The 115,343-nt window shown below is 73.3% G+C and carries 87 protein-coding genes (1 of these 87 only partly in view); 26 read left to right on the top strand and 61 right to left on the bottom strand.

Going from position 1 to position 115,343, the window contains the following annotated elements:
• The 17 genes from ACFVVX_RS09455 to ACFVVX_RS09375 all read right to left on the bottom strand — a co-directional run.
• A protein-coding gene (locus tag ACFVVX_RS09455) for a hypothetical protein (protein WP_387943217.1) crosses the window boundary here: on the bottom strand, positions 1–1,033 show its start. 2,954 nt of this gene lie to the left of the window's left edge; the window shows 1,033 of its 3,987 coding nt (coding positions 1–1,033); the start codon lies at positions 1,031–1,033; its stop codon lies off the left edge, out of view.
• Positions 1,034–1,035: 2 nt separating this feature from the next.
• The gene (locus ACFVVX_RS09450; RefSeq protein WP_387943215.1) at positions 1,036–2,019 is read right to left on the bottom strand and encodes a hypothetical protein; all 984 of its coding nucleotides are present in this window, start codon (positions 2,017–2,019) and stop codon (positions 1,036–1,038) included.
• 67 nt (positions 2,020–2,086) lie between these two features.
• Positions 2,087–2,716, bottom strand: coding sequence for a hypothetical protein (locus ACFVVX_RS09445; protein WP_387943213.1), 630 nt, complete (start codon positions 2,714–2,716; stop codon positions 2,087–2,089).
• The gene (locus ACFVVX_RS09440) at positions 2,713–5,781 is read right to left on the bottom strand and encodes a LamG-like jellyroll fold domain-containing protein (RefSeq protein ID WP_387943211.1); all 3,069 of its coding nucleotides are present in this window, start codon (positions 5,779–5,781) and stop codon (positions 2,713–2,715) included. The genes ACFVVX_RS09445 and ACFVVX_RS09440 overlap by 4 nt, the downstream gene beginning before the upstream one ends.
• Entirely contained in the window at positions 5,778–7,082 is a 1,305-nt protein-coding gene (locus ACFVVX_RS09435) for a baseplate J/gp47 family protein (protein WP_387943209.1), read from the bottom strand. The genes ACFVVX_RS09440 and ACFVVX_RS09435 overlap by 4 nt, the downstream gene beginning before the upstream one ends.
• Positions 7,083–7,089: 7 nt before the next feature.
• Positions 7,090–7,485, bottom strand: coding sequence for a hypothetical protein (locus tag ACFVVX_RS09430; RefSeq protein WP_387943207.1), 396 nt, complete (start codon positions 7,483–7,485; stop codon positions 7,090–7,092).
• A 23-nt stretch (positions 7,486–7,508) separates the two neighbouring features.
• Positions 7,509–7,853 carry a hypothetical protein gene (locus ACFVVX_RS09425; RefSeq protein ID WP_387943205.1) on the bottom strand — a complete coding sequence of 115 codons (345 nt, stop codon included), beginning with the start codon at positions 7,851–7,853 and terminating at the stop codon, positions 7,509–7,511.
• The gene (locus ACFVVX_RS09420; RefSeq protein WP_387943203.1) at positions 7,853–9,607 is read right to left on the bottom strand and encodes a hypothetical protein; all 1,755 of its coding nucleotides are present in this window, start codon (positions 9,605–9,607) and stop codon (positions 7,853–7,855) included. Before ACFVVX_RS09420 ends, ACFVVX_RS09425 begins: the two co-directional genes overlap by 1 nt.
• Positions 9,604–9,951 carry a hypothetical protein gene (locus tag ACFVVX_RS09415; protein ID WP_387943201.1) on the bottom strand — a complete coding sequence of 116 codons (348 nt, stop codon included), beginning with the start codon at positions 9,949–9,951 and terminating at the stop codon, positions 9,604–9,606. Before ACFVVX_RS09415 ends, ACFVVX_RS09420 begins: the two co-directional genes overlap by 4 nt.
• Positions 9,952–9,986: 35 nt before the next feature.
• On the bottom strand, positions 9,987–10,493 hold the full coding sequence (locus ACFVVX_RS09410) for a hypothetical protein (protein WP_387943199.1): 507 nt from the start codon (positions 10,491–10,493) through the stop codon (positions 9,987–9,989).
• Positions 10,490–10,762: a hypothetical protein gene (locus ACFVVX_RS09405; protein ID WP_387943197.1), complete on the bottom strand. Its 273-nt coding sequence runs from the start codon at positions 10,760–10,762 to the stop codon at positions 10,490–10,492. Before ACFVVX_RS09405 ends, ACFVVX_RS09410 begins: the two co-directional genes overlap by 4 nt.
• A 3-nt stretch (positions 10,763–10,765) precedes the next feature.
• Positions 10,766–11,158 carry a hypothetical protein gene (locus ACFVVX_RS09400; RefSeq protein ID WP_387943195.1) on the bottom strand — a complete coding sequence of 131 codons (393 nt, stop codon included), beginning with the start codon at positions 11,156–11,158 and terminating at the stop codon, positions 10,766–10,768.
• 73 nt (positions 11,159–11,231) lie between these two features.
• A complete protein-coding gene (locus ACFVVX_RS09395; protein WP_387943193.1) occupies positions 11,232–12,383 on the bottom strand; it encodes a hypothetical protein in 1,152 nt (383 codons plus the stop codon).
• Positions 12,384–12,411: 28 nt separating this feature from the next.
• On the bottom strand, positions 12,412–12,609 hold the full coding sequence (locus ACFVVX_RS09390; RefSeq protein ID WP_387943191.1) for a hypothetical protein: 198 nt from the start codon (positions 12,607–12,609) through the stop codon (positions 12,412–12,414).
• Between the two features lie 21 nt (positions 12,610–12,630).
• Complete coding sequence (locus ACFVVX_RS09385) at positions 12,631–13,449, bottom strand: hypothetical protein (RefSeq protein WP_387943189.1); 819 nt, start codon at positions 13,447–13,449, stop codon at positions 12,631–12,633.
• 281 nt (positions 13,450–13,730) lie between these two features.
• Positions 13,731–14,321, bottom strand: a complete 591-nt coding sequence (locus ACFVVX_RS09380; protein WP_387943187.1) for a hypothetical protein — start codon at positions 14,319–14,321, stop codon at positions 13,731–13,733.
• A gap of 16 nt (positions 14,322–14,337) precedes the next feature.
• A complete protein-coding gene (locus ACFVVX_RS09375; RefSeq protein ID WP_387943185.1) occupies positions 14,338–15,309 on the bottom strand; it encodes an aldo/keto reductase in 972 nt (323 codons plus the stop codon).
• Between the two features lie 437 nt (positions 15,310–15,746).
• Here ACFVVX_RS09375 and ACFVVX_RS09370 point away from each other — a divergent pair, with 437 nt between their 5' ends.
• The 6 genes from ACFVVX_RS09370 to ACFVVX_RS09345 all read left to right on the top strand — a co-directional run bounded on the left by ACFVVX_RS09370 (position 15,747) and on the right by ACFVVX_RS09345 (position 23,400).
• Positions 15,747–17,591: a serine/threonine-protein kinase gene (locus ACFVVX_RS09370; protein ID WP_387943183.1), complete on the top strand. Its 1,845-nt coding sequence runs from the start codon at positions 15,747–15,749 to the stop codon at positions 17,589–17,591.
• Between the two features lie 238 nt (positions 17,592–17,829).
• On the top strand, positions 17,830–19,065 hold the full coding sequence (locus tag ACFVVX_RS09365) for a hypothetical protein (protein WP_387943181.1): 1,236 nt from the start codon (positions 17,830–17,832) through the stop codon (positions 19,063–19,065).
• A 143-nt stretch (positions 19,066–19,208) separates the two neighbouring features.
• Positions 19,209–20,255, top strand: coding sequence for a hypothetical protein (locus ACFVVX_RS09360; RefSeq protein ID WP_387943179.1), 1,047 nt, complete (start codon positions 19,209–19,211; stop codon positions 20,253–20,255).
• Between the two features lie 136 nt (positions 20,256–20,391).
• The gene (locus ACFVVX_RS09355) at positions 20,392–21,495 is read left to right on the top strand and encodes a hypothetical protein (protein ID WP_387943177.1); all 1,104 of its coding nucleotides are present in this window, start codon (positions 20,392–20,394) and stop codon (positions 21,493–21,495) included.
• Between the two features lie 24 nt (positions 21,496–21,519).
• Positions 21,520–22,497, top strand: coding sequence for a hypothetical protein (locus tag ACFVVX_RS09350; protein ID WP_387943175.1), 978 nt, complete (start codon positions 21,520–21,522; stop codon positions 22,495–22,497).
• A gap of 141 nt (positions 22,498–22,638) precedes the next feature.
• On the top strand, positions 22,639–23,400 hold the full coding sequence (locus ACFVVX_RS09345) for a hypothetical protein (RefSeq protein ID WP_387943173.1): 762 nt from the start codon (positions 22,639–22,641) through the stop codon (positions 23,398–23,400).
• A gap of 26 nt (positions 23,401–23,426) precedes the next feature.
• Here the strand turns inward: ACFVVX_RS09345 and ACFVVX_RS09340 are convergent, their stop codons facing one another.
• From ACFVVX_RS09340 to ACFVVX_RS09320, 5 genes are all read right to left on the bottom strand, one after another.
• The gene (locus ACFVVX_RS09340; RefSeq protein ID WP_387943171.1) at positions 23,427–25,325 is read right to left on the bottom strand and encodes a beta-propeller fold lactonase family protein; all 1,899 of its coding nucleotides are present in this window, start codon (positions 25,323–25,325) and stop codon (positions 23,427–23,429) included.
• Between the two features lie 269 nt (positions 25,326–25,594).
• Positions 25,595–26,593: an ABC transporter permease gene (locus ACFVVX_RS09335; RefSeq protein WP_387943169.1), complete on the bottom strand. Its 999-nt coding sequence runs from the start codon at positions 26,591–26,593 to the stop codon at positions 25,595–25,597.
• Positions 26,590–27,486, bottom strand: coding sequence for an ABC transporter ATP-binding protein (locus ACFVVX_RS09330; RefSeq protein WP_387943167.1), 897 nt, complete (start codon positions 27,484–27,486; stop codon positions 26,590–26,592). The genes ACFVVX_RS09335 and ACFVVX_RS09330 overlap by 4 nt, the downstream gene beginning before the upstream one ends.
• Entirely contained in the window at positions 27,483–27,872 is a 390-nt protein-coding gene (locus ACFVVX_RS09325) for a GntR family transcriptional regulator (protein WP_387943165.1), read from the bottom strand. The genes ACFVVX_RS09330 and ACFVVX_RS09325 overlap by 4 nt, the downstream gene beginning before the upstream one ends.
• Positions 27,873–28,026: 154 nt before the next feature.
• Positions 28,027–28,998 (bottom strand): aldo/keto reductase, encoded by a 972-nt coding sequence (locus ACFVVX_RS09320; RefSeq protein WP_387943163.1) that lies wholly within the window; start codon positions 28,996–28,998, stop codon positions 28,027–28,029.
• Positions 28,999–29,124: 126 nt separating this feature from the next.
• Here ACFVVX_RS09320 and ACFVVX_RS09315 point away from each other — a divergent pair, with 126 nt between their 5' ends.
• Both ACFVVX_RS09315 and ACFVVX_RS09310 read left to right on the top strand, forming a co-directional pair.
• Positions 29,125–29,622, top strand: a complete 498-nt coding sequence (locus tag ACFVVX_RS09315; RefSeq protein ID WP_387943161.1) for a MerR family transcriptional regulator — start codon at positions 29,125–29,127, stop codon at positions 29,620–29,622.
• A gap of 40 nt (positions 29,623–29,662) precedes the next feature.
• Positions 29,663–30,373 (top strand): phosphatase PAP2 family protein, encoded by a 711-nt coding sequence (locus tag ACFVVX_RS09310; protein WP_387943160.1) that lies wholly within the window; start codon positions 29,663–29,665, stop codon positions 30,371–30,373.
• A 74-nt stretch (positions 30,374–30,447) separates the two neighbouring features.
• Here ACFVVX_RS09310 and ACFVVX_RS09305 read toward each other — a convergent pair whose 3' ends face one another.
• The 21 genes from ACFVVX_RS09305 to ACFVVX_RS09205 form a co-directional block, all read right to left on the bottom strand.
• Positions 30,448–31,782, bottom strand: coding sequence for a glutamate-1-semialdehyde 2,1-aminomutase (locus ACFVVX_RS09305; RefSeq protein ID WP_387943158.1), 1,335 nt, complete (start codon positions 31,780–31,782; stop codon positions 30,448–30,450).
• Between the two features lie 7 nt (positions 31,783–31,789).
• On the bottom strand, positions 31,790–32,341 hold the full coding sequence (locus ACFVVX_RS09300) for a dTDP-4-dehydrorhamnose 3,5-epimerase family protein (RefSeq protein ID WP_387943156.1): 552 nt from the start codon (positions 32,339–32,341) through the stop codon (positions 31,790–31,792).
• A complete protein-coding gene (locus ACFVVX_RS09295) occupies positions 32,338–33,612 on the bottom strand; it encodes a polysaccharide pyruvyl transferase family protein (RefSeq protein ID WP_387943154.1) in 1,275 nt (424 codons plus the stop codon). Before ACFVVX_RS09295 ends, ACFVVX_RS09300 begins: the two co-directional genes overlap by 4 nt.
• A complete protein-coding gene (locus tag ACFVVX_RS09290; protein WP_387943152.1) occupies positions 33,609–34,556 on the bottom strand; it encodes a glycosyltransferase family 2 protein in 948 nt (315 codons plus the stop codon). The genes ACFVVX_RS09295 and ACFVVX_RS09290 overlap by 4 nt, the downstream gene beginning before the upstream one ends.
• Positions 34,553–35,902 (bottom strand): hypothetical protein, encoded by a 1,350-nt coding sequence (locus ACFVVX_RS09285; protein WP_387943150.1) that lies wholly within the window; start codon positions 35,900–35,902, stop codon positions 34,553–34,555. The genes ACFVVX_RS09290 and ACFVVX_RS09285 overlap by 4 nt, the downstream gene beginning before the upstream one ends.
• Positions 35,899–37,182, bottom strand: coding sequence for a DUF4910 domain-containing protein (locus ACFVVX_RS09280; RefSeq protein WP_387943148.1), 1,284 nt, complete (start codon positions 37,180–37,182; stop codon positions 35,899–35,901). Before ACFVVX_RS09280 ends, ACFVVX_RS09285 begins: the two co-directional genes overlap by 4 nt.
• Positions 37,170–38,195, bottom strand: coding sequence for an NAD-dependent epimerase/dehydratase family protein (locus ACFVVX_RS09275; protein WP_387943146.1), 1,026 nt, complete (start codon positions 38,193–38,195; stop codon positions 37,170–37,172). Before ACFVVX_RS09275 ends, ACFVVX_RS09280 begins: the two co-directional genes overlap by 13 nt.
• Before the next feature lie 3 nt (positions 38,196–38,198).
• Complete coding sequence (locus ACFVVX_RS09270; protein ID WP_387943144.1) at positions 38,199–38,846, bottom strand: PIG-L deacetylase family protein; 648 nt, start codon at positions 38,844–38,846, stop codon at positions 38,199–38,201.
• Entirely contained in the window at positions 38,843–39,640 is a 798-nt protein-coding gene (locus ACFVVX_RS09265) for a glucose-1-phosphate cytidylyltransferase (RefSeq protein ID WP_387943142.1), read from the bottom strand. The genes ACFVVX_RS09270 and ACFVVX_RS09265 overlap by 4 nt, the downstream gene beginning before the upstream one ends.
• The gene (locus ACFVVX_RS09260; RefSeq protein ID WP_387943140.1) at positions 39,637–40,872 is read right to left on the bottom strand and encodes a methyltransferase domain-containing protein; all 1,236 of its coding nucleotides are present in this window, start codon (positions 40,870–40,872) and stop codon (positions 39,637–39,639) included. Before ACFVVX_RS09260 ends, ACFVVX_RS09265 begins: the two co-directional genes overlap by 4 nt.
• On the bottom strand, positions 40,873–42,147 hold the full coding sequence (locus ACFVVX_RS09255) for a glycosyltransferase (protein WP_387943138.1): 1,275 nt from the start codon (positions 42,145–42,147) through the stop codon (positions 40,873–40,875).
• A 2-nt stretch (positions 42,148–42,149) separates the two neighbouring features.
• Positions 42,150–43,517 carry an O-antigen ligase domain-containing protein gene (locus tag ACFVVX_RS09250; RefSeq protein WP_387943136.1) on the bottom strand — a complete coding sequence of 456 codons (1,368 nt, stop codon included), beginning with the start codon at positions 43,515–43,517 and terminating at the stop codon, positions 42,150–42,152.
• A gap of 1 nt (position 43,518) precedes the next feature.
• Positions 43,519–45,048 carry a right-handed parallel beta-helix repeat-containing protein gene (locus ACFVVX_RS09245; RefSeq protein WP_387943397.1) on the bottom strand — a complete coding sequence of 510 codons (1,530 nt, stop codon included), beginning with the start codon at positions 45,046–45,048 and terminating at the stop codon, positions 43,519–43,521.
• Between the two features lie 19 nt (positions 45,049–45,067).
• The gene (locus ACFVVX_RS09240) at positions 45,068–47,017 is read right to left on the bottom strand and encodes an alginate lyase family protein (protein WP_387943134.1); all 1,950 of its coding nucleotides are present in this window, start codon (positions 47,015–47,017) and stop codon (positions 45,068–45,070) included.
• Positions 47,014–49,212, bottom strand: coding sequence for a bi-domain-containing oxidoreductase (locus ACFVVX_RS09235; protein ID WP_387943132.1), 2,199 nt, complete (start codon positions 49,210–49,212; stop codon positions 47,014–47,016). Before ACFVVX_RS09235 ends, ACFVVX_RS09240 begins: the two co-directional genes overlap by 4 nt.
• A 28-nt stretch (positions 49,213–49,240) precedes the next feature.
• Positions 49,241–51,175 carry an asparagine synthase (glutamine-hydrolyzing) gene (gene asnB / locus ACFVVX_RS09230; RefSeq protein ID WP_387943130.1) on the bottom strand — a complete coding sequence of 645 codons (1,935 nt, stop codon included), beginning with the start codon at positions 51,173–51,175 and terminating at the stop codon, positions 49,241–49,243.
• 3 nt (positions 51,176–51,178) lie between these two features.
• Positions 51,179–52,729, bottom strand: a complete 1,551-nt coding sequence (locus tag ACFVVX_RS09225) for a Wzz/FepE/Etk N-terminal domain-containing protein (RefSeq protein ID WP_387943128.1) — start codon at positions 52,727–52,729, stop codon at positions 51,179–51,181.
• Positions 52,726–54,099, bottom strand: a complete 1,374-nt coding sequence (locus ACFVVX_RS09220; RefSeq protein ID WP_387943126.1) for a YveK family protein — start codon at positions 54,097–54,099, stop codon at positions 52,726–52,728. Before ACFVVX_RS09220 ends, ACFVVX_RS09225 begins: the two co-directional genes overlap by 4 nt.
• Positions 54,096–55,376, bottom strand: a complete 1,281-nt coding sequence (locus ACFVVX_RS09215) for a glycosyltransferase (protein ID WP_387943124.1) — start codon at positions 55,374–55,376, stop codon at positions 54,096–54,098. Before ACFVVX_RS09215 ends, ACFVVX_RS09220 begins: the two co-directional genes overlap by 4 nt.
• Entirely contained in the window at positions 55,366–56,682 is a 1,317-nt protein-coding gene (locus tag ACFVVX_RS09210; protein WP_387943122.1) for a nucleotide sugar dehydrogenase, read from the bottom strand. The genes ACFVVX_RS09215 and ACFVVX_RS09210 overlap by 11 nt, the downstream gene beginning before the upstream one ends.
• Positions 56,683–56,761: 79 nt before the next feature.
• On the bottom strand, positions 56,762–58,246 hold the full coding sequence (locus ACFVVX_RS09205; protein WP_387943395.1) for a sugar transferase: 1,485 nt from the start codon (positions 58,244–58,246) through the stop codon (positions 56,762–56,764).
• Positions 58,247–59,107: 861 nt separating this feature from the next.
• Here ACFVVX_RS09205 and ACFVVX_RS09200 point away from each other — a divergent pair.
• Together ACFVVX_RS09200 and ACFVVX_RS09195 are read left to right on the top strand one after the other, a co-directional pair.
• On the top strand, positions 59,108–60,370 hold the full coding sequence (locus tag ACFVVX_RS09200; RefSeq protein ID WP_387943120.1) for an esterase/lipase family protein: 1,263 nt from the start codon (positions 59,108–59,110) through the stop codon (positions 60,368–60,370).
• Positions 60,371–60,380: 10 nt separating this feature from the next.
• Positions 60,381–61,442 (top strand): alpha/beta fold hydrolase, encoded by a 1,062-nt coding sequence (locus tag ACFVVX_RS09195; protein ID WP_387943118.1) that lies wholly within the window; start codon positions 60,381–60,383, stop codon positions 61,440–61,442.
• A gap of 130 nt (positions 61,443–61,572) precedes the next feature.
• On the opposite strand, the gene ACFVVX_RS09190 is transcribed toward ACFVVX_RS09195, so the two are convergent.
• Positions 61,573–62,070, bottom strand: coding sequence for a GNAT family N-acetyltransferase (locus ACFVVX_RS09190; RefSeq protein ID WP_387943116.1), 498 nt, complete (start codon positions 62,068–62,070; stop codon positions 61,573–61,575).
• The gene (locus tag ACFVVX_RS09185; protein ID WP_387943114.1) at positions 62,067–63,392 is read right to left on the bottom strand and encodes a DUF6271 family protein; all 1,326 of its coding nucleotides are present in this window, start codon (positions 63,390–63,392) and stop codon (positions 62,067–62,069) included. The genes ACFVVX_RS09190 and ACFVVX_RS09185 overlap by 4 nt, the downstream gene beginning before the upstream one ends.
• 1,031 nt (positions 63,393–64,423) lie before the next feature.
• Between ACFVVX_RS09185 and secD the strand changes: the two genes are divergently transcribed.
• Both secD and ACFVVX_RS09175 read left to right on the top strand, forming a co-directional pair.
• A complete protein-coding gene (secD, locus tag ACFVVX_RS09180; protein ID WP_387943112.1) occupies positions 64,424–66,760 on the top strand; it encodes a protein translocase subunit SecD in 2,337 nt (778 codons plus the stop codon).
• A 214-nt stretch (positions 66,761–66,974) separates the two neighbouring features.
• Positions 66,975–67,415: an NUDIX domain-containing protein gene (locus tag ACFVVX_RS09175; RefSeq protein WP_387943110.1), complete on the top strand. Its 441-nt coding sequence runs from the start codon at positions 66,975–66,977 to the stop codon at positions 67,413–67,415.
• Between the two features lie 244 nt (positions 67,416–67,659).
• Here the strand turns inward: ACFVVX_RS09175 and ACFVVX_RS09170 are convergent, their stop codons facing one another.
• Positions 67,660–68,241, bottom strand: a complete 582-nt coding sequence (locus ACFVVX_RS09170; RefSeq protein WP_387943108.1) for an alpha/beta fold hydrolase — start codon at positions 68,239–68,241, stop codon at positions 67,660–67,662.
• 75 nt (positions 68,242–68,316) lie between these two features.
• Here ACFVVX_RS09170 and ACFVVX_RS09165 point away from each other — a divergent pair, with 75 nt between their 5' ends.
• Both ACFVVX_RS09165 and ACFVVX_RS09160 read left to right on the top strand, forming a co-directional pair.
• Positions 68,317–68,925 (top strand): TetR/AcrR family transcriptional regulator, encoded by a 609-nt coding sequence (locus ACFVVX_RS09165; protein ID WP_387943106.1) that lies wholly within the window; start codon positions 68,317–68,319, stop codon positions 68,923–68,925.
• Positions 68,926–69,271: 346 nt separating this feature from the next.
• Positions 69,272–71,821 carry a collagenase gene (locus ACFVVX_RS09160; protein WP_387943104.1) on the top strand — a complete coding sequence of 850 codons (2,550 nt, stop codon included), beginning with the start codon at positions 69,272–69,274 and terminating at the stop codon, positions 71,819–71,821.
• A 189-nt stretch (positions 71,822–72,010) separates the two neighbouring features.
• On the opposite strand, the gene ACFVVX_RS09155 is transcribed toward ACFVVX_RS09160, so the two are convergent.
• A complete protein-coding gene (locus tag ACFVVX_RS09155) occupies positions 72,011–72,811 on the bottom strand; it encodes an exodeoxyribonuclease III (protein WP_387943393.1) in 801 nt (266 codons plus the stop codon).
• Positions 72,812–73,111: 300 nt separating this feature from the next.
• On the opposite strand from ACFVVX_RS09155, the gene ACFVVX_RS09150 reads away from it, so the two are divergent.
• Positions 73,112–73,885, top strand: a complete 774-nt coding sequence (locus tag ACFVVX_RS09150) for a GntR family transcriptional regulator (protein WP_387943391.1) — start codon at positions 73,112–73,114, stop codon at positions 73,883–73,885.
• Between the two features lie 121 nt (positions 73,886–74,006).
• On the opposite strand, the gene ACFVVX_RS09145 is transcribed toward ACFVVX_RS09150, so the two are convergent.
• A complete protein-coding gene (locus tag ACFVVX_RS09145; RefSeq protein WP_387943102.1) occupies positions 74,007–75,188 on the bottom strand; it encodes an ROK family protein in 1,182 nt (393 codons plus the stop codon).
• Between the two features lie 534 nt (positions 75,189–75,722).
• Between ACFVVX_RS09145 and ACFVVX_RS09140 the strand changes: the two genes are divergently transcribed.
• Both ACFVVX_RS09140 and ACFVVX_RS09135 read left to right on the top strand, forming a co-directional pair.
• Positions 75,723–76,301: a class I SAM-dependent methyltransferase gene (locus tag ACFVVX_RS09140; protein ID WP_387943100.1), complete on the top strand. Its 579-nt coding sequence runs from the start codon at positions 75,723–75,725 to the stop codon at positions 76,299–76,301.
• A gap of 85 nt (positions 76,302–76,386) precedes the next feature.
• Positions 76,387–76,824: a GNAT family N-acetyltransferase gene (locus ACFVVX_RS09135; protein WP_387943098.1), complete on the top strand. Its 438-nt coding sequence runs from the start codon at positions 76,387–76,389 to the stop codon at positions 76,822–76,824.
• A gap of 93 nt (positions 76,825–76,917) precedes the next feature.
• Here ACFVVX_RS09135 and ACFVVX_RS09130 read toward each other — a convergent pair whose 3' ends face one another.
• Together ACFVVX_RS09130 and ACFVVX_RS09125 are read right to left on the bottom strand one after the other, a co-directional pair.
• A complete protein-coding gene (locus ACFVVX_RS09130) occupies positions 76,918–78,129 on the bottom strand; it encodes an LLM class flavin-dependent oxidoreductase (protein ID WP_387943096.1) in 1,212 nt (403 codons plus the stop codon).
• Entirely contained in the window at positions 78,126–79,517 is a 1,392-nt protein-coding gene (locus ACFVVX_RS09125) for an NtaA/DmoA family FMN-dependent monooxygenase (RefSeq protein WP_387943094.1), read from the bottom strand. The genes ACFVVX_RS09130 and ACFVVX_RS09125 overlap by 4 nt, the downstream gene beginning before the upstream one ends.
• A gap of 334 nt (positions 79,518–79,851) precedes the next feature.
• On the opposite strand from ACFVVX_RS09125, the gene ACFVVX_RS09120 reads away from it, so the two are divergent.
• Positions 79,852–80,436, top strand: coding sequence for a hypothetical protein (locus ACFVVX_RS09120; RefSeq protein WP_387943092.1), 585 nt, complete (start codon positions 79,852–79,854; stop codon positions 80,434–80,436).
• Between the two features lie 152 nt (positions 80,437–80,588).
• Here ACFVVX_RS09120 and bioD read toward each other — a convergent pair whose 3' ends face one another.
• The 3 genes from bioD to bioB are packed head-to-tail and all read right to left on the bottom strand — an operon-like array spanning position 80,589 to position 83,903.
• Positions 80,589–81,326, bottom strand: a complete 738-nt coding sequence (gene bioD / locus ACFVVX_RS09115; RefSeq protein WP_387943090.1) for a dethiobiotin synthase — start codon at positions 81,324–81,326, stop codon at positions 80,589–80,591.
• Positions 81,323–82,624, bottom strand: a complete 1,302-nt coding sequence (locus ACFVVX_RS09110) for an adenosylmethionine--8-amino-7-oxononanoate transaminase (RefSeq protein WP_387943088.1) — start codon at positions 82,622–82,624, stop codon at positions 81,323–81,325. The genes bioD and ACFVVX_RS09110 overlap by 4 nt, the downstream gene beginning before the upstream one ends.
• 19 nt (positions 82,625–82,643) lie before the next feature.
• On the bottom strand, positions 82,644–83,903 hold the full coding sequence (gene bioB, locus ACFVVX_RS09105; protein WP_387943086.1) for a biotin synthase BioB: 1,260 nt from the start codon (positions 83,901–83,903) through the stop codon (positions 82,644–82,646).
• 214 nt (positions 83,904–84,117) lie between these two features.
• On the opposite strand from bioB, the gene ACFVVX_RS09100 reads away from it, so the two are divergent.
• Positions 84,118–84,942 (top strand): hypothetical protein, encoded by an 825-nt coding sequence (locus tag ACFVVX_RS09100; protein ID WP_387943084.1) that lies wholly within the window; start codon positions 84,118–84,120, stop codon positions 84,940–84,942.
• A gap of 172 nt (positions 84,943–85,114) precedes the next feature.
• Here ACFVVX_RS09100 and ACFVVX_RS09095 read toward each other — a convergent pair whose 3' ends face one another.
• The 3 genes from ACFVVX_RS09095 to ACFVVX_RS09085 form a co-directional block, all read right to left on the bottom strand.
• Entirely contained in the window at positions 85,115–87,607 is a 2,493-nt protein-coding gene (locus ACFVVX_RS09095) for a DEAD/DEAH box helicase (protein ID WP_387943389.1), read from the bottom strand.
• Between the two features lie 96 nt (positions 87,608–87,703).
• On the bottom strand, positions 87,704–89,173 hold the full coding sequence (locus ACFVVX_RS09090; protein WP_387943082.1) for a hypothetical protein: 1,470 nt from the start codon (positions 89,171–89,173) through the stop codon (positions 87,704–87,706).
• Between the two features lie 25 nt (positions 89,174–89,198).
• Positions 89,199–89,519 carry a hypothetical protein gene (locus ACFVVX_RS09085; protein ID WP_387943080.1) on the bottom strand — a complete coding sequence of 107 codons (321 nt, stop codon included), beginning with the start codon at positions 89,517–89,519 and terminating at the stop codon, positions 89,199–89,201.
• A gap of 358 nt (positions 89,520–89,877) precedes the next feature.
• Here ACFVVX_RS09085 and ACFVVX_RS09080 point away from each other — a divergent pair, with 358 nt between their 5' ends.
• The gene (locus ACFVVX_RS09080) at positions 89,878–91,074 is read left to right on the top strand and encodes an 8-amino-7-oxononanoate synthase (RefSeq protein WP_387943078.1); all 1,197 of its coding nucleotides are present in this window, start codon (positions 89,878–89,880) and stop codon (positions 91,072–91,074) included.
• Positions 91,075–91,112: 38 nt separating this feature from the next.
• Here ACFVVX_RS09080 and ACFVVX_RS09075 read toward each other — a convergent pair whose 3' ends face one another.
• The 3 genes from ACFVVX_RS09075 to ligD are packed head-to-tail and all read right to left on the bottom strand — an operon-like array spanning position 91,113 to position 93,743.
• The gene (locus tag ACFVVX_RS09075; protein ID WP_387943076.1) at positions 91,113–92,036 is read right to left on the bottom strand and encodes an aminoglycoside phosphotransferase family protein; all 924 of its coding nucleotides are present in this window, start codon (positions 92,034–92,036) and stop codon (positions 91,113–91,115) included.
• Positions 92,033–92,683 (bottom strand): GNAT family N-acetyltransferase, encoded by a 651-nt coding sequence (locus ACFVVX_RS09070; protein ID WP_387943074.1) that lies wholly within the window; start codon positions 92,681–92,683, stop codon positions 92,033–92,035. Before ACFVVX_RS09070 ends, ACFVVX_RS09075 begins: the two co-directional genes overlap by 4 nt.
• A gap of 52 nt (positions 92,684–92,735) precedes the next feature.
• Positions 92,736–93,743: a non-homologous end-joining DNA ligase gene (ligD, locus tag ACFVVX_RS09065; RefSeq protein ID WP_387943072.1), complete on the bottom strand. Its 1,008-nt coding sequence runs from the start codon at positions 93,741–93,743 to the stop codon at positions 92,736–92,738.
• A gap of 81 nt (positions 93,744–93,824) precedes the next feature.
• Here ligD and ACFVVX_RS09060 point away from each other — a divergent pair, with 81 nt between their 5' ends.
• The 4 genes from ACFVVX_RS09060 to ACFVVX_RS09045 all read left to right on the top strand — a co-directional run bounded on the left by ACFVVX_RS09060 (position 93,825) and on the right by ACFVVX_RS09045 (position 107,507).
• A complete protein-coding gene (locus tag ACFVVX_RS09060; RefSeq protein WP_387943070.1) occupies positions 93,825–94,886 on the top strand; it encodes an ATP-dependent DNA ligase in 1,062 nt (353 codons plus the stop codon).
• A 381-nt stretch (positions 94,887–95,267) separates the two neighbouring features.
• Positions 95,268–98,435 (top strand): amino acid adenylation domain-containing protein, encoded by a 3,168-nt coding sequence (locus tag ACFVVX_RS09055; protein WP_387943068.1) that lies wholly within the window; start codon positions 95,268–95,270, stop codon positions 98,433–98,435.
• Positions 98,436–98,589: 154 nt separating this feature from the next.
• Entirely contained in the window at positions 98,590–104,283 is a 5,694-nt protein-coding gene (locus tag ACFVVX_RS09050) for an amino acid adenylation domain-containing protein (protein ID WP_387943066.1), read from the top strand.
• Positions 104,280–107,507, top strand: coding sequence for an amino acid adenylation domain-containing protein (locus tag ACFVVX_RS09045; RefSeq protein WP_387943064.1), 3,228 nt, complete (start codon positions 104,280–104,282; stop codon positions 107,505–107,507). Before ACFVVX_RS09050 ends, ACFVVX_RS09045 begins: the two co-directional genes overlap by 4 nt.
• Positions 107,508–107,581: 74 nt before the next feature.
• On the opposite strand, the gene ACFVVX_RS09040 is transcribed toward ACFVVX_RS09045, so the two are convergent.
• On the bottom strand, positions 107,582–109,066 hold the full coding sequence (locus ACFVVX_RS09040; protein WP_387943062.1) for a serine hydrolase: 1,485 nt from the start codon (positions 109,064–109,066) through the stop codon (positions 107,582–107,584).
• Positions 109,067–109,256: 190 nt separating this feature from the next.
• On the bottom strand, positions 109,257–112,637 hold the full coding sequence (locus ACFVVX_RS09035; protein WP_387943060.1) for an AMP-binding protein: 3,381 nt from the start codon (positions 112,635–112,637) through the stop codon (positions 109,257–109,259).
• A 256-nt stretch (positions 112,638–112,893) separates the two neighbouring features.
• Here ACFVVX_RS09035 and tdh point away from each other — a divergent pair, with 256 nt between their 5' ends.
• Positions 112,894–113,922, top strand: a complete 1,029-nt coding sequence (tdh, locus tag ACFVVX_RS09030) for an L-threonine 3-dehydrogenase (RefSeq protein WP_387943058.1) — start codon at positions 112,894–112,896, stop codon at positions 113,920–113,922.
• A gap of 25 nt (positions 113,923–113,947) precedes the next feature.
• Positions 113,948–115,141 carry a glycine C-acetyltransferase gene (locus ACFVVX_RS09025; RefSeq protein ID WP_387943056.1) on the top strand — a complete coding sequence of 398 codons (1,194 nt, stop codon included), beginning with the start codon at positions 113,948–113,950 and terminating at the stop codon, positions 115,139–115,141.
• Positions 115,142–115,343 lie beyond the last annotated feature (202 nt).

The following is a 115,343-nucleotide window of genomic DNA, read 5'->3' as shown; positions in this document are numbered from 1 at the left end:
CCGCCGGGAGCCGGCTCAGGGCCGCGTCGGTCAGCAGGAGCAGCCGGTCGCCGGCCACCTGGCCGTCACCGGCCGGGAGGCGCTGGTCGGCCCGGCGGGCCAGCAGCAGGGCGAGCGCGGCCGGCGGGGTGCGCCGGCGGACGGTCAGCGGCTGGAGCCACACCGGTACGGGGGTGCGGCCGAACTCGGCCAGGTACTGGGCGGCCGCGAGACCGAAGCGGGTCTCGAAGTCGGCGGTGTCGAGGCAGAACGCCGCCTCGGACAGCGGGAGCCGCAGCAGCAGGTCGGGATCGAGCGCGGCGAGCCCGGTGAGTTCGACCCGGGGCAGTGCCATGAACGCGAACAGGGCCCAGCCGCCGTGCCGGAGGGTGGCGGCGCCGCCGGTGCCGTCGATCCGGCGGGCGTTGTGCGGACCGATCCGGCCGATCCGGTCCGTGAGGGCGCCGTGCTCGTCGAGGGCGAGCAGCGCGGCCCGGCTGTCGTCGGTCACCCAGATCGCCGTCGCCAGCACCTGCTCGGGGCCGACCCGGGACAACTGGGCGGCACGGTCGTAGAGTTCGGCGGACAGCTCGGTGAGGGTGCGGTCCCGGCCGGTGCGCACCCACCAGACTCCCGCCCAGCGGGTCTCCTCCTGGATGTCGCCGTACAGCACCCGCTCGGGCAGCGGCCCGCCCGCGTTGACGCTCCCGACGAAGTCGAGGAACCGGCCGACCCGCGCGCGGAACTGCACGGTCCGAAGGACCGTCCACGGCCGGTCCGTGGCCCGGACCGGCACGCCCTGCGGGCGGCCGCCGTCCTGGTAGGACGCCACGGCGTAGCCGCGGTCGCCGTGGCGGGCCGGCTCGTACCGTTCGCGGATCCCGGCCGGCCGGGCCGGGCCGCGCCGGCCGAGGCGGGCGGCCAGCTCCCGCTCGGCCTCGGCCATCCGGGCGCGGACGGCCCGGGTCAGCGTCCGGGTCAGTTCCTCCAGTTGTGCGTCGGTGGGGGTGCCGACCACGCGCACCGTGATCGGGATGTGGCAGTCGACCCGCACGGTCAGCGGCCCTCGGCGGTCACCACGGTGACCACCCGGATCCCGCCGAGGTGGCGGCCCTGCTTGGTGTGCTGGACGAGGTCGAACGCGTGCACCGTGCCGATCGGGTCGTTCGGGTCGAGTCCGACGTCCAGCTTCGCCCGGGTGTGGCGGTGGTGGTTGTCCCGGTCGAGCGGCAGGTACGGGCGGCCGCGGTGGCCGCCGTCGGTCTCCAGCTCGAAGGTGAGCGGCTTCTCGGACAGCCGCAGCGGGACCAGCTCGCCCTCGCCCGTGTCGATGACCAGGCGGTCCTCCTTGTCCCGGGTGATGTCGCGCCGGGAGAGCAGGATGTTCTGCAGGCCGGGGGCGACCAGCTCGGCCTCCTTGAGGGTGACGACCGCCAGGACCGCCTCCTCGACCCCCTTCGGCAGCCGGTTGACGCGGAAGTCCATCGTGGGCAGCCGCTCCATCCCCCGGGCCACCGCCCAGAGGGTGATGTTGCGCTGGCCCTGGTGGGCGTCGCCGCAGATGTCGAAGGTGTCGGTACCCGGCGTCAGGTCATGGCCGTCGTAGGGCGGGTCGGCGAGGTTCCGGTCCTGGAAGGCGTTGGCGAACAGGCACAGGTGCCCGCCGTTGGAGGCGGAGAGCTGGGCGGCGGTGGGCGTCCACGGTCCGCAGTCGAACACCACGCCGTTCGGCGCCCGCGTCAGGGTGGGGACGGTCTGGGCGGAGCTGACGAACTCGACGACCCGCTGGGCCGGGCTGTTCAGCCCGATCTGCGGGTCCATCACGTAGGCGTGCACCTTGACGAACGGGAGGTCGGTGGCGCCCGTGTTGCGCACCTGGACCTTGATCACGCTCGGCTGGTCCACCTCGGCCGTGGTGTTGTCCGGGCGCGGCGGGTCCAGCCAGATGCTCTCGTTGGCCCAGGCGTTGGGGGGGCATGTGTTGGGCGGGCGGGAGCCGTTGTCGCCGGGGGCGACCCGGATGTGGAGGGTGCCGGCCATGGTGCTCTCCTTCGGCGTGCGGTCGGGTCGTTCACGGTCGGGTCGGGTCGGTCAGCGGTCGGGTCGGTCAGTCGGCGATGTAGGAGATCTGGAAGCCGGTGAGGGTGATCACGTCGGCGGCGACGGCGTTGTCCACGGTCGCCAGGAGGAAGTAGCGGAACTGGCTGAGGTTGACCCGGGCCAGGTTCTGGTCCGTGATGGTGTCGGTCCGGTCGAACGGGTTGGTGTCCGGGGACACCCGGACGATCCGGTCGGGCGCGGCGCCGCCTGCGGCGACCAGGGGAGCCCGCAGCAGCGAGATCCGGACGATCGCCGTCGCCCCGGTGTTGGTGCCCAGCGCCCGCAGCGACAGCAGCCGGACCTGGTCGGGCAGCGGGACGGTCATCAGACCGGAGACGTTCGCCGACCCCTGCGGCCGGACCGCGATCCCGGTCGGATCGTGGCTCCAGCCGGGGGACGGCGCGACCGGCACCAGCGCCGGGCTCAGCGTGATCGAGGTGGGCTTGGCCGGCGGCCGGACCGAGAGGGCGGCGATGGCCGCGTCGAGTTTGCCGACGGCAGTGGACACCGCCCCGAGGTCCGCCTCCAGGGTCCGGAACCGGATGTTGAAGCCGACCGGCCCGCCGGCCTGCACCCGGTCGACGTTGTCGATCCAGTCCGTGTGGTGGAAGGTCGGGGTGAAACTGACTCCGCTCATGGGCTCGTCTCCTTGGTCCGCCGCGGCGACCCGCTGCGGACACGGAACTTCGGGAAGGTGTGGTCGGGGTTGGCCGCCAGGGCCTCGCCGCGGATCTCGATGACGCGCTCGCGGATCGCCCGGGTGCTCACCTCGACCCCGATCGGGTGCAGGGCGTTGAGGATGTTCATGATCAGGTCGTACTGGTCCTTGGAGATGACCGTGTCCGCCGGCAGCTCCGGGCGCAGCCGCACCTCGAAGGTGTAGGGCGCCGGCTCGTCGCCCAGCAGGTAGGCGGCCTGGACCCAGACCGCGCCGGCCCGCACCCCGGTCAGCCGTGGTGCCGGCTGGGTGGTGGTGCTCCAGCTCGTCAGGCCGTCCGCCGGCGCTCCGGACGCCCAGTCGAGACGGGCGTCCGCGCCGACCGCGGTGGGCGGTGGCACGACCCGCAGGTCCACCGATTCCCCCTCCTCGGCGGTGTCCGGGCCGACCACGGCGACCAGCGGCTGCGCCGTGTGCCGCAGGACCACGTCGGAGCCGGCCCGCCGGACGTGGCCGAAGCCGGCCGCGTGGGCCGCCGCGGCCAGCCGGCCCGGGGGAAGGCCGCCGTGCCGGACGGTGAGCCCGCGGCCCTGGGCGGTCAGTGCGTCGCCGGCCGGATCGAAGGCCTCGACCACGGTCAGCTTCCCGACGACCTGCTGGCGGTCCAGCTCGCCCAGCAGCGCGTCGAGCCGCTCGGCCACGCCGTGCTGCACCAGGCGGTGGTTCGGCTCGGTCCCGTAGACCGCGCGGGGGTCGTCGTGCCGGGTGAGGAAGACCGGGTCGAAGGCCGGATCGGGCCCGCCGACGACGTCCACCGGCGCACCGGGGGTGCCGTCGGCGGCGATCTGCCCGCCGTCGGCGAGGTCGGCCGCGCCGACCCGCAGGGTGCGGGTGGCGCTGAGCGTGTGGCCGCCGCGGCTGACGTCGACCTTGACCACCACGCCACCCGGGTCGGTGGCCCGCAGGGTGGCCGTCCCGGCCGGCCCTTCGGTGACCGCGGCCCGGCCCGGACCGCACGGGACGGTCAGCCACCGGACGAACGCGTCCGCCGGAAGCGCCGGCCGGACGGCCAGCTGCACGGCCGAACCCGCCGTCAGGTCGGTGGGCCCGGCGCCGGGCGGGGTCAGGTCGATGCCGAGGTGGTCGCCCACCGCGCACGCGGCGTACACCGGATCGGCATCACCGGGGCACCGGACGAAGTCGAAGCCCGCCCGGTGGGCCAGCGCCGCCAGCCGGCCGGGCGGCAGGGTGCTGTGGCGGAGCATCAGGGCGCGTCCGGTGGCCCGGAGGTCGTCGGCCCGGGGGTCGAAGGCCGAGTCCACCCGCAGCCGCCCGGCCGGGGCCTCGGCCGCCACCAGGCCGGCCAGCCGGTCGAGCGGGTCGGCGACGACGAGCTGCAGCCGGTGCGGGTCCGGTGGCAGCTCGTGCGGCCGGACGTCCCGCGGCGCCGGAGGCGTGTAGTCGACGTCGGCGCGCTCGTGCCGCAGCAGGAACACGGGATCGAAGAGCTCCTCGTCGGCCGCGGTGCCGACGGTGCCGGCCTCCGTCACCCGGCGCCGGCCGTCCCGGTCGATGACCTCGCCGGGCAGCAGGCCCACCGGTACCACGGTGACGACGCGGCTGCCCCGCACCACCCTCCGGTTGGCGTCGTCGACCACCAGCGGGTGGTCCGTCGACCCGATCCGGCCGACGGCGGTGTTCAGGACCTCGGTCAGGTTGGCGGGCGTCGGCAGGATCCACCGGCGGAAGATCCGCAACCGTCGGCCGTAGTGCTCGTCGCTCTCGCCGAGGGCGGGGAAGAAGTCCGCCCGGGCCACCGAGGACAGCCGGACCTCGTCGATCGTGCCGAGGAACCCGCTGCCGGCGGAGCCGATCAGGAGCGGCGCGGTGCCGCCGACCGCGCCGAAGGGCTGGCCGAGCGGCTTGCGGTCGCGGGGCTTCCCGTCGACGTACAGGGTGACCAGGCCCGCCCCGCGGTCGAGCACCGCCGCGACATGGCTGAACCGGTCCGTGGGCAGCGACAGATCGGCGAACAGCTCCACGGTGGAAGCGCCGTCACCCACGGCGAACCGCAGGTTCCGGGGCAGCCCGCGGCCGAAGTCGCCGGTGCCGAGCACCCAGCCGGCCGGGCCGGTCGCCGAGTTGGTCGCCGGGGCGGGGTGCCGGGTCAGCAGCAGACCGTCCGACGGGCCCGGATCCGGGCGGACGAAGCACTCCACGGTCGCGTCCGCCGTCGGCCCGATGTCGAGGCCGGGGCTGCTCCCGACCGTGACGACGGCCTCGGAACCGGCGAAGCGGAAGGCCCGCCCGTACCGGCTGGGGCTGCCAGGCCGGACCGGGCCGCTGATCGTGCCGTGGTGGCCGGTGCGCCCCGGGTAGCGCCCGGTCAGGTCCTCCACCTGCGGGTTGTCGCCCGCCTTGTCGTCCAGGTGGTACAGCGCGACGATGTGCTCGTCGTAGCCGTACGGCAGCGGAGGGAAGCGCGGCACCCCGAGGTCGGCCCCGATCAGGTCCAGGCTGGCGCCGGTGGCCCTGGACAGGTGGCGCTGCCCGAGCGTGCGGACGAGCTGGTGGCGCAGCTGGTCCCGCTCCGCGCCGAGGGCCCACAGCAGCTTGCCCGTCGTGCCGAGCAGCGCGGTCAGGGACCAGCGCTGCTCGGCGCTCCCGTCGGCCGGCGCCGGCGCCGTCACCAGGCCGGTCAGCGTGGTCTCCTCGGTGGTCCCGTCCGGGAGCCGGAGGGGGTAGGACGTCCCGGCCCGCGTCCCGGCCGCGACGGTGAGGGAGACCGGGCCCCCGGCGCTGCCGGGCCCGGCGAGCCCCACAGTGACGACGGTCTCGCGCTCGCAGTCCCGCAACAGCGCCAGCACGTAGGCCGGTTCGGCCGGATGCCCGAAGGTCGCCCGGTGGTCCCGGAAGTCGTACGGGGCGATCCGCGCGGCGGCCGGGCCGGCGCCCGCGAGGAGCGTCAGCGCGAGCGAGTCCGCACCCCGGCCGAACGGCGCCGTGAGGTGGCGCGCCATCCGGACCGCCGTCAGGGTGCTCATCGGACCACCACCGTGAGGTCGATCAGGACGCTCTCCGGCTGGAGGACGGCGAGTTCGGTCGGCCCCATCACCAGGTTCTCGCCGACGGCGGCCTCGACCACCGCGGTCTGGTGCGGCACCGCGCCGAAGGTGATCCGCCCGAAGGCCGGCGGGCACCGCCGCAGGTGCAGCTGCTGCACGTCGACGACCCCGGGCTGCTCCACGAAGGCGGCCATCACGTGCGAGTACCGGACGTCGCCGCCGAGCCGCAGCCCGCCGATGTCGGCGGCCAGCCGCCGCAGGATCGCGGACTGCAGCGCGCTGCTGTCGGAGCCGGCCTCGACGATCACCGTCGCGCGGACACCGGTCTCGATGTGGTTGGCCTCGACGATGTTGGCGTGCACGCCCACCGGACGCACCCGGTCGACCGCGGCCGACACGCGCTCGTACACCCCGGGCACCGGCCCGGTCGTCCGCCACGGCCACCGGTAGTCGTGGGCGACCAGCACGTCGAAGAAGTACGGCTCGCCGACGTGGCGTTCGGTGCTGAACTGCCGCTGGTCGAAGGTGAACATGTCGAAGTAGCTCTGCGACACGTCCACACCGCCGAGCGGGTCGGACAGCACGACGTCCACGACCCCGTTCACGTCCAGCACCTCCTGGCGCACGCTGTCCAGGGTCCACAGGTCGCGGGCGAGCCCGGTGAGCCGGGCGCGGTAGACCTCGTCGGACTCGCGCCGCGCGCCGCCGGTGGTGGAGGACGGGTTGGTCACCGTCAGGGTGGCCGGGGCGAAGTCCCCCAGGTACACCTGCTGCCAGACCGGGTCGACGACGGTGACGGTGTCCTTGCCCCGGTCGTAGGTGTCGCCCCGGTCGACCGCGGCGACGGCGACGTCCGCGGTGCGGGCGTTCGTGCCCAGCCGGGCCGCGGCCGTGGTGGCGAAGGCCTTCACCGGCACGGTCGCCGTCGTGACGATCGTCCCCTCCGGCACGACGTAGTCGCGCCCCGGGGCCGCTCCCGCCAGGGTGAACCGGACGGTGCCCTCGCTGAACAGGTCCCGGCGGGCCAGGCCGACGTCCTCGCCGAGCAGGTCGAGGGCGTCGCCGTACGCGGTGGAGACGAAGTTGGCGTAGTAGAGGTCCTCCATGAGCTTCCAGACCTCGGCGTCCTCGTGCGCCGCGACCTCCAGGAGCTTGCGCACCGGGCTGGTGCTGGTCAGGTCGATGCCGAGGACGGCCCTGACCCGGTCGACGCCCTCCTGCAGCAGGATGTCGAAGGGCTTGAGGACGAATCCCTCTTCGGTGACTCCGTACTCGGTCATCGGACGCTCACACCCCCACTTCGACCAGCAGCGTGGCCGGCTGCTCCGCCACCGTCTCGACCTCGACCCGGACGTTCCAGGACCGCGAGGTGCGGAACTGCGGACCCTCGTCGAAGGTGATCTGCCGGATGTCGTTCACCCGCGGGTCCGTCACCAGCGTGCGGACCAGGTTCAGCTCCAGCAGCTGGCGGATCAGCTGGGGAGGGTGCGCCTCGGTGAAGGCCCGCGTCACATCGAGCCCGTAGCCGACGTTGAACTCGTCCGACCCGAACGGGGTGAGGACCCGCAGGGTGAGGGCCTGGAGCAGGTTGGCCGTGCCGCTGACCTCGGTCAGCTGCCCGTCTCGCACGACCAGGTCGCCGTCCTGCATCAGCAGGCTGCGGCCGAACGGTCCGTCGTTCACGTCAATCCTCCTGGGTTGGCCGGCTACCCGGCCGTCAGCTTGGTCTGGCCGGCCGAGGCGACCTGCCACATGACGGGCGCGGGCGGCGTCGCGTTGGTGAGTCCCCGGGCGGTGTCCAGCAGCACGGGCTGGCCCCGGACGGCGAGGTCGGTGCTGAGCCCGGCGATGAGGGAGGTCACCTTGAGGCACGGGGTCTGGCCGGCGGCCGCGTTGGTGTTGGCGCAGCCGGCGATGGTGGCGGCGGCGAGGTCGCTCTGGACCAGGACGGGCTGCCCGTCGACGGTGAGCGCGGTGCCGGCGGCCGGCACGGTGAGCCGGCCGCCGTGGATGCACTGGAGTACCGACGCGGTGGTGAGCGCGCTGGGCATCAGGTCACCTTCACCGAGGGGCCGTCGAGCGTGAGGCTGACCTGGCCGTTGCCGAGGGTCAGCGTCTTGTTGGCGGCGGTGGTGATGGTCACGTTGCCGTCCTTGTCCACGGCGATCCTGGTGCCGCTCTGGTGCTCGATCGTGATCGTGCTGTCGGTGGGGGGAGTCGGCCGGGTGCCGACGTCCGGCAGCTTGTCGGCGCCGACGAGCAGGTGCATCCCGGCGACCTGTACCACCCGGTGGCCGGTGGCGTCGGTGAGGTCGTTGGCGCCCTTGCCGACCGGGAGCCCGTCCGGGCCGAGCTGGGTGGGCAGGGCGAGCCAGTAGTCGCCGGCCCGGTTGCCTGGGTGCGCCTGGGCCGGGTTCTCCGGCCAGAGGAACCCGGTCACCACGGCGTCGTTCACCAGGCCGCGGTTGTGTGCCAGGACGGCGCGCATCTTCGGGTACACCGGCGTGATCAGGCCGCAGTTGTGGAACGCGAACGGCGAGGCGATCGGCTTGTTGTGCAGGTCCACCGCGGTGTCGACCGGGGACGCGACGCTGGGCGCGACCACCGCGCCGGACGGGCTCTGCCCGTAGTGCAGCGAGGCCAGGTGCTTGCCCTCGGCGCCGGGCGCGTAGGCGGTGACCTCGCCCACGTCGATGGCCGGCCGCTCCTGCTGCTGGCGGTCCACGACGTCCCGCCAGCGGTCCACCACGCCCTGCACCCCGCCGCCGACCTGGGCCCGCTTGCCCGCCTCGGCGACCACCAGCTTGACGTCCACGGTGTAGCCGGAGCGGGAGCCGAACCGGTGGAGGACGGCGCTGATCCGCATGGTCTGGTCGGGGACGCCCTTGACCCCGGTGATCGAGGCGACCTGGCCCACCCGCAGCCCGGGGTGCCCCAGGGCGGTCAGACCGAGCGCCGCACGCATCGGGACCACCTGGGTGGTGGCCGGGGCTGCTCCGGGGGCGGGCCCCGGGGCCTGGGCGGGTTTCGGGGCCTGGGCGGGCTGCGGGGCCCGGGTCACGGTGTCCTCGGCGCGGCTCTGGTCGAGGGAGACCAGGTTGCGCTCCGGGTCGAAGCCGACGGGCGCGCGGTCGGCCGGGTTCCCGACGGCCGGCCCGAGGTAGACCATCTTGTCCCGGACGACGAACGGCACGTCCGCCCGGCCGGCCAGGTCGCGCAGGGTGTCCAGGGCCGACCCGTTCCCCGCGGTGAAGTTCTCCAGCGTCCCGGTCAGGGCGGAGCCGGTGGCCAGCTGGACGCCGGCCTTCGCGGCGACGGCCCGGGCGAACTCGGTGAGGTCGGTCGGCGCGAGTGCGCTCTCCGCGGTGGGCGTGGTCCGCAGCAGGTACCCGCCCTCCTCCTGGCCGGTGAGCACGGTGCGGGACGACCCGTCCTGGTCCACGCTGCTGGCGATCGAGGTGAGCCGCCCCTGCAGCACCGGATCGAGGCCGGTGGTGGTGGCGGGCTCGTCGAAGTACCCGAGGTGGATGAGGACCTTGAGCGGGGTGGTCGCCACCTTGGCCCGGATGAGCTCCACCGTCGGATCGGGCAGGTTCACCAGGGTGAGCTCGAAGGTGTCCGCGGCGGCGCCCTCGGTCATGGTGACGGTGATGTCGGCGTCCAGGACGAGCGAACCGCTCAGCAGGTCGTTCGAGACGGTGACCGGAAGGGCGGCGCCGACCAGCGACGCGACCGCGGCGAGCAGGCCGCCGCCGCCCGGCCCCAGTTCGGCGATCTCGACCTTGTACCAGATGACCAGGCTCATCGCAGCGCCACCCCGCCCACCACCACGGACCCGAACTCGCCGACCCCGTTGAGGTTCCGCCGTGCCACCCGCATGGTGGGGAAGGTCAGGGAGAGCTCGCCGGCCCGGTACTCGACCCCCGGGACCAGCTTGCGGCGCAGCAGCGCGACCAGCCCCGAGGGCTCCTCCCGGGCGACCCGCAGCACCAGGAAGGCCCCGGCCGCGGGCAGGTCCAGGACCGGGTCGGCGGGCGCGGCGCGCAGCACGTCCTCGGCCGCGTTCACGTACAGGTGGAACTGGTAGATCCTGGCGCCCAGCTGGAGCCGGAACGCCTGGGGGAAGCCCTCGGTGGGCTCGATCGGCAAACGGAGATAGCTCGGTGTTGCCACAATCCCTCCGGCTACATCGGGCCTCGCGGCGTACGGGGAATCGGATTCGGCGGCGGGCCGCTCGGGAGCGCCGCCGTCGCGACGGCCAGGGCGAGGTCGGCGGCCTCGCTGATCGCCGCCGTGACGGCGGACCTCGGTACCTGCTGCAGGGTGATGCTGACGTCGAGGGCCTCGCGCTTCTGCACGTTCTGGGTGAACCGCAGGTCGGTGATCTGCATGTCGAGGCTGATCGTGAACCCCGACACCACCGGGATGCCGGCGACGGCCAGCAGCGGCGCCGCGGCCGAGACGAGCAGCCGCGACGTCAGTGCCATGACCTCCAGCGCCTTCTTCAGCAGCAGGCGCTCCGGCCCGATCAGCATCGCCTCGATGGCGATGGTCTTCGTGGTCGGCTGGGTGGCCTGGGAGAACCGGCCGCCGGCGATCCGCTCGATCCGGTAGCCCTCGTTGATCGTCATCGACTGCACGTACAGCAGCGGCACCGCGCCGACCAGCACCGGGATGTTCGCCCCGCTCACAGGCGACTCGTCAGCTCACGTTCGAACTCGCTGAACACGTGCGTCGCGACCTGCTGGACATGGCTGTCGCTCAGCGCGCCGACCACCTGCACCTCCACCGGGAAGTGAAAGTTGATCACCGTCCCGCTGTCGCCGTGGGGCGACAGGATCGCCTCGCCGCCCACCGCCGGGACGACGTACTCGCCCTCGTGCACCAGCGCGATCCCGGTGCGCTCCACCCGCCCGCCTCCGTCGTACGACGGCAGCGCCACGGTCGAGTCGTCGGCCACGGCTCAGGCCTCCAGCCCGACGGTGAGCGCCAGGCAGTTGAAGCTCGCCTGCGGGACACCGTCGATGACGACGTTGCTGGGACTGGCCGAGGTGACGACGCAGCGGGCGAACTTCAGCGACTTGAAGGCCCAGTCGGTGCCCTTCTTCTCCGCGACCGCGATCGAGAACTCGGCGCCGTTGGTGGCCAGTTCGGTGAGGTCGGCGACCGCCGACGCCACCGCGGGCACCGCCATGGTGAAGGTGAAGGTGAACGGCTGCCGGACGTAGCCGACGTTGTCCGCCTCAATGCTGTGGATCACCGTGTGGGGCACGTTGAACGTCGGTGTGAACGTCGAGATCGGCGTGATGGTGGCGTCGCCGAGCTTGACCTCCAGCCTGGTGTTCCAGTCGGCCATGCGCGTTCTCCTCCTCTTCGGACTCTCGAACTCTGGGACTCTCGAACTCTGGGGACTCTGGGGACTCTGGGGGCTACTGGAACTTCAGCGCGATGTTGAGCCGGTGCACGGCCGCGGCGTACTCGACCGTGACCAGGGCCTCGACCACCCGCTGCGCGTGGGCGTTGTTGATCTGCGCGCCCTCCGAGGGCGTCAGGGTCGCCGGGTTCTTGTCCAGCAGGCGCAGCAGCGGAATGTCGATCCTGTAGGAGTCGAGCACCTCGGCCCGCTGCAGCGGATCCAGCACCGACTCCATCTGCCCCACCAGGGCCCGCAGCCCGGACCGGCTGATCCGCAGGTTGCCGATCGTCTTGATGAGCTGCGCCTTCAGCCGGAAGGAGACGTCGTCGACGGTCCGCACGATGTCGATGAACTTCTTCTTGCCGGGGGCACTGCCGCCGGTGTACCCCTCACCGAGGTAGACCCCCTGGCCCGGGATCAGCGACGGCGTGGTGAGCCAGTTGACGCCCTGTCCGGCCGGGCCCGATGGCTGCGGACCGGTCTCGGTCTCCTGGCCGTTCAGGGTCTGGATCTGGGTCGGGGTGAACGGCGGGCTGGTGATCTGGACCTGCTTCAGCAGCAGCGAGACGTGCGGCGCGTGCCCGGCGATCGTGCCGGCCACCGCGGCGGCGGCGTCCTCGTCGCTCTGGTGCGCGATGTAGACCATCCGGTCACTGGCCAGTGCCCCGCTGACGATCGACGGATCGGCCGATCCCTTGGTCAGCATGGCGACGCCCATCCGCTCCTTGCCGTCGCCGCCGGTCTGGGAGGTCTCGTCCACGTGCTGGACCAGTCGCGCGATCGCCCCCTGGCTGCCGTTGGTGGCGCCTGACGTCGAGTCGAGGGGGAGGTTGGCGAGCACCACCAGCTGGACGTCGAGGGCGGCCACGGCGTCGAGGGCGACGCCGTAGTCGGGCGAGGTGTCGTCGACGCGGACCCCCCACACCAGGGAGGGCCCCGGGGACTGCCGGAACGCGAGCCCGATCGAGGCGCCCAGCTCTCCGGGAGCCTGGCGGCGCGCCTCGGCGGGGTCGGTGAACATGACCGGTACTCCCACCTGCGCGATGTCGGCGGGGGGAGAGCTCGGAGCGGTGACCCTGCCGATCACCGCGATGTTGCCGAACGCCCGTGTGACGGGCGCGAACAGGTCGACCGTGGGGTTGACTCTGATGTATCTGACGGTCATCCGCCGTCTCCGTTCTGTCGGGCCTTCCTCAGTGGTACTTCGCCTGCAACTTCCTTTGCAGGGAGGTCAGTTCACTCGGTGAGAGGGTCGGCGTGGCCGTGGTGGCCGGCGTGGCCGTCGCGGCCGGCTCGCCGGCGGCGGCCCCCCGGTCGGCCTCCCCGGCCGGGGGCGCCGATGGCGGCCGGGTGTCGCCCTCGGGCTCGGGCACGTCGATGGGGACGGGCACGGTGGCCTCCTCCGCTCGGGTCTACGGGGTGCTCAGGAACAGGCTCAGGACGTCCTCGCGGGCGAAGAGCCTCGTCGCGGCCGCGGCTGCGGCCTGCGGATCGGGTGAGGCCGACGCGGCCGGGAACACGACGGCCACGGCGTACGGCGCCTTCGCCTCGCCGAGGACGGAGGGCCGGCTGGGGGCCAGCAGGTCGGAGGCCGAGGCCCGAAGCCGCTTGGCGGCTCGCAGCCCCGCCGTGAGGTCGAGGGAGTCCATCGCCAGAACGGCGACGGAGATCTCGATTCCGTACGCATTGGCCGGATCCGTAGGGTCGAACTGCGGCGGTGCGCGCAGCCGGATTTCGGCGACCAGGTACTCGCCGGCCTCCCGGAGGTCCTCGACCGTCACCAGCTGGTGCCGGTGCATGAATTCGTCGAGATCGAGAAAGGGGACCTGCGCGCGAAAGTCGTCCAGTGTGGAGATGCCGTCGACCATCCGCGTCACCACCGACTCCACGCCGCCCGGATCGACCTCGGCGACCAGGTCGACCTGGACGCGGGCGAGCAGATCGGCCCAGACCGGATCGTGCGTCACGGTCAGCCGCAGATCGTCCCGGACGTAGCTCGGCACCGTCCGGCTGAGGTCGCCGCTGACGCGCCGGACCGGGAAGAACGGCTGCTGCAGCACGATGTCACCGACCCGGACGTCCGCGACCCGGTCGATGCGGGCGAACTCTAGCTCATGGGTCGCGTTGATCAGGGTGAGGATCCCGCTGCTGTCGTCCGCCGGGGCCAGGGCGCCCTTGAGGCGGTCGGGATCGCTCAGTGCGAGCAATACGGTGTCGGAGAACGTACCCATGATCGCGATATGTCCGCCGTTCCCTGGTGTGCCGCACGGATATTCAGGCGCGGGCCCTATTAGAGCAGAGTCGGGCGCGATGGTGAGTTATCCGTATGCAAACCGGCGTGGCGGGTCGGAGGGCGGATTATTTCCCAAATGGTAAATATGGAAAGGTTTTCATTTATGTGAATTGAGTGGCTTTTCCGAGGAGGCGGGTCTCCGCCCCGGTCTCCGCCCCGGTCACACCCGAGGGCGTGACCGGGGCGGAGACCCGCCGGCTTCTCAGGCGGTGCTGAACCTCAGGCTGTGTCGAACCTCAGGTGGAGCCGCGGACACGGCGCCGCGGTGTCGTCCTCAGGGGGTGGGCCCCAGGCCGCGAGTGCGGCGGAAACGCCCTGCGGGCCGGATTCCAGGTAGCAGATCATGTTCACCGGGTACCGGCTGTTGGCGGACATGTAGCGGTCCATCGGTGTCGGCTGCTCGCTTATTCGCAGCCCGCGCTCCTCGGGCGGGCCGATCCGGTGCCAGTCGGGATGCAGGTGGATGGAGCCGAGGATCTCGACCCCGTCGCGGTCCGCCTCCCGGTGGATGCGCAGCAGGTCTCGCGAGCTGCACCAGAATCCCCGGCGGGGGTTGCGGTAGGCGCCGCCGAAGCACGGCGCTATGGATCGCGCGAACTCCTCGACCGCGGTCGGGTCGGTGGCGCGGACGTTGGTCGCGAACTGGACCGCGGTGACGGCCGCGACACCGTCGACGACGGTCCCGAGCAGGAGGGCGAAACAGGAGGGCGGTTCCTCCGGCGTACAGGACTCGTACTCGTCGCGCGCCACGGAGATGAACGACTTGAGGGCGTCGAATCCGATCAGGGCGGTGTGGGGTGCGAGCGTCATCGCGGTTCCTCCTCCTTCAGCCGACGTGCGCATGGTCGTCCGCCTCGGTGGCCCGTGACGCGAGATCCAGCAACGTGAGCTCGGCCGGGGAGAGTTCCAGCGTCGCTCCCGGGATCAGTTCGGCGAGCTGCTCGGGCGTCCTGCTGCTGGCGAGCGGGGCGACGACGTGGGGCTGTACCCTCAGCCACGCCAGGGCCACCGCGGCGACCGCGGTGCCGTGCTCGGCGGCGATCGTGTCCAGCTCCCGGAGCACCGCACGGCCGCGGGGCGTTTCGCCGTACGGCTGCGCCGCGCCGGTGCGGACGCTGGCAACGGCGGGCGCGCCCTCGCGGTACTTGCCCGTCAGGAAGCCCTGGGCGAGCGCGAAGTACGGGACGCAGGAGACGCCCTCGCGCTCGCAGACCGGGGCGATCCCGCTCTCGAAGGGCTCGCGCTCCACGAGGTTGTAGGGGGGTTGGACCGCCACGTAGGAGGCGAGCCCCGAGCGCTTCGAGGCCTCAAGGGATTCGGCCAGTCTGGGGCCGCTGATGTTCGAGGCGCCGAGGTGGCGCACCTTCCCCGCCGCGACCAGGGCGTCGAGTGCGCCGAGGGTCTCCTCCAGGGGAGTTCCGGGGTCGTCCGCGTGCGTGTAGTAGAGGTCGATGTGATCCGTCCGCAGCCGGCGCAGGGAGTCCTCCACCGCCTGCTGGACGACCTCGGCCGTGAGTCCGGACAGCCCGTTCAGCCGGCCGACCTTGGTGGCGATGACGAAACGGTCCCGATGGCCGCGCGCGGCAAGCCAGTTGCCGAGGATGGACTCGGACTCCCCGCCGGTGTTCCCGGGGGCCCACTGGGAATAGGAGTCGGCGGTGTCGATGAAGTTACCGCCCGCTTCGGCGTAGGCGTCGAGAACGCGGAAGGATGTCCGCTCGTCGACGGTCCAGCCGAAGACGCTACCGCCGAGGCAGAGTGGAAAGACGTCGAGCTCGGAATGTGCGATGGCAACCAATGGACGCTTTCTGGTACTTGCCGGTTCCGGCGGTCGGGGTCTCCGGTGGCCGGTTCCGGTACGGAAGGTGGTCGCAGGGGACGCGGCGCGGCGCGACTTCCCAGGTCGTCGCCATTGAGGGTGGGCCGATGTCCCCGACGGCAATTGCCGGTGAATAACGCGTACTTGATATTCGGTCAGTACGGAAACCGATACTACCCGTCCGGTTCGGCGCCCTGTCGGGGCGCCGACCGGACGCCTTCCCGGCCGGTGTGCGGGCCGGCCGGCCCGAGCGCCGGCTGACAGGGCGTCGACAGGACTGTGGATACGATCGCATGAGAATCTGACGATCATTCCGTGACGGAGATCCCGTTCCACGGGCGGTCCGGGACCGATACCGTCTGCTCCGGGTGGGTGAGGCGGGGACGACCGCGCCGGGCATCGAGGGGAGCGTGGGCATGCAGCCGCTGGCAGCGGACGATCCGGGACAGGTGGGCGGGTACCGGCTGCTGGGGCAGCTCGGAGCCGGCGGGATGGGCCGGGTCTACCTCGGCCGGACCACGGGCGGGCGGACCGTCGCCGTCAAGCTGGTCCGTAGCGACCTGGCCGGGGACTCCGAGTTCCGGGCCAGGTTCCGCCAGGAGGTGGCGGCCGCGCGGCGGGTCGGCGGCACCTGGACGGCGCCGGTCCTGGACGCGGACACCGAGGGCGGGCAGCCCTGGGTGGCCACCGGCTATGTCGCCGGTCCCGCACTCACCGTCGCCGTCCAGGAGTTCGGGCCGCTGCCCGAGCCGACCGTGCGGACCCTCGGCGTCGGCCTCGCCGAGGCGCTCGCCCATGTGCACGGCCTCGGACTGGTGCACCGGGACGTCAAACCGTCGAACGTGCTGCTGACGCTGGACGGGCCGCGGCTGATCGACTTCGGCATCGCCCGCGCACTGGACGCCGCCGCCGTGCTCACCCGGTCCGGCCAGGTGGTCGGCTCGCCGGGATTCATGTCGCCGGAGCAGGCGAACGGACTGCCCGCCGGAGCGGCCGGCGACGTCTTCTCGCTCGGCGCGGTGCTCGCGTACGCGGCGACGGGCACGATGCCGTTCGGATCCGGGGTGAGCGCGCCCGTCCTGCTCTACCGGGTGCTGCACGAGGAGCCCGACCTCTCCGGGCTGACCGGTGGCCTGCACTCGATCGTCCGTGACTGCCTGGCCAGGGACCCGTCCGCCCGCCCGACACCCGGACAGCTGCGGGAACGACTGGACGGCGACGGTGCGGCGGCCGCCCGGCTGGGGCAGGGGCACTGGCTGCCGCCGGCGCTGGCGGCGGCGGTCGGGCGCAGCGCCGTGCAGCTGCTGGACCTGGAGGGGGCGCGGGAGGCCGGGCAGGGGGCAGCCGCGTCGGCTTTGGCAGCTCCTGCAGCGCCGGCCCCTGCAACGCCGACCCTTGCAGCGGCGACCCCTGTGACGGCTCCCGGACCGCGGACTCCCGCCGGGAGCTGGACGGTTGCCGAGGCGGCGAGGGCGGCGCGGGCGGCCGAGGTGGCGAAGACGGCCCCCGGCGGCGCCGTGCCCGGGGCGCCTGCAGGCCCCCCGGCTGCCGGGGTGCCCGGGTTCGGACCGCCGGTCCCGCCGGCCGTGGGCCCCGGCGGGCCGGTCGGACCGTATGCGCCGACCCCGTTCCCCGCCCCGGCCCCGGTCCCGACGCGGTCGGTGCCGGGCACGGCTCCGGGCTACGGGCCGTACCCGCAGCGGCCGGGCGGCCGGCGGGGGTACGGAGCGCTGGCGGCCGTGCTGGCCGTCGCGGTGCTGCTGGGCGGCGGGTACCTGCTGGTCGAGCGGCTGAAGGAGAACAACCGGCAGGACGCGTCCGCCGCCGCCGCGTCGGACCCGGGGAGGACCACCCCGGCCGCCGACAGCCCGGCGCCCGCCGTGGCCTCCACCGACCCGGGGCCGGGCATTGTCCCCGCGCAGTTCCTCGGGACGTGGGTCGGTGAGCAGATGGCTGCCAACGGGGACGTCACCACCCTCACCCTGACGATCGTCCAGTCGGCGAAGAGCGAGGAGAAGAGCAGGATCCGCGCCGAGACGCCGAAGACCGGCACCTGGTGCGAGGGCGCGTGGACGCTCACCGACGCCGACGAGAGCCGGGTCTCCTACGCGTCCCGGATGACCGGCACCTCGGCCGGTGAGAAGTGCGTCGCCGACCGGTCGGCCTACCGCGTGATCACGATGCAGCCGGACGGCACCCTCCGCTACAGCATGGACCTGCTCAAGCCGGACCAGTACCTGGTGCTGCGGAAGAAGGCCTGAGAAGCGCGGGCGCCACGCTGGGTCACCGGTGGATGTGTCAACTCCTCACGCTGAGACACGAGTCGGGCTCCCTCCGGATGCGACGGCCCCCACATGGGAGGACGGTGGAGGGGAGGACGGCGATGTGCGGCCGGTCCGGACTCCGCCGGGTCGGGTGGCCGGGAGCCGGCGGTGGGCGGGGCCGTGGGCCGCCGCCGTGGCCGCGCCCGGACGGGCGGAAGGACGGGGCGTGAGAGCGATGGCCGAAAAGGTCTACAGCATCATCGAGGTGGCGGAGCAGGACGGTCGGTGGGGGTACACGGACATCAACTTCTCCGAGGGGCGGACGTCCGACCCGCCGGGTTCCGGCGCCGGGTCGGTGTGGCGGCAGATCAGCCCGTTGCCGATCGCGGGCAGCGGACTGGCGGCCGCCGGCTCCGCCGAGGACCGTCGACGGGTCTACTACCAGGAGTCGGACCGGAGCGTGGTCGGCGCGGTGTACGACCCGTCGTCGCCGGACGGGCCCTGGAGCGGGTACCGCGTCCTCACCAGGGAGACGGGTGCCCCCAGCGCCGCCGTGGGCAGTGCGCTGGCGGTGACGCGGGGGAGCGGGGGCCTGCGGGTCCTCTACCTGGACGACGGCCGGCTGGACGGCGGCCGCCGCCTGGTACGGCTGGAGGAACGGGAGCGGGAGTGGACGTACGCGGTGTGCACCGACGCCCCGCGGGGGTCCCCGATCAGTCCGCTGGCCGCCGTCACGACCGGGCTGGGCGAGTACACCTACTACCTGGACGAGCGGGGCCACGTCGTCGAGGTGTCGTGGCCGGGGGCGGAGGGCTGGTCGGTCTGCGACGTGACGTCAGGTGTCGAGGACTGCCCGGCGCCCGCCCCGCTCAGCCGGCTGACCGCCGCCGGCTACGGGACCGACTTCCGCCTCGTCTACTTCCTCGACGAGGGCAACCACCCCGTGCAGCTCGAACACCGGGTCATCGAGGGGACGAAGAAGAACCCCGGGGGAAGTGCGCTGTGGCAGGCGCTGAACCTGTCCGCGTACGGGGCTCCGGCCGCGGCGGTCGGCAGCGGGCCGGCGGTCGTGCTCACCGTCGGGGACCATCCGCAGCTCTACTACCCGGATGCCGACCGGATGGTGGTCGGCGTGGAGTTCAACGGCCGCGGGTGGGACGTCCGCCACGCCGGGGTCGATGCCGACGGCGGCGAGGGCGCTCCTCCGGTGGCCGTCGGCGGCCCGCTGGCAGCCGTGGCGGAAACCGACGGCTCGGCGGCCCGGGTGTACTACCTGGGTGCCGCCGACCCGGGTGCCGACCCGCAGGAGGGCGACCACCGCCTGATAGAGCTGCGGGGCGCCGGGGACAAGTGGACCTCTCGCGACCTGGGCGCCGAACTGGAGCTCCCCGACATCGCGACCGGTGTGCCCAGCCCGTTCGCCGCCATCTGCACCAGCGGCCCGCGCGTCTACTACACGAGCGAGGAGTAGCGGGGAGCCACCGGCTGCCGGGTACCCCGCGGTCGGCACGGGATGACGGAACGTCCGGCAGGCCCTCAGGACGGCAGGACGGCAGGCCCTCAGGACGGCAGGACGGCACCCGCCGAACGGCCGTACGTGTGAAGGAGCCACCCATGCGTATGAACGACACCTACCAGGACGCCCTCAACGGAACCCTGGTATCCGTGGACGGCGGACGCCGGACCGCGATGACGGCCACCAACGCCACCCCGGTGCACCTGCTGGTGTACTGGGTGGGCCTCGACGGCCTGCTGTACGGCCGCAACCCGCGGACCGGCAAACTGGCCGCAGGGTATCCGGGCCAGGTCCTGGAGCCCGGGGCGACCATCACCTGGACCACCGTCGACCCGGCCGACTGCTTCGTCGCCAAGGTCGGGTACTCGGGCGCCTTCGTGACGGCCTGGCGGGCCGGTGAGGCCAACGCCGCCGTCACCATCACCGACCGCGAGCTGCTGGACCCGGACGACATCGGGGAGACCCCCGTGCCGACCGGTTCCGTCCTCGTCCCCCCGAACGGGCCGAGGGTCCTGGTGGGGGCGGGAGTGCTGCCGAACGGCAACTCCGTCACCCGTGAGCAGTTCTGGCAGCGTCTTCCGGAGTCCTACAGCCTCGCGGCGGGGGAGGAGAAGACCGTCAACCACACCCAGACGCAGGGGATGCAGGAGACCTCGTCGGACAGCAAGACGGTGTCGGCCTCGGTCAGCGCGAGCGCCAGCGCGGGCTGGGGCCCGTTCAGCGCCTCCGTCAACGCCTCCCTGAGCACGTCCTCGACCAAGTCCCAGCAGGTCAGCGTGTCCACGCAGACGACGGGCTTCACGTCGAACCAGTACACCAACGACACCTCGCACGGGTGGATGTGCCTGTTCTGGCAACTCATGGACACCCTCACGGTGTTCGACGGGACGGGCACCCCGGTGGCCTCGGTGGTCTCGGCCAAGGGGCCCTCGGTCGTCTGGGGCCCGGTCGACGTGGACAAGCTGGTCGACGGGGAGCCGGCCGACGATGCGCCGAACGCCGGTGCTTCGAACGCCGGTGCTTCGAACGCCGGTGCGTTGAACGCCGGCGCCGCACTGCGGGACGACGTGCCGGAGATCGTCGCGGTCCGGGCGGCCGCCGAGCCGGTCCGGTCACCCGGGCCGGGGCGCTCGTTCCCCGGCTAGGACCGGGCGGAGGAGCCGACGGACCACCCGTCCCGCGTGCGGGTGCACCTACCAGCAGCCGGAGGAGATCATGGCGACAGAGGGCGTTCGCCCCTTGGGTGTGACCCCGGGCGGAGGGTACCCGGCGATCATCGAGGTGGCGCAGAGACCGGACGGCTCGTTCTCCTGGGCCAACCTGAACATCGTGGCTGGGCGGCGGATCGAGCCCGGCATCATCAGACCCGCCCCCTTCCCCGCGCTGACCGGTGGCCTCTCCGTCATCGCCTGGGGAGTGGACAGCCGGCGCGTCTACTACGCGGACACCGACGGCGCCGTCGTCGAGCTGGGGTGCAACGGAAAGGGCTGGGAGTACCGCAACTTCACCAGCGAGTTCGCCGCACCCGCGGCCGCGTGGAACAGCCCGTTCGCCGCGGGCGGGTGGCGGTCCGGGAAGATGAGCGTCTACTACGTGACCGAGAACCGGGAGCTCGCCATCCTGCTGTTCGACAGCGGCTGGCAGCTCGGCGTCGACAGCTGGCACCCCAGGGCGGCCCCGGGGCGTCCGCTGGCGGCCCTGCAGAACGGCAGAGGCCGGTTCGCCTACTACTTCGACGACGACAACCACCTCAGAGAGGTGGAGGAGTTCGGGACGAGGAAGGCCCAGGGCACCGATCTCACCGACTTCGCGAAGCTCCGCCCCGCCTCCCTGCTCAGCGGGATGGCCGCCGTGGGCTGGGGCGAGGACTCCCGGCGGATCTACTTCGGGGACGCCCAGGACAACCTCATGGAGGCGATCGGCTACGGGGACTCGGGGAACAGGTGGTCCTCGCAGGACCTCGGCGGACTGGGTGCCAAGCGGCTCGACGGCGGAAGTCCGCTGGCGGCCGCGACGACCGGGGATGCCCTCGGCGGCGTCGCCATGTGGTGCCAGCAGTCCAAGCCGATCTGGCTGGCCCGGGAGGGCGGCTGGTCGAGCGAGGAGATCTACACGACCGAGGAGGGCGTCCGGCCGGTGGTGTCCGCCAACAGCTCCGTGGCGTGCGCGGTGTCCGCCTCCCGCCAGCCCTGGGTGGCCTTCGTGAGCGAGGACGACCACCTCTGCCTGTGGAGGGGGCCGGAGCGGGACTGGTCGTGGTGGGACCTCACCGCCGAACTGGGCCTGCCACCCGTCGCCAGGGTCGCCGCGCAGGGGCCACTGGCCCTGGCGCACACCGAGGGCGGTCCGCGCGTCTACTACCTGACCGACGAGCCCGAGTTCTGACGGCCACGGGAGTCCACCATGCGCATGAACGAGACCTATCGGATGGCCCTCGACGGGACCCTCGCCTCGCCCGGCGAGGAGAGCACGGCCGAGATACTCTTCTTCAACGACCTCTCGGTCCCCCTCGACGTCTTCTACGTCGACCACTCCGGCAACCTCTGCGGGCGCGCCGGCGGGGCGTGGACCGCGGGCCGGCCCGGTCTCCTCCTGGAGCCGGACGGAGGCAACCTCCTGCTCTCGGGCGACTGCTGGGCGCACAGCTACTGGCTGGCCAAGTCCCACTACTCCGGGGCCTTTGCCGCCGTCCTGCAGAACCTGCGGGGGAAGAGCACCGTCGCCTTCACCGGGGCGGACCTGCTGGACCCCAACGACATCGGACCGATCCCCGAGCCCACCGCCGACGTGCTCATTCCGCAGGACGGCCCCAGCGTCCTGGTGGGCACCGGGCGCGTCCAGCACGGCACCACGTCCCGCAGCCCGGTGGAGCTGCCGGCCGGCGACCAGGCGGGGCTCGGCGTCGCGGTCACCCGCGAACAGTTCTGGCACTGTACGGGGGACTCCTACAGCCTCGCACCCGGCGAGACCAGGACCGTCAGCTACACCGTCACCCAGGGCATGCAGAACACCAGCTCGGAGACCGAGACCACCAACGCGTCCGTCGGCGTGAGCGCCAGCGCGGGCTGGGGCCCGTTCAGCGCCTCCGTCTCCGCCTCGCTGAGCGAGTCGTCCACCAGCAGCCAGCAGCTCACCGTGTCCTCCCAGTCGACGTCCTTCGTGTCCAGCACCTACACGAACCTCGGCGACCACTCGGAGCTGAACCTCTTCTGGCAACTGACCGATGTCGCGACCGTCTACGACAAGGACGGCCTGCCGCTGGCCTCGGTGGTCTCGGGCGAGGCCCCGGCCGTCGTCTCCGGCCCCTGGGCGGTCCAGGTGATCGAGAAGTCGAACAGGAGGAAGGTCGACCGCAAGGAGCGCCACGACCGGCTGCCCCGCGAGTGAGCCTGCCGGCCGACGGGCCGTCACGCGGGCCGTCGCCGTCGGGTTCGACAAGCTCCAGACCTGGATCGCCAAGACGAAGGCTTGGCGGGATTCCCAGCCCGCACCGGCGGCCCCGGGCCCGCCGGACCGTTCCTACCACCGGTGGCTGACATGCCGCTCGACCAGTTCATGAAACCGTGTCCGGGGGGATACGAGATCCAACCCGCCGACAAGATGAGCCTCGGCACCCTGGGGGCGTCCGTCATCTGGGACGGCAAGTGGGTGGCCATCACGGCCGGCCACAACGTTGATGCGGTCGGGGCGCCGGTGTACCAGCCCTCCTGGGTCGCGAAGGGCCGCAGTGCCGTGCACGTCATCGGACGGGTCGCCGGGAAGTCGCGCTGGGTCGCGTACCGGAGCCTGACGGAGTACCTGAAGCGCCGTGAGGACATGCTGTACGACTTCGCATGGATGCTCGCCGTGGTGGGGGAGACGACCTCGACCATTCCGGGAATCTACAAGGAAGCCGTTCCGCTGCGGACCCGGGCCGCGAAGCTCGGGGAGGAGGTGAGCTGGCTCGGCAAGAGCACGGGCGACGTCCAGCGCGGACGGGTGGCCGACGACGACTTCTGGGTTCCCTACCCGGAGGACGACGGGAGCCTCACGGCCCTGGGCCCCTGCCTGAAGATCGACGGTGCCACCGGTCAGCGCGGGGACTGCGGCGCCGCCATCGTGGCCGAGGACGGTCCCCAGGTCGTCGGCGTCTACTGCTTCGCCGCGCAGAACAAGAACTTCATCGTGGCGTCCAAAATCCCCTCCTCCGCCCAGGAGTTGGAGCAGCGGAGCACCGAGGTCGTCGGGATGCAGAGGGTCGTGGACAGACTGGCCAAGCTGAAGGGCCTGGGGTTCGGCACCGGTCCCTGAGCGGCCGGACAGGGTCTGACAAAGCACTACTGGAACGCGCTGGTGTCGATCACCGAGACGGCGTTCGAGCCGCGGTCGGTGACGTAGGCGTGGCGGCTGTCCGGAGCCACCGCCACCGCGTCCGGGAGGCCGCCGACGGGGACGGTCGCGATGACTTCCTTGGAGGTGGTGTCGATCACCGAGACCGTGCCCAGGGCGAATTCGGTCACGTAGGCGCGGCGGCCGTCCGGGGCCACCGCCACGTCGGTGGCAATACTGCCGCTGCCCTCGGTGGGAGTGGCAATGGGGATGGTGACGGACACCTGGTCGGTACTGGTGTCGATCACCGACACCGTGCCCGAGCCGTCGTTGGGGACGTAGGCGCGGCGGCCGTCCGGGGTCACCGCCACCGCGCCGGGGAAGACGCCGACGCCGATGGTGGCGGTCACCTGGTCGGTAGTGGTGTCGATCACCGACACGGAGTTCAGCCCGCGGTTGGCGACGTAGGCATGGCGGCCGTCGGGGCTCAGGGCCACCCCGTTGGGGCTCAGACCGACGGTGATGCCGGCGATCACCTGGTTGGTGCTGGTGTCAATCACTGACACGCCGCCCATGGGGCTAGTGGTCACGTAGGCGCGGCGGCCGTCCAGGGCTACCGCCACTCCGACGGGGAAGGTGAGCCCGGGGATGGTGGCGGTCACCTGCCCGGTGCCGGTGTCGATCACCGACACGGAGTTCGAGTTGAGGTTGGTGACGTAGACGCGGCGGCCGTCCGGGGTCACCGCCACCCCGTGGGGACCCTGGCCGACGGGGACGGTGGCGGTCACCTCGTTGGTGTCGATGTCGTCGATCACCGAGAGCACGTTCGCACCGCCGCCGGTGACGTAGGCACGGCGGCCGTCCGGGGCCACCGCCACCCCGGCGGGGGCGGCGCCGACGGGGACGGGGGCGCCGGTCACCTGGTCGGTCGCGGTGTCGATCACCGAGACGGTGCCCGAGCCGGCGTTGGCGACGTAGGCGCGGCGGCCGTCGCGGGTCACCGCCACCGCGACGGGAATGGCGCCGACGGTGACGGGGGTGCCGGTCACCTGGTTGGTCGCGGTGTCGATCACCGAGACGGTGCCCGAGCCGGCGTTGGCGACGTAGGCGCGGCGGCCGTCGGGGGCCACCGCCACTCCGGCGGGGTTGGTGCCGACGGGGACGGGGGCGCCGGTCACCTGGCCGGTTTCCGTGTCGACCACCGAGACGGAGTCCGTTTCGGAATCGGTGACGTAGGCCCGCAGGCCGTCGGGGGTCACGGCCACTGCGCGTGGGTTGGTGCCGACCGCGATCGGGCTGCCGACCACCTGGTCGGTACCGGTGTCGATCACCGACACGGAGGCGGAGCCTCCGTTGGTGACGTAGGCCCGCAGGCCGTCGCGTGTCACCGCCACTGAGCGCGGGTTGGTGCCGACCACGATCGGGCTGCCGACCACCCGGCCCGTGCCGGTGTCGATCACCGAGACCGTACCCGAGCCGGCGTTGGCGACGTAGGCCCGGCGGCCGTCGCGGGTCACCGCCACCGCGACGGGGTCGGTGCCGACGGGAATGGGGGCGCCGACCACCTGACCGGCCCCCGTGTCGATCACCGACACGGTGCCCGCATCGACGTTGGCGACGTAGGCCCGCAGGCCGTCGGGGGTCACCGCCACGCCACGCGGATTGCTGCCGACGGGAATCGGCGTACCGACCGCGTGGCCGACGCTGATCGTGATCACCGACACCGTGCCCGAGCCGGAGTTGGCCACGTAGGCGCGGCGGCCGTCCCGGGCCACTGCCACCCCGGCGGGGCCGGCGCCGACGGTGACCGTGCTGATGGCCGACCCGACCGGGGACGCCCCCGACCCGGCTGTCGAGCCGGTGCTCCGGCCAGGGTCGCGCCGGCCCAGGTGATCGAGAATGCCCACGGCAACCTCCCACATCGATCCTGTCCTGCGCCCCGACCGCCGCTCCTTCAGGATGGCCGCCCCCGCTGGTGCCCGCCATCCGGGTGAAAGGCGGCACCCGGCACCTGCCGAGGGGGGCCACGTTCAGCCAGGAGGACGGGCGTGGGGTGGCACCGCGGTCGGATGCCGTCGCCCCGGGTCGCTGCGGGCTCGTATGGTGGTGGGGCGGCCGAAGCCAGTTGCGATGGTTTCGGCCGCCCCTCTCGGTGCTCGTCGCCACCCGCCCGGGGTCAGGCGAGCCTGCGACGCAGCCACCAGGCACTGAAGCCCGTCAGGCCGGCCGTGAGTGCGAGGAAGATCGCCGTCTCGTACCACTGGAAGGCCCAGTAGCGGTCAGCAGGCTGGTAGGTGACCGTCACGTGCAGGTCGGCGTCGGCGAGGCAGGCGTCGTGGGTCGCCGCGTCCGAGACCTTCGCACAGGGCTGGGTCGCCATGGTGAGCGCTTGACCGGACGAGGTCCTGACCGGTTCGGCCCCGGAAAGGACCCAGGCGCCGGGTACGTTCAGGTCCGCCACGAACGGGGCGGTAGGTGTTCGGTTCGTGAACCCGATGAGCGACGCGGACTTCATCGCCTCGGAGGTCAGTGCCACGTCCCCGCGGACGGGCGACTCCAGGTGCGGCCGAACCGCCAGCGGCACGAGGACCTGGACGGCGGCGAAGACCGCCAGCGTGGCTGCCATCGCGGGCACGCTGCGCCGGATCAACAGGCCGACACACGTTCCGAGGGCCACTGCGAAGACGGCGTAGCCGAGCGGCACGATGCCTCGTGCGCCGAAGAGCAGCGCGTTGAAGCGGTTGTTGTTGATCCGGTCGAGCGGACCGGCGAGCCAGGACACCAGCAGGCTGAGCAGTCCGGTGGTGGTCACGGCGGCCAGGCCGATGACCAGGAGCTTCACCGTGAGCCAGCGCGTGCGGGTGATGCTCTGGTTCCAGATCAGCCGGTGCGTGCCCGTTTCCAGCTCGCGGGCGATCAGGGGCGCGCCCCAGAAGGCCCCGATCAGGCCCGGTACCAGGAGTACGAGGCCGCTGCCGAGGTAGTACGGGACGCTGTACCGGGTGGTCAGCTGGGACATCGGCGAGCAGCCGCCGCCCGGGCAGTCGGCCAGGGCGCTGCTGTAGGCGTCGTGAAGCTGGAAGCCGCTGATCAGCAGGTAGACCGCGACAGCGGACAGGCCGGCCGCGGTCACCAGCAACTGCGTGCGGAACTGACGCCAGGTCAGCCAGATCATCGCTGCATCTCCAGCACGGGTCGGTGGTCGGCGCCGAGGGCGCCGGCCCGGGTCATGTAGGACAGGACAAGGTCCTCCAGGGCCAGCGGTTCCATCACCCAGGACGGGTCCTCAACGGCCGCGTCGGCGCGCACGACGAAGGTGCTCTGCCGGTCGGTGTGGTCGGCCTGGACGACCTGCATGCCCGCGGGCAGCGTGTCGGCCTCGCGGCGGGCGGTGGTGAGCCGGAAGTGGGTGGCCAGCAGGTCGTCGATCTCGCCGACGGCCTGGACCCGGGATGCGGCCAGGACGATCAGGTGGTCGCAGACCCGCTCCAGATCGGAGACGAGATGCGAGGAGAGCACAACGGTCGCCTCGGTCTCGGCCACGAACTCCATCAGGCTCTGCAGGAACCCGCGCCGGGCCAGGGGGTCGAGCGCCGCGACGGGCTCGTCGAGCAGTAACAGGTCGGGGTGCTTGGCCACGGCGAGGGTCAGTGCCAGTTGGGCCCGCTGACCGCCGGAGAGCCGGCCGGCCCGCTGCGCGGAGTCGAGGCCCAGCTGCCGGATCCGGCGCTCGGCCAGCCCGGCGTCCCAGCGGGGGTTGAGCTCGGCGCCCAGGCGCAGGTGGTCGGCGATCGACAGCGCGGTGTAGGTGGGAGTGTCCTGGGCGACGAAGCCGACCCTGGCCATCTGCGCGGTGGTGGACGCGGGGCGTTCGCCGAGGACCTCGATGCTGCCGGAGGTCGGGGTGAGCATGCCGCAGGCCAGCTGCAGCAGGGTCGACTTGCCCGCGCCGTTCGGGCCGACCAGCCCGACGACCCGCCCGGCTGGCACGCTCAGCGTGCAGTCGGAGAGCGCCTGGCGTCGGCCGTAGCGTTTGCCGAGCCCTCTTGCTTCGATGATCGCGGTCATTTCTCCTCTTCGGTGGGGCTGCGAAAGGTGTTGAGGAACAGGGCCTCGATGCTCTCCTCGTCCAGTCCGGCGCCGCGGGCTTTGGCGAGCCAGCGCTGCAACTCCTGGCGCAGGGGCTGGTGCTCGGATCGCTGCGTGTCGCCGAGGGTGCCGGTGACGAACGTGCCGACCCCGGGCTTGGGGGAGACCAGGCCCTCGTTCTCCAGCTGCCGGTAAGCCTTGAGCACGGTGTTGGGGTTGATCGCGACCTTGACCGCGACGTCCTTGACCTTCGGCAGGCGGTCCCCCTCGGACAGGAGACCCAGCCGTAGGGCCTGTCGTACCTGGTGGACCAGCTGCATGTAGGGCGCGACACCGGACCGGGCCTCGATGTGAAACTCGATCACCGTAACCTCATTTATCTAGCTTCCTAGCACTATAGGACTAGAGAACTGAGGGCCTGTCAAGTGAACTGATCGACGGCCCGAGCACCTTGGCTGGACCCTGATGTGCGGCCGCATCCCGGAGCGGTGACCGCCCTTCCCCTCGCGCGCCGGGTGGTCAGGCCTCGTCGAGGTGGCGGCGCTGGTCCGGGGTCAGGTCGAGGTCGACCGCGTCCAGGGACTCGTCGAGCTGGGCGACCGTGGTGGCGCCGATCACCGGGAGGACCGGGTGCTCGCCGCCGAGCAGCCAGGCGAGCACGACCTGCCCGGCGGTGGCACCGGTCTCGGCCGCGACCTGGCGCAGGGCGGCGAGCTGGGCCGCCGCACCCGGGTGGTCGTACTGCGGGGGGATCGGCTTGGCCCGGTCCGTGTACGCGCCGGAGAGCAGCGGGGTGTAGGCGAGCAGGGTGAGACCGGGCTCGGTGCGGGCGTAGTCGAGGAGTTCGGGGGTGACGTGCTCCTGGGTGGGGAAGCGGGCCCCGGCCGCGGGCCGCAGGTAGGTGTACCGCTGCTGGACGCAGGTGTAGCCGGCGACGCCGCGGGCCCGGGCGGTGGCGCGGGAGCGCTCCAGCCGCCAGGTCAGCTGGTTGCTGATGCCGAGCAGGTCGGTGACGCCGTCCCGGGCGAGCGCGCCGAAGGCGTCGACGGTCTCCTCCAGCGGCACCGAGCGGTCCTCGATGTGCCCGTAGAGCAGGTCCACCCGGTCGGTCCCGAGACGCGTGAGACTGCCTTCGACGCCGGCCCGGATCGCCTGCGCGGAGAGGCCCTCGGCATTGGCCGGCCACTCGCCGGGCCCGGCGGGCCGGGCTCCGACCTTGGTCGAGAGCACCACCTCGCCGCGCGCGTCACGGTCGGCCAGCCAGCTGCCGAGCATCAGCTCGCTCTCACTGCCGGTCGCGCCGTCGATCCAGAAGCTGTAGCAGTTCGCGGTGTCGACGAAGGTGCCGCCGCGCTCGACGAACCGGTCCAGGACGGCGAACGAGCCCGCCCGGTCGACCTTGGTGCCGAACGGGAGGACGCCCAGGCAGAGGGCGCTGACCAGGGGCCCGGGGGTGCCGTCCGCACGGCTGCCGAGGGTACGAAAACGCATGGTTCCTCCAGGGACGGGAGTGGTGGGGGGGGGTGCCCTCGAAACCCTGCCAACTGGACCGCACTCCAGGTCAAGCGGCGGCCGGACGGCGGGGCACGGGCCACCGGCGATGGCATGATCTCCGGCATGACAACCGACACCGCGCCCGACCCGGCTCCCGCCGCCGCCTCGGGGGAGGGCGCCGCCGCACCCGCGGACCTGACGCCCGCTCAGGCCGTCGCGCGGTCGGGCTTCAGCCTGGACACCCTGCGCTACTACGAGCGGATCGGCCTGCTGGGCACGGTCGGACGCTCGCACACCGGGCACCGCAGGTTCACCCCGCACGACCTGGAGTGGCTCGCTGTGCTGCGGTGCCTGCGCGACACCGGCATGCCGATCGCCGAGATGCGGCGCTTCGCCGGACTGGTGCGGGAGGGCGAGGGCACCTTCGCCGCGCGGATGGCGCTGCTGGAGCAGCACGACGCCCAGGTGGAGGAGCAGATCGCACACCTGCGACGCCAACAGCAGCTGATCCACGCCAAGATCGCGTTCTACCGCTCCGCGACGGCCGACCAAGCGTCCGTCGGGTCCGACCCGGTGCCCTCCGGTTCCGACCCTGCGCCCGCCGGCTCCCGTTCTTCGTGAACGGCTGCCGGCGCCGGTGGGCCGCTGACATACTCGGCCCATGCCTGAAGAGGTGGGGCCCGAGCGGACATCGCCGGGCGGGCGGCTCGGGCGGCTCGGGCGGCTCGGGCGGCTGGGGCGGCTCGGACTGATCGCGGCCCTCGCCGCGTTGGTGGTCCTCGTGCTCGGGATCCTGTACGCCGACAGGAGCGAACCCGGCCGGGTGGACGCGCGGATCCTGGCGGTGGTGGACGGCGTGGGCCCGCCGTGGCGGTACGTCGCGCTGGCGCTGGACTCCCTGGGGGAGCCGGTGGGAGCCACGGTGCTGGTCGCGGCCGCGGTGACGGGCTGTCTGCTGCTCCGGCGTCCTCGCGCAGCGGTGTTCCTGGTCGCCGGCGTCGGCATCACCGTGGGGGCGACGACGCTGCTCAAGCACCTGGTGGGACGCACCATCCACGGCGGGTTCCTGTCCTACCCGAGCGGGCACACCGCCTTCGCCACCGCGCTCGCCCTCGTGGCGGCGATGCTCGCGACCCGCCGCCGACGCCGCCGGGGCCGAGACGGGCTCGGCCCCGGCAGGACGGCCGGGACCGTGCTCGTGCTCGCCGCGGCCCCGGTGGCCGGGGCCGCCATGGGCTGGGCGGAGGTCGCTCTGGGCGCGCACTACCCGACCGACACCCTCGGCGGCTGGTGCACCGCGCTGGCGGTGATACCGGCGACCGCCTGGCTGGTCGACCGGACGGCCGACGCCGTCCGGCGGGAGCACCGCTGACGTCACACCATCCGACCCGCCCCGACCCTGACATGACATGACATGACGTCACATCGCTTGGCGCAACGCCATGGTCACGCGAAGCGGCGGAACACGGGCTTCACCGGCCGCCCGCCGGTCCAGGGGGTGGGGTCGGCGGCGTCCAGCGCCTTCCGGTACACGGCACAGGCCCGGGCCACCACGTCGACGGTGCGGTCGATGTCGGCATCACCGAGCGCGCTGCTCACCACGAACGACGGAGCCAGCACCCCGCCCGCGAGGAGCCGGCGCAGGAACAGGGTGCGGTACCGCTGCGACGCCTGCCCGTTCTCGTCGAGGGTGGCGAAGACCAGGTTGCTGGCCCGGCCCCGGAGGACGAGGTGGTCGCCGACGCCCGCGCAGGTGGCGGCCTCGCGGACACCGGCGGCCAGCCGCTCGCCAAGGGCGTGCAGCCGGGCGGTGATGCCCTCCTCGGTGTAGGTGGTCTGCACGGCCATCGCGGCGGCCAGCGAGTGCGTCTCCGCGCCGTGCGTGGTGGACAGCAGGAACACCCGGTCGCCGGAGTGGCGCAGCCCGCCCAGCTCCATCAGGTCCCGGCGCCCGGCCAGCGCGGAGACGGCGAACCCGTTGCCCAGTGCCTTGCCGAAGGTGGAGAGGTCGGGGACGACGCCGTACAGGCCCTGGGCGCCCGCCTCGGACCAGCGGAAGCCGGTGATCATCTCGTCGAAGACCAGGACGCAGCCGTGCCGGTCGGCCAGCTCGCGCAGGCCGGCGAGGTACCCGGGCGGCGGTTCGGTGTGGCCGGCGGGTTCGAGGATCAGACAGGCGATCTCGTCCCGGTACCGGGTGAGCAGCTCCTCCGTGGCGGCCAGGTCCCCGTAGGGGAACGCCACGGTGAGCTCGGTGGTCGCGGCCGGAATGCCGGCGGACATCGGCGTGGTGCCGATGAACCAGTCGTCGACGGAGAAGAACGGGTGGTCGCCGCAGACGGCCACCCGCGGGCGCCCGGTGGCGGCGCGGGCGAGCCGTACGGCGGCGGTGGTGACGTCGGAGCCGTTCTTCCCGAACTTCACCATCTCGGCGGTCGGTACGGTGGCCAGGAAGTGCTCCGCGGCCTCGACCTCCAGGATGGACGGCCGGACGAAGTTGCTGCCGCGGTCGAGTTCCCGCCGGACGGCTTCGAGCACGCGCGGGTGGGCGTGGCCGAGGCTGACCGACCGCATGCCGGAGCCGTACTCGATGTAGCGGTTGCCGTCGATGTCCCACACGTGGGGGCCGAGGCCGTGGCTGATGACCGGGGCCAGGTCCTCGGGGTACTGATCGTCGCCCTTGGCGTAGGTGTGCGCGCCGCCGGGGACCACGGCGTGCAGCCTCTCGTTCGCCGTCCGCGACCGGGGCAGGGTGAACTCCTCGCTGTTATCGGTGCCCACGCCGACCTCACCGCCCCCTGTGTCGGAGGACCTCGGCGAGGCTCGGTGCCTCGCTGTCCCGCTTGGACATCGAGGTGACCGGTAGCGGCCAGGGGATGGCCAGCTCCGGGTCGTCGAAGGCGATCGTGACGTCCTCGGCCGGATCGTGCGGGCGGTCGATCCGGTACGAGACGTCGGCGGTCGCGGTCAGCGCCTGGAAGCCGTGCGCGCAGCCCGCCGGGACGTACAGGGTCACCTGGGTGTCGCCGGACAGCTCGAAGAAGGCCCGGTTGCGGTAGGTCGGCGAGTCGGGCCGCAGGTCCACGACGACGTCGAAGACCCGGCCGGAGGAGCACCGGACGAGCTTGGACTCGCCGGCGCCGGAGCGCAGGTGCAGGCCGCGCAGCACGCCCCCGACCGAGCGGGACAGGCTGTCCTGGATGAAGGCGTCCGGGTCGAGGCCCACCGAGCGGACCACGTCGGCGTCGAAGGTGCGGCAGAAGAAGCCGCGTTCGTCGGCGAACGGTGTCGGTTCGAACAGGTACGCGCCGGTGATCGCCGGGACTTCGGTCGCTTTCATGGAGCCTCCCGCTGGGCGTGTGCATGGGCATGGGCGTCGGCGTGTGCAGGGGCGCCGGCGTGGGTGTGGCCGGCCGCCGGGAACAGGGCCGCGGTCAGGGCGGTGAACTGCTGCTCCAGGTGCCGGGCGGCGGCCAGGTTCCGCTCGGCGAGGGTCCGCCGCAGCTCCGCCGACCGCTTCTCCAGGTCCCGGAACTGCTCCAGCAGCCGGTCGGCGTCGACCTCGCGCGCCGGGTGGCAGTACGCGCCGAGGCCCATCCCCGCCATGAGCGCGTCGCTCTTCGCCGCGTAGCAGAGCGCGAGCACCGGCGTACCGGTCTTCAGCGCGCAGATCAGGTTGTGGTACCGGACCGCCACCACGCTGTCGGCGGCGGCCATCTCCGTCATCAGGTCGGCCAGGGAGGACGGCTCGGCGGCGGTGACCAGCGGCGACTCCACCGCGTCGAGGATCGCGGCGACCACCGACGTGTCGCAGGCGTCGCCGGTGAGCAGCCGGACCGGCCTGCCCTCCTCGACCAGCGTGCGGACGAACCGGATCGTCCCGTCCAGGTAGCGCCGGTGGATCTCCTCGGCCCGGGCGCGGTCGTCGTTGCCGCCGTGGAAGTCCATGACACCGACGCAGACCGGGCCCGGCGAGTCCGAGGGCGTGCCCGCCGACGGCGCCGGCAGGGAGAACGCGAGGTCCGGGTAGACCTCGTCGCGGGAGGTGTCCACACCCATCGCCCGCATCGCGTCGCGGGACGGTGCGTCCCGGTACGAGCGGTACGCGGCCAGCCGGGCCGACCAGCCCACCAGGGCCCGGGTCGGCCGGCTGCGGATCTCGGCGGCGCCGACGCTGACCAGCGCGACCCGGGTGCGCAGCAGCCGGCCGCTCGCGCAGAGCAGGAACAGCGCGTACGGGAAGCCCCACGGCCGCAGCGGCAGGGTGGCCTCCAGGACGCCCATGCCCGGCACGATCACCACGTCGTGCCGGCGCACCCAGGCGGCGGTGCGGACGGCGTCGACGAGCTTGCCCAGGCCCTTCGCCGCGATCGAGCCCGCCCGTGACGCGGTCCGGTACTCGGCGCGGTTCCAGTGCAGTCGCGTGGCGGGGATCCCGAACCGGGCCGTCACGGCCTCGGGCCCGCCGCACAGCGCGTCCACGACCGCGTCCGGGTGTTCGGCGCGCAGGTACCCGAGCACGGCCTCCAGCGACCCGTCGTTGCCGAGGTTGCCGGAGCCGAGCAGCCCGAACACCCCGACCCGCACCGGGTTTCGGTCGGTGGATGTCATGTCTGCCGCCCCTCGCGGCCGGCCACCAGGGCGTCGACGGAGACGGTGAGCTCGGCCGGGTCGACCGGGGCGCGGTCCTCGACCCGCTCGCCGGCGCCCGGCCGGGCCCGGCTGGTCAGCCACGCGGCCAGGTGGCGGTAGCAGGCGCGCCGGTCGGCCGAGGAGAGCGGCGCCCGGCGGAGCGCCGAGACGAAGCCCAGGACGTACTCGGCGAGCAGCCGGGGCGTCGGGTGCAGCGGGCCCGCCCGGCGCGGGTCCAGGTTGACGCACCGGGAGCGCTTGGAGGGGTTCGCCCGCTCGGCGCGGGTGGGGTGGTCGCGGCGGAAGTAGAGCAGCTCCGGCACCTGGTGGAAGGGCCCGTGCAGGCCGATCTCGGCGACGAAGGTGCGGTCCGCGTGGTGGTAGCTGTCCATCGGTTTCACCCGGCGCAGCACGTCGGCCCGCAGGACGCCGTAGAAGTCGTCGCCGCCGGGCTCGAACAGCATGCTGCGGAACCGCTCCGGGGCGTGCGGCGAGGCGGTGGCGAGCCCGTACGTGTAGGGGACCTTCACCTGGCCGTCGCCGTCGATGACCGCCTGGTCGGCGTGCGCGAGGATCACGTCCGGCCGCTCGTCCAGCGCCTCCACGCAGCGCAGCAGCAGGTCCCGGCCGTACAGGTCGTCGTGCGAGGCCCACTTGAACAGCTCGCCGCGGGACTGGGCGAACACGTGGTTGTGGTTCGGCGTGGCGCCGATGTTCCGGGGCAGCCGGAGGTACCGGATGCGGGAGTCCCGCGCGGCGTACCGCCGGCAGATGTCCGGCGTCGCGTCGGTCGAGGCGTTGTCGGAGATGATCAGCTCGAAGTCCTCGTAGGTCTGGCCGAGCAGGGCGTCGAGCGACTCGGCGAGGTACTCCTCGCCGTTGTACACGGGCAGCCCGATGGTCAACCGGGGTACGGCGGTCATGAAGTCCTCACTTCGGGGGTTTCGTCCGCTACTTCGGGGGTGGGGGCGCGGTGGTGCTCGCGTAGGGCGGCCCTCAGCTGCCACCACCACACGGCCGCGCCGCAGCCGGTCGCGGTGGCGACGCCCCAGGCGGAGCCGGCCGTGCCGGCCAGGGCGGCTCCGCCGAGCCCGCCGCCCAGGTAGCAGGCGGAGGCGAACAGCTGGCAGCGCAGGCTGCGCCGGGCCGCGGCGAGCGCGCGCAGCCCGGCCGCCGCGCCGCTGCCGAGGCCGGCGCCGGCGACGCCGAGGGTGGCCGGCACGATGAGCTCCGAGGACGCGTGCCAGACGTCGCCGAGGACGAGCTCGCCGATCCGGTCGGGCATCAGCAGCAGGGCGGCGCCCCACAGCAGCGCCGCGGCGGCCTGCCCGCCGCCCAGCCGGAGGCAGAACCCGCCGAGCCGGCGCGGGGCCTGCCGCAGCACCCGGGCCGCCTCCGCCACGGTGACCAGGGACAGCCCCATCAGCAGGGCGAGGAAGGGGCCGAGCAGGAGCTCGGCGCCCCGGACCGTCCCCACCGCGCCGACTCCGACGATCGCGCCCAGCCCGTAGGCCCGGAGCTGGCCGGCGGCGCTGAGGCTGACGTTCTCGGCCAGGTACCGGGTGCCGAGGTCGCGCTGCTCGCGGAGCCACCCGCGGGCCGCGGTCACCCGGGGCCGGATGCCGGACTGCAGGAATCCGTACCCGGCGGCCACCGCGGCGGCGGCGCCCCAGGCCAGCAGGAAGGCTGCCACGGTGTTCACGCGGGACGCCACGACCATGGCCGGGACGAGCGCGACGGCCTGCACGAGGTCGTTGGCGAACGCCTTCTGCCCCGCGCCGGCGGCGAAGAACGCGAACCGCCGGGAGTCCTGGAGCAGCAGCGCAGGCAGGGCGGCGCCGAGGCAGACGAAGGCGGGCCCGATCCGGCCGCCGAGGCCGAGCCCGATGAGCAGGCACCCGGCGCCGAGGGAGGAGCCGATGACGAGCGCCGTCCCCGACGATCGGGCCGCCGCCGTCCGCCAGGCCGCCTCCGGCACGCCGCTGAACCGCACCACGAGGGGGTCCGTGGCCAGCCCGCGGGAGACGTTGAGCACCAGGCCGTAGGTCAGCCAGGCCAGGCTGAACACGCCGAACGCCGTCACCCCCAGCGAGCGGGCCACGAAGGCGCCCACCGCGAAGTTGGTCATGCTGGAGACCGCCTGGTCGGCCAGCCCCCAGGACAGCCGGCCGGCGATGCCCCGGCCGCCGGACCGCCGGGCCCGCCCGGGCGGGCCCGGCGGCGCCGTCGTCCCCGTCGTCCCCGTCTCCTCGGTGGTCACCGGCGTCATGCCTTGATCAGCCCGGCGCCGTGCAGGGCGTCGGCCGCGGCGGCGACGGTGTCGAACGGCAGCCCGGACCGCTCGGCGACGTCCAGCAGACTGTGCTCGCCGTCGGAGAGGTTGAGCACCCAGAGCATGGCCAGCTGTGCCTGTTTGGCGTCGCTGCGGCCGCCGAGCGAGTCGTACAGCCCGCGCCGGCCCAGCTGCGGTTCGCCGTACGGGCTGAGGTTGAGGTACTGCCGGTTGCGGTCGAGGACGGCGAACGCCTCGCGGCAGACCGCGAGGGTGTCCGCCATCGCCTCCGGGGAGACGAAGTCCGGGTTGTCCGCCGAGGTGTGGTACTCGGGGTAGCCGGCGTACGGGGTCCGGGTGAGCGAGCCGACGCCGAGGTCGAACCCGGGCGAGCAGTACTGCCGCTCGTCGTAGCCGTACGGCGTGAACTCAGTGACCCGGTGCGGCCGTTCGGAGGTGCGCAGGACGTGCTCCAGCACCCGGTCGATCTCCGCGTCGCCGCGCCTGCTCTGCTTGTACGTCAGCTGCCCGCGGTCCCCGGCGCAGGCCAGCACCAGCCCGTGCCTGACCAGTTCCACCCGCTCCGCGTTGCGGGCCAGCCAGGTGATCGCCCCGATGGTGCCGGGCGCGAAGATGAACCGGTAGGTGTAGTACGGCGACCGCTGCGCCAGCTCCTGCGCGAGGAGGACCGCCACCGCGACGCCCGCCAGGTTGTCGTTGGCCAGCGACGGGTGGCAGACGTGGCAGGAGACGATCACCTCCTCGGCGACCTGCCCGGGGACGACGTGCTCGGCGTAGGTGAGGTGGCCGTCCGCGAGCGTGGAGTCGATGCGGACCTCGTACTCGCCGTCCGGCATCGCGTCCAGGGTTTCCTGGGCCAGGCAGAAACCCCACTCCGGCGTGTAGTAGCTGGTGCGGTACGGCACCCAGGTCGGCTGGTCGGGCAGGGTGTGCAGGTGCCCGCGCAGCTCGGACAGCGGCATGGTCGCCGCCACCGGGACGCTGTACCCGAGCACGTGCAGGCTGGACGCGGCGAAGTCGACGACCCGGCGGCCCGTGGTGTCGGCGATGTACGCGTCCCGGATGTTCCACTCCTGCGGCACCGTCCAGTCCAGCACCCGCGTCCCGGTCGGCACCTCGTGCACCTGCAGCGGGACGTACTCGCCGACGATGTCCAGGGTGGCGCGCACGCCGTCGCCGGTGATGCTCCGGCAGAGCGGGTACAGCCGCTCCACCAGCGCGTGCATCCGCTCGCCCGCCGTGGTCACCGGCGCCACCGCAGGGTGTCGTCGACGGTGCCGGCGCCGGACGCCGCGCGCAGCACGGCCAGTCGGGTGAAGCGCTGCTCGAAGGACTCCCGGGTCAGCCCGAACTCGCGGTAGGCATCGGCGAGTTCGAGCGCGCCCCGGTTCACCGTCCACTCGCACTCGAAGTCGGGGACCGCGGCCCGGAAGCGGGAGAAGTCCACCCGGTAGGAGCGGGGGTCGGCGCCGGCCTCCCCGGTGATCCGCACCTTCGAGCCCTCCACCGCCTCGGCGACCTGTTCGGCGATCTCGGCGACGGTGACGTTGTTGGTCTCGCTGCCGATGTTGAACGCCTCGTCGTGCACCGCCTCGCGCGGCGCGACCAGCGCGGCGGTGAAGGCCCGGGCGATGTCGGCGGCGTGCACCAGCGGGCGCCAGGGGGTGCCGTCGGAGAGCACCAGCACCTCGCCGGACAGCAGCGCGTGGCCCACCAGGTTGTTCAGCACGATGTCGGCGCGCAGCCGGGGCGAGTAGCCGAAGGCGGTGGCGTTGCGCATGAACACCGGGCTGAAGTCGCCGTCGGCCAGGTCGTGCAGGTCGTCCTCCACCCGCACCTTGGACTCCGCGTACGGCGTCACCGGGCGCAGCGGGGCGTTCTCGGCCACCAGCTCGTCGCCGCCGGCGGCACCGTAGACCGAGCAGGTGGACGCGTACAGGAAGCGCCGCACCCCGGCGTCGCGGGCCAGTTCGGCCAGCCGTACGGAGGCGTGGTGGTTGATGTCGTAGGTGAGGTCCGGCGCCAGCGAGCCCAGCGGGTCGTTGGAGAGCGCGGCCAGGTGGATCACGGCGTCCACCCCGGCCACGTGGTCGGCCGTGACGTCGCGCAGGTCCACCCGGTGCCCCGGCGGGTCGGCGGGCGCCGGGCCGAGGACGCAGTCCGCGAACAGGCCGGAGTCCAGCCCGACGACCTCGTGCCCGGCGGCCGCGAGGACCGGGGCCATCACGGTGCCCAGGTAGCCCTGGTGTCCGGTCAGCAGTACGCGCATGGTTCATCCCCCCAGATTGAGTGTGACTTTGGTGACCGCGAACGCCTCGGCGTAGCGCTCGTGGCATTCGATGCCGCGGATCCGCGCCAGCCCGAGGAACGCCTCCCGGTCGTACCAGGGCCGGTGGCGTTGCGAGGGGTAGTGCTCCTGCAACAGCCGGACCTTCCGCTCGGCGGTCTCCGGGGACAGCGGCTGGTACGCCACCGGGCGGCCGAGGTCGGCGTCCCACTTGACGATCTCGTAACCGAGCACGAGGTGGTCGCGGAACGCGGTGGTCACCAGCTGCGCCAGGCCGCGGTGGTCCTGGTGCGCGTCCTCGGTGCGCGGCGCGAGGACCAGGTCCGGCTCGCTGCGCCCGCGCAGTTCCTCGACCGCGGCCTTGGCCTCGTCCCAGTGCGCGGGCAGCCGGCCGTCCGGCAGCTTGAGCACGGTCAGGTTCAGGTCGGCGCCCGGGCAGAAGGCGGCGAGCGCGGCCCGCTCCTCCTGCTCCCGCTCGCCGCCGCCGCCGGAGAGCACCAGCGCCTCGACCCGCAGACCCGGCCGCGCGAGGCACATCGTCAGCAGCGTGCCGCCGGCGCCGATGGCGATGTCGTCGCAATGCGCCCCCACCGCGACGATCCGCTCCGGGTGCCCGGCCCCGAGCCGGATCACGCGGTCCTCACGCCGGAGCCGTCCTTCTCCCAGACGGCCCACGGGCGGTCGCCGCGGCTGTAGGCGGCGTCGAGCGCGGCCCGCTCCTTCACGGTGTCGGTCGGCTTCCAGAAGCCGCGGTGCCGGTGCGCCACCAGCCGGCCGTCCTTGGCCAGTCCGGCGCACCCGTCGGCGACCAGGTCCCCGTTCTCGGGGATGTGGTCGAAGACCTCCTGGCGGAGCACGAAGTAGCCGCCGTTCTCCCACAGCGGCAGATCGCTCACCGCGGTGATGCCCCCCACCAGGCCGTCCTCGCCCAGCTCCACGCAGTGGAACGACTGCTGCGGCGGCACCACCATCATCGACGCACCGGCGTCGCGCTGGGCGAACCGGTCGATCATCTCCGGCAGCGGGGCGTCGGTGAGCACGTCGGCGTAGTTGGCGAGGAACATCTCGTCGCCGTCCAGGTGGTGGCGCACCCGGCGCAGCCGCTCCCCGATCGGCGACTCGATGCCGGTCTGCGCGAACGTGATCGTCCAGGAGGCGATGTCGGTGGACAGCAGCTCGGTCCGCCCGCCCCGCAGCACGAAGTCGTTGGAGGTGGTCTCCTCGTAGTTGAGGAAGAAGTTCTTGATGTGCTGGGCCCCGTACCCGAGGCACAGGATGAACTCGGTGTGCCCGAAGTACGCGTAGTAGCGCATGACGTGCCAGATCAGCGGCCGCGGCCCGACCATCGCCATCGGCTTGGGCACGTCGTCGGACGTTCCGCTGCGCATCCGCAGCCCGTAACCGCCGCAGAACAGGACGACCTTCATCGCGTGACCTCGACAATGCTCAGTTCCGGGATGGGGAAGACCAGCCGGCCGCCCCAGGCGTGCACGAAGGACAACTGCTCGACCAGTTCGGCCCGCAGGTTCCACGGGAGGACGAGGACGTAGTCCGGCCGGTCGGCGGCGATCTGCTCGGGCGCCAGGATCGGGATGCGGGTGCCCGGGGTGAACCTGCCGTGCTTGTAGGGGTTCCGGTCGACCGTGTACGGGAGCAGGTCGGGCCGGATGCCGCAGTGGTTGAGCAGGGTGTTGCCCTTGCCCGGGGCGCCGTAGCCGACGACCGTCTCGCCGCGCTCGGCCGCGTCGATGAGGAAGCGCAGGAGGTCCCGGCGCACCTTGGCCACCCGGGCGGAGAACTCGGTGTACCCGGACAGCTCCTGCAGTCCGGCGGCCTTCTCCCGGTCCAGCACCTCGGCCACCCGCGCGGTCGGCTCGCCGGCCGCCTCGGCCGGCCGGGCCCACAGCCGGATGGAACCGCCGTGCGTGGGCAGCAGCTCGACGTCCACGAGGGTCAGTCCGCCGCTGGCCAGCGCCGCCGCCGCGGACGCCACCGTGTAGTACTGGAAGTGCTCGTGGTAGATCGTGTCGTACTGGTTCTCCTCGATCAGGGTCAGCAGGTGCTGCACCTCGATGGAGACCCAGCCGTCGTCGGCCACCAGGGCGCGCAGCCCCCGGGTGAACCCGACCACGTCGGGGATGTGCGCGTACACGTTGTTGGCCACGACCAGGTCCGCCGGGCCGTGCTCGGCGCGGACGGCCGCGCCGGTGGCCGGGTCCAGGAACGCCGTGAGCGTCGGCACGCCCTTCTCCCGCGCCGCGGCGCCGACGTTCACCGACGGCTCGATGCCGAGGCAGCGGATCCCCCGGTCGACCACGTGCCCGAGCAGGTAGCCGTCGTTGCTCGCGACCTCGACCACGAAGGCGTCGGGACCGAGCTCCAGCCGCCGGGCGGCGTCGGTGACGAAGGTGCGCGCGTGGTCCACCCAGGAGGTCGAGTAGGAGGAGAAGTACGCGTACTGCGTGAACGTCTCCTCCGGCGTGATCAGCGGCGGGATCTGCGCGAGCCAGCACTCGGTGCAGACCCGCAGGTGCAGCGGGTACGCCGGCTCCGGACGGTCCAGTTCGTCCGCGGCGAGGAAGCTCTCGCACGGCGGGGTCGCCCCCAGGTCGACGACGCTCCCCAGCGCCGTCGAGCCGCACAGTCGGCATCGTGTCATCTACTGCCCCCATTCCTGCCCGCGCGGGGTGCCCCGCCGCGAGCCAGCGTTTCCGTTCCCTACCGGCGGCGCACCGTCCGCGCCGCCGGACCGCCCCGCGATCGCGGTGCGGTACCCCTCCACCAGGCGCTCCAGCCCGACGGCCGGGCTGAAGGCCTGCTCGTACCGGCGCCGGGCCGTGCGGCCCATCTCCCGGTTGCCGTCCGGATCGGCCGTGACCCGGCGGATGCAGGACGCGAGCGAGGCGGCGTCGCCCAGCCGGTGCAGCAAGCCGGTCACCCCGTCCTCGACCAGCTCGACGAAGGCGCCGTGACCGGCGGCGACGGCCGGGACCCCGGCCGCCATCGCCTCCGCGACCACCAGGCCGAAGGTCTCCGGCGACATCGAGGGGGCCACCACGGCGACCGATCGCGCCATGGCCTCCCGGCACTGGGCCGGGTCGTACAGGCCGGCGTAGCGCACGTCGTCCCGGCCCGCCGCCCAGGCGGTCACCTCGGGTTCCAGCGGCCCCGCGCCGGCGACCACGAGCGGCACGCCGACCCCGCCGTCCGCGGCGAGCGCGTCCCAGGCGGTCATCAGCAGCCGCAGGCCCTTGGACTCCGCGAGCCGCCCGAGGAAGAGCAGGTGCTCGCCCGGGCCCGCCCGCCGGGCGCCCGGCTCGGGCACGAAGTTGTGCTTCACCAGCAGCCGTTCGGCCGGCATGCCGGACCGCACCAGGACGTCGCGCTGCGCCGCGGAGATGCAGAAGAACCGCTCCACGCCGGACCACCACCGCCGCCGGTTGACCGACATGCTGACCGCGAGCGGCACCGTCGCCAGCCGGGAGTTGCGGTAGCAGCCGTGCCGGACGGCGGGCAGCGCCACCGACGACCCGACGCACTCGGTGCACAGCCGGCCGTCCCGGTGCAGTGTGCCGGGCGGGCACACCTGGCTGTAGTTGTGCAGCGTGGCCACGACGGGCACGCCGGCGTCGGCGCAGGCGGCGACCACCGCCGGCGACAGCAGCGGGAAGACGTTGTGGACGTGCACCACGTCCGGCCGGTCGGTGCGGAGCCGGGCGGCGAGCTCCGCGCGGACCGCCGGGTTCCACGGCACCAGGAGCGGCACGGCGACCTTGCCGAGCAGGGAGCGGGCGGCGATGTCGTCGCTGCGCCGCTCGAACAGGTCGACCCGGTGGCCGGCCGCGCGCAGCAGCCCCACCTCCTCGTCGACGACCCGGTTCTCCCCGCTCGGCTGCGCCGAGGAGTAGCGGTTGTGCACCACGAGGACGTGCATGGTCAGATCACCTCCCGGTTGCGGTCCCGGCGCGGGATGCGTCGTCGCGGGACCGCGAGCGTGGTCAGGGGCGCGGCCTCGGCAGGTGTCGCGAGCAGCGAGGCGGCCAGGGTCAGGTGCAGCAGGTACGGCGAGGCGTCGCCGAGCCCGGCCTCGGTGTACGAGGAGATCGCGACGTAGCTGATCAGGAAGATCGCGCAGGCCCGCTCCAGCGAGGGCGGGCGCAGCAGGGCGACACCGCCCAGCGCGATGAGGATCGCCGCCACGAGGGCGATGCCGACCAGGCCCTGCTCGTTGTAGACGGCCAGCCAGCTGTTGTCGATCGGCAGCCCGCCGAACGACTTGTCGCCCAGACCGATGCCGAACGCCTCCTCCGGGATCGTCCGGGGCTGTGTCAGCAGGGCGTCCCAGACCTTGGCCCGGCCGGTGAGGTTGGAGAAGTTCTCCTTGCTCTGTCCGCGCATGAACCACGTCTCCAGCGCGGAGGCGAACGCCACCGCGGCCACCGTGGCGCACACCAGCGACCAGGAGAAGAACCGCCGGGCGGCGGCGCTGGTCAGGACGAGCGAGCCGATCGCCAGCGCCAGCCCGATCAGCAGGCCGATGGTGGCCGTCCTGGTGTGGGTCATCGCGAGCAGGACGAAGGTCGGCACGATGACCAGCGCCGCGCTCTTCCCGGTGGTCCGGCGGCCCAGCAGGAGCAGCACGGTGAGCCCGATGATCACCGCGGAGTACTGGCCGATCTGCGGCGGGGTGAGCGGCCACAGCGCGCCGACCAGGCGTCCGCCGTAGTACTCGGGCATGGCGGTGCCCGGTGAGATGACCAGGCCCGCGGCCACCGACCAGAGCACCGCGTAGTACATCCGGATGTGGGTGCGCACGAGCGTCAGGCTGCCGTCCCACCAGCGGCTGGTCAGCCACAGCGTGGCGACGAAGATGGCCAGCCGGGTGCAGCGGAACAGCGCGCCGAGCCCGACCTCCAGCTTCAGGCTGGAGATCACGCTCGGCACCAGCAACAGGGTGAGCAGGGACAGGAAGGCGCCGGCCCGCACGCGCAGCCGGAGGTTGAGCACGAGCGCCAGCGCGAACGCGGAGACCAGCGCGCCCATGGTGGCCATCTGGATGAGGGAGCGCGGCAGCCTGACGATGGTCTTCGCCCCGGCGGAGCCGAGCGTGTTGAGGCCCAGCAGCGCCCAGACGATCCAGACGGCCTTCGGCGTGCTGCCGTCGGCTCCCTGCCCGGCTCCCTGCCCGGCGCCCTGTCCGGCGCTCGGCTCGGCGCTCGGCCCGGCGCTCTGTCCGGCGCCGGGCCGCGTGAGCGCCGCGCCGGGTCCGCCCGCCGACCCGCCGCCGGTCCGGTCCGCGCCCATCTCAACCACCGGCCTGCGGGGTGAAGGTGCTGCCCGTGTCCTGCTGGTACGGCATGCCCTGCCACTGCGCGGAGTCGAGCCGCCGGCCCGGGTCGTCGACGACGAAGTTCCACGGTCCGCGGTAGGCGTTGTCGTGCCAGCGGTTGTCCTGCTTGAGGGTGATCGCCTCGGCCACCCGCTTGCCCTGGTACGGCGACCAGTCCGGATAGGTGCCGTAGTTGGCGAGCACCGCCATCCGGCCGCACGCCGCCGCGCACTTCACGACGGAGGTGTCGAGGGTGAAGCGGTTGTCGTGGATGTCCACCCGCTGGGTCTTCCACCGGCAGTCGGAGTAGAGCGGCGCGGTGTCGATCGCCGGCTTCGCGCAGCTCCGGGTGTCCTTCACCAGCAGGGTGCAGTAGCCGGTCGAGGTGTTGGCCGGGCTGTTGCAGAAGCGGTCGGCGTTCTCCCACAGGGTGATCCCGGACCAGTTGTCCTCCAGCAGGTTCCGGTCGATCTCGATCCTGTCCGTGCGGGCCGGGATCCGCGGTTCGCCGCCGGCCTCCGACAGGTACACCGCCGCGTAGGGGAAGTCGTCGCCGGCGGCGGCGTGCCGACGGCCCTCGACCCAGTCGTTGCGCCGGATCGTGTTGTTCCGGATGACGGCGTTGTAGCTGCTCTCGTACACCAGCGCGGCGCCGTCGTTGGACTCCAGCAGGTTGTCCTCGATGCGGAAGTCGTTGTTGTTGTTGTCCGCCCACAACCCGGCTCCGCGGTTGTCGTGCACCCAGTTGCCGCGGACGTCGGCGCCGTTGACGGCCCAGAACTTGATGCCTCCGGAGCAGCCGCAGCCCGGCTCCCGCTGCTCCCAGTCGTCGGTGTTGTTGCCCACGATCTCGTTGCCCTCGACCAGCAGGCCGGTGATGGAGTCGCCGGTCTTGTACGCGTTCATCCCGTACTGCCCGTTGTCGCGCAGGCAGCTGGCGCGGACCTGCTGGCGGGCGCCGGCCATCAGCCCGGCGCCGGAGTTGTGCTGGATCGTCGCGTGCTCGATCACCCACCCGTCGGCCATGTCGTGGTTGACCACGCCCTCGTCGTGCGGCGCGACGAAGCCCTGCACGGTCAGGTGGCGGATGGTGACGCCGGGGGAGGTGCCGCTGAACGCGTAGTTGTTGGTCTTCCGGCCGTCGAGCACCGCGCCCGGCGCGCCGAGGTAGGTGTCCCCCTCCTTGGTCATCACCTGGGCGTAGCGCTCCGGTTCGAGCGTGTGCGTGCCGGGGAGCAGCCAGAACGTGGTGTTCGGGGGGTTGCTCCTGGTCTTCGCGGCCAGGTCGCCGACCACCGCGGGGTCGACCGTCACCGCGCCCGCCGGGGCGCTGGCCGGCCCGGCGGCGGGATCGTCGCACACCCGGGCCACGGCCGCGGCCGTGCTCCCGGACGGCGGCGCGGTCGGCTCCGCCGGGGCGTCCGCCCCGTTCGTACAGCCGGTCGCCGCCAGCAGGGCCAGCGTCAGCCGCGCCACCGCCGGCACCCCCCGGCGCCGCCTCGTGATCCCCACCCGCCCCGCCCCCCTAGCCTTGGAACCGGAGCACGGTGGTGAACCCCTGCGTGCCGTCGGTGAAGCCGGTGCCGACCAGCGTGGTGGCGGGCTCCCGGCGTCCGAAGCCGGCCGAGTACCAGCCGAGCGGCGGGTCGCTCTCGCCGCGGTGCGCCCGCCAGGACAGCTCCCCGGGCAGGTCGAGCACCGCGGAGCGGTCCTCGCCGTCCCGGGTCCAGGTCAGCACGGCCCGGTTCCCCGTCAGGTCCGCGGTGACCGCCGGGCCGAGGTGGAACGCCAGTCGCACGGCTCCGCGCGGGCCGCGCACCGCGTCGACCACCCGCAGCTCCCGGTCGGCGGCGGTCAGCTCCACCCGGCGGCGGTGCACCGCGGGCCGGTAGCCGTCGTGCTCGGCACACCAGCGGGCCACCCCCTCCCCGGAGGCCTCCGCGACCAGGACGCGGCTGCGGGCGTGCCGGGTCCACAGGAACGGGCCGCCGGAGACGGACTGGTCCTCGCCGCCCAGCTCCAGGGTGTTGTGGCCCAGGGTCGACCGGAAGTACCGCCGCCACGCGGGCTGCCCGTGGTAGCAGTACGTCCCCGGGTCCGCGAGCACGTCGACCCCGTCCTGCCGGACCTCGACGGACAGCGCGTCCGCGTGGCCGTGCGCGGCGATGGACAGGAACCCGTGCGGGCCGCCGTCGCAGCGGCACCAGATCCCCGCCGGACCGCGCAGCACGGTCATCCCCGCGTCGGCGAAGTGGGCCGGCCGCTCGGCCGGGCGGGTCACCGTCCCGTTCCGCCCGTACGGCCGGACGAGCGCGGCCAGCAGTACGGTCCGCACATCGCCGCCGGTCACCGCCGGCCACCAGGCGAGGCGCCCGAACACGGCGTCCCCGGTGGCCAGCAGGGAGGCCCAGCGGTCGGTGCCCGCGCCGTCCACGACCAGCCCGTGCCCGTCGTCCGCGTCCCCCTGGCGCGGCGGCCGCAACCGGTCGTCCACGACGGCCGCGAGCGCGTCGGTCATCCGCAGCAGGACCAGCCGGACCGTCGCGGGGACGGGCACGGCGGCGGCGTCCGCCTCGGCCACCGCGGCCAGCCCGAGCTCCAGGACGAGTCCGTGGTACTCGGTGGCCAGTTCGCGGTTGAGGCCGGAGGGGAAGGTGTTGGCGCGCAGGTGCCGCTCCAGCGACCGCAGTGCGTCGGAGCGCCAGCGCGCCGAGGAGGGGAACCACCCGAACGCGCAGGCCGCGGCGAACTGCCCGGCCGCCTCGGCGATGACGTGGTTGTTCGCCGAGGACCCCCGGCTGGGGAAGGCGGCCAGCCAGCGCTGGTGGTGCCAGATCTGCTCCAGCGCCACCGGGTTGCCCTCGAACAGCCCGGCCGCGCCCGGCCAGCCGTCGAGCAGCCGGCGGACCCACACCCAGGACAGCAGCCGGATGCCCAGCTCGATCCCGCTGATCCAGTGCACGCCGCGCAGCGGCGGGTTGGCCGCCCACCAGGACCGCAGGTGCTCGGCCACCCGCTCGGCGTACCGCTCGTTCCCGGTGACGGCGTAGGCGGCGGCGAGCACGGTCAGGTACTGGTGCCGGGACGGCTCCCAGATCTGCTTGATGTCCCCGACCGCGTCCTCGTCCCGGTACGGCACGTCGAAGGCGTAGCCGGCCGGCGCCCGGCGCCCGGTCTTCGGGTCGAGCCACCAGTCCGGGGCGACCAGGTCGTCGCGGGACACCCCGAAGTACTCGGCCCGCCCGTCCATCAGCCGGTCCGCCTCGGCGACGAGCCGTTTCGCGGCCTCCGGCGGCACCGCGGCGATCGCCCCGGCGGGCAGCACGGCGGTGAACCGGACGCCGGTCACGTGCGGGCTGCGCGGCGGCGCCGACCGCCACCGCCGCCTGCGCACCGCGTCGCCCGCCCGGCCGCCGACCTCCCGCGGCCCCATCCGCGACAGCCGCCGCAGGTACCAGCCCGCGCTCATGGTCATCGCGGCCCCGCCAACGCCACCGGCGCCCCGGCGGCCAGCGAGGCCTGCACGGCGAGGGTGGCCGCCGTGGTGGCGGCCAGCGACTCCAGCGGCACCGGCATCGGCCCGCCGGTGCGCACGGCCTTGACGAACGCGGCCAGTTCGGCGGACTGCCCCTTGTCCCGGGCCTTGGGCAGGCGCGAGCTGACCCACCGCTTGGGGCCGTGCACCGAGGCGCGGACGAAGTCGTCGAGCTTCAGCACCTTGCCGTCCGCGACGAGGTCCAGCGTCTCCTTGGGGAAGCCGGGCGCGCCGGTGGTGACGTAGCTGAGGGTGGCGGTGGAGCCGTCCGGGTAGCCCAGCACGACCTGGAGGTCCTCGTTGCCGGCGGTGGCGACCGCGTACACCGAGACCGGGTCGGCCTCCAGCAGCCAGCTCGCCGTGTCGATGAAGTGCCCGCCCTCGCCCGCGAACCGGGTGCCCTCGGTGCCCTGGCGGAGGTACCAGCTGCCGTGCTGCAGCCGGCCCGCGTTGACCAGGTAGCGCAGGCTCGCCGGACCGCTCCGGGCGCCGAGCCTGGTCCTGGCCTCCCGCAGCAGCGGCGCGAACCGGCGGTTGAAGCCCACCTGCAGGCGGTCGTTGCCGGACTCCTCCACCGCCGCGAGCACCCCGGCCAGTTCCTCCTCGGTGAGGGCCAGGGGCTTCTCCACGAACACCGCCTTGCCGGCCAGCAGCGCCCGGCGGGTCAGTTCGGCGTGCGAGCTGTGCCGGGTGACCACGAACACCGCGTCCACCGACGGGTCGCCGAGCACGGCGTCCAGATCGGTGGTCGCCTGCGCGAAGCCGAACTTCCGCTGCGCGTTGGCCGCGGACAGCGCCGTCGTGGTGACGACCGTGGACAGCGTGACCCCGTCGCGCTGCGCCAGGTGCGGCAGCAGCATCGAGGTCGCGTAGTTCCCCGCGCCGACGAACGCCAGCCGCACCGGCGCCGTGGCGGACCGGGCCGGGGCGGGCGCCCTGTCGCCGCGGCGCACCGCGGGCACCGCCACCGCCGGGGCCTGCGCGCTCCGTTCCGCCCGCTCCTCCTCGGAGGGCTCGGGGTACCGGAACAGCACGGCCACGGCCTTCAGGTCGCCGTCCTTCAGCCGCCGGTACGTCTCGACCGCGTCGTCGAACTCGGCGACGTGGGAGACCAGCGGCTCCACGTCGACGCGGCCGCGGGCGAGGAGGTCGAGGAAGCACGCCAGGTTGCGGCGCTCGGTCCAGCGCACGTAGCCGATCGGGTAGTCCCGCCCCTCCAGCTCGTACTCCGGGTCGTAGCGCCCGGGGCCGTACGAACGGGAGAACCGGACGTCGAGCTCCTTCTCGTAGTAGGCGTTCCACGGCAGGTCCAGCTTGCACTTGCCGATGTCGACGACCCGGCCGCGGTCCCGGGCCAGATGGGCGGCCAGCTCGACGGGCTGGTTGCTGCCGCCGCCGGCGGCCAGGTACACCTGGTCCACGCCGTGCCCGTCGGTGAGCTCGGCGACGGCGGCCTCCACGGCCGCGGACCCGGGATCGCCGCAGGCCACGGCCCCCAGCCGCTCGGCGAGCTCGCAGCGCGCCGGGTCCGGGTCGGCCCCGACCACGCGCACCCCCGAGGCGGTGAGCAGCTGCACCACCAGCTGCCCGATCAGCCCGAGGCCGATCACCAGCGCCACCTCGCCCAGCTGCGGCTCGCCCTGGCGCACGCCCTGCATCGCGATCGACCCGACGGTGCCGAAGGCCGCGTGCCGCGGCGCGAGGCCGTCCGGCAGCGGGACGTAGAGGTTCCGCGGCACCCAGTTCAGCTCGGCGTGCAGCGCGTGCTCGTTGCCGGCGCAGGCCACCAGGTCGCCGACCTTCACGTCGTCGATCCCGGCGCCGACCTGCTCGACCACCCCGCACAGCGAGTAGCCCAGCGGGGTGTAGGAGTCCAGCTTGCCCATCACCTTGCGGTAGGTGGCGGGCAGCCCGTTGGTGGCCACGCTCTGCATGACCTTGGCCACCTGGTCCGGACGGGAACGGGCCTTGCCCAGCATCGACATGCCGGCCTCGGACACCTTCATGAGCTCGGTCCCGGTGGATATCAGGGAGTAGGCGGTGCGGACCAGCACGCCGCCCGGCTTGCACCCCGGCACGGGCACGTCGAGCACCGCCAGCTCGCCGCTCTTGTAGTTCTGCACAACCTGTTTCACCGAAGTCCCCTTGTTTCCGAGCCGTCTTCTACGCTGCCGAGCGGGTGCCGCGGTCGGACCCGGAGGTCGCGCCGCGGTACCAGTACTCGAGGGTCAGTACGTGCCAGAGGTGCTTGGAGTAGTCCTGCTGCCCGGCGGCGTCCGCGGCGACCATGCGCGCGAGCGCGTCGCGGCGCAGGAGACCGGAGTTGACGAGCACGCCGTCGTGCACCACCTCGCGCACCAGCGGCGCCAGGTCCCGGCTCATCCAGGCCCGCAGCGGGGCGCTGAACAGGCCCTTGGGCCGGTAGACGATCTCCCGGGGCAGGACCGAGGTGGCCGCCTCCTTGAGGACGGCCTTGCCCTGGCGTCCGACGATCTTGCGGTCGCCGGGTACGGCGAAGGCCGCCCTGACCACCTCGACGTCCACGTACGGCACCCGTACCTCGGTCGACGCGGCCATGCTCGACCGGTCGGTGTACGCGAGGTTCAGGCCCGGCAGGAACATCCGGGCGTCGCCCAGGCACATCCGGTTGACGAAGTCGTCGAGGTCGTTGTCCTGGTAGACGTCCGCGTGCTCGGTCAGCACGTCCTGGACGGTCCCCGCCAGGTCCGGATCGACCAGGGCGAGCAGTTCGTCCTGGTCGTACATGGTGTAGCTGCGCCGGAACGCGGTCTCCTCCGGCAGGTCGGCGAAGGAGAGGAACCGCTTCGCGAACCGCACCGACCGCAGCCCCCGGCGGGCCGTGGCGACCGGCAGCCGGTCCACGACCGCGGACAGGCCGCGCCGCAGCGGCCGCGGGACGCGCTGGTAGCGCAGCGCGAGCTGGTTGGCCAGGTGCTTGCGGTAGCCGGCGAAGAGCTCGTCGGCGCCCATCCCCGAGAGCATCACCTTGACCCCGGCCTCCCGGGCGGCCGAGCAGATCAGGAAGGTGTTGATCGCGGCCGGGTCGCCGATCGGCTCGTCCAGGTGGTACGTCATCCGCGGCAGCAGGTCGAGGACGTCCGGGGCGATCTCGATCTCGTGCAGGTCGACGCCGAACTGCCCGGCCACCTGCCGGGCGTAGCGCAGGTCGTCCGGCATCGCCTCGAACCTGGCGTCCTCCGCGCGGAACCCGATCGTGTAGGCGGAGATCCCGGGGTGGTCGCGGGCCGCCAGCGCGGTCAGGTAGCTGGAGTCCAGCCCGCCGGACAGGAAGGTCGCCACGGGGACGTCGGAGAGCAGGTGACGCCGGGTCGACTCCTCGACCGCGGCGGCGATGTCCGGCAGCTCCCCGGCCAGGGCCCGCTCCCGGCCCTCGGCGGCGACGTCCCGCAGGTGCCAGAACCGGCCGCGGTCCACCCGGCCGTCGGGCCGGCACCGCAGCCAGCTGCCCGGCGGCAGCTTCTCCGCCTCGCGGAACGCACAGCGCGAGTCCGGCACCCAGTAGTACAGCAGCGAGGCCACCAGCGCCGCGTGGTCCACCTCCAGCGATCCGCCGGTGGCGGCGGCCAGCGCCTTGAGCTCGGAGGCGAACACCAGGCCCTCGCCGCGCCGGATCAGGAAGAGCGGCTTGATGCCGAGCTGGTCGCGGGCGAGCACCAGCTCGCCGGTCCGCTCGTCGAAGATCCCGAACGCGAACATGCCGCGCAGCCGGGGCAGGCAGTCCGTGCCCCAGCGCCGCCAGGCCTCCAGCAGCACCTCGGTGTCGGAGGTGCCGCGGAAGCGCACCCCGGCGGCCGACAGCTCGGCCCGCAGCTCGGGCGCGTTGTACAGCTCGCCGTTGTACGTCAGGACGAGGCCGTCCGAGACCATCGGCTGGGCGCCCGTCTCGGACAGGTCGACGATGGCCAGCCGGCGGTGCCCCAGCTGCACCTCGCCGTCACCGACGGGGTGGCCGTAGCGGCCGGCCCCGTCCGGGCCGCGGTGGGCGAGGGTGTCGGTGAGCAGGTCGGTCACGGCCTTCCCGTCCGGCCACCGGTACGTGCCTGCGATGCCACACATGTGCTACCGCACCTCCTGGTCGCTGTCCGGGACCCGTGCGGTCCACATCGGTCGTCGTTCCGTCCGCCGCCGGGCCGTCCCGTTCTGCCGGGCCGGCCGCTCCTCGCGGCCGCGCGCCGGGGTGCGCGGCCCGTCCCACAGCGTGCCGTCGGTCCGGTCCCGCGGATCGGGGTCGATCAGCACCACACCGATCACCGGGATGTCCTGGTCCGCGAGCTGCCGTGCCACGGTGTGCAGCCACGCGGTGCTGCCGTGCCCGGCCCGCACCACGAGCACCGTCCGGGTGCCGAGGTGCCGGAGGTCGGTCCACGCCGTGCCGGGTGCCACCGAGCCGACGCCGAGCCGGTGCTCCTGACCTGCCGCGGCCCCGCCGCCCGCACCGCTCTCGCCGCCGACCGCGGCCGGCTCTCCCGGCGTGCGGCCGCGCCTGGCGAGCCGCGGGCCGGGCAGCTCGTCGACCAGGACCACCGGCCGCTCCTCCCCGAGCGCCCCGGCGAGGTCCCGGGCGATCGCGCTCGTGCTGCGCGCACAACCCAGTTCCAGCAGCGACACCGCCTCCGAGGAGCCGCCCACGGTGCGGGCCAGGGTCCTGGTGAGCCTCGTCCGGGCCTCCCGGGCCCGGCGGCCCCGCCACCGGCCGGGCGGCCGGCCGGCCCCGCCACCGGCCGGCCGGCGCAGCTCCGCGATGACCGAGGCACCGAGGTTCGCCGCGATGTCCCGGCGCAGCACGGGGCGGTCCGCCACCACCGAGCCGACCGCGGCCACCGCGAGTCCGAGGACGAGCCCGAGGACGGACCCCATCCCGGCGTCGGTGACCAGGGTCGTGACCTTGGACTGCCGCACCGCGCGCGGGGAGTCCACGATCTGCGTGCCGGCCACCAGCCGGGGCGCGCCGATCCGCGCCTCCGCGGCGCGCTGGCCGAAGTCCGTGATCCGCGAGGTGAGTTCGGCCCGGCTGGCGTAGAGCGACTCCAGGTTCGCCGAGGCCTTCGGTGCGCTCGGCGCCGAGGCGTCGGCGATCGACTGGTTGACCTTGGCGAGTTCCTCCCGCAGGCGGTCCCGCTGGTCGAGCAGGGCCTTGGCCTGGGCGTCCGCGACCTCCTGGATCCGCCGCAGGTGGTCCGCGACGAACGCGTCGGCCAGCGCCTTGGCCCGGGCCACCGCCTCCCCCTCGCTGTGACCCGACACGGTGATCTGCAGCACCGTGTTGGTCAGGCCGATCCCCCCGTAGTCCTTCATGAAGTCCTCGGGCTTCTCCGAGGACCCGAGGGACTGCAGGGCCTTGCCGGCGATCCCCGTGGTCTGCAGCAGGGCGACGTCGGTGCGGATCAGCGTTCCGGGGTCGTTCGGCTGGTCCTCCTGGTGCGCGACCAGCACCTTGACCACCGCGGTCGGCGGAGCCGGCTGCAGGACCGCCAGCGCCGCGCCGGCCAGCAGCCCGAGCAGCGCCAGGACACACCAGAGGCGGCGCCGCCTGCGCACCGAGACCACCAGCGCCTGAAGGTCCACCAGCGGCGCGGCGGCCGGCGAATCCGAAGTCGTACGCGTCGTCACCCCGCTGCGCTCCTCGCGTCGTCGTCGCCGCCACCGGCGAACACCGGTACGGCGGCGTCCGGATGACGGCCGGCGGACCGCTTCGGACGGGCCCGGACCACGCCGGCGACGACGGCGCCGACGACCTCGTGCTCGGCGTCCGCACACGCCTCCGCGATGCCGGTGAGCTCCGCCGCCGTCCAACTGCCCGCGCTGAGCACGACCAGCGCGCCGCACTCGCCGTCGCGGTCCGGTACCAGCGGCCGGGACACCGAGACCTCCACCACCCGCAGCAGCGGATCGCCCCCGGCCTCGGTGACGAGCCGCCCGGCCGCCCGGCCGGCCATCTCGTCGCCGTCCGGCACGACGACCAGCAGCGGCCGGGGGGACGGCAGCCGGTCCCGGAGGCGGTCGCACACCCGCCGGTAGCGGATCTGCCGTCCGGCCTCGTCGCCGGGAGCGCGTGGGGCCGGCTGGTCCCACCGGACGTCGGTGCCCAGCAGGCGGCGGACCAGGGCCCGCGGGCCGCGGCCCTCCGGCCGGTGCGCGAGCCGTTCACCGGGTACGTCGACGGTGCCGAGGAGCACCGAGCCCAGCGCCGAGGCGATCTCCGCCTCGGTGCGCAGCCGGCGGCTCATCCGGGCGGCGGTGAGATGGCCGATCACCCCGAGCAGGAGCGCCGTCGCCGCCCCGCCGGCGACGAGCTGCGGCTTCGTCGGCGGTGCCTCGCCGGTCGGCCGGGGCGCCGGTCCCATGACGACCAGGTTGACCACCTTGGTGGCGGCCGGGTCGACCTGGTCCAGCTTCTTGAGGGCGTCCTGCAGCGCGGTGCGCAGCTTCACGAGCTCGGTGCGGGTCTGCACGTTCTCCACGCCCTGCCCCGGCGCGGCCGTGTCGGCCAGGTCGGTGATGCGGCGGCTGGCCTGTGCCACCAGCTGCCGCAGTGCCTCGGGCTGCGCCGCCTCGGGGTCGGTGCTGTCGCCCGAGATCCGCGCGGCGAACGTGACGAACTGCCGGGCCACCTGGTCGGAGAGCTGCTGTGCGCGCTCCGGGGTGTCGGCCGTCCCCGAGATCTTGATGATGTTCCCGTCGGAGGCCGCGGCGCTCACCTTGTCCCGCAGCTCGTTGCCGCCGACCCCGGGCCAGCCGAGTGCGGCGGCCGCGCGGTCGATCACCACCGAACTGGTCGCGATCTCCGTCTGGGTCAGCAGCTCGCGCTCCTGCCACGCCCCCGGCAGCAGGACCGATGCCGACGTCGTGTACTGGGGCGGAAACAGCAGGGAGCTGCCGTAGCCGACGAGCGCACCCACCACGGTGAGGACGGCGAGCAGCCGCCAGCGCCGACGGAAGATCCGACCGATCGTGACCAGGCGTATGGTGTCGTCGCTCAACGGCGCGGCCTTCTCCCGGCCCGGCCCCGGCCACCCGCCGCCACCGGGGCGCGGTCGCGGCAGGCGGCGGCGTAGGCGGCGAGCAGCTGTCGCTGGGAGTTCCGCCAGGAGAGCGGCCCGTTGATCCGCTCCTGGCCGAGCTTGCCCATCCAGGCCCGCTTCTCCGGATCGTCCATCAGCTGCGCGATGAGCCGGGCGAACTCGGCCTCGTCGTCGGCGGCCGCGTAGACGGCGGCGTCACCGGCGGAGACCCGCGCCTCCCGCAGGTCGAACGAGACGATCGGCCGGCCCATGACCATGTACTCCAGGACCTTGTTCATGGTCGACACGTCGTTGAGCGGATTGCGCGGGTCGGGGGAGAGGCACACGTCCGCGCTGGACAGGTAGCGCACCAGGTCCGCGTCCGGAACGCGCCCGGTGAACTCCACCTGCTCGGAGAGCCCGAGCTGCCGGGACAGCTCCACCATCGCGTCGAAGGTGTCGCCGGCGCCGACGAACACCGCGTGCCAGTCGGTCCGTCCGAGTTCGTCGCGCAGCTTCGCGAGGGCCCGCAGGGCGTAGTCGACGCCGTCCTGGGGGCCCATCACGCCGAGGTAGCACAGCAGATGGGGCTTGCCGCGCTTCAGCTCCGGCTCGGGCGGCACCGGCTGGAACCGGTCGGTGTCGGGCGCGCTGCGCACCACGAAGACGTCCTCCGGCCTCCGGCCGCCACGGCGCAGCGCCGTGTCCCGGTAGCTCTCGTTCGTGGCGAGCACGACGTCGGCGGCCCGGTAGGTCAGCCGTTCCAGCGCGCACACGGCGCGGTAGAGCAGGTCCTCGCCGCGGTCGAACCGGGAGAGGTAGAGCTCGGGCACCAGGTCGTGCTGGTCGAACACGAACCGCGCGCCGCGCCGCTTCAGCCACAGGGCGGGCAGGAACAGCAGGTCGGGCGGATTGCAGGCGTGGACCACGTCGACCGGGCCGACCCTGCGGGCCAGCCGGGCCGTGTGCCACAACGCCGATCCGTACTCCCGCAGGTAGCCGGCCGGGCCTCCGGTGGCCGCGCGCAGCGGGTAGCGGTGGATCCGCACCCCCTCGATCTCCGCCTCCGGCTCGGTGTCCCGCTTGGTCCCCTGGGGACAGATGACGTGCACCGTCCAGCCCGCGTCGCGCAGCGTCGTGCACTCCTGCCACACCCGCCGGTCGAACGGCACCGACAGGTTCTCCACCAGGACCAGCGCGCGACGGCCCTTCCCGTCGCCGCCGGTCGCCTCACCGAACGATGTGTCACCAAGCAAGGCCCACGTACCCCGGTTCGGTCCGGCGCGCCTCGGCGTCGGGAAGGCGGATGAGGTCGATGATCACCGGGTCGTCGCCATGGGGCAACGCCGACAGCACGTCCGGGTCCCTGGTCCCGACCACGCACACCTCGGCGTGGTCGAGCACCTCGTCGACGGACTCCGCGAGCAGCTGCGCGAGGTGCGGCAGCCTGGTCTCGATGTACTCGCGGTTCGCGCCGAGCAGTCGGGAGAGGTTCACGTTGGGGTCGTAGATCCGCAGGTCGTAGCCCCTGCCGAAGAGCCGCTCCGCCAGCTCGACGAGCGGGCTCTCGCGGAGGTCGTCGGTGCCCGGTTTGAAGGACAGGCCGAACAGGCCGACCCGGCGCCTGCCGGTGCGCTCGACCAACTCCACCGCGCGCTGCAGGTGTTCGGAGTTGGAGGGCAGCACGTGGGAGAGGATGGGCACCGCGACGTCGGCCTGCCGCGCCGCGTGGACCAGGCTGCGCAGGTCCTTGGGCAGGCAGGAGCCGCCGAAGGCGAAGCCGGGCCGCAGGTAGGCGGGGCTGATGTTCAGCTTGCGGTCGGCCAGGAACACGTCGATCACCTGGTGCGAGTCCACCCCGAGCGCCCGGCACACCGCGCCCAGCTCGTTCGCGAAGCCGATCTTGAGGCCGTGGAAGGCGTTGTCCGCGTACTTGATCGCCTCGGCCGTCGGCACCGGCACCCGGAACACCTCGCCGGGCAGCCCGTCGTACAGCGCCGCGACCACGTCGCCGCTCGCCGGGTCGAGCTCGCCGATGACGGTCTTGGGCGGGTCGAAGAAGTCCCGCACGCTGGTGCCCTCGCGCAGGAACTCCGGGTTGACCGCGACCCCGAAGTCCACCCCGGCCGTGCCGCCGGCGTACTTCTCCAGGATCGGCACCAGCAGGTTCAGGCAGGTGCCGGGGAGCATGGTGCTGCGGAACACGACGGTCTGCCGCCCGCCCCGCTCGGCCACCGCGGCACCGATCTGCTCGGTGACCCGCTCCAGATAGGTGGTGCACAGGCTGCCGTTGGGCTCCGACGGCGTGCCCACGCAGACCAGCGTCACCTCGCTGCCCGTGATCGCCTCGCGGACGTCGACGGTGGCGCGCAGCGCCCCGGTCCGCACGACCTCGGCGATGAGCTCGCCGATCCGTTCCTCGACCACCGGGGCCCTGCCCTCGTTGACCAGGTCGACCTTCACCTGGTTCACGTCCACCCCGATGACCTCGTGACCCAGGCTGGCCAGGCACGCGGCCGACACACAGCCCACGTAGCCGAGCCCCAGGACACTGACCCTCATGACCCGTTCCTCCCCTCGGGCCGGCCCTGGTGGCCGGCCGTCCGCGCGTCGATCGTTCGACGCCCCCCACGCATTCGCATCAGTACGCCCCCTGCCCCTGGAGCACCGCACGCAGCGTCTTCCAGAGGATCACCGTGTCCAGGGCGAGCGACCAGTCCTCCACGTACCGCAGGTCCAGCCGGACCGCCTCCTCCCACGGGAGGTCGCTGCGCCCGCTGATCTGCCACAGGCCGGTGAGCCCGGGCTTGACGAGCAGCCGCCGCCGGATGTCCGGGCCGTACGCGGCGGACTCCTCCGGCAGCGGAGGCCGCGGACCGACGAGCGACATCGAACCGGTGAGCACGTTGAGGAGCTGCGGCAGCTCGTCGAGCGAGTAGCGGCGCAGCACCCCTCCCACCCGGGTCACCCGCGGATCCCGGCGGAGCTTGAACAGCAGGCCGGCGCCCTCGTTGCGGTCGGCCAGCTCGGCGCGGGCCCGGTCGGCCCCGGCGACCATGGTGCGGAACTTCACCAGGGTGAACTGCCGGCCGTCCTTGCCGACCCGGTGCTGCCGGTAGAAGGCCCCGCCCCGGCTGTCCGTCAGCACGAGCAGCCCGACGGCCACCATCAGCGGCGCGAACAGGACCAGCAGGACCGCGGCACCCAGCCGGTCGACGACCTCCTTGACCGCCCGGCGGCCGCCGGTGAAGGTCGGCATGCTGACCCTCAGCATCGGGATCCCGAGCACCGCGTCGACGTGCAGCCGCGGGCCGGCCACCTCCATCAGCACGGGGGCCACGACCATCTCGGCATCGCCGCCCTCGAGGTTCCAGGCCAGGCGCTGCAGCCGGTCCGGTGACCAGTGCGGGTCCGGTGTGACCGCGACGACCCGGTAGCCGTCGCGGCGGACGTGGTTGGCGACGTCCGTCAGCCGGCCGACGACCGGCACCCCGTCCAGCCGGTCACCCTTGTGCCCGACACCGTACGGCGTGCACACCGCCTCCACCCGCCAGCCGAGGTGCGGGAACTTGCGGGTGCGGCTGATCAGGTCGCGCACGGTGGCCGGACTCCCGGCGGCGAGCACCGGGCGCAGGCACCGCCCCTCCTTGCGCTGCTTGTGCAGCCAGAGGCGCAGCAGATACCGCTCGGTCATGGTGACGAGCGTGATCGCGGGGATCGCGACGAAGATCCAGAGCTTGATGTTGTGCGAGGTGAGGGCGATTCCGCCGAGCGCCAGGACGACGGCCGCCGTGAACAGCGAGCGTCCGAGCCGACGGAATTCCTCGGCGCCCTGACCGAGTACGGCCGGCGCCCACGACCGGGTCATCGCCAGCGCTCCCAGCACCAGCAGCTCGGTGCCGAAGGCGAGAATTCCCCATTTCTCGTGCCAGTTGGCCGCGTCCCGCACTCCGAAGAATCGGCCTATCGCCCCCACGACGAAGGCGGTGGCCACGGTATCGCTGATAATCACAGTACGGCGGTACTGCTGCTCCCAGTCGATCTCGGGCCGGCTGATTCTCCCGTTCACCGGACGCCCCCGCGGCGGTGGAAACGGGCTGACTAATTCTTCCTCCCCCTGCTTCACGGCCCCTTCCAGGTCAGCAGTGGGTTCGACGTGTTCGCTCCACACGGTTCCTCCCCCCGGGAGGCCTGCGCCTCCCGCACTGTTCCTCCCCTTGGGAGGCCCCGCTCCTCCCCTCGGGAGGCCCCGCCTCCCGTGCCGCGCTGTTCCCGTCTCCGGGAGGCCCCGAACCCCCCGAATGGCAAACCGCCTATTGCGGTGCTCTGTGAACGTCCCACCTGGGCGCAGGCGGGATGTACATGTCCCGCCGGAGTCCCGAGGTGCGTGGGAAACCGTCGACGGTTGCTCTCCACATTCCGGGCTCCCTCGCGGGGGCCGGGAATTGATCACCTCCATGTCTGCCGCCGGGGACACGACCGCTGTCCGCAGCGCCGGACCTGCAGATCACTGTTCGCCGCCTCGCGTCCAACTGTGCGAAGCGAAAATCAATCTAGAGCATCGGGGCCATCCGGAGGGGGTGATGTGTGAAACGCGTGCTCGATATCTGAAGGTTGTCCTTCCGATCGGTTACTGGAGGGATGTCCTGAGGAGAAAGGTGTTCAGTGTGACTGGTGATGCGCGAATTCTCGGGCTGTCGCGGCGCCCCCCGGCCATCCGGATGTGCCGGCGCGCGCGGTGTCCGCCCCGGTCGGCCGCGGTCGCGCCCCGCCGGGAGTGTCGGCAGAGCACGGGGACGCCGGGTGGGGTGTGTGGGGCCGGTCGGACAGGAGGTGTTCGCCGAGTCGCCCGACCGACCGGCGACCAGGGGTGTGATCCACACCCCTGGCCGCCCGGCGTGTGGGCCGGCCCCATGTCCCGGGCCCACCGGTCCCCCTACCGTGTCGGGGCGGGACCGTTCGGGCCTGCCGGGCAGAGGAGTTGACGATGGTGCGGAAGTCGGGCGGCTGGATCCTCGCGGTGCTGCTGGCACTGGTGACCGGGCTCGCAGGAGCGCCGCCCGCCGCGGCCGCGGCGCCGGGCTACCTCACGATGGAGGCCAACTACGGCACGGTGGCCAACGGCTGGGACCACGTGGAGCGCTACCTCGACACCACCGCCGGCTTCCACCAGGAGCAGTACCCGCCGGACGGCCGCGGGGACCAGGACGGCCAGCGGCTCACGTTCTTCGGCGGGGTGAAGCAGCCGAACTCCGGGCGCTTCCTGCTCTACTCCGCGCCCGGCTGGAACAGCGGCGCGCACCAGGTGCCGGTGCTGCTGGTGCACGGCGCCAACGACAACCCGGACCGGGCCTGGGCCAACCCGGGCGAGTCGGGCGGCTACGGCTGCGGCGCGGCCTCCTGCCCGAGCACCGGGCTGATGCAGTACCTCTCCACCCGCGGGTACCGGGTCTTCGCCATCGGCTTCGCGCACAAGCAGGGCGACAACCTGATGCAGGCCCAGGAGGTCGGCGACGCGGTCGCGTTGATCCGCGCCAAGCTGGGAGTCGCCCAGGTGGACCTGGTGGGCTGGAGCAAGGGCGAGATGTCCACCCGGGCGTACGTCTCCTCGGTCAAGCCCTCCTGGGGGCGGCCGTACGCCGGCGACGTCCGGCGGCTGATCACCCTGGGCGGCCCCAACGGCGGCTACGACTACCCCTACGCGCACGGCTGGGCCCACGACTTCAGCATCTGGCCGGAGTGCGGAGGCAAGGTCAACGCGCCCTCCCCGCACCTGCACATGACCTGCTACGGCAGCTACACGGCCCACCCCCAGTTCGCGTTCACCCCGACCGGCGGCTACGACGACTTCCCCGGGCAGCGGCAGATGCTGGCCCGCTGGGACGGCACGTTCGGGGTCGACCAGAGCCAACAGGACTGGTACACCACCTACTACGGCGGCCAGGGCTTCTACACCGACGGCACCGGCATCCAGACCGCCATCGACGCGGGCTCGCTGATCCGGCCGCTGCAGCAGGCCGGCATCCCCGCCCAGGTCCGCACCTTCCTGCTGGCCGGCGGCACGCCGAGCATCCTCGGTATCTTCAACGAGAACCGCGGACCGAGCGACGGCGTGGTGTTCGTCTCCAGCGCCCTGGACGCCACCGGAGTCGGCACGCTCGGCGGGACGGCGCTGGTCGCCGGCGCCAACCACCTCCAACTCGGCTGGGACACCACGACCGAGGCCCAGATCGCCAGCTGGCTCAACTGAAGGATCAAGCGTGCTGCTGCCCACCATCGCCGCCGGTCGGATCGCGACCTCCCGGCTCACCGTCAACTGCCTCCAGATCGAAGGACGCTCCGGCGAGCCGGTGGTCTTCGTGCACGGGAACGTGTCGTCCTCGCTCTTCTGGCAGCAGGCGATGCTCGACCTGCCCGCGCGGTACCGGCCGATCGCGCTCGACCTGCGCGGCTTCGGCGCCACCGACCCGCTGCCGGTGGACGCCACCCGCGGACTGCGCGACTTCAGCGACGACCTGAGCGCGCTGATCGAGGCGCTCGGCCTGGGCCCGGTGCACCTGGTCGGCTGGAGCCTGGGCGGCGGCGTCGTCCTGCACCAACTGCGCGACCACGCCGAGCGGTTGCGCTCGGTGACGCTGGTCAACCCGGTCTCGCCGTACGGCTTCGGCGGTACGCACGGGGCCGACGGCCGGCTGAACAGCCCGGACGGCGCGGGCTCCGGCGGCGGCACCGCGAACCCGGAGTTCGTCCGGCTGCTGGCGGCCGGTGACACCGGCGGGGAGTCACCGCTCTCACCGCACGCCGTCTTCGCCGCCTGCTACGTCAACTCGCCCGTGGAGCCGGCGGACAGCTACGTCGCCTCGATGCTCTCCACCCGGATCGGCGACGACCACTACCCCGGTGACTCCCGCACCACCGACGCCTGGCCGGGCGTCGCTCCGGGCGACCGCGGCGTGCTGAACTGCCTGGCGCCGACGCACTTCCGGATCGACGACCTGGAACTCGCCGCGGCCAGGCCCCCGGTGCTCTGGCTGAGGGGCTCGGCCGACGTGATCGTCTCCGACACCTCGCTCTTCGACCTGGCCCACCAGGGCGCGCTGGGCGCCGTCCCCGGCTGGCCCGGCGAGGACCTCTGCCCGGCCCAGCCCATGCTCGCCCAGACCCGTGCCGTCCTGGCCCGCTACGCCGCAGCCGGCGGCGCGGTCCGCGAGGCGGTGGTCGAAGGCGCCGGGCACAGCGTGCACATCGAGCGCCCGAAGGAGTTCCTGGCGGAACTGCTCGGAGTGCTGCGCCAAGGAGCGCCGGGGGCCCCGGCCGTGTGAGTGGGCGCGGGTGGGTGTTCGAAGGCGGACCCCGGCATGGCCGGCCCGCAGGGCTCCGGAGTCCTGCGGGCCACTCGGGGAGATGCGCTCGTCGAGTGGCCCGCCGAGAGTCAGTGCACCGGCATCGAAGTCAGTGCACCGGCATCGACATGTAGACCGCGCGCCGCCCGTAGGACGCGGGGACGGCCACCTCCCGGTGCGAGCGGTAGCCGATGATCCGCAACAGGATGTCCGCCCCGCGCACCGCGACCATCGAGATCTGCTCGAAGCCCAACTCCTCCGCCCGTGACCGGAAGTACCGCATGAACCCGAGCGCGACCTCTCGGCCGCGCAGGTCCTCGGCGATCACCAGGTCGTGCACGTGCAGGTTGTCCGACTCGAACACGGCGTCCTCCGCCCGGGCGAGGTCCGGGCAGCGCAGCGGCGGGTACGGCAGGCTCAGCAGGTAGCCGCGGACCGTCCCGTGCTGCTCCAGCACGAAGCAGGTCTCCGGCGAGCCGGCGGCGCGGGACTGCAGTGCCTCCCGCCCCTCGGACAGGCCGTCGGCCGCGTAGGCGTCGTGTTCCAGCGCGACCACGGCGTCCCAGTCGTCGTCGGTCAGCTGCCGGATCAGGAAGTCATCGCTCACCCGGCGGCCCCGTCCACGGCGAGGTGCAGGCCCTCCGCGCGCGCGGCGGCCACCATCCCCGCCCAGGCCTCCACCAGGACCGCCCAGCGCTCGGCGTCCTCCTGGGCCTCGTCCAGGAGCTGCCGGCGCCTGCCGGCCACCACGTCCGCGAGCTCGGCGTACTTGCCGCCCAGCTTGCGGTAGGAGCGGTCCAGGACGTCCAGGCAGTGCTCGTTCCCGGCCCGGTCCCAGTCGAAGCTGCCCCGTACCAGGTCGAGGATCGGCTCGACCTTCAACCCGTGCCGCTCGTCCAGCAGCTCGCGGTTGAGGTCGATCATCCCGCCGTAGACCGGGTAGAGGTACAGCATCGAGAGCAGGAACTTGACGAACCGCATCTGGTAGTTGATGAAGCCGGCGCCGATGCGGCGCTCGGGCGTGTAGTAGTTGACGATGTGGCGCTTGTGGACGACGCCGGGCAGCCGCGAGTGGACCAGGGCGTGCAGCAGGACGTAGTCGCTGCCGATCGTCTCGAGCGAGGGCAGCAGCGGCAGCACCTCGTAACCCCGGTGGTCCAGGGCGATGTTGCACATGTAGACGTCCCAGATGTCGGGCACGCCGAGGACGGACTCGTCGGCGCTGAACGCCTCGGCGCCGGCGCCCTTGAAGGAGACGTCCACCATCGCGTCCTTCTCCTCGTCCGACCACACCGGCGGGGCCCACAGGCGCACCACCTCGCGGTAGACGGCGGGGTCCAGCTCCTGGATCTCGCCGATGTCCACGTTGAGTTCGCCGATGAAGGAGCCGCTGACCAGCATCACCGGCTTGTCCGCGTCGGCCGGGTCGAGCTCGGAGCGGGACACGCCGGCCACCGCCTCGCCGGCCGGCTTGCCGATCGAGAGCAGCTCCTGGTGGATCGGGTACATCTTCTGGCCGTCGACGACCTGGAAGTCGAAGTCGTCGTTGCGCAGGTGCGCCGAGGTGCAGCCCAGGGCGGCCGCGCCCAGGAAGATCCGGTTGACGCAGGAGCCGTACGCGACGGCCTGCGGGAGCATCAGGTCGAGCAGCAGCTCGGGGTCGGCACCGCCGGAGCGCTCGGCCACCCGGCGCAGGAACTCCCGCTGCCCGTCGTTGCCGAGGTGGTGGACGAACACGCCGGGAGCGGGGGCCAGTGAGGCCACGGCGGCCGCGTTCTGCGCGAACCCGGCGGCGTCGGTGGTGTCGAGGACGAGGAGGTGCACCTCGACCCCGAAGGTCGCGACGGCGTAGGCCGCCTCCTCGGCGAGGTCCACGATGGTGCCGGGGCAGGGACGCATGGTGGGCAGGGCGAGGCAGACTCGTTGCATGGTGTGGGATTCTCCGTCGATCGTCAGATCCAGGTGCCCGTCCGGGGAGCGAGGCAGGGCCACGCCGCATGGCTCACTCAAAGCCGCGGTGAAGTAGTCGAGTTGAGGCAGCCGCTGAGTTCCGGGCGGTGCCGGTTCCGGGTCGCAGGGGCTCCGCCGGACTCATGTGGATGACCTTGCGTCACCACGGTGGACTAGACCAACTTTGGTGTCAACGGGATGCTTTCAGGGAGCGGGCGGCGCACGGCGACATTGCCCGATCGGGCAGAAGCCGCTGCCCTCGCGCGACGTTCGGCGGGGCTCGGCGGGGCTCGCCCGGGCGGGGTCCGGGGCTGCGGTCCGCGCCCGGGGGCCGGCTGCCCGGCGGGTTCGCCTACAGTTTGTCCCCGGAGGGAGGTGCCAGGTGGGGAACCGAGCGGTGAGCGGGGTCGAGGCGGGCCGTCGGGTCCGCCCGAGCGTTGCGGCGGCGCTGTCGTGTGTGCTCCTCGCTGCCTGGGCCCTCTGCCTGGCCGTGCTGGGTACGGCGCCCGGCCCGCAGTCCACCCCCGCCGCGATGTCCGTTCCCTCCCTCTCGCCCGTCGCCCCCGTCCCTTCGGGCCCCGTACGGCGGGAGGTGCGGAACGCGCCGGAGCGCAGCGGATCCGACACGGTCCTGCAGCGCACGACGGCCACGGAGCCTGCCGCCCGCCTGCCCGTCCTCCCGCCGGCCGTCCTCGCGCCCGCACCCACGGCCGGTCCGCGGGCCCTCTCGGGTACGTTCGCCGCCGGCCCGCGGCAGGAGCGGGCACCACCCCGCGACGAGTACGACCCGCGGCACACCCGCGGACCCCCCTCCCCCCGGAGCAGTTGACGCCCCACGCGCCCGCCGTCCGGGAGCCGCGGCATGCCCGCGGCCCGGAACGGGAGCCTTCCGGCCGTACGGTGCCGGACGCTCCCGGCGGCGCGTCGCCCCCTTGCGTCCGCCCGTCCCCGGGAGCGGCGCTCGCCCACGGGCGGGCGCCCGGATCCCGCGGACCGCCCGTGGAGAACCCATGTCCCCTCGTCGTGCCACGTTCTGGCGTGCGCTCCTCGCGCTCGCCGTCGTCGGTTTCTCGCTCTTCGTCGCCCTGACCACACCCGCCCGCCTCGGACTCGATCTGCGCGGCGGGACCCGAATCGTCCTGGAGACCGAGGACGCGCCCGGTGCGCGCGCCGACGCCGCCGCCACCGACCGGGCGCTGGAGGTGCTGCGCCGCCGGGTCGACGGCCTCGGCGTGGCCGAGCCCTCGCTGGTCCGCTCCGGGGAGCGGCGCATTGTCGTCGAACTTCCCGGAGTCCAGGACCCCCGCAAGGCCGCCGAGGTCATCGGCCGCACCGCCCAGCTCACCTTCCACGCCGTCACCGCCCTCGCCCCCGCCTCCGCTGACGGTCCGGTCGGGTCGGCGGCGGCGGACGGCTCGCGGGTCCTCCCCGACCCCGACGCATCCGGCCGGCACCTGCGACTGGGCCCGCCGGCCCTGACGGGCGACGGCGTCAAGGGCGCGGAGGCCGTGCTCGACAGCCAGACCGGCCGCGGCTGGAGCATCGACCTCTCCTTCCGCGCCGCGGCCGCCGACGCCTGGGCGAAGCTCACCGGTGACGCGGCGTGCGCCGCGCCCGCGGACCCGGCCCGCCGGGTCGCGATCGTGCTCGACGACCGGATCATCTCCGCGCCCGGCATCCAGAACAGCGTGACCTGCGGCCACGGAATCGCCGGCGGCTCGACCCAGATCACCGGCGGCTTCTCGGCCGACGAGGCCCGCGACCTCGCAGCCCTGGTGGAGGGCGGCGCCCTGCCCGTGCCGGTGAAGGCGATCGAGCAGAGCACCGTCGGCCCGTCGCTCGGCGCCGAGGCCATCCGGGCCAGCGCCCTGGCCGCGGGCACCGGTCTGCTGTGCACCGCGATCTTCATCATCGCCGTCTACCGGCTGCTCGGCGTGCTGGCCACCGTCGCGCTCGCCCTCTACGGACTCATCTCCTACGCCGGCGTCGTCGCGCTCGGCGCGACGCTCACACTGCCGGGACTCGCCGGCTTCGTGTTGGCGATCGGCATCGCGGTGGACGCCAACGTGCTGGTCTTCGAAAGGACCAGGGAGGAGTACGCCAAGCTCGGCGCGCCGGCCCGCGGAGGGGAGCGCGACCTGCGCCGCCCGCTGCACACCGGGTTCGCGAAGGCGTGGAGCGCCGTGGCGGACTCGAACGTGACGACGCTCCTCGCCGCCGGGCTGCTCTTCGCCTTCGCGACCGGGCCGGTCAAGGGCTTCGGAGTGACGCTCTCGATCGGTGTGCTCGCCTCCATGGTCTCGGCCATGGTCATCACCCGGCTGCTCGCCGAATGGGCGGTACGGCGCCCCTTCGTCGCCCGCAGGCCCGGCCTGACGGGTGTGGCGTCCACCGGCCGGCTGCGGGAGCGCCTGACCCGGCGGCCGCCGCGGCTGATGCGCCACCGGCGGCGCTGGCTGGGAGTCTGCGCCGGGCTCGTGCTGCTCGCACTGGCCGGGATCGGCGTGCGCGGCCTGGACTTCGGGGTCGAGTTCACCGGCGGGCGGGTGGCGCAGTACACCGCCGCCCACCACGTCGACGCGGACGCCGCCCGCGCGGCGGTGACCGGTGCGGGGTTCCCGCAGGCGGTGGTGCAGACCACGGGCGAGACCGGTGTGTCCGTCCGCACCAAGGAGACCGGCGACGACCAGCAGCAGCGGATCCGGGAGGCCCTCACCACCGTCACCGGGGAGGTGTCCGTGGAACGCGACGACCTGATCGGCCCGAGCCTCGGCAGCGAACTGCGCGGCTACGCCGTGATCGCGCTCGCCCTGGCGGTCCTGGCCCAACTGCTCTACCTCACCGTCCGCTTCCGCTGGACGTACGCGGCGGCGGCGGTCACGGCGATGATGCACGACGTGCTCCTCGTCCTCGGCCTCTTCGCCTGGCTCGGCAAGCCCGTGGACAGCGTCTTCCTCGCCGCGCTGCTCACCGTGGTCGGGTACTCGGTCAACGACACGGTGGTGGTCCTGGACCGGCTGCGCGAACTGCGCCGCGCCCACCGGTCGGCGAGCCCGCCGGAACTCGCGGACCGCGCCGTGGCGCAGACCCTGCCGCGCACGGTGAACACCGGAATGGGCGCGCTGTTCGTCCTCACCGCTCTGGCCTGCCTCGGCGGGGACTCGCTCACCGACTTCTCCGTGGCGCTGCTTGCCGGAGTGGTGGCGGGCACGGCGTCGACCGTCTTCACCGCGATGCCGGTGACCCTGCTCCTCCAGGAACGGTTCCCGGACCGACCGCAGGACACCACCCCCTCCGGCGTCCTACGCACCGCACGTACCCGCGACCGCAGCGGAGCCGTCGTCTGAACCCGGGCGCCGGCCGCACCAGCACGGCTCGCGCCCGTGGTCGTAGGCCGCGGGAGTGCTCAGGTGGTGGACGGGGCGGGCACCCGGCCGGGTGCCCGCCCCACGCGCACACGATCAAGCTCCCGGTCTGGCATCGTGAGGAGGATCGTCCCCTGGCCGCCGGCTGTGTCCGCGCGGCCGTCAAGGTGAGCGACCACCACAAGGAGTTGCTGTAGTGACGTCCCCCTTTGCCGATCCCGCCTTCGCCCCGGGCCTGCTCTTCGACGCCCAGGAGGCCGGGGTCACCCGATTCGTCGTCGCCGCGGTCATCACGGACGGGGACCGCGTCCTCCTCCTGCGTCGGCCCGCCGACGACTTCATGCCGGGCCTGTGGGAGCTGCCGTCCGGGAAGGTCGAGCCGGGTGAGGACTTCGAAAGGGCTCTGCTGCGGGAGACCGAGGAGGAGACCGGCCTGACGGTCAATCAGATCAACGGCTACCTCGGGCAGTTCGACTACACCTCCAAGAGCGGCACCCTCACCCGCCAGCTCACCTTCGAGGTCGCCGTCGAGAAGACCGCGCCGATCACCCTCACCGAACACGACGACCACACCTGGGCCGACCGCAGCGAACTGCCCGCCGTCAGCGACGCCGTCCGGGAACTGATCGCCCGCTGACCAGCCGGCCACCGACCACGTACAACGGCAGCGGCCTCACCGCCCAGGCCCGCGCCGATGGGCGCGACGCCTTCTGTGTCGCGGCGGAGTCTGCGGTCTCCGGTCAGGTCCGGATCAACCCGTCCGAGCACGGCACGTACATCTGGGAAGGGCCCGGCACATGGGCGCGGCCCGTGGGGTGCGTCCCGGGTGGGCGCACCCCACGGGCCGTGGGTGATGCGGTTCCTCGTCCGTGTCGGTCCGGTCAGGTGGCGAGCAGTTCGGTGACCAGCCGGACGGCCTCCGGCACCTCGACGTGGTCGTCCGGGGTGGCTCCGAAGTGGGCACCGGTCGGCGTCACCACGGCGGTCGCGCCGAGGCCCTCGACCAGCAGCCGGACGTGCTCGGACGGGTCGGGCTGGTTGACCGGGTCGTCCATCGCCTGCAGGACCCGGAAGTGGCGGGCGGAGCGACGGATCCGCTCCCAGTCGAAGCCCCCCTCGAAGAACGGGGCGAGTTCGTCGTAGCCGACCTCGTGGGCCGAGGTCGCCACCAGGAGGACGCCCGCGAACACCCCGTTCACCTCGGGGTCGTGCTGCTCCAGGAACCGGAGCACGTTGACGCCGCCGATGCTGTGCCCGACCAGCACCGTGGACCCGGCGGGGCCGGCGGCCAGCGCGGCGGCGCCGAAGGTCTCGCGCCAGGGCCCGAGTTGCGGGGCTTCGGTCTGCGGCAGGCGGGGCACGGTGACCCGGTGCCCGGCAGTCGCGAGCCGCTTGGTCAGGTACGGGAACCAGACGCTGTCGTCGCTCGCGCCGTAGCCGTGCGACACCACGATCTCGCTCATGATCGATTCACTCCCCCAAATAAAAACGATACGTCGCGTTTCGATTGAACGTAGCACACTGCTAGCGTGTTCCGCGTGCCCACCGGACCATCCCCGAACCGCCGCACCGGCGGCCGGCTCCGCAGCGAGGAAGCCCACGACGCCGTCCTGGCCGCCGCGATCGAACTCGTCGAGGAACTCGGCTACCAGGCCGTCACCGTCGAACGGATCGCCGCCCGCGCCGATGTCGCCAAGAGCACCATCTACCGCTGGTGGAAGTCGAGAGCGACCCTCGTCCTGGACGCCTACCGCGCCGCTGTCGAACAACGGATGCCCGAACCCGACACCGGGTCCCTCGCCGGCGACCTGACCGCCTTCGCCGCCGCCCTGTACGGCGTCACCGCACACCCCCTCCGGGTGCAGACCCTGCGCGGTCTGATGGCCGAGGCCCAACTCGACCCCGCCTTCGCCGAACCCTTCCGGGACTGGGTGGAGAGCCGACGGGCGGTCGTGTCGGCGATCCTGGCGCGTGGAGCGCAACGCGGCGACCTACCGCCCACCGCCGACCTGGACGCCGTCACCGACCAGCTCTTCGGCCTCTTCTGGTACCGCCTCCTGGTCGGCCACCGACCGCTCGACCCCGCGCAGGCCGCGACCCACATCGACCAACTCCTCCACGGCCTGCACGCACGGCACCGCCGGTAGGCCCGTCCGGCGGCGAACCGGGCCGTGTACGCCCGGCCGGGGGTCTCCCCGGCCGGGCGTTCCGCGTTGGAGGCGCAGATCGGCCAGTCCGTGCGGCCCGTCGGCCTTGTCCGGTCGTCCGGATCATGGCCAGATGTCCCTTCGGCTCCATGCGCCGAGCCGCTCAGGCCTGGAACGTCGCAGGTCAGCCGCTCGGAGGGGGCGAGCCGCGAGATGGCCGAAAATCTCATGCAATATAACCTGTGACATTGTTCTGTTTCACCGGTCGATGGCAGGATGCACGCCAAATCTCCTTCCTTCAGCCCGACCCCACGTCGGGCTGCCCCCACTCGACGAAGGATTCGGCGTGCTCCTGCGCACCAGACTCTCCGTGCTCGCGGCAGGCGTCGTCGCCTGTTGCGCCACGGCCACCGCCGTGCTCCCGGCCCAGGCCTTCGCGGCGCCGCCCGTCGTGACCGCCGGGTCGGCTCCGACCACGACGACCGCTTCGACCACGACGACCGCTTCGACCGCTTCGGCCGGTCCGGTCGGCCCCGCCGCCCCGACGGCTCCGACCACGACGACGGGCTCCGAGGAACCCGGCGAGCCCGCCGCCCCGCTGTCCCCCGCGCTGATCGGCGCGACGCGCCTGCTGGAGGAGCCGGCCGACGCGGCCGCCCCCGCCCAGTTCAAGTCCCTCGCCGTACAGAGCTGCACCCCGGCCGACTTCGCGGCCCTCACCGGGGCCGACCTGGTCGCCTTCATCAAGAGCTCGACCCCGGAGTGCATCGACTCGCTGTACCGGAGCGCCGGCGCCGACCCGAGCATCTTCAACCAGGCCCGGATGCTGTCCGTCGCGGCCGCCCTCAAGGACGTGGCGGCGAACTACCCCGGCGACAACACGACCGGCATCGCGCAGCTGGTGAAGTACCTACAGGTGGGCTACTACATCCAGTTCTACTACCCCGTTGCGGCGGGCGCGTACACCCCCGCGCTCACCGACGCCGTCACGACCGCCCTGGACACCCTCTTCGCGGGCACCCGCTGGCGCGACGTCAGCGAGAACAACGGCCGCATCCTCAAGGAGGTGGTGTGGCTCACCGACAGCGCCAACGTCCAGGCCCACTACCTGGGCGTCTACAAGCGGATCCTGGACGAGTACGACAACACGTACAACCAGTTCCCGCAGATGCGCAGCGCGGTCAACTCCGTGCTGTTCTACCCGCTCTGGGAGGGCTACCGGAACAAGGACTTCGTCCAGGCGCTCGCGGCCGACCCGAGCCTCATCAACTCGCTCGCCGACTTCGCGATCAACCACCGGGACCTGCTCAGCGGGCCCCACTCCGTCCTCGACACCAACGCGGGCAACGACCTGGCCAAGTTCGCCGGGACCAGCCCCGCCGCCGAGGCCGTGGCCAAGCCGCTGGTCAAGAAGGTGCTGGACTCCGCGCCGCTGCTCTCGCCCTTCGGGACGCTGTACCTGTACACGGCCCGCCAGGCCGAGCACTTCAACTACGGTCAGTGCTCGTACTACGGCATCTGCGACCTGCGCAACAAGCTCATCTCGGTGATCCTGCCGAACCAACTGGTCTGCGACAACCGCATCCTCCAGGCCCAGTCCCTGTCGGCCGCCGAACTGGCCACCGTCTGCGAGAGCCTGCGCAAGCAGGACGCGCTCTTCCACAGCGTGTCCAAGGACAGCGGGGCCATCCCGAACCAGTACGCCAAGACCGTCACCTTCGGGATCTTCGCCAACAAGGCCGACTACACCACCTACTCGTGGGCGATCTACGGCAACAGCACCGACAACGGCGGCCAGACCGTCATGGACGCGACCGACCCGAACAAGCGGGCCGTGACCGTGATGTACCGGAAGGCCTGGAACGTCAACGACCCCGCCCGGGTGTGGAACCTCAACCACGAGTACACCCACTACCTCGACGGCATCTACAACCTGAAGGGCAACTTCGACACCCAGTCGTCCGTCCCGAACAAGTGGTGGGTCGAGGGCCTCGCCGAGTACGTCTCGTACAGCCACCGCGGCGCCACCGACGTCGACGCGATGAACCAGGCGGCCAAGCACACCTACAAGCTCAGCACGCTCTTCCAGAACACCTACACCAACTCGGACTCGACCCGCATCTACCCGTGGGGCTACCTGTCCGTCCGGTACATGCTGGAGAGGCACCCGGCCGACGTCCAGTCCATGCTGGAGCGCTTCCGCGTCGGTGACTACCCCGGTGGCTACGCGGTCTACAACAACCTCGGCACCTCGTACGACGCCGACTTCGACGCCTGGCTCGACGCCTGCGTCGCCGGCGGCTGCTACGCGACCGGTCCGACCTCGCTGTTCGACACCACGGTGAACGGCGCGACCGTCAGCCTGAACGAGCGCTCCGTGCAGACCGGCCCGGGCCGGATCACCGGCTGGCACTGGGACTTCGGCGACGGCACCTTCTCGGACGAGCGCAGCCCGAGCCACACCTACGGCGCGCCCGGCCTGTACACCGTCGCGCTGACCACCACCGATGACACCGGCCGGATCGGCACCACACAGGGCGCGGTCACCACGACCGCCCTCGGCCTGCCGGCCTGCCCCGAGCAGCGCGCCGACGCGCTGGACCGCAACTGCGCCCGGACCGGCCGCTCGGCGACCGCCGGCAACACCGACTACCTGTACGTCTACCTGCCGGCCGGGACCACCACACTGAAGGTCGACACCTTCGGCGGCACCGGTCAGGCGTACCTGTACTACAACGCGGACACCTGGGCGTCACCGAAGGCCTACACCGCCGCCTCCACGGCCACCGGCACCACCCACTCCATCACCGTCACCAACCCCACGGCGGGCTACCGCTACCTCGGCCTGTACGCCGCCACCGACTTCAGCGGCGTCACCGTCACCACCCAGTTCTGATCCACGGAGCACCACGACTGGCGCCCGGCCGGGCTCTCCCGGCCGGGCGTTCGCGTGCGCCAGCGGGGCACTTCGCGCCGGACCGTCCGGATGGCGATGACACGGCCGCGGCACTCGCCCGCGGCGAGGGGAGTTGCTGCGAGCGCCGACCGCGGCATCCGAAGCCAGTTGCCGGAACTTCGGTAAGTGCTAGAGGAGTTGGTCGAGGTCAAAGACCGCGGTCACCGGTGCGTGGTCACTCCAGCGTTCGGCGTGGGAGGCGGCACGTTCGACGTGAGCCTCGACGGCCCGGGCGGCCAGGGCCGGGGTGGCGACCTGGAGGTCGATGCGCCAGCCGGAGTCGTTGTCGAAGGCGCGGCCGCGGTAGGACCACCAGGTGTAGGGGCCGGTGCGGTCGGGGTGGAGGGCGCGGAGGACGTCGACGTAGCCGGCCTCGTCGTAGACGCGGGAGAGCCAGGCCCGCTCCTCGGGGAGGAAGCCGGCGGCCTTCTGGTTGGCCTTCCAGTTCTTGAGGTCCTCGGGGCGGTGGGCGATGTTCCAGTCACCGCAGACCACGACCTCCCGGCCCGCCGCGGCGGCGCGGGTGCGCAGCTTGCCGAGGTGGACCAGGAACTCGGCCATGAAGCGTTCCTTTTCCTCCTGGCGTTCGGTGCCGACCTCTCCGGAGGGGAGATAGAGGCTGGCCACGGTCAGTCCCGGAAGGTCGATTTCGACATACCTGCCCGAATTGTCGAATTCGGCGGACTCGAAACCGATCGTCGTGCGCTCCGGCTCCTGCCGGGAAAGCACCGCGACCCCGGCGCGGCCCTTGGCGGCGGCCGGGGCCCACACCGCGTGCCAGCCGTCCAGGTCGCGCAGTTCGACGGGCAGCTGCCCGGGCTCGGAGCGCACCTCCTGCAGGCAGACCACGTCCGCCTCGGTGGCGGCCAGCCACTCGATGAAGCCCTTCTTGGCCGCCGCCCGGATTCCGTTCACGTTCACACTCGTCACCACGATCACCCGGGAAGCCTACCCAGCGGGGGCCGCCCGGGTGGAAACGGCACGGCGGACGTTCGCCCTGCACCGGGGCGGTTCGAGGTGACGTGAACGCGGCATGAATCCCCGCGACATCCTCACCAACCCCTGTCATTGGTCTTGACCATCTCCGGATGCAGCCCCTAGTGTCACTTACTGCAAGGACCTTTAATAAAGAAGGACGGATAAAGCCCGCTCTCCCACCTGCCGCAACAGCGGACAGCGGGCCGGATCCGCCCCTCTTTCGGCAGGGCGGACAAACGGGTGGAGGCCATGGTGGGGACGACAGGACAGCTCGCGGCGGTACCGGAACCGAAGTACTGGCACCTGCGTACGGTGCTGCTCCGCGCCATCGACACGGAGTTCTCCACCGGTCAGGTCCTCCCCAACGAGCGCGACCTCTCCGCCCGCTTCGGTGTGGCCCGGGCCACGCTGCGCCAGGCGCTCGACCAGCTGGAGCTGGAGGGCCGACTGGTCCGCCGCCGGGGCATCGGCACCCTGGTCGCCGCCCCCCGGGTCGGCGTCCCGGTCAACCGGCACGAGGAGGGCTGGCCGGGCACCGCCCGCAGCCAGGCCTGGCGCACGGTCGACTGCACCACCGCCCCCGCCACCGCCCGCCTGGCCAAGGGCCTCGGCATCGCGGAGGGGGCCACCGTGCACACCGTCCGCCGGGTCCGCATGGTGCAGGGTCAGAACATGGCCACCGAGTCGCTGCACGTGCCGGCCTCCGCCCTGCCGCACCTGCCGGGCTTCCGCGCCGAGAGCGACCGGGCCCGCTCGGTGCTGCGCCAGCTGGAGCGCCTGGAGGTCGACGGCGAGTCCCGTGCGGTCGAGCTCGGTGTCGCCGAGGCCGAGGAGGCCTCCCTGCTGGAGCGCCCGCCCGGCACGCCCGTCCTGGTGATGACCACCCAGTACGCCGCCGCCGGCCGCCTGGTCGCCCTCGCGGTCTCCACCTACCGCGCGGACACCTGCAAGCTCACCTTCGGTGAGACCGGCCTCGTCGAGGTCACCCCCGTCGGTGCGGCCGCCGAGGTCCGCACCGCCTCCTGAACCATTTCCGCACACCCTCAGGCCAAGGCCCGGACGCTCAACGAGCGCCCGGGCCTTGGCCGTTGTGCAGCGGTCCAGATGGTTGCGCAGGGAGCGGGCGGGCGGGCCGGCCGCCCGGGCCTCAGGCCCGGGCGACGGCGCCGGTCGGCGGGTCGACGGCGAAGAGCTGCTCCTCCACGTGGTCCAGGGCGACCCGGAGGGCGCCCATCGCGACCACCTCGGAGCCGAGGGCGGCCAGCGCCACCTCGGGAGCCCGCAGGGTGAAGCGGGAGAGGCGCTCGCGCAGCGGCTCCAGGACGCCGTCCAGGCCGGCCGCCCAGCCGCCGACCACCACCAGCTGGGGGTCGATCGCCAGCACCAGGGCCGCCACGTCGTGCACCAGCCGGGCGAGGAAGCGGTCCATCGCGACCCGGGCCACCTCGTCGCCCTCGCGGGCCAGTCGCAGGACCCGCGCCACCGCGGCCTCGTCCAGCGGGTCCAGCGGCTTGCCGGTGGTGGACAGCAGGCGCTCGGGCGTCACCTCCTGGCCGAGCAGGTGCAGCGCGCCGATCTCGCCGGCGGCGCCGCCGAAACCGCGGTGGAGCCTCCCGTTGATCAGCGAGCCGGCGCCGGGGCTGAGCCCGGCCATCACGAACACGACGTCGTCCGCGCCGACCGCCGCGCCCTGCCAGTGCTCGGCGATCGCGGCCAGGTTGGCGTCGTTCTCGATCAGCACCGGGCAGCGGAACGAGCGGCGCAGCCGCGCGCCCAGGTCCAGTCCGGTCCAGCCGGGCATCGCGGTGCCGAGCTGCACCGTGCCGTCCCGGTCCACGATGCCGGGGGTGCCGACGCCGACCGCCCACAGGTTGTCCCGGGAGATCCCGGCCTTGCGCAGCACCTCGGCGACCACGGTACGGACGGCCGTCAGCCGTTCCTCCGCGTCCAGGCCCTCGTCGACGGGTCTGAAGTGACTGCCGACCAGTTCGCCGGCGAGGTCGGCGAGGATGACGCGGACGTCGTGCACCCCGATCTCGACCGCGAGGATGTGCCCCGCCTCGGCGCGGAACCGGAACCACCGTGCCGGGCGGCCGCGCTGGCGGCCCCCGCCGGGCTGGCCGCCGTTCTGCGGCTGCTCGACCTCGGCGACCAGACCGGTCTCGACCAGGCCCTCGATGACGCCCTCCACCGTGGGCCGGGACAGTCCGGTGTCCCCGACCAGTTGAGTGAGGGTCACCGAGTGCCCGGCCCGCAGTGCCCGCAGCGTGACCGCGGCGTTGATCCGCCGAAGCAGCGAGGAGTCTCCTCCGGTGAGCCGATCCGCCAAGACGCTGCCCTTCGCCGTTCGCGCGACTGCCCTGGCGCGCGGTGCCGAGTGCGCGGTATCCACCGAATGGTCCGCGAGAATCCGCCGCCCCGAACGCGGGCACGACAGCGCTGGGCCGCCTGCGCCAAGGCCGGAGGGCATGTGCCGGATGCTACCCGGGCCCGGGCCCGGCGGGCGAGCATCTTCGCAGCTCATCCCGGCTTCGGTATCGAAATGGTACGCATCGACTGGCGCTGAGTGATCCCGCCCGCCCGGATCGCCGGGCGGCCGCCCGACGGTGGGCCCGCAGGCGGCGTGCGGGCGGTCGGCGGGCGGCCCGCGGTGGGTCGACGGCGGTCCTGCGGCGGGCCTGGGCGGGTCGTCCCACCCGCTCCGGCCGTGGCCCGGGTGGGACGGAACGGGCTCTATGCTGCGGGCATGCTGAACGAGACGCGCGCGGTTCACCCGGGCGCAAGCGCTGTGTCGGACCAAGGCTTTGTCCGGAGTGAGACCCGTCCGGCTCTCGTTCCCTTCGTCCCCGAGATCAGCCTCCACATGGCCGACGACGCCATCGCCCTGTGGGAGACGACGGAGTCGGCCCGCGGCGAGATCGGCCTGCCGCCGCCGTTCTGGGCGTTCGCCTGGGCCGGGGGGATGGGCGTCGCCCGCTATGTGCTCGACCACCCGGAGGTGGTGGCCGGGCGGACCGTGCTCGACCTGGCGGCCGGCTCCGGACTGGTCGGGATCGCGGCGGCCCTGCGGGGCGCCTCCGCCGTCCGGGCCGCGGAGATCGACCCGCTCGCGGTGGCCGCCATCGCGGTCAACGCCGAGGAGAACGGCGTCCGGGTCGACGCGGCGGTCGAGGACCTGCTCGACGGGGACGGCGCGCCGGCCCAGGTGGTCCTGGCCGGGGACGTGTTCTACGAGCGGGAGATGGCCGCCCGGTTCCTGCCGTTCCTGGAGCGGGCCCAGGCCAGGGGGGCCGTGGTGATCGTCGGCGACCCGGGGCGGGCGTACCTGCCGCGCGAGCGGTTCACGGCGCTGGCCGTCTATCAGGTACCGGTCGTCGCGGACCTGGAGGACGCCGCCGTCAAGGCCACCACCGTCTGGGAGCTCGCCCGTCGGGAGGGCTGAGGGGCCCCGGGGGCCGGGCCGGCCGGTCGTCCCGGACCGTGGAATTCCCGGCCGCCGGGCGCACCGCCCTGGTAGACACGCCCGCATGACCGACGACATCGCGCTGCGCCCCGCCACCCCCGACGAGATCCCCGCCGTGCTCGCCCTCTGGGCCCGGGCCGCCAAGGGCACCAGCATCACGGACGACGCCGACGGCGTGGCCGCGCTGCTCGCCCGGGATCCGGAATGCCTGATCGTCGCGACCAGGGCCGGTGCGGGGGAGGCCCTCCTCGGTACCGTCATCGCGGGGTGGGACGGCTGGCGCTGCCACCTCTACCGGCTCGCCGTCGACCCGGACCACCGCCGGCAGGGCATCGGCGCCGCCCTGCTGGCGGCCGCCGAGGCCCGCTTCGCCGCACTCGGCGGGCGCCGTGCGGACGCCATGGTGCTCGACGACAACCCGCTCGGGCAGCGCACCTGGACGGCGGCCGGCTACGGGCCGCAGCCGGCGTGGACCCGCTGGGTCAAGCCGTTGTCCGCGTGAGGGGCGGGACCTGACGCGCGGGGTGCCTGGCCCGGGCGGCCTGGTGCTCCGGTGCGAGGCGCCGTCCGGCGCGAGGCACCGGACGGGCGGACCCTACGCCCGGGGTGCCGCATAGCGGCAGGCGGGGCGGGGGAGGCCGAGGTGGCCGCGGAGGGTGTCCGCCGTGTAGGCCTCCCGGAAGGCGCCGCGGCGTCGCAGTTCCGGGACCAGCGCCCGGGTGACGGCGGTCAGGTCGTGCGGCAGCTCGCCCGGTCGCAGGCGGAACCCGTCCAGGCCGGCCGCCTGCCAGTCGAGCAGCAGGTCGGCGAGTTCGGACGGCGTACCGGTGAACACCTCCGCGTCGGAGGCGAGCGGTGGGCCGTCCAGTTCGTCCAGCCGCTCCTTGCGCCGGGCGGCGGCGCCGGGCCGCTCGTCCAGGAAGACCAGCAGGTCGGCGAAGGCCCGCAGGGGCAGGTCGGCGGGTCGGCCGACGGCGGCCCGGGCCGCGGCGACCTCGGCCAGGACGGCCGCCGCGCCCGCGCGGGAGTGCGGTGTCACGAAGACCAGGTCGGCGCCCTTCGCGGCGAGTTCGTAGGGGATCCCGGCGTGCGCGAGGACGGCGACCAGCGGCTGGCCCTGCGGCGGGCGCGGGGTGATGGACGGGCCGCGGACGCTGAAGTGCTCACCGGTGAAGTCGATCGGGTGGAGCCGGGCGCGGTCGATGAACCGGCCGGTGGCGGCGTCGCGGATCTCCGCGTCGTCCTCCCAGCTGTCCCAGAGCCGCCGTACCACCTCGACCACGTCGGCGGCCTCGTCGAAGAGCGGGCGCAGGCGCTTGGCGATGAGCTCGGAGTCGCGGACGTCGTCCCGGGTGAGCTGCGGGGTCTCGCGGCGCCCGAAGTGTGCGGCGTCCTCGGCGCGGGCGGAGAGCTGCGGGCGCCAGCCGGCCCGGCCCCGGCTGGTGAAGTCGAGGGTGGCGATGCCGGTGGAGAGGTGGAACGGCTCGGTGTGGGTGACGTTGGTGGTCGGGACGAGTCCGATCCGCGAGGTCAGTGGCGCCACCCGGCTCGCCACCAGGACGGCGTCCAGCCGGCCCCGGACCTGGTCGGTCCGGTCGTCCGGTCCGGTGAGGTCGGCGAACTGCAGGGCCAGGGCGTCCTCGAAGGTGACGAAGTCGAGCAGGCCGCGCTCGGCCTCGGTGACCAGCTCGGCCCAGTAGCCGGCGGTGAACAGCTCGCCCGGTCGGGCGCCGTCCGCGCGCCAGGCGGCGGGGTGCCAGCCGGCGCCGTCCAGGGCGACGGCGAGGTGTAGGGGCTGCTGGCTCATGAGGCCGGGGCCTCCTTCCGGGCGGCGGTCAGGCCGAGGTGGTCGCGGAGGGTCGTGCCGGTGTAGTCGGTGCGGTAGACGCCCTTCTCCTGGAGCAGCGGCACGACCCGGTCGACCAGGTCGTCCAGCCCGCCGGGGATCAGGTGCGGGGCGATGACGAAGCCGTCGGAGCCGTCGCTCTGCACGAACTCGTCCATGGCGTCGGCGACTTCGCGGGGTGTTCCGATGAAGGTCTGCCGTCCGGTGACCTCGGTGACCAGCTCCCGCAGGCTCAGCCCGCGTTCCTCGGCGAGCTCCCGCCACTGCCGGGCCGTCGCCGCCCGGTCGGTGCGGAACAGGGCGTGGCCCTTGAGCAGCAGGCTGTCCGGATCCGGATCGACGTCGGGCAGCGGCCCGTCCGGGTCGTAGGAGGACAGGTCCCGGCCCCAGACCGCCTCCAGATAGGCGATCGCGGTCTCCGGTCCGACCTGGGCGCGGCGGATCTCGGCGGCGCGCTCGTGCGCCTCCTCGGTGGTGTCGCCGACGACGTAGGTGACGGCCGGCAGGATCTTCAGATCCTCCGGCGAACGGCCGTACGCGGCGAGCCGGCCCTTGACGTCCCGGTAGAACTCCCGGGCCTCGGCGAGCCTGGCGTACCGGCTGAAGATGACGTCCGCGTCGGAGGCGGCGAACTCCCGGCCCTCCGGGGACTCGCCCGCCTGGATGATCACCGGGTGGCCCTGCGGCGGGCGCGGGGTGTTGAACCGGCCCGCGATGTCGAAGTGCTGCCCCCGGTGGGCGAAGCCGCCCGCCCCGGCCCGGACGAACCGCCCCGCGGACTGGTCCGCCAGGACGTCGTCCGCCGCCCAGCTGTCCCACAACTCCCGTGCGGTCAGCAGGAATTCGGCAGCCCTGGTGTACCGGTCGGACTCCGCGAGGAACCCGCCGCGGCGGAAGTTCTCGCCGGTGAACTCGTCGAAGCTGGTCACCACGTTCCACGCCGCCCGGCCCTCGCTCAGGTGGTCCAGCGCGGCCAGCCGCCTGGCTACCTCGTACGGTTCGTTGAACGTCGAGTTGACGGTGGCGGCGAGCCCGAGGCGTGTGGTCACGGCGGCCAGCGCGCTCAGCAGGGTCAGGGACTCCGGCCGCCCGACCACGTCGAGGTCGTAGACCTCCCCCTTGTGCTCGCGCAGTCGAAGCCCCTCCGCGAGGAAGAAGAAGTCGAACTTCCCCCGCTCGGCCGTCTGCGCGAAGCGGAGGAAGGACTCGAAGTCGATCTGGCTGCGGGCCTCGGGATCGGACCACACGGTGGTGTTCCCGATCCCGGGAAAGAACGCGGCGAGGTGGATCTGCTTACCGGGCACGACGGTTGATCGCCTCCTGGGAGTCCGAGGTGAGGACCCGCCCATCCTGTGCACGGCCGCAGGCGGGGGGCAACGGATGCAATCAACTGTTCACGGGCGGAAACGCCGCGCCCGACAGGGTTGTCCGGGGGTCACGCGAGGGGCATGCGGGGGGCGCGGGAGGGGTTGCGATCACCGGCCGCCGCGCGCGGGGGCGGTGGGTGCCGGCGCCTCGTCGAGGCCGTGCTCCGAGCTTCCCGCGGCAGTCGATGACGTCAGGTCAACTTCGTTGATCATCAGGCGAGTCAGAGGGGTGCGCCGACCGCGCTGTCGGGGCGGGCGGGTACCCTGGGCGGACTTCTTCGGGTGCGGACCGAGGACCACGGCCAGCGGGGGGACCATGACAGACCACGCCACGGGTACGACGTCGGCGCGGCGCAGCGGTACGGCCGGCCTCGCGGCGGGCGTCCTCGCGCTGCTGCTCGCGGCCACCGGCTGCAGCAGCACCGGGACCACAGCGGCACCGGTACCGCCCACCACCGCGGCGCCCACCACTGCGGCAGCGCCCTCCACCCAAGCGCCCTCCACCCCGGCGTCCTCCGCGCCACAGTCGGCGCCCCCGCCCGTCGCGCCGTCCGCGTCCGCCCCGGTGGAGCCGTCGGCGTCGGCCGAGCCCGTCCCCGTGATCTACGACTGCACGGGGCAGCAGCTCTCGGAGCCGAGGTCCATCTCCGTGGGATGCGGCGCCGGCACCGGGCAGTTGGACGGACTGACCTGGAAGGACTGGGGCGGGCTGGCCGCGACCGGCACGGGCCGGCTGTGGCAGAAGACCGCGGCCGGCGGCGTGGCCGCCTACCCCGCCACGGTGACGCTCGGCGGCCTGGCCGGCGGCGGCTACACCACGATGCGGATCTCCGCACCCAAGGCCGAGAAGGCGAACGTCGAACTCGTCCTCGGCCGGACCGGCCCGACGGTCAAGGACTGACGGTCAAGGACTGACAGCCAAGGAGTGGCGATCAAGGGCTGACGGATCCCCGGCGGCCCTTGGCCACCTCTGGCCACTCCCGCCCGGCACGCAGCGCCGGGGTACGCACCCCGACGCCGCACGCCGATCCGGCACGAGCGGTTCGGCCCGGCCTACTGCGGCCGCTGCGCCCGGGCGAACTCCGCCGCGTCCCACCGGCCGCCCAGCGCCGGGGCCAGCGAGCCGAGCGCCAGCGCGGGGAAGCCGGATGCCGCGGCCGCCCCCGAGGGGAGCGCGCCGAGCAGCGGCGCGCCCGCCGAGCGGGGGAGGTCGGCGAGGTTGCAGCGGTCGGCCAGACCGGGGGAGTCGGGCCAGGCGCCGATGACCACGCCGAGCAGCTCCAGCCCGCGGGCAGTCAGCGCCTCCGCGGTCAGCGCCGTGGTGTTGAGCGTGCCGAGGCCCGCCGTCGCGACCAGCAGCACCTGGGCCGGCAGACCGAGGTCCAGCACGGCCCGCGCCTGGTCGGCGAGGGTGTGGCCCTCGTCGTCGTAGCGGACCAGCAGGCCCCCGGCGCCCTCGACCAGGACGAGGTCGTGCCCGGTGGCGAGCTCGGCGACGGCCCGGGCCACCCCGGCGGGCGAGACGGTCGGCCGGCCCGCCCGCCGGGCAGCGGTGTCCGGCGCCAAGGGCTCGGGGTAGCGGGCGAGTTCGCGGGTCGTCAGCGGGGCGCCGGCCAGCCGGGCCACCTCGTCCGCGTCGCCCCGCTCGTCCGGGGTGACGCCCGTCTGGCCCGGCTTCAGCACGGCGACCCGCAGGCCGCCCTGCAGCGCGGCCGAGGCGACCGCCGCCGTGGCGACGGTCTTGCCGACCTCGGTGCCCGTGCCGGTGACGAACAGGATTCGCGCGCTCATCCGGCCACCGCCGCGGCGGTCACGGCGGCGCCGATCCGGGCCACGTCCTCGTCGCCCGTCACATAGGGCGGCATGGTGTAGATCAGATCGCGGAACGGCCGCAGCCAGACGCCCTCCCGCGCTGCCGCCTCGGTGGCGGCCGGGACGTCCACCGGGTGGTCCAACTGCACCACGCCGATCGCGCCCTGGACCCGCACGTCCTTGACCCCCGGCAGCTCGGCGGCTCCCGCCAGGCCCTCCCGGAGCCCGGCGCCGACCCGCTTCACCTCGACCTCCCAGTCCTGCCCGAGCAGCAGGTCGAGGGAGGCGTTGGCGACGGCCGCGGCCAGCGGGTTGCCCATGAACGTTGGCCCGTGCGCCAGCACCGGCATCTCGCCCCGGCTGATCCCGTCCGCGATCTCACCGGTGCACAGCGCCGCGGCCAGCGTCAGGTAGCCGCCGGTCAGCGCCTTGCCCAGGCACATCACGTCCGGTGAGACCCCGGCGTGGTCCGCCGCGAACAGCGCGCCGCTGCGCCCGAAGCCGGTGGCGATCTCGTCGAACACGAGCAGCACCCCGTGCCGGTCGCACAGGTCGCGCAGCATCCGCAGGTAGGCGGGGGAGTGGAACTGCATCCCGCCCGCGCCCTGCACCACGGGCTCGACGATCACGGCCGCCAGCTCGTCGGCGTGACGCTCCACCAGCTCCTCGAAGCGGGCCGCGTACTCGGCGTCCAGCGGCGCGTCGAAGCCGGCCGGCGGCTGCGGTGCGAAGAGCTGGTCGGGCAGCACGCCGCCCCACAGGTGGTGCATGCCGCCCTGCGGGTCGCAGACCGACATCGGGTGGAAGGTGTCCCCGTGGTAGCCGCCGCGCCAGGTGAGCAGCCGGCGCTTCTCCGGGCGGCCGGTGGACTGCCAGTACTGCAGGCACATCTTCATCGCGACCTCGACGGCCACCGACCCGGAGTCGGCCAGGAAGACGTGCTGGAGCGGTTCCGGCGTGATCTCCACCAGCCGGGTGGCCAGCCGGACGGCGGGCTCGTGGGTGAGCCCGCCGAACATCACATGGCTCATCCGGCCCAGCTGGTCGCGTACCGCCTCGTCCAGCACCGGGTGCCGGTAGCCGTGGATGGCCGCCCACCAGGACGACATCCCGTCGACCAGTTCCCGGTGCCCCGCGACGGGCCGGGCGAGCCGGAGCCGCACTCCGGACGCGGACTCGACCACGTACGGGGTGACGGTGCCGGGCATCGGCCCGTACGGATGCCAGACGTGGGCCCGGTCGAGGGCGAGCAGGGTGTCTGCGGACAGCTGAGCCATGATGGATTCCCCCGGGTGGTCAGGCGTTGGGTGCCAGCTCGGTGCCGGCCCCGCGACGGCGGACCCGGACCAGGTCGCTGCGCAGCCCGTCCCCGGTACCCTCGGCGGCGGTCGCGTCGGCGGTCGCGTCGGCGGCCTCGTCCGCGGTCACCTCGGAGGTCACCTCCGCGGTCGTCCCGCAGCCGGTGGCCGCAGCCCCGGTCGTGGCGCCGTGCCCGCCGCAGGGGCCGCAGCCGCCGCCCGTCCCGCAGGAGTCGCCCGCGGCGGCCACGTCGGAGCGGTGGCGCGGCAGGGTCGCCTCGCCGGCGCCCTCCACCTCGAAGCCGGCGTCCTTGATCATGTCGAGGTCGGCCTGGCCGGCCTGGCCCTCGCTGGTCAGGTAGTCGCCGAGGAAGATCGAGTTGGCGATGTGCAGGCCCAGCGGCTGCATCGAGCGCAGGTGGACCTCGCGGCCGCCCGCGATCCGCACCTCGACGTCCGGGCAGACGAAGCGGACCATCGCCAGGATGCGCAGGCAGCGCTGCGGGGTGAGGTTCCACTCCTTGGCCAGCGGGGTGCCCTCGAACGGGATCAGGAAGTTCACCGGCACCGAGTCGGAGCCCAGCTCGCGCAGCGCGAAGACCACGTCGACCAGGTCCTCGTCGGTCTCGCCCATGCCCGCGATCAGGCCCGAGCAGGCCGACAGGCCGGCGCCGTGCGCCTTCTGCACGGTGTCCACCCGGTCCGCGTAGGTGTGGGTGGTGGTGATGCCGCCGTAGGTGCCCTCGGAGGTGTTCAGGTTGTGGTTGTAGGCGTCGGCGCCGGCCGCCTTCAGCCGCTCCGCCTGGTTGTCGGAGAGCAGCCCGAGGCAGGCGCAGATCTCGACCGCCGGGTCGGCGTCCTTGATGGCGGCGATGGTGTCGGTCACCCGGTCGATGTCACGGTCCGTCGGACCGCGGCCGCTGGCCACCAGGCAGACCCGCTTGGCGCCGCCGGAGACCCCGGCGCGGGCCGCGTCGGCGGCCTGGTCCGGCTTCAGCCAGGTGTACTTGAGGATCTCGGCCTTCGAGCCCAGGCGCTGCGAACAGTACGAGCAGTCCTCCGGGCAGAGCCCGCTCTTCAGGTTCACGAGGTAGTTGAGCTTGACCCGGCGGCCGAACCACTGCCGGCGCACCCGCCCGGCGGCCGCGACCACGTCCAGCAGCTCGTCGTCGGTGGTGGCGAGGACGGCCAGGGCTTCTTCCCGGGTGGGGACGTCCCCGCGCAGGCCCTTGGCGGTGAGGGTATCGAGCAGATCCATGGGCTCGATCCTGCCTGCTGGCCGTCGGCCGACGCCAGAGGAAACCCACCAGAAGATCCCCGGGAGGATGTGCGAGTTGTCACAGCTCCACAGCTCACGGTAGTGGTGCAGGTCACGTCCGTGTCCATGGTGGTTACCGGCGGGTAGTACGACTGATCGCCAACGGCCATCCCCAGTGATCTCCACCACCCGCGCACTGCTTAGAATCTGCGCCATGACCACGCAGGGGGAGCGCACCCCGTCACCGGGAGACCACGGGACCGAACAGCCGGCCGGGGCGTACCGGGCCAGGAGACTCAGCGCCCGCCGAGCCGTGGGCTGGATCGTCGTGGTGGGCGTCGTGGCGGCCGGAGGCTGGATCATCACCCGGCCCACGCCCGGCGACTTCATACCCGGCCTCGGTCCGTCCAGCAAGGAGGCGACCAAGACGCCGCCGGTGGTCGGCAGCCCGCCGCCACGGACCGTGACCGACCCCGAGGGCCTCAACGTCGACGTGTACTTCCCGGCCCAGCGGCCGGTCGAGGTCGGCGCCTACAAGGGCAAGCGCTCCGGCGTCCGCCAGGGCCAGAACTGCGCCGAGGCGCTCCAGGACCGCACCCAGGACCCGCTGCGCGACAGCGGCTGCCAGGGCTACCTCACCGTCAGCTTCACCGGCCAGGACAAGCCGGTGCTGAGCAGTGTCACCGTGCTGCGGTTCGGTGACGAGGCGTCCGCCGCGAAGGCGGCGCAGGCCCTGCAGGCCAAGCCGGGTGCCCTGGCCTTCATCCTCCCGGACGCCAACACCGCCCCCGCCCAGCCGGCCGGCGGCGCCAGGACCGGGTCGGAGCCGAGGGTCGAGGCCGTCCGCTTCTACGTGACCGTCGCCAGCTCGCGGCTCGCCGACGCCCACACCGCCGCCGCCACGCCCGCCGCGACCGCGACCGGGGCGACCCCGCTCAGCGTGCCGCCGACCACCGCGCCCGCCGGTTCGGAGCAGATGCTGGAGGAGGCCACCCGCGCGATCTCGTACGCGGCGGGCGCGCCGTTCATCTGGATGTGACGCCGGGTCCGGTCCGGGTCCGGGTCCGGTCCGGGGCCGCCGTGCTCCGGGCCCGACCCGACCCGGTCTGACCCCGTCCGACCCGGTCCGGGCAGGTCCGGTTCGGTCCGGGAAGGTCCGGAAACGGCTCGGCCGGGGGCCCGTGTGTCACGGACCCCCGGCCGAGGGCGGCTCAGCCGTCCAGCCGGTCCACCGCGGTGACCCGCAGCACCGCGCGGCCCTCCTCGTCCGACCCGTACAGGTCGACCTCGGCGCTGATGCCCCAGTCGTGGTCGCCCTCCGGGTCGTCGAAGATCTGCCGGACCTTCCAGGAGGAGTCCTCCTCCTCGATCAGCAGCATCTTCGGGCCGCGCGCGTTCGGGCCGGTGCCGAGGTCGTCGTACTCGTCCCAGTACCCGTCCATCGCGTCCGCCCAGCGGTCCGCGTCCCAGCCGTACTCGCCGTCCAGCAGGGCCAGCGCGTCGTAGTGCTCCAGCGCGGCCAGCTCCACCCGGCGGAACATCTCGTTGCGCACCAGCACCCGGAACGCCCGGGCGTTGGCCGTCACCGGCGCCGGCTTGTCGTCCAGGGTGACCTCGGCCGCCTGCGGCTCGGTCGGGTTGGCCAGCTGCTCCCACTCGTCCAGCAGGCTGGAGTCGACCTGGCGGACCAGCTCGCCGAGCCATGCGATGACGTCCTTGAGGTCGTCGGTCTTGATGTCCTCGGGGACGGTCTGCTCCAGCGCCTTGTACGCACCGGCCAGGTAGCGCAGGACGATGCCCTCGGTGCGGGCCAGGTCGTAGTGGCCGACGTAGTCGGTGAAGGTCATCGCCCGCTCGTACAGGTCGCGGACGACGGACTTCGGACGCAGCTCGTGGTCGCCGATCCACGGGTGCGCCCGGCGGTACACCTCGTAGGCGTGGGTGAGCAGCTCCTCCAGCGGCTTCGGGTAGGTGATGTCCTGGAGCCGCTCCATCCGCTCCTCGTACTCGACGCCGTCACGCTTCATCTCGCCGATGGCCTCGCCGCGCTCCTTGTTCTGCTGCGAGGCGAGGATCTGGCGCGGGTCGTCGAGGGTCGCCTCGACCACGGAGACCACGTCCATCGCGTACGAGGGCGAGGTCGGGTCGAGCAGCTCGAAGGCGGCCAGTGCGAAGGTGGAGAGCGGCTGGTTCAGCGCGAAGTTCTCCTGGAGGTCCAGGGTGAGACGGACGATCCGGCCCTCGGCGTCGGGCTCCGGCAGCCGCTCCACGATGCCGCCCTCCAGCAGCGAGCGGTAGATCGCGATGGTGGAGCGGATGTGCCGGCGCTGGGAGGCGCGGTCCTCGTGGTTGTCGGTGAGCAGCTTGCGCATCGCCTCGAAGGCGTTGCCCGGGCGGCCGATGACCGCCAGCAGCATCGCGTGGGTCACCTTGAAGCGGGAGACCAGCGGCTCGGGGTCGGCGCCGATCAGCCGGTCGAAGGTCTCCTCGGTCCAGCCGACGAACCCCTCGGGGGCCTTCTTCCGGACGACCTTGCGCTTCTTCTTCGGGTCGTCGCCGGCCTTGGCGACCGCCCGGTCGTTCTCGATCACGTGCTCGGGTGCCTGCGCGACCACCTGTCCGACGGTGTCGAACCCGGCGCGGCCCGCGCGGCCCGCGATCTGGTGGAACTCGCGGGCGCGCAGCACCCGCACCCGCACACCGTCGTACTTGGAGAGCGCGGTGAACAGCACCGTGCGGATCGGCACGTTGACGCCGACGCCGAGCGTGTCCGTCCCGCAGATCACCTTCAACAGGCCTGCCTGCGCGAGCCGTTCGACCAGCCGGCGGTACTTGGGCAGCATGCCGGCGTGGTGCACGCCGATGCCGTGGCGCACGTAACGGGACAGGTTGCGGCCGAACTTGGTGGTGAAGCGGAAGTTGCCGATCAGGTCGGCGATGGCGTCCTTCTCCGCCTTCGAGCACATGTTGATGCTCATCAGCGACTGCGCCCGCTCCACCGCCTCCTTCTGCGTGAAGTGCACGACGTAGACGGGCGCCTGACCCGTCTTCAGCAGCTCCTCCAGGGTGTCGTGGAGGGTGGTGCGGCGGTACTCGTAGAACAGCGGGACCGGCCGGGTGGCCGAGCGGACCACGGTGGTGGGCCGGCCGGTGCGGCGGGTGAGGTCCTCCTCGAAGCGGCGGACGTCGCCGAGGGTCGCGGACATCAGCAGGAACTGCGCCTGCGGGAGCTCCAGCAGCGGGATCTGCCACGCCCAGCCGCGGTCCGGCTCCGCGTAGAAGTGGAACTCGTCCATGACCACCTGGCCGATGTCGGCCCTGGGCCCGTCGTGCAGCGCGATCTGCGCCAGCACCTCGGCGGTGCAGCAGATGATCGGCGCGGTCGGGTTGACGCTCGCGTCGCCGGTCATCATGCCGACCTGCTCGGTGCCGAACATCTTGCAGAGGTCGAAGAACTTCTCCGAGACCAGCGCCTTGATCGGCGCGGTGTAGAAGGTCCGCTTGCCCTCGGCGAGCGCGGCGAAGTGCGCCCCCGCCGCCACCAGGCTCTTCCCGGAGCCGGTCGGCGTCGCCAGGATGACGTTGTTCCCCGACACCAGCTCGATCAGCGCCTCCTCCTGAGCCGGGTACAGCGTGATCCCGCGCTCCTCCGCCCAGGCGGCGAACGTCTCGTACAGCGCGTCGGGAGTGGCGGGCTTCGGCATCAGGTCTAGGAGGTTCACCCGGCTATCTTGCCTGCTCGCCGCCGCCCCGGGCAAAGCCCGGGGCCGGTCACCGGGCCGGAACGGCGGGCGGGGAGGTCACCCGTACGCCGGAGCGGCAGCCCTCGGCGTCGATCGCGGCCGAGGCGAGGCGCTGAGCCAGGTCGACGTGGGCCGCCCGGACCTCCGGGGTGTAGCCGTCACCGGACACCGGACCACCGCTGACCAGCACCTGGCGGACCGGCCGCGTGTCCGTACCGTCGGCGGCGCAGCGGTAGACCAGCTGGACGTTGGAGTCGTCAGTGATGACGGCCGCGGTTCCGGGGCCGAAGTCGAGCGGCCGGCGGCGTCGCGAACGGCGTCCTCGACCGAGCCCTGGGCGCCGGCGACGGCCTTGTTGAATGTTTCCAGCGCCTCGTTGCTCGCGGCGCTGTGGTCCACGTGGTAGCTGTCGGCGACGCCGTCCATGATCTGATTGACGACTTCGTTGACCATGGGGCCGGCGACGGGCGCTCGCTCCTCCAGCGCCTTGCCCCCGGTCGTCTCCCAGATGGTGCCCGCCCACTCCCGCTTCGAGTCGACGGCCTCGTTGTACTCGGCGTCGGTGGCGGCGTGCTTGTTGTAGACCTCGTCGACCATGGCACTGGTGAGAAGACCGGTGATCTCCCCGCCCGGCCGGGAGACGTTCTGGATGGCCGCGGTCAGGTCGCCGTGATCGGCTCGGTGGGCGATCACGTCGTCGATCGCGGCGGTGGTGTAGGCCTGCTGGGCGGTGGCGATCGAGGCGTACGCGTCGGGGTTGCGGCCGAGCGTGATGACGAGCCGCTGCACGTCCTCCTTGCCGAGCTCGGTGGGGACACCGGAGACCGGGAGCCTGGTGGTCGAGCCGTCGACGGCGTGCTGGACGTCGCCCATGTAGGCGCCGGTCATGTGGGCGAGGCGGCCGTTGAGCTCGCCGAACAACGCGTCGTCCCCGTACAGCAGGCCGGCCGCGTCCTTGTCACCGAACTTGTGGACGGTCTGCTGCATGACGGCGCCCATCTCCTTGGTGTGCGGCGGCAGCTCGCCCTTCTCGTCGTCATACGCCCGGCCGGTGGCCGCCGCTTCCAGGGCGCGGTCGGGGGCCTTGCCGATCTCGTCGGCCGTGGCCTGGGCGTTGGACTGCTGGCCCTTGGCGTAGTCGGGGTCCTTCTTGTCCGCGGGGTCGGTGGCGGGCGGCCAGTGCACGCCGCCCTCGCCGTCGACGGTGAGGCCCTTGCCGGTCGCGTGCTGGACGGCCGTCTGGAGGTCCTTCTTGGCGGCCGCGAACTCGTCGTGCGCCTCGCGCAGGGTGCGTGCGATGGCCGAGGCCTCCTCGAACGCGGCGTGGATCTGGTCGCGGGTCCGGGTGAGGGAGGCGAGGGCGGGCTCGGAGCTGGGGCCGTGCCAGCCGGACTGCTGGACGGGGCCGATGACCTCGTTCTGCATCTTGGTCGAGAGGTCCCAGGAGCGGACCATGGTCTCGAAGTCGGCGGCCGCCGAGTTGAGGCTTGCGAGGTCGATGTGCTGGAGCTGGCTGAACGTCACCATGGCGGTAAGTACTTCCCCCGGGTCCTCAGTCGTGCTGCTGTGCGAACTGGCTGTGGATCGCGGCCTCGGTGGCCTCGTAGTTCTGCGCGGTGGTGTGCAGGTTCTGGCTGATCGTGCCGATCGCCTGTTCCAGCGTGTGGGTCTGGTCGGACCACACGCTCCACGCGTTGTTGAGGCCGGCGCAGAGGCTGAACCCCATCAGTGAGGAGACCGCGCTGTTGACGTGCTCCCACGGCCGGCCGCACTCGGTGCGGACGGAGGTCTGGAGTGCGGCGGCGTTGTTCCCGGCCTGCCGGATCATGCCGGGGTTGGCCTTGACGGTCTGCCTGCCGGTGGCCGCCGGCACCGTGACCGGGGCGGTGGTGCCGGCCGCTGCCGCGGCCAGGTCCGGGAACTGTTTCTTCGCGGCGTCGGTCAGGTTGCCCTAGCTGTCGAAAAGCCAGGGATTCATTCGGCGTTCGAATTCAAGGTCTGCCATCTGCGTTTCCCCCCATGCCCGGATCGCTGGGGGAGCGTATCGGGGTCGAACAGATGGCTGAAAATCCTTGGGAGAACCTTTAGGTTCTTTGCAGAATGCTGGCAATTGAAGTGAATCAACAGGGATTTCCAGGCGACTTTCAGGTTAAGCATCTGTGAATGCCGGTTCGAGTGTGTGCCGCGTCGCACATTGCCCGCCCCGCGCCCGGCGTGCCAGAGTGCCGCTCATGGCCCACCGCACCGCGCCCGAACCGTCCGCAGCCGCCCAGGCGGCCCCCGCTCCGGCCGCCGTCTTCGACTGGCTCGACGAGGCGGCCGAGCTGCGCGCGGGAGCCGGCCTCACCCGGACGCTGCGCAGCCGCCCCGCCGAGGACCCGGTGACGGACCTCGCGGGCAACGACTACCTCGGGCTCACCCGCCACCCCGCCGTCACCCGGGCCGCCGCCGATGCGGCGCTGCGCTGGGGCGGCGGCGCCACCGGCTCCCGGCTGGTCACCGGAACCACCGCACTGCACACCGAACTGGAGGCCGAACTGGCCGAGTTCTGCGGGGTGGAGGCGGCGCTGGTGTTCTCCTCCGGGTACACCGCCAACCTGGCCGCGCTCACCGCGCTCACCGACCCGGACACCCTGATCGTCTCGGACGCCTACAACCACGCCTCGCTGATCGACGGCTGCCGGCTCTCCCGCAGCGACGTCCACCGCGCCCCGCACAGCGACCCGGACGCCGTCCGCGCCGTCCTCGCCGGGCGCAGCCACCGCCGGGCGCTGGTGGTCACCGACTCCGTCTTCTCCGTCGACGGCAACGCCGCCCGGCTGCCCGAGCTCTCCGCAGCCGCCCGCGCACACGGCGCGGCGCTGCTGGTCGACGACGCCCACGGGCTCGGCGTGCTCGGCCCCGGCGGCGCCGGCGCCCTGGCCGCGGCCGGCCTCGCGGGGGAGCCGGACACCGTCGCCACCGTCACCCTGTCCAAGTCGCTCGGCTCCCAGGGCGGGGCGGTGCTCGGCCCGCGCCGGGTCATCCGCCATCTCACCGAGACGGCCCGCACCTTCATCTTCGACACCGGCCTCGCCCCGGCCGCGGCCGGCGCCGCGCTCGGCGCGCTGCGCCTGCTGCGCGCCGAACCGCAGCGCGCCGAGCGGGCCCGCGCGGTCGCCCGTTCCCTCGCCGCCCGGCTCACCGCGGCGGGCCTGCAGGCCTCCAGCCCGGACGCGGCGGTCGTCTCGGTCCGCGCCCCCGGCCCCGAGGCCGCCGTCGCCTGGGCCGCCGACTGCCGCCGGGCCGGACTCGCGGTCGGCTGCTTCCGCCCGCCGTCCGTCCCGGACGGCGTCTCGCGCCTGCGGCTGACCGCTCGCGGCGATCTGACGGACGCCCAGATCGCCGACGCGGTGCGGATCATCGCGGCGACGGCGCCCGTCGGGTAACTCCAGCCCCAGTCCCAGCGTCAGCCCCGTACCGGCCCCTACGGCGTCGGCAGCCCGGCCAGGTCCAGCAGGAAGACCGTCCCCGGGTCACGGCGGCCCGCCGCGGCGCGCGGGGCGGCGACGATCGCCGCCGTGGCGCGGCACCAGCCGAGCACGCGCTCGGGATCGGATCCCGGCACCAGGGCGGTCAGGTCGGCGATCCGCCGCTCCAGTCCGGCCCGGTCGGTGACGCCCTCGACGGCCCAGTCGACCAGGTCGAAGTCGGGGTCGCCGAGGGTGGGGCGCGGGTCGATCGCCACCGGTCCGGCCGGACCGTCCAGGACGTTGCCGGGGTGCAGGTCGCCGTGCACCAGGGCGAGCGGCCCGGAGTCGGCCAGCTCCAGGGCGAAGGCCCTGGCCTCGGGCGGGACGACGCCGGGGGCCCGGCGCTCGGTGAGGTCGAAGAGGAAGTCGACGCGCTCCCGCAGCGGGGGCAGGCCGACGCCGTCCACCGGGGTGGAGCGCAGCGCCGACAGCACCCCGGCGACCTCCGCCGCCTCCCACGGCCGCTCGCGCAGCGTCCGCCCCGGACGGACGTCCGCCAGCAGGAGCGCCGCCGCGTCGGCGTCGTGGTCCAGCAGCCGGACCACCTCCGCCAGCCCCAACCAGGCCCGCAGCGCCGCCGCCTCGTGCGCGGCGACCTGCCCGTCGGGCGTCAGCTTCAGCCAGACCCGGGCGCCGTCCGCCGACCGCTCGCAGCGGAACACCCGGGCCGTCCCACCCCCGCCGGCCGCCTGCACGGTCAGCTCCCAGCGCCGGGCCAGCCGCTCCACCAGCGCGGGCAGCGCCTCGCACCAGGCCTCGGCGGCCGGGCCGAAGCGGACGGCGAACCGGGCCCGCACCTCGGCCGGGACGGCTGTCACCCCGGCGCCCGCTGCGCTGCCCGCGGCGGCACCGGTCGCGGTGTCCGGCCCGGTGCTCACGGCCGCCCCACCACCAGCAGCGCCTCCGCGCCCACCGGGCGGAAGCCGGCCGCCTGGAACGCCCGGACGCTGGTCGCGTTGCCGGGCGCCTGCTGCGACCAGATCCACCCGCCCTCCGGCACCAGGTGCCGGGCGCTGAGCGCGAGCGCCCGCCCCAGACCCCGGCCGCGGGCCGGCGGCTCGACCTCGATCGCGCACTCCCACCGCCCGGCCACCCCGCGGCCGAGCACCAGGACCGCGCCGTCGGCGGCGAACACCCGCACGTCGTCCCGGTAGCGCAGGGCCCGGGCGACCCGGGGGTGCTCCCGGTCCTCGATCGGCTCGAGCGGCACCGGCGGATCGCCGGGCAGCCGGTCGGCCACCGTCACCAGGTCGATGTTGTTGACCACCCGCCCGGTGCGCTCGGCGAGCGCCGTCAGGAACGGCGGACAGAGCGGCGCCGCCAGCGGGTCGCTCGGCACGGCCGCCAGGGTGGCCCGCACCCAGGCCGGGTCCTCGTCCGTGAAGACCACCGCGTGCGCCGAGAACGACATCACCCCGGTCTCGCGCGGCGACGCCGGGCGCACCACCGTCACCGAACCGTCCGACGGCGGGAACACCCCGCCCGCCGCATCGTCCAGGATCTCCCGCAACGCGCGCTCGCCCACTGTGTCGTGCCCCCCTTGTACCGGTCCCCTCGCGGAGCGCCAGCGTACAAGATCACTGTTTGCGGGCCCGGCTCGGCTGGACGCGGGGTGGTTCGCCGACCGCCTTGGGGTGGTCCGGCGGATAGGGGAGCTCGCCGTGGCCCTCGTCACGGGTCTGCCGCTCGTACAGCTCCAGCAGCCCCTCCAGCCGGAACGCCTGGTCGTCCATCTCAGCCTGCAGGTCGCCGAGCTCGGCGAACCGGGCGGGCAGCGTCCGCAGGTCGAAGTCCTCCGGCGCCGCGTCGTCGAGCTCCTCCCAGCGCAGCGGCGCCGAGGCGGTGGCCCGCGGCCGGGCGCGCAGCGAGTACGCGGAGGCGATGGTGCGGTCCCGCGCCATCTGGTTGTAGTCCACGAAGATCCGCTCGCCGCGCTCCTCCTTCCACCACGCGGTGGTTACCTGTCCGGGCATCCGCTGCTCCAGGACCCGGCCGAGCGCGATCACCGCGTGCCGGGCGTCGGTGAAGGTCCACTCCGGTTCCAGCGGCACGTACACGTGCAGGCCGCGTCCGCCCGAGGACTTCGGCCAGCCGCGCAGCCCGTACTCCTCCAGCACCGCGCGCAGCTCGTGCGCGGCCCGGACGGCGTCGTGGAAGTCGGTGCCGGGCTGCGGGTCGAGGTCGATCCGCAGCTCGTCGACGTGCTCGGTGTCACTGCGCCGGACGGGCCACGGGTGGAAGGTCAGACAGCCCAGGTTGGCCGCCCACAGCACGGCCGCCGGTTCGGTCGGGCAGATCTCGTCGGCGGAGCGCCCGCTCGGGAAGGCGATCCGGGCCGTCGGCAGCCACTCCGGCAGGCCCTTGGGCGCGCGCTTCTGGTAGAAGAACTCGCCCTCCACGCCGTCCGGGAAGCGCTGCAGCGTGGTCGGCCGGTCGCGCAGGCCGCGCAGCACCCCCTCGGCGACCGCCAGGTAGTACTGCGCGACGTCCAGCTTGGTGAAGCCCCGTTCGGGGTAGTACACCTTGTCCGGGTTCGACAGCCGGACGGTGCGTCCGGCGACATCCAGTTCCACGGCTGAGCCCATGCCCCTCACGCTAGGCGCGCTCCGCCCGCCGCGCGCTATTTCGCCGTGCGGTACCGGGCCGCCCGCGTGAGGATCGGGACCATGGACCTGCCCGTGATGCCGCCGGTCGCGCCGATGCTCGCCAAGTCGGTCGCGAAGATCCCGCCGGGAATGCAGTACGAGGCCAAATGGGACGGCTTCCGGGCGATCGTCTTCCGCGACGGGGACGAGATCGAGCTCGGCAGCCGCACCGGCAAGCCGCTGACCAGGTACTTCCCCGAGCTGGTGGAGGCCTTCCGGCGGGAGCTGCCGCCGCGCTGCGTGCTGGACGGCGAGGTGGTGATCGCCCGGGAGGGGCGGCTGCGCTTCGAGGAGCTGCTGGAGCGGATCCACCCGGCGGCCAGCCGGGTGAAGCTGCTGGCCGAGCGGACGCCGGCCTCCTTCGTGGCCTTCGACCTGCTCGCGCTCGGCGCGGACCAGCTGGTCGAGGAGCCGCTGTCGGTACGCCGCCCGGCCCTGGAGGCGGCGCTCGCGAACGCCGCCGACCCGGTGTTCATCGCGCCCGCCTCCACCGACCGCGAGCTGGCGCAGACCTGGTTCGCCCGGTACGAGGGCGCCGGACTGGACGGGGTGGTCGCCAAACCGCTGGACCAGCCGTACCGGCCGGGCGAGCGGACCATGTTCAAGATCAAGCACGAGCGCACCGCGGACTGCGTGGTGGCGGGCTACCGCGAGCACAAGAGCGGCCCGGTGGTCGGCTCGCTGCTGCTCGGCATCAACGACGCGCAGGGGCGGCTCCAGCACGTCGGGGTCTGCGCGGCCTTCCCGATGGCCCGCCGCCGGGAGCTGGTCGAGGAGCTGGCGCCGCTGCGGATGCCCGACGCCTCCGGCCACCCCTGGGGTGCCTGGGCGGACGAACAGGCGCACGCAGACGCCCGGCTGCCCGGCGCGCAGAGCCGCTGGACCGGCGGCAAGGACCTCTCCTGGGTGCCGCTGCGGCCCGAGCGGGTGGTCGAGGTGGCGTACGACCACATGGAGGGCACGCGCTTCCGGCACACCGCGCAGTTCCGCCGTTGGCGACTTGACCGGACACCGGAGAGCTGCACCTACGAGCAGTTGGAGGAGCCGGTCTCGTACGACCTGGCGCAGGTCCTGGGTGGTTGACGAACCGTCGGTCCCACGGGTGATCAAGGCCTGTGCCACGGGCGCTCGGTGTGCGCCCTGACGGACATCGGTGCAGGCTGGGCGCGTACATGACGCCCCCTCCGAGGTGCGCGGACAACCCTTGACGGGGCATGGGGTCTATGCGAATCTCTCGGCAGGTCTGGGCCATTGGTCTTTCACGGGGGGAAGATCGGATCCGCGCCGGTGCATCAGGGGGGATCCTGAGATGCCGGGCGGACCGGGCCGCAGCGGCCGATCGGCCGGTCCCGGGGGCGGGCCGGACACCACCCGGCGGCCGTGCCTTCAGTGAACCCGGGTCGCCGTCGACGTCGTCCGGGAGCGTGCCCCGCACCGTTCTCCGACTGCCTAAGCGAGCCGCAGATGCCCGAACTCCTCCCCGTGTCCCCGTCGCCGGACGCCCCCGCCCGCCCGGCCTCGCCCGCCCAGCACGGCATGTGGCTGACCGGGCGGCTGGGGCTGGCCCGCGAGGCCCTCCACCTGCCGGTGCGGATCTCCTTCGACCGGGTCGACGCCGAGGCACTGGCGCGCGCGGTCGTCGAGGTGACGCGGCGCCACGGGGCACTGGGGGCACGGCTGGTGGAGCGCGACGGGCGGGTGCTGCTGGAACGGGCCGACCGGACCGCGGCGTTGGAGGTGGTCGACGCCACCGGCGACGACCCGGCCGGCCTGCGGAAGCGACTGGCGGAGGAGGCCGCCCGCCCCTTCGACCCGGACGGCGGCCCGCTGGTGCGCTGGACGCTCTACCAGGGGCCCGGCGGCGACGCCGAGTTGCTGGTGGTGGCCCACCACGCGGTGTTCGACGGCGAGTCCAAGGACGTCCTGGTCGCCGACCTGGCGGCCGCGTACGGCGCCGCGCTGCGCGGTGAGCCCGGCGAGCCGGCCGAACAGCCCCCCGCACCGCTGGTGGTGGCGGACGCGCCCGACCCGGAGCTCGTGCGGCGTGCCGCGGACTGGTACGGCCCGCGCTGGGCCGCCGCCACCGAACCGGTGCTGCCCGGGGCCTCCCGCACGCCGACCGCCGCAGGCCCGGGCGAGGCCGTCGGCTGGCGGCTGGACGGCGCCGAACGCGCCGCGCTGGCAGCGGCGGCGCGGCGATCCGGCGTCACCGTCTTCGAGTTCCTGCTCGCCGCGCTGCACGGACTGCTGCGCCGGTACGGCGGCGAGGCCGTGCCGGTATCGGTGCCCCTCTCCACCCGCAGACCCGAACAGGCCGGTGAGATCGGCCTTTTCGTCAACGAGCTGCCGGTCCACCCGCCCGCCGGCCTCGACGACGCCACCGCCTTCGACGAGCACGCCCGCGCCGTGCGCGCCGAACTGCGCGGCGGATACCCCTTCCGCACGGTGCCGTTCGGCTCGGCGGTCGCCGGGCTCGGCCCCCGCGTCGGCCTGACCCCCGTCTCGCTGGGCTACCGGCAGCGGCGCGGCCCGCAGCCGCGGTTCGCCGACACCCCGGCACGGGTCGACTGGGCGGTCTTCAACGGCGCCGCCCGCAACACGCTCCACCTCCAGGTGGTCGACGGCGCCGAGGGGGTCGAGTTCTCCCTGCAGCACGACCCGGCCGTCCTCCCCGCGGACGCCGCGGGCCGGATCGCCGGACACTTCGCGACCCTGCTGGCCGCCGCCGTCGCCGCGCCCGGCACCCCGCTCCGGGACCTGCCGCTGCTCACCGCCGCCGAGTACCACCTGGTCACCGAGGCCTGGAACGACACGGCCCGCGCCTATCCGGCCGACCGCACCGTCCTCGACCTGGTCCGCGACCGGGCCGCCGCCGCACCGGAGGCGGTCGCGGTGACCGGCGGCGGGCGCCGGCTGACCTACCGCGAACTCCTCGCCCGGGTCGACGAGCTGGCGTCCGCCCTGGCCGCGGCCGGGGTGCGCCGCGGTGACCTGGTCGCCGTCCACCTCGACCGCACCGCCGAGCTGCCGGCCGTCCTGCTCGCCGTCCTCGCCACCGGCGCCGGCTACCTCCCGCTGGACCCGGGCTACCCCGAGGAGCGGCTGGCCTTCATCCTCGCCGACTCCGGTGCCACCCTGCTGCTCGCCGACCGCGAGCCCGCCCCGCGGGTGGCGGCCGCCGCTCCGGCGGTGCTGCGGCTCGCGGACGCCCGGGGCGGCGGCGCCCCGGTGAACGCCGCCCCCGGCGAACGGGCCTATGTGCTGTACACCTCGGGTTCGACGGGGCGGCCGAAGGGGGTGGAGGTCGGGCACCGGGCGTTGGTGAACCTGCTGACGTCCTTCGCGGACCGGTTGGGGTGTGGTGCGGGGAGTGTGTGGTTGGGGTTGACGTCGCTGTCGTTCGACATCTCGGGTCTGGAGTTGTTCCTGCCGTTGGTGACGGGTGGGCGGTTGGTGGTGGCGGGGGACGGTCTGGCGGTGGACGGTGCGGGGCTGTGCGGGTTGGTCGCGGCGGAGGGGGTGACCCATGTGCAGGCGACGCCGTCGGGGTGGCGGGTGGTGCTGGCCGGGGCCGCCGGGTCCGGGGCCGGCGGGGCTGGGGTGTTGTCGTCGGTGGTGGGGCTGGTGGGCGGGGAGGCGTTGGCGTTGCCGCTGGCGCGTGAGTTGCGGGCGGTGACGGCGCGGTTGTTCAACGTGTACGGGCCGACGGAGACGACGGTGTGGTCCACGTGTGGGGAGGTGGCGGTGGACGCGGTGTCGGTGGGGATCGGGCGTCCGATCGCCAATACGCGGGCGTATGTGCTGGACGGGTGGGGCCGTCCGCTGCCGGTGGGGGTGGCGGGGGAGCTGTTCCTGGGGGGTGACGGTGTGGCCGAGGGGTATCTGGGGCGGCCGGAGCTGACGGCGGAGCGTTTCGTGGAGGATCCGTTCGGTCCGTCGGGTGGGCGGTTGTACCGCACGGGGGATCTGGTGTCGTGGACGGCGGGTGGTGAGCTGGAGTTCCACGGTCGGATGGACGGGCAGGTGAAGATCCGCGGTCACCGGATCGAGCTCGGCGAGATCGAGTCGGCGCTGCTGGAGCACCCGGCCGTCACCGAGGCCGCCGTCGCCGCGCACGAGGAGACCGCCGGGGAGATGTTCCTCGCGGGCTACCTGGTCGTCCCCGTCGGCGTGGCGCCGCCCACCCCGGCCGAGCTGCGCGAGCACCTGCTGCGGACGCTGCCCGGCGCGATGGTGCCGCAGCGCTTCCTCACCCTGGAGAGGCTGCCGCTCACCCCGAACGGCAAGCTCGACCGCCGCGCCCTGCCCGTCCCGCCGCGCGAGGCGCCCGCCACCGGACCGGCCGCCGGGGCTCCGTCCGCCGGGGGACCGGCCGAGGCTCAGTCCGGGGGTCCGTCCGGGGGTCCGTCCGACGAGGTCACCGAGACCGTGCGGCGGATCTGGTCCGAGGTGCTGGACCTGCCCGACATCGGCCCCGACGAGGACCTCTTCGACCTCGGCGGGCACTCGCTGACGATCATCCAGATCAGCGCCCGGATCCGCACCGCGCTCGGTGTGGAGCTCGACTTCGACGTGTTCTTCGATGTCCCCACCCCGGCCGGCATCGCCGCCGCCGTCCGCGAGCGCCGCTGACCCGGGGGCGGGTGCGGTCACCCGACCAGCCGGTCACCCGACCAGCCGGTCACCCGACCAGCCGGTGACCACACCCGCCCCACCGCTCGCCCACCGTACGTTTCGCCCGCCTCCCCCCACGGATCGCTTTCCCGTGCGCTCGAACAGGACTTCGATGACCGATACCCAGGACCTGCCCGCCGACTGGTCCGAGACCAAGCGCGCCCTGCTCGCCCGACGGCTGCGTGGTGCTGCTGCGCCGGTGCGGGTGGTGGAGCCGCGGGGGGCGGGTGTGGTGCCGCCGTTGTCGAGCGGGCAGGAGCGGTTGTGGTTCATGGAGCAGTTCGCGCCGGGTGGTTCGGCGTATGCGCTGGCGCCGGCGCGGAGGTTGCGGGGGCCGTTGGACCGGGTGGCGCTGGATGGGGCGCTGGCGGATCTGGTGGCGCGGCACGAGGGTCTGCGGATGGTGTTCCCGACCTCGGAGGACGGGGTGGCGCGGGTGGTGGTCGCGGAGCCGGGGCCGTTCGCGGCGCGGTTCGTGGATGTGGCGGGTGAGGCGGATCCGCAGGGGTGTGCGGCGCGGGAGATCGGTGCGCTGGTCGGGGAGCCGTTCGACCTGGGTGCGGGTCCGTTGCTGCGGGCGCTTCTGGTGCGGGTCGGGGAGGAGGACCACGTCCTGGCGCTGGTGATGCACCACATCATCTGCGACGGCTGGTCCATCGACATCGTCAACCGCGAACTGGACGCGCTCTACGCCCAGCACGCCCACGGTACTCCGGCGCAACTCCCGGTGCTGGAAGTGCAGTTCGGTGACTACGCGGCCTGGCAGCGGACCCGCCTGGACGGCGGCGCGCTCGCTGCCTCCCGCGACTACTGGCGTGCCGAACTCGACGCCGTCCCCGCCCTCGACCTGCCCACCGACCGCCCCCGCCCGCCGCTGCTCACCTTCGACGGCGCCGCGACCGAGTTCCACTGGAGCAGCGAACTCGCGGAGAACATAGCCGAGTTGGCGCGACGCTCCGGAGCGTCCACGTACATGGTGCTGATGACGGCGCTGCAGGTGCTGCTCGGCAGGCACGCCGGCCAGCGGGACTTCGCGATCGGCTCCGCCGTGGCCGGCCGGCTGCACCGTGAACTGGAGGGTGTGGTCGGTGCGTTCGTGAACATGCTGCCGATCCGGGCGCGGTTGGAGGGGGATCCGACCTTCGGGCAGTTGCTGAGCCGGGTGCGGGAGTCGACGCTGGACGCGTTCGCGCATCAGGAGGTGCCGTTCGAGCAGGTCGTGGCGGATCTGGAGGTGGAGCGGGACGTCAGCCGTTCGGCGGTGTTCCAGGTGACCTTCGCGTTCCAGAACTACGGCGACAAGGCGGCCACCGGCCCGGTCGCGACCGCGCTGGACTCCGAGGGCTTCGGCTACGAGGCCACCACCACCCACGCCGATCTCGCCCTCTACATGCGGGAGAAGAAGGACGGCGGACTGTACGGGCTGCTCACCTACCGGACCGACCTCTTCGACGGCGGCACCGTCGAGCGCCTCGTCGAGCGCTTCGAGCTGCTGGTCGCCGCTGCCGTCGCAGATCCTTCGGTGGTGGTGTCGCGGTTGCCGGTGGTGACGGGGGCGGAGCGGGTGGCGGTGTTGGAGGAGTGGGCGGTCGGTGGGGCGTTGCCGGCTGGTGGGGGGACGTTGACGGGGTTGTTGGCGCGGGCGGCGGCTGGTTCGCCGGGTGCGGCGGCGTTGGTGTTCGGTGATCGGGTGGTGTCGTACGGGGAGTTGGAGGGTCGGGCGAACGGTCTGGCGCGGCGGTTGCGGGCGCTGGGGGTGGGGCGTGATGACCGGGTGGCGGTGTGTCTGGAGCAGTCGCCGGAGTTGGCGGTGTCGTTGGTGGGGGTGTTGAAGGCGGGGGGTGCGTATCTGCCGTTGGATCCGGAGCAGCCGGCGGTGCGGTTGGGTCGGTTGGTGGCGGATGCGGGGGTGCGGGTTTTGGTGACGGATGCGGTGTTGCGTCCGTTGTTCGGGGGTTTCGAGGGGGAGGTGCTGCTGGTCGACGGGCCGGCGGTGGTGGTGGACGAGGGGCCGCTGGAGGAGGTGTCGGGGCCGGGGGATCTGGCGTATGTGATCTATACGTCGGGTTCGACGGGGGTGCCGAAGGGGGTGGCTGTCCAGCATCGTGAGGTGGTGAACTACCTGGCGGGTGTGGGGGAGCGGCTGGAGGTGGCGCCGGGGGCGTCGTTCGGGTTGCTGCAGTCGTTGTCGTTCGATTTCAGTATCACGATGCTGTATCTGGCGTTGACGACGGGTGGGCGGGTGCATCTGCTGCCGCGTCGGATTGCGGGGGTGGAGCTGGCGGGGGAGTTGGAGCGGGCGGGGATCGACTATCTGAAGATGACGCCGTCGCATCTGGCGGCGTTGTCGGCGGATGTGGCGGTGGAGCGGTTGCTGCCGCGGCGGGCGCTGGTGCTGGGGGGCGAGGCGTCGTCGTGGGGGTGGGCGCGGGAGTTGGCGTCGGTGGGCGGGTGCCGGGTGTTCAACCACTACGGGCCGACCGAGGCGACGGTGGGTGTGAGCGTGTTCGAGGTGCTCGCGACCGACGCGGACACGGACGCGGGGGACACGGGTGCGGGTGCGGGGGTCGGGTCGGGGAGTACGCCGATCGGTTCGCCGTTGGCGGGGGCGCGGTGCTATGTGCTGGACGGTGCGATGGAGCCGGTGGCGCCGGGTGTGGCGGGTGAGCTGTATGTGGGCGGGGAGCGGTTGGCGCGGGGGTATCTGGGGCGGGCGGATCTGACGGCGGAGCGGTTCGTTCGGGATCCGTTCGGTGGGCCGGGGGAGCGGTTGTACCGGACGGGGGATGTGGCGCGGTGGCGTGCGGGCGGGGTGCTGGAGTACCTGGGCCGGGCGGACGACCAGGTCAAGGTGCGCGGTTACCGGGTGGAGCCGGGGGAGATCGAGGCGGTCCTGGCGGGGCTGCCAGGGGTGGTGCAGGCGGTGGTCCTGGCGCGCGGTGAGGGGGTGAAGCAGACCCTCGTGGCGTATCTGGAGCACCCCGAGCCCGAGCGTGCGCCCACGGCGGCCGAACTGCGCACGGCTCTGCTGGAGGTGTTGCCGGATTACATGGTGCCGGCGCGGTATGTGGTGCTGGAGCGTTTTCCGCTGCAGGCGCACGGCAAGGTCGACCGCAGGGCGCTGCCGGAGCCGGAGAGTGCGGTGGTGGGCGGGTATGTCGAGCCGCAGGGCGAGGCGGAGGTGTTGATCGCGGGGATGTGGGCGGATCTGCTGGATCTGCCGCGGGTGGGGGCGTTGGACGACTTCTTCGAGCTGGGTGGTCATTCGCTGCTGGCGACGCAGGTGGTGGCGCGGCTGCGGCGGGCGTTCCCGGAGTTGGCGGTGCCGGTGGGGGTGATGGACCTGTTCCGGTATCCGACGGTGCGGGCGCTGGCGGTGCTGGTGAGTGATCCGGGGGTGGATCGCGGTCCGCGCCGGCTGCTGCACCGGTTGACGCCGCCGCGTACGCGTACGACGGCGAGTGTGGTGTGTGCGCCGTACGGCGGGGGCAGTGCGCTGATCTACAAGCCGCTGGCGGATGCGATGCCGGATGACTGGGAGCTGCACTCGATCGCGGTGCCGGGGCACGAGCTGGGCGAGGAGGCGATGGGGATCGAGGAGGTCGCGGTCCTGTGTGCGCGGGAGATCGTGGAGGGTGTGCCGGGGCGGTTGGTGCTGTACGGGCACTGCGGGGTGGGGGTGCGGCTGGCGGTGGAGATCGCGCGGCTGGTGGAGGCGGCGGGGCGGGAGGTGGAGGCGGTCCACCTGGGCGGGATCTTCCCCTTCGCGCGTCCGCAGGGGCGCGGCGCGGCAGTGGGCGAGTGGTTCGCGGAGCTGGCGGACCGGTGGCGCAGCGACCAGGGGATGATCAACGCGCTCGCGGCAGCCGGTCTGGACACCGATGAGGTGGAGGCGGAGCAGCTGCGGTTGATCGTGCGCAACCGGCGGGTGGGGACGAAGGAGGCGGAGCGGTACTTCACGGGGTTGTTCGCGAGTGAGGGCGGGACGATCGCGGCGCCGGTGATCGCGGTGTGCGGGGAGCGGGATCCGGCGACGCAGTTCTACCAGGAGCGGTTTCGTGAGTGGCATCGGATCACCGGGACGGCGGCGGTGGTGGTGCTGGACGAGGCGGGGCATTTCTATCTGAAGTACCGGGCGCAGGAGTTGGCGGACATCGTGACGGGTGTCCACCGCTCGATCGCGGCGGGGACGGAGTCGGTCCACCACCGTGGTGAGGACTCCACCTGGTGGCTGGAGGACGTCTCCCGCAACCACCAACCCGACGATCCCGACCACGAACCCGGCCACGAACCCCACGAAGCCGACGGCCCCGACCGCGCACCCGGGACCGTCGAGCCCTCCCGGACGGCCAGGCCCGCCGCGACCGGGCGGACGGCCAGGCCCGCCGAGGTCCGCCCGACGATGGGCCGCTTCCTCACCGTCGCCTCCGGGCAGCAGGTGTCGATGATCGGCTCCGCACTCACCGAGTTCGCCCTCCCGATCTGGATCTACCTCAAGACCGGCTCCCTCGTGCAGTTCGGCCTGCTCGCCGCCTGCGGACTGGTCCCCGGCATCCTCTCCGCACCGATCGCGGGTGCACTGGTCGACCGCAACGACCGGCGCCGGATCATGCTCTACGGCGACATCGCGGCCGGCGCCACGCAGGCCGTGATGCTCGTGCTCTACCTCACCGGGTCGTTGGAGGTATGGCACGCCTACGTCCTCATCGGGGTGCTCTCCACCGCGTTGACCTTCCAACGTCTCGCCTGGGGTTCGGCGGTGCCGCAGCTGGTGCCCAAGCGCTACCTCGGGCGCGCCAACGGCGTGGTCCAGATGGCCTTCGGCTTCGCCCAGTTCCTCGTCCCGCTGTTCGCCGTCGGCCTGCTCTCCGCGATCGGCCTCGGCGGTATCCTCACGCTCGACGTCATCAGCTACGTCATCGCCACCGGCATCACTCTCGCCGTCCGGTTCCCCGACGTGATGGCCTTCAGCCGCCGGGAGAGCGTGGCGACCGAGATCCGCGCGGGCTTCCATCGTGCTCTCGGCAGCCGGCACTTCCGGGCGATGCTGTTCTTCTTCGCGGTGCTGAACATCTTCCTCTCCCCGCTGTTCCTGCTCACCACCCCGCTGGTGCTGTCCTTCGCCCCGCTGTCGGCCGCCGGCTGGGTCTCCACGGCGGCCGGTCTGGGCGCCGTCCTCGGCGGGATCACGCTGCTGGTCTGGGGCGGGCCCCGGCACCTGCGGCTGCGCGGTGTGCTGCTCTCCACGCTCGTCCTCGCCGCCGCCTGCCTGGTCACCGGCCTGCGGCCGTCCATCGTGGTGGTCGCGCTGGGCGCGTTCGGCATGACGTACGGGCTGGCGCTGGTGAACGGCGTGTACGCCACGATCATCCAGACCAAGGTGCCGCTGCGCTTCCACGGCCGGGTGATCGCCGTGAACACCATGGTCGCCTGGTCCACCCTGCCGATCGGCTTCGCCGTCGTCGCCCCCTTCGGACCGAAGCTGCTCCAGCCCCTGATGGACGGGGACGGCGCCCTCGCCGACACCGTCGGCCGGCTCATCGGCACCGGCGACGGACGCGGCATCGGCCTGCTCTACCTGCTGTTCGGCCTGGCCATGGCCGTACTCGCCCTGATCTGCCTCTGCATCCCCGCCCTTGCGCACTTCGACCGGGACGTCCCGGACGCCGAGTCCGACGACCTGATCGGCCTGGAAGCCCTTCAGGCCCGCGCCAAGTCCGCCAAGCCGGCCGCGTCCGCCGCGTCCGCCGAGACCGCCGAACCCGCCGAGTCCGCCAAGCCCGTCAAGATCGAGGTCGCACCGTGAACAGCCCCGACGCCGTCCGCAGTCACCCGCTCACGGTGGACCAGCGACGGCTCTGGTTCCTCCAGCAACTCCACCCGGACGACGCCGGGTTCACCATGTACCTCAACCGCCGCTGGACCGGCCCGATCGACCCGCAGGCTCTCCGCGGCGCCCTCCGCAGGCTCACCGAGCGGCACGAGATCCTCCGTACCCGGTTCGCCCTCGAAGGCGAGGAGCCCGTCCAACTGGTCGAGCCCGCCCGGGAGATCGACCTGGTGCGGATCGAACTCCCGCCAGGGGCAACCGAGGAGGGGTTCACCGAGGCCTGCCGGCCCTTCGTGAACGCCCCCTTCGACCTCGCCGCGGCCCCGCCCCTGCGCGCCGCCCTGATCAGCTCGGGCGAGGACGAGCACGCCCTCTGCGTCGTGCTGCACCACATCGTCTCCGACGGCTGGTCCTTCCGGACCATGTGGCGCGAACTGCTCGCCCTCTACCGCGACGAGCTCGGCGAGGCCGCCGCAGACCTCCCGGAACTCGCCCTCCAGTACGGCGACTTCGCCCGCGCCGAACAGGCGCGAGCGGCCGCCGGGGGTGCCGAGGAGGCGTTCCGCTACTGGGCCGAGCGGCTGGCCGGGACGGGCACCCTTCGGCTGCCGCTCGACCACCCCCGGCCTGCGGACCCGGCCCACCCGGCGGGCTTCGTGACCGTCACCCTCGACCCCGCCCTCACCGCCGACGTCGACCGGCTGGCCCGCGAACAGCGCTGCACGCCCTTCATGGTCCTGCTCGCCGCCTACCAGTGTGTGCTCGCCCGCTGGACCGGCAGCCACGACTTCGTCGTCGGCACCCCGCTGGCCGGTCGCAACGAGACCGCGCACGAGCCGCTCCTCGGCTACTTCAGCAAGACGGGTGTCATCCGCGCCGACCTCACCGGGGAGCCGGACTACCGGACCGTCCTGCGCCGGGTCCGCTCCGCGACGCTGGCGGCGCTCGGCCACCAGGACGTCCCCGTGGAGCGGCTGGCCGCCCACCTCGGCCTGCCCGCCGAGGCCGGCGCCGGTCCGCTCTACCAGGCCGTCTTCGTCCACCAGAGCCAGTACGACCTGGCCGACGGCAGCGGCGAGCCGGCCCTGCCCGCCGGCGTCCGGACCGCGAGCATGGACTCCGGCTTCGAGCAGGCCAAGACCGATCTGCTGCTGGACAGTTGGCGCACCGCCGAGGGCGGGATGACGCTGTCCTTCTGCTTCGACCGCGAGGTCTTCGAGCGCTCCACCGTGGAGGCGCTCGGCCGACGCTGCCGCACCCTGCTGGCCCGGATCGTCGACGACCCTGAACTCCCGCTGCAGGCGGACTGGTTGATCGACGCGGACGAGCGCGCCGAGCTGCTCGCGCTCGGCGCCGGCCCGGCGGCCGCGGACACCGTCCGCCCGGTGCTGGAGCGCTTCGCCGAGCAGGTTGCCGCGCAGCCCGCCGCCCCCGCCCTGGAGTGTGACGGCCGGCATCTCTCCTACGCCGAACTGGACCGCCGTTCCTCGCTGCTGGCCGCGGCGCTCGGCCCGGTCGCGGGGCGGGCGGTGGCGGTGCGGATCGCGCCGTCCTTCGAGCTGGTCACGGCCCTGCTGGCGATCTGGAAGGCCGGCGCCGGGTACCTGCCGCTCGACCCGGCCCACCCGGAGGACCGCCAGCGGCTGATGCTGCAGGAGGCCGGAGCCGCCCTCCTGCTCACCGCCGGGACCGGCGCCGACCTCGGCGTCCCGACGCTGCCCGTACCCGCCGACCCGGCTGCGGCGTCCGCCGACCCGAGCACGCCACCCGTCGACCCGACCGGAGCCCCCGCGGCCCCCGTCGCACCCCTGCCCGGGAGCGACCCCGCCGGCCTCGCCTACGTCCTCTACACCTCCGGCTCCACCGGCACCCCGAAGGGCGTCGCCGTCGAGCACGCCGCCCTCGCCGCCCGGGTCGACTGGATGGCCGGGCCCGCCGGCTACGCGCTCCAACCCGCCGACCGGATCGTCCAGTTCGCCTCGATCGGCTTCGACACCCACGCCGAGGAGCTCTGGCCCGCGCTGTCCTCCGGTGCCTGTGTCGTCCTGCTGCCCGGCGGCGGCCGGACCCTGCCGGACCTCCTCCGCACGCCGCCCGGCGCCGGAGTCACCGTGCTCGACCTGCCCACCGCCTACTGGCAGGAGCTGGTCTCGCTCGGCGACCAGACCCCCTGGCCGGCGGCGCTGCGGCTGGTCGTCCTCGGCGGCTCCGAGGCCCGGGCCGACACCGTCGCCGGGTGGCGGCACCGGCACGGCGACACCGTCCGGCTGGTCAACACCTACGGTCCGACCGAGGCCACCGTCATCGTCACCGCCGCCGAGCTCGGCGAGGCCGACACCCGGCGCCGCCCCCCGCTCGGCCGCCCGCTGCCCGGGGTGCGGCTGTACGTCCTGGACGAGCACGGCGGCCTGCTCCCGGCCGGCGCCGAGGGCGAGTTGTCCGTCGGCGGCGTCGGCCTCGCCCGCGGCTACCTGGCCCGGCCCGACCTGACCGCGGAGGCGTTCCCGTCGGACCGGTACGCCGGGGGCCGGATGTACCGCACCGGGGACCGGGTCCGCTGGCGCTCCGACGGACAGCTGGAGTACCTCGGCCGCGCCGACGAGCAGCTGAAGCTCCGCGGCTACCGGATCGAGCCCGCCGAGATCGAGACCGCACTGGCCGCCCACCCCGACGTGGCCGGCGCCGCCGTGGTGCTCCGCGACGGGCGGCGGCTGCTCGGGTACGCCGTGCCGCAGCCGGGGGCCGAGCCGAAGCCGGCCGAGCTGCGCGAGCACCTGGCCCTGCGGCTGCCCGCCTACATGGTCCCGGACGCCGTCGTCCTGCTCGCCGCCCTGCCGCTGACCGCCAACGGCAAGCTCGACACCGCCGCCCTGCCCGCTCCCGACGCGGCCGCCGACGGCGGCCGGGAGTACCTGGCACCGCGCACCGACGCCGAGCAGCTGGTCACCGAGCTCTGGCAGGAGGTGCTGGGCGTGCCCCGGGTCGGCGTGCTGGACGACTTCTTCGAGCTCGGCGGCGACTCGCTGCTGGTCACCAGGGTGGCCGCCCGGATCAGGGCGGGGGTGGGGCTCGACGTGCCGATCCGCGACGTCTTCGAGCGCCCCACCCCGGCCGCGCTGGCCGCCAGGATCGAGGCCCTGCTGATCGCCGAGATCGACGCCCTCACCGAGGACGAGGCGGCCGGGCGACTGGCCGACTGACCCTGCACACCTGCGGCCCTGCACACCTGCGGCCCGGCCCCTCGGGAGGCCGGGCCGCAGACGGGCACGCCGGATCAGGCCGACGACCCGGCTCCCGAGGCCGACCCCGAGGCGGAGGCCGAGGGCGACCCGCTGGAGTCCTCCTCCGCCGGCAGGGTGAACACGTTCTGCGGCGAGACGATCTCGGTGATCGCCTGCCCGAACAGCGTCGACGGCGCCTGCCCCGCGGACGAGATGTCCGTGTTCAGCAGCACCACCAGCGAGGCCTGCGAGGCCGGCAGGTACAGCACCAGGCTCTGGTAGCCGGGCAGCGAGCCGTTGTGCCCGATCCACCCGTGGTCCTCGAAGATCCCCAGCCCGTAGGCCGTGCCGGGCACCCCGGTCGACGGCGCGGCCAGCCGCTGGGCCTGGGTGGCGGGCTTCAGCAGCGTGCCGGTCGCCACCACCTTGGCCCAGGTCTGCAGATCGGGCAGGTCGGAGATCATCGCCCCGGCCGCCCACGCCCAGGACGGGTTCCAGTCCGTCGCGTCCGTGACGGTCCCGTCGGGCGTCTGGTCGGTGTAGCCGCGGGCGTGCGGCTCGGGGAAGGCGGCGTCGGTGGGGAAGACCGTCCGCCCGAGCCCCGCCGGGTCCATCACCTGCTGCTTCAGGAAGACGTCGAGCGGCTGGCCGCCGACCTTCTCGATCACCACCCCGAGCAGCACGGTGTTGGTGTTGGAGTACTCGAACGCCGCCCCCGGCGCGAAGTTCGCGGGGTGCTTGAAGCCGTAGCCGAGCAGCTGCCGCGGGGTGAACACCTGCTGCGGGTTGGCCAGGAACGTCTGCACGAAGCCCTGGTCCGAGGTGTACGGGAACAGTCCGCTGCGCATGTCGGCCAGCTGCCGCAGGGTGATGTTGTCACCGTTCGGCACGTCCGTGACGTACTTCGAGACGGGGTCGTCGAGCCCGAGCCTGCCCTGGTCCACCAGCCGTAGCAGGCCGGTGACGGTGAAGGTCTTGGTCTCGCTGCCGATCCGCATGTTCAGCCCGGTCGACATCGGGGTGCCCGCCACCTTGTCGGCGACCCCGAACGCCTTCTGGTAGCTGCCGCCCGGCGTGGTCAGGCCGACGATGACGCCAGGGACGCCGGCCTGGGTGCGCACCCGCTCGATCGCGGCGTCCAGCCGGGCCACCACGTCGGGGGTGAGCGGCACGACGGAGCCGCTCGCACCGGGGCTCGGGGTGCCGCTGACGCCGACGGAGGGCAAGCCGCTCGCACCGAGGGACGGCGACAACGACGGGCTCACCGGCAATGAGGGGCTGACCGGCAACGAGGGGCTGACCGCCACCGGGACGGCCGTCACCGCACCGGCCGCCGGTGCGTCGGCGGTCTGCGAGCCGGAGCACCCGGCGGCGGCCAGCAGACCGGCCAGGGCCAGCCCCGCCGCCGCCACCCGCCGGGCGGATCGGGCGGCGGTGGCCGGGGGCGAAACGGCGGCCGGGGAAGCGGCGCCGGACGGGGTGCCGGCGGGCCGCGAGGCGGACCACGGCCCTCGTTTCTTCGTTACATCGAGCGTCATGCCGAGGCGCCTCTCTGGACCGGACGGCCCGGAGCGGCGCTCCACGAGGCCGTGGGGGAGCGATCGCCAACGTATGTCCGCCCCGCTCCGCCCGCCTCCCCGCTGGCCCGAACGGGCCCACCCGCCGCACCTGCCAGCCCGTCGGCCCGGCGCACCCGTCAGGCCGAAGCACCCGTCAGCCCGCGCACCGTCAGCCCGAGGCCGGGACCCCCGTGACGCTCCCCGCCACCGCGCTCCCCGCCACCGCGTCCAGCGCCGCCGTGAACCGCGCTGCCAGCCCCGCGACCGCCTCCGGCGTGAAGGCGTGCCCGTTGTACCGCAGCCAGCAGCGCAGGCTCCCGTCCGGCTGCTCGGCGGCCATCAGCTCCGGCACGTGCCGGTCCCCGCCCGGCATCGGCCAGGGCACCGTGGTGTTGCGCGGCAGCTCCCACTCCTCGCAGGCCACCCCGGGCAGCTGCGCGGGGGCGCTCCAGCTCTCGTACCGCAGCCAGGCCGCGAACGGCGCCCGCGGACTGAACTCGGCGAACGGGTACAGCTGGTGGTCCAGCGCGGCGGTCGACGCGGCCCGCACCCGGTCCAGCAGCTCGGCGAACCCGGGCGAGCCGCCCGCGTCCACCCGCACCAGCAGCGACTGGACGAAGCAGCCCACCGCCCGCTCGGCCTCCGGCCTGGTTCGCCCCGGGACGGGCGTCATCAGCACCAGGTCCGACTGCCCGCTGTGCGCCGCCAGCAGCCCGGTCCACACCGCCGCCACCGCCAGGAACGGCGTCGCGCCCAGCTCGGCCGCCCGCGCCCGCAGCGCCTCCGCCCGCTCGGCGGGCACCGTGAACCGGTGCGCGTCGCTGAGCACCGTCTCCACCTCGCGCCGCCCCGGGAACGGGTCGACCGCCTCCGGCGCGCCCGCCAGCGCCCGGGCGAAGTGCGCCCGCGAGGCCGTCCAGTGCCCGTTCGACCACTCGACCAGCTCCCGGTACGCCGGGCCCGGCCGGGGCGCCGGAGCCGGGCGCCCGCGCCGCAGCGCCGAGTAGAGCACCCCCAGCTCCCGCAGCAGCACGCCGACCGACCACCCGTCGGCGACGATGTGGTGCACCGCCAGCAGCACGACGTGCTCCGCCGGGCCCCGGCTCACCACCATCAGCCTGGTCATCGGATCGCGGGCCAGATCGGTCAGCCGGTCCCGCTCGGCGATCAGCCGGGCCGACACCCGCTCGTCGTCCTCCCCGGGCGCGTCCACCAGCAGCACGTCGGCCCGCGGCTGCTCGTCCAGGACCGTGCGGACCACGCCCGGCTCGGTGCCGTCCACCGGTACGAAGCGGGTGCGCAGCGCGGGACTGCGCCGTACCGCCTCCAGCAGCGCGCGGCTCAGCACGTCCGTGCGCAGTTCCTCGGTGACCCGGAACACCGCGACCACCGAGCCGATGTTGCGGCCCGGGGCCTCGGCCGTCCAGCGCAGGAAGTTCTCCTGCTGGGAGGTGAGCGGCAGCTCGTGCGGCTGTGCCCGCAGTGCCCGGAGGAAGGGCGACACCTCGGCCGGCCCGGCCACCGGCGCGTCCGGCCCGCCGGCTTCGGCCACCGGCGCGTCCGGCCCGCCGGCTTCGGCCTCCGCGAGCCAGGCGGCCTGCGCCCGCAGCGAGGGCCGTTCGAAGACCAGTGCCGTCCCGGCCGCCACCCCAAACTCGGCGGAGACCGCGGCGGCCAGCTGGACCGCCCGGAACGAATCCCCGCCGAGCGCGAAGAACTCGTCCTCGACCGCCTGGACCGGCCGCCCCAGGACCTTGCGCCACAGGGCGGCGAGCGCCAGCTCGGCGGCGGTCGCGGGCGCGGTGCCGCGGCCCGCGCCGCCGGCCGGCGCCGGGTCCTGCTCGAAGCGGGCCCGCAGCTCGTGCTTGACCACCTTGCCGCTGGGGTTGCGCGGCAGGGTGTCGGTCACCAGGATCCGCACCGGCAGCTCCGGGCGGGCCAGCCGGGCGCTCAGGAACAGCCGCAGCGCGTCCAGGTCCAGCCCGTCGGCCGCAGGGACGACCGCCGCCACCGGGACGCTGCCCATGACCGGGTGCGGCACCCCGAGCGCGGCCGCGTCCGCGACCTGCGGGTGCTCGTGCAGCACCTCCTCGATCCGCAGCGTGGAGACCTTCAGCGCACCGGACTTGATGAGGTCGCTCTCCCGGTCCACCAGGTGCAGGAAGCCGTCCCCGTCGAGCCGCCCGAGGTCGCCCATCCGCACCCAGCCGTCCCGGAACACCGCGCTGCCGCGCTCCTCGTCGCCGACGTACCCGCGGGCCGGACCGGGCTGGCGCAGCCAGATCTCGCCGGTGCCGCCGGGCTCGACGGGTGCGCCGTCGGCGTCCAGGATCCGCAGGTCGCCCGGGTCGGCCGGGCGGCCCACCGAACCGGGCCGCCGGGTGTCCACGATCGCGGAGATCTGCGCGGGGGAGGACTCGGCCGAGGTGTAGGTGTTGACGAGGGTCGCCTTGGGCAGCACCGCCGCCAGCCCGGCCGCGACCGCCCCCGGCAGCGCGGCCGCCGAGCAGCTCACCAGCAGCACGCTCGTCAGGTCGCGCCGCTCGGCGATCCGCGAGTTCAGCAGCTCGACGGCCATCGACGGCACCAGGAAGACGGTGCCCGCCCGGTACTCCTCCACCACCCGCCCGAACTCCGCGGCCTCGAAGCGCGGCAGGCAGACCGTGGCGGGCTGCGCGGTGAGCGCGTTCACCAGCACCACCTGGGCGGCGTTGGTCCCGATCGGGAAGGCGTGCACGGCGTGGCGGGAGTGCGCGTACGGGCGCGGGCGGGGGTCGCGCACCAGCCCGGCGGTCAGGCTGGCGTGGGCGGCGCGGACGCCCTTGGGGGTGCCGGTGGTGCCCGAGGTGCCGATCACCTGGGCGAGGTCCCCGGGCGCCGGCCGGTGCGGCGGCTCGCTCCCGGCCGGCCCGTCGGCCTCCAGCCGGTCCAGGGTGAAGGCGGCGTCCGGGGGGAAGGCGGCGCCCGGCGGGAGGGCGCCCGGCGCCGCCGCACGTGCTTCGCCGGCTATCGCCCAGCGCGCCCCGGCGGCCTCCACCAGCCGGGCGGTGTCCGCCGCCGACAGGTCCTCGCGGACCACCAGGGCCGCCGCGCCCGCGTAGTGGGCGGCCAGGAACGCCACGGCGTACCCGTCCCACTCCCGGTTGGTGAAGAGCAGCGCGATCCGGTCGCCCGGCCGCACCCCGGTCGCGGCCAGCGCGTGCGCGGCCCGGACGGCCCGTGCGCGCCACTGCCCGTAGGTGAGGCTGCCGCCGCCCGGCACCAGCAGGGCGACCCGGTCGGGGTGCAGGCCCGCCCGGTGGTCCAGCAGGTCGGGGAGGGTGAGCGGGCCCGGGCCGTGCGGGGCGGTGCTCGGGTCGGTCCGGGGGCTGCGCGGCGTGCTCGGGGAGCCGCTCGGGGTGCTCTGGGCGCTGATGACGACTCCCGTGGTGGCCTGCGAAGGCGGTGGACGCGACCGCGGGGCCCGCCCGGGTCGCCGACGTGGTCCAGACCGTAGCGGAGCCGTGAAGCGGTGCGCCACACCTCCCCACACCTCGTCAAGGATCTTCACAAGACTGTTGTTGACTCCCGCCCGCTGCGCCGAACGGGTGGCCCCCGGCACGCCGCCGACCGCCCCCGGGCCCAGCTCGGGCACGATCGTTTAGCCCAGCTGTGGCGGCCCTTAAGAATTCCTCGATGGACCGCACCCGCTCCCACCAGGCAGATTGCTCCATGTCCGGTGCGAGGCAGGCCGCAGCAGCCGCCCCGCCGGGCCCCGTCGGCCTGCCCTCACCAGGCCGCCCCACCATGCGTCAGGAGCCGCCGCAGTGAAGGCACTCGTCAAGCAGAAGGCCGAGCCCGGACTCTGGCTGATGGACGTCCCGAAGCCTGCCATCGGCCCCGGCGAGGTGCTGATCAAGGTGCTGCGCACCGGTATCTGCGGCACCGACCTGCACATCCGCAAGTGGGACGGCTGGGCGCAGCAGACCATCACGACCCCGCTGGTCCTGGGCCACGAGTTCGTCGGCGAGGTCGCCGAGATCGGCGCGGCCGTCGCGGACATCGCGGTCGGCGACCTGGTCAGCGGTGAGGGCCACCTGGTCTGCGGCAAGTGCCGCAACTGCCTGGCGGGCCGCCGCCACCTCTGCCGCAACACCGTCGGCCTGGGCGTCGGCCGGGACGGCGCGTTCGCCGAGTTCGTCGCGCTGCCCGCCTCCAACGTCTGGGTGCACCGGGTGCCGGTCGACCTCGACGTCGCGGCGATCTTCGACCCGTTCGGCAACGCCGTGCACACCGCGCTGTCCTTCCCGCTGGTCGGCGAGGACGTGCTGATCACCGGCGCCGGCCCGATCGGCATCATGGCCGCCGCCGTCGCCAAGCACGCCGGCGCGCGCAACGTGATGATCACGGACGTCTCCCCGTACCGGCTCGACCTGGCCCGCGAGGTCGGCGTCTCGCTGGCCCTGAACGTCGCCGAGCACACCATCGAGGAGGGCCAGCAGAAGCTGGGCCTGCGCGAGGGCTTCGACGTCGGCCTGGAGATGTCCGGCCGCCCCGAGGCGCTCCAGTCGATGATCGCCAACATGACGCACGGCGGGAAGATCGCCATGCTCGGCCTGCCCGCCGAGCAGTTCCCGGTCGACTGGGCCTCGATCGTCACGTCGATGATCACCCTCAAGGGCATCTACGGCCGCGAGATGTTCGAGACCTGGTACGCGATGTCCGTCCTGCTGGAGGGCGGCCTCGACCTGAGCCCCGTCATCACCGGCCGGTACCCGGCCTCCGACTTCGAGGCCGCGTTCGACGAGGCGGCCGGCGGCCGCTGCGGCAAGATCATCCTCGACTGGACCGTCTGACCTCCCGGCTGACTAGGAGCCCCCAGTGTTCGACAACGTGCGCGACGACCTGGCCGCCACCCTCGACGAGATCCGCGAGGCCGGCCTGTTCAAGCCCGAGCGGGTGATCGGCTCGCCGCAGAGCGCCGCCGTCACCGTCACCGGCGGCGGGCGGCCCGGCGAGGTGCTGAACTTCTGCGCCAACAACTACCTCGGCCTGGCCGACCACCCCGAGGTGATCGGCGCCGCCAAGGACGCGCTGGACCGCTGGGGCTACGGCATGGCCTCGGTGCGCTTCATCTGCGGCACCCAGGACGTCCACAAGGAGCTGGAGGAGCGCCTCTCGGCGTTCCTCGGCCAGGAGGACACCATCCTGTACTCCTCCTGCTTCGACGCCAACGGCGGCGTCTTCGAGACCCTGCTCGACGAGCGCGACGCCGTCATCTCGGACGCCCTCAACCACGCGAGCATCATCGACGGCATCCGGCTCTGCAAGGCCCGCCGCCACCGCTACGCCAACCGCGACCTGGCTGACCTGGAGCAGCAGCTCAAGGAGACCGCCGACGCGCGCCGCCGCCTGATCGTCACCGACGGCGTGTTCTCCATGGACGGCTACGTCGCCCCGCTGCGCGAGATCTGCGACCTGGCCGAGCGCTACGACGCCATGGTCATGGTCGACGACTCGCACGCGGTCGGCTTCGTCGGCCCGAACGGTCGCGGCACCCCGGAGCTGCACGGCGTGCTGGACCGCGTCGACATCATCACCGGCACCCTCGGCAAGGCCCTCGGCGGTGCGTCCGGCGGCTACGTCGCGGCCCGCCGCGAGATCGTCGCCCTGCTGCGCCAGCGCTCGCGCCCGTACCTGTTCTCCAACTCGCTCGCCCCGGTGATCGCCGCCGCCTCGCTGAAGGTGCTCGACCTGGTCGAGAGCTCGGCGGAGCTGCGCGAGCGGCTCGCCGCGAACACGGCGCTGTTCCGTTCCAGGATGACCGAGGCCGGCTTCGAGATCCTGCCCGGCGACCACCCGATCGCCCCGGTGATGATCGGCGACGCGGCCAAGGCGGCCCGCCTCGCGGAGCTGCTGCTGGAGCGCGGCGTGTACGTGATCGGGTTCTCGTTCCCGGTCGTCCCGCACGGCCAGGCCCGGATCCGGGTGCAGCTGTCCGCCGCGCACTCCACCGAGGACGTCGAGCGGGTCGTCGCGGCCTTCATCGACGCCCGGGCCGCCCTGGGGGAGTGACCCCCCGCTGACCGCCCGTGGCGCGCCTGCTCGGAACCGGGCGCGCCACGGGCACCCAGACCATCTGCCCCACCCTCCCGCCCGGGAGTGGGGAGGGGGGCCCGCCCCCATTACCCCCCCCCCCCCCGGCCCCCGGCCACGGGGACCGGCCCCCCCCTGCCCCCTCCGCGGCCCCGCCCCCCGCCCCCCGGACCGGCCCCCC

It is taken from the genome of Kitasatospora sp. NPDC058170, assembly GCF_042883905.1.
Taxonomy (GTDB): domain Bacteria; phylum Actinomycetota; class Actinomycetes; order Streptomycetales; family Streptomycetaceae; genus Kitasatospora.
The sequence above is the reverse complement of the archived record's forward strand: the minus strand, read 5'-3'. Positions and strand labels throughout refer to the sequence as shown.

Coding starts and splice junctions, on each gene's coding strand:
- ACFVVX_RS09450 (WP_387943215.1), bottom strand. CDS start 2,019: ATGGCCGGCACCCTCCACATCCGGGTCGCCCCCGGCGACAACGGCTCC.
- ACFVVX_RS09445 (WP_387943213.1), bottom strand. CDS start 2,716: ATGAGCGGAGTCAGTTTCACCCCGACCTTCCACCACACGGACTGGATC.
- ACFVVX_RS09440 (WP_387943211.1), bottom strand. CDS start 5,781: ATGAGCACCCTGACGGCGGTCCGGATGGCGCGCCACCTCACGGCGCCG.
- ACFVVX_RS09435 (WP_387943209.1), bottom strand. CDS start 7,082: ATGACCGAGTACGGAGTCACCGAAGAGGGATTCGTCCTCAAGCCCTTC.
- ACFVVX_RS09425 (WP_387943205.1), bottom strand. CDS start 7,853: ATGCCCAGCGCGCTCACCACCGCGTCGGTACTCCAGTGCATCCACGGC.
- ACFVVX_RS09420 (WP_387943203.1), bottom strand. CDS start 9,607: ATGAGCCTGGTCATCTGGTACAAGGTCGAGATCGCCGAACTGGGGCCG.
- ACFVVX_RS09400 (WP_387943195.1), bottom strand. CDS start 11,158: ATGGCCGACTGGAACACCAGGCTGGAGGTCAAGCTCGGCGACGCCACC.
- ACFVVX_RS09395 (WP_387943193.1), bottom strand. CDS start 12,383: ATGACCGTCAGATACATCAGAGTCAACCCCACGGTCGACCTGTTCGCG.
- ACFVVX_RS09385 (WP_387943189.1), bottom strand. CDS start 13,449: ATGGGTACGTTCTCCGACACCGTATTGCTCGCACTGAGCGATCCCGAC.
- ACFVVX_RS09380 (WP_387943187.1), bottom strand. CDS start 14,321: ATGACGCTCGCACCCCACACCGCCCTGATCGGATTCGACGCCCTCAAG.
- ACFVVX_RS09370 (WP_387943183.1), top strand. CDS start 15,747: ATGCAGCCGCTGGCAGCGGACGATCCGGGACAGGTGGGCGGGTACCGG.
- ACFVVX_RS09365 (WP_387943181.1), top strand. CDS start 17,830: ATGGCCGAAAAGGTCTACAGCATCATCGAGGTGGCGGAGCAGGACGGT.
- ACFVVX_RS09360 (WP_387943179.1), top strand. CDS start 19,209: ATGCGTATGAACGACACCTACCAGGACGCCCTCAACGGAACCCTGGTA.
- ACFVVX_RS09350 (WP_387943175.1), top strand. CDS start 21,520: ATGAACGAGACCTATCGGATGGCCCTCGACGGGACCCTCGCCTCGCCC.
- ACFVVX_RS09335 (WP_387943169.1), bottom strand. CDS start 26,593: ATGATCTGGCTGACCTGGCGTCAGTTCCGCACGCAGTTGCTGGTGACC.
- ACFVVX_RS09330 (WP_387943167.1), bottom strand. CDS start 27,486: ATGACCGCGATCATCGAAGCAAGAGGGCTCGGCAAACGCTACGGCCGA.
- ACFVVX_RS09320 (WP_387943163.1), bottom strand. CDS start 28,998: ATGCGTTTTCGTACCCTCGGCAGCCGTGCGGACGGCACCCCCGGGCCC.
- ACFVVX_RS09315 (WP_387943161.1), top strand. CDS start 29,125: ATGACAACCGACACCGCGCCCGACCCGGCTCCCGCCGCCGCCTCGGGG.
- ACFVVX_RS09310 (WP_387943160.1), top strand. CDS start 29,663: ATGCCTGAAGAGGTGGGGCCCGAGCGGACATCGCCGGGCGGGCGGCTC.
- ACFVVX_RS09300 (WP_387943156.1), bottom strand. CDS start 32,341: ATGAAAGCGACCGAAGTCCCGGCGATCACCGGCGCGTACCTGTTCGAA.
- ACFVVX_RS09295 (WP_387943154.1), bottom strand. CDS start 33,612: ATGACATCCACCGACCGAAACCCGGTGCGGGTCGGGGTGTTCGGGCTG.
- ACFVVX_RS09290 (WP_387943152.1), bottom strand. CDS start 34,556: ATGACCGCCGTACCCCGGTTGACCATCGGGCTGCCCGTGTACAACGGC.
- ACFVVX_RS09285 (WP_387943150.1), bottom strand. CDS start 35,902: ATGACGCCGGTGACCACCGAGGAGACGGGGACGACGGGGACGACGGCG.
- ACFVVX_RS09275 (WP_387943146.1), bottom strand. CDS start 38,195: ATGCGCGTACTGCTGACCGGACACCAGGGCTACCTGGGCACCGTGATG.
- ACFVVX_RS09265 (WP_387943142.1), bottom strand. CDS start 39,640: ATGAAGGTCGTCCTGTTCTGCGGCGGTTACGGGCTGCGGATGCGCAGC.
- ACFVVX_RS09260 (WP_387943140.1), bottom strand. CDS start 40,872: ATGACACGATGCCGACTGTGCGGCTCGACGGCGCTGGGGAGCGTCGTC.
- ACFVVX_RS09255 (WP_387943138.1), bottom strand. CDS start 42,147: ATGCACGTCCTCGTGGTGCACAACCGCTACTCCTCGGCGCAGCCGAGC.
- ACFVVX_RS09250 (WP_387943136.1), bottom strand. CDS start 43,517: ATGGGCGCGGACCGGACCGGCGGCGGGTCGGCGGGCGGACCCGGCGCG.
- ACFVVX_RS09240 (WP_387943134.1), bottom strand. CDS start 47,017: ATGACCATGAGCGCGGGCTGGTACCTGCGGCGGCTGTCGCGGATGGGG.
- asnB (WP_387943130.1), bottom strand. CDS start 51,175: ATGTGTGGCATCGCAGGCACGTACCGGTGGCCGGACGGGAAGGCCGTG.
- ACFVVX_RS09210 (WP_387943122.1), bottom strand. CDS start 56,682: ATGAGGGTCAGTGTCCTGGGGCTCGGCTACGTGGGCTGTGTGTCGGCC.
- ACFVVX_RS09200 (WP_387943120.1), top strand. CDS start 59,108: ATGGTGCGGAAGTCGGGCGGCTGGATCCTCGCGGTGCTGCTGGCACTG.
- ACFVVX_RS09185 (WP_387943114.1), bottom strand. CDS start 63,392: ATGCAACGAGTCTGCCTCGCCCTGCCCACCATGCGTCCCTGCCCCGGC.
- secD (WP_387943112.1), top strand. CDS start 64,424: ATGTCCCCTCGTCGTGCCACGTTCTGGCGTGCGCTCCTCGCGCTCGCC.
- ACFVVX_RS09170 (WP_387943108.1), bottom strand. CDS start 68,241: ATGAGCGAGATCGTGGTGTCGCACGGCTACGGCGCGAGCGACGACAGC.
- ACFVVX_RS09140 (WP_387943100.1), top strand. CDS start 75,723: ATGGCCGACGACGCCATCGCCCTGTGGGAGACGACGGAGTCGGCCCGC.
- ACFVVX_RS09135 (WP_387943098.1), top strand. CDS start 76,387: ATGACCGACGACATCGCGCTGCGCCCCGCCACCCCCGACGAGATCCCC.
- ACFVVX_RS09130 (WP_387943096.1), bottom strand. CDS start 78,129: ATGAGCCAGCAGCCCCTACACCTCGCCGTCGCCCTGGACGGCGCCGGC.
- ACFVVX_RS09125 (WP_387943094.1), bottom strand. CDS start 79,517: ATGGGCGGGTCCTCACCTCGGACTCCCAGGAGGCGATCAACCGTCGTG.
- ACFVVX_RS09120 (WP_387943092.1), top strand. CDS start 79,852: ATGACAGACCACGCCACGGGTACGACGTCGGCGCGGCGCAGCGGTACG.
- bioD (WP_387943090.1), bottom strand. CDS start 81,326: ATGAGCGCGCGAATCCTGTTCGTCACCGGCACGGGCACCGAGGTCGGC.
- ACFVVX_RS09110 (WP_387943088.1), bottom strand. CDS start 82,624: ATGGCTCAGCTGTCCGCAGACACCCTGCTCGCCCTCGACCGGGCCCAC.
- bioB (WP_387943086.1), bottom strand. CDS start 83,903: ATGGATCTGCTCGATACCCTCACCGCCAAGGGCCTGCGCGGGGACGTC.
- ACFVVX_RS09100 (WP_387943084.1), top strand. CDS start 84,118: ATGACCACGCAGGGGGAGCGCACCCCGTCACCGGGAGACCACGGGACC.
- ACFVVX_RS09095 (WP_387943389.1), bottom strand. CDS start 87,607: ATGCCGAAGCCCGCCACTCCCGACGCGCTGTACGAGACGTTCGCCGCC.
- ACFVVX_RS09090 (WP_387943082.1), bottom strand. CDS start 89,173: ATGGTGACGTTCAGCCAGCTCCAGCACATCGACCTCGCAAGCCTCAAC.
- ACFVVX_RS09080 (WP_387943078.1), top strand. CDS start 89,878: ATGGCCCACCGCACCGCGCCCGAACCGTCCGCAGCCGCCCAGGCGGCC.
- ligD (WP_387943072.1), bottom strand. CDS start 93,743: ATGGGCTCAGCCGTGGAACTGGATGTCGCCGGACGCACCGTCCGGCTG.
- ACFVVX_RS09060 (WP_387943070.1), top strand. CDS start 93,825: ATGGACCTGCCCGTGATGCCGCCGGTCGCGCCGATGCTCGCCAAGTCG.
- ACFVVX_RS09055 (WP_387943068.1), top strand. CDS start 95,268: ATGCCCGAACTCCTCCCCGTGTCCCCGTCGCCGGACGCCCCCGCCCGC.
- ACFVVX_RS09050 (WP_387943066.1), top strand. CDS start 98,590: ATGACCGATACCCAGGACCTGCCCGCCGACTGGTCCGAGACCAAGCGC.
- ACFVVX_RS09040 (WP_387943062.1), bottom strand. CDS start 109,066: ATGACGCTCGATGTAACGAAGAAACGAGGGCCGTGGTCCGCCTCGCGG.